Source organism: Flavobacterium sp. N2038, assembly GCF_025947185.1.
Classification (GTDB): Bacteria; Bacteroidota; Bacteroidia; order Flavobacteriales; family Flavobacteriaceae; genus Flavobacterium.
In genome coordinates, this window is sequence record NZ_CP110001.1 from 2,364,527 (window position 1) to 2,479,869 (window position 115,343).

Sequence of the window (115,343 nt, forward strand, 5' to 3'; positions counted from 1 at the left end):
TTGGCAGTCTGGTCATTGGACGACAGAGTATATTGTTTACCTTAAATTCAAATCAACAGAGGAATGGTGGAATAAATTTTTAAAGGAAAAAAATCTGTTTGCAGACAAGAATAATTGGACTCTGCCTGGCGATGCACCAGGTTGGTTTAGACCTTCAAACCATTCTGTTAGATTTGGTACTATTGATGATTTCGATCAGGGTTCAGGATATTTTCGGGATCCAATTACAAAAGTTTGCTACATCTATGAAATACAATTATAAATAGTACCAGTTATGAGGTTTATATTTTTTATACTACTTGTCTTTACTTCCTTAACAAGCGAGGGACAAGATAAAATCCAAAAAGAAATCAATTATATCCGCAGTTTTCGTAAAGAAAATAGCAGAATTGTTGTTGAGTTGGGCGTTGAGCCAAAACTGTGTTTACTATCTGCGAAAAACAACCCCAATTATGCCAAATACAGTGCATTGTTACAGCCTTATGATAAAAAAGAAAATTTATTCGAGATAGGAATTGAAGAGCATACCGGTAGTATAAAATCACTCAGGGTTTTGAGTAAAAAAGAGGCTATAGATTACGAATATCTTAAGCCTCATTTTCCTGTTGCAGTCGCTGCAGTTTCAGAGAGTGAAATGCCTGAAAAGTTTTATGACACTGCACTTGAGCTTTATAATCAGCAGCAATATGAAAATGCAATTTTGACAATTGATAAGGCAATAGTAATAAATACTCAAAACCCCGACTATCATCAAATTAAAGCACTTTGTCTGGCTCGTTTAATGCAGTACAAAGAATCTTCAGATGAGGTAAAATATGCATTGGAAATGGATAATGCCAATCCTGAATTGTATGAGATGATGGCAAATAATTATTACTTCCTGAAGGATAATGAAAATGCAGTTAAAAACTATGAGATAGCTGTTCAGTATGACAGGAATGTCATTGTGAGGATTTACCACAATTATATAAGATGTCTTATAGAAATCCCGAATCCGAAAAGAGCTATAGAAATTTACAAACTCTATCAGTATCGCTTAAATGGTCCGGATAATTACGGAGATGATTCTGATAATATGCGGGATGACCTGGATTTTTATGCCGGACAAGCTTATCAGCAAATAGAAGACTGGAAAACGGCTCTTGAAATTTACGACAGATTAATTGTTATGTACCCCAATGTTTATGGATATCGTGCGCAAAGAGGTAGACTTTATCAGCAAAAAAGAGATTTTTTGCCAGCGATCAGGGATTTTGAGGCAGCATTAAAACTAGATGCAAACGAAAGTATTTTATTAACAAATCTGGCACAAATATATCAGGAACTTGGTGACTATAAAAAAGCAGAAGCTGCCTATAATAAGTATATAAGCAAAAATACGGATGATGCTGTACAAATAAGTAATTACGGCTATCTTTTATTAGATGAAGAACTTTACAAAGAGGCGCAGGCTAAATTTGAAGCTTCTTTTAAAATAGATGAAAAGAATATAGATACACATATCGGACGGATACTTGCAGCTTATCTGCAGGGTAATACCAAAGAAAAGAAACGGTTGATTGCCAATGCAAAATCACAATTTCCCGAAATTGAGATTAATACAGCAACCTTAAACAGCCTCATAAAAACGGGTAATTATTACTATTCCGAAAGGATTATAACGATTTGGAAAGATGCAATTGATTAGAATTTCTATACGCTTGTTTATGCTTTTTGCTTTTTCTAATGTCTGTTTTGCAGGAGGTATTTCTGTTTGGGAGGACGTTACTCCTTATGGAAACAAACTTTATCATGATGGAGGAAATGATAAACTCGTAGAACTAACCGTAAATGATTCAAATATTTGGTTTAAAGAGTTTTATTTTTATAAAAAACATGTAATTGCCAGAGAAGAGGGGACTTTTTTTATAATTAATGAAAAAACAAATGCGATAGACGAATTTCATAACGAGCTAGCTTTTAAAAAGGCACTTGAAGAAAAAAAGCTAACGCCCATTTTTATAACCAGATGGTATAATGAAAACTATGGGAGTGATAAATTCTGGATTCCGTTTTTAATGGTTTTGCTGCCTTTCCCTTTCTTAATGCCAATCATTTGGTTAATCTGTTTAATAAGTTTGTTTCGGAAATCAGGTAAAAAGCTTTTTTTGAAGAAATTAGTTAGCATAGGTTATCCTGTAATTGTTGTTTTAGTATTGATTATTTATAACTTTCCTCAAAGTTTTTAATACAGCAAATAATGTTTTTAACTAATAGTTAATTTACAATTTCATGAATTTAAAATATTTCATTTTTGCATTGTTACTTTTTGTTTCCTGTAAAGAAGCAACAGAAAAGAAACACTTATCATTAAAATCAGACACGACTACAAATGCAGGTATCAGGACGACCGCTTTAGAAACTCATAATGAGGCGAATTCTGAAAAAGATAGTAAAATTGTCGAAATAGGATACTATGAAAAATTACAGAATCTTCCAAATTTCAGATTAGACAGTATCAAAGAAACAGAGTATAATAGGATCCCTTTGACTGAAAGTTTTAAAATAGCGAAAATAGAAGAGCACAATGATTTTCTTTATATACAGGGAGCAAATCAAAAGTTTGAATTCAGGAAATATAAAGATTACAAAGGAGAATTGAGCTGGAGTGGTTATAAGTATTTTGGAAATTGCGCAAGTTTAGATTTGGTTGCTTTGCAGGAATTAAGTACTGCAGATCATATGGGATTTTCTGAAATGCAATTATTAGACCTATCAAACAATTATTTGTTTAAGATTATTTCTTTAGGAGATTCAAGTGTTTCTGTTCCGGAACTTTCACCGGATGGTAAGTATATGGTTTATTTTCAGAATCCGGAATATGAATCTAAAGATCTGACAATTGTAATTTTAAAAGTCAACGATAAAAATGATCCTCCGGGGTTTCTAACAGAATATAAAAGCTGTTTTGCAAAAAGTGATAACTCAATCGAAGAAATTAAATGGAAAAATAATACTGAAATTTATATAAAAGCATCTAAATCAATTGGGTTTGATTCTAATGGAAAAGAGTTAAAAGATTATTTTTATTATAAAGCTGAAATTTAAGAAATCTCCTCAATGAAAAAAACAACCACTATGCTTCTAGTAGTCTTAGTCATTTTTATTTTATTGATAATAGAAAAATGCAGCTTAAATAACCTTAGTACGGCGGATTTTTTTAGGCCTAAGGCTTATAAAAATTTCAAAGGGCTGCAAGATAGAGTACAATCGTCCGACTATGAAATTGTACCTGTAACAGGCGATTTTCCGATATTATTTGACAGTATAAAAAATGAGTTTTACATCGCAAACAAGCGAGGATTGACTAAAATAGACGCTAATGGGAATGTGATGTTTTCTGCCGATTTGCAGAATGAGAAATATACATCTGTTTTTGATTTTGCCAATTTTTCGCCTTATGTATTTGCCGAAAAAGGAGTCTACGATTTCTCGGGAGATCAACTAGAGTACTGTGTTTTTTCTAAAATACTTAATGCTGAAAATGAAATAAATGACCTTGATTTTAAATCTATTTTCGAAAAATACTATAAAGAAGCTGAACTTGTAATATATGATACCGGCAGGAATATTGATTTTAAAAGGGATTGCGTCCCCATGTATTTCAAAGTAAAAAACCAGTGGATTTTATTGTTTTCTCAAAAAGGAGATTATCGATTTACACATCAGTTAACATTGGACGTAGATGATATTATTGGACAAATTGATTTTGAAAACTTCCCCGCAAAATTCTCAGATAAAAGATTAATGGTACTAAAGGATCATAAAAATGGAGTCTATTCAACTAAACAAATCGGAAATAAAATAGATGATAAATATTTAGATACGTATTATACCCAAATACTAAAAGAGCGAAAATTTAACTATCAGACATCAAATGAATTTAAGTTGCTCTCTTATAAAAAAGAAGCTTACTACTATAAAGGCAATTATTGGGATTTGCCAGAATGGATAAACCCCTCATTTATATGTACGGGTTATTTTCAATTGACATACAATAATGAAAAGTTGTTTTTTAAAGAAAAAGCAATAAAATATTTTTTAGAGCCTAAAAGCAGATACGATTTGTATTTGTATGAATTGCCAGTCCACCTTAGAAAAAATACTAAAGTAGCCTTTATAGATTATGATCTGGATATAGGCGGTTATAGAAATGATAGTACAGAAATTATAGAGCCAATAATTAAAAACACTGGTTTATATATCATCAGACCCAAACCGGTCCGTTAATCTCTTTAAAAAACAAACCTAATAGTGATGAAAAATATTTTGATTTTTATGCTTTTAGCATCCTTATTCAGATGTAATTCTCAGGAAAACCCTAAACCATTAATTATTTCAGAAGTTTATTCTCCTTCAGAAAAAGAGAAACTTTCGACAGATGCATATGAAGTGTTCAGAACTAATAAATTTTTAAATTTTAAGAATAAAGATATTCTTATTGAAAAAATTAATGGTTCTGTTTACAAGAAAACCGATCTGAATAACTTTTTCGGGTATAAGAAAGATTGGGAAAAAATTCAGAAGGAAGATACGACTTCATACACAAAGAAAGAACGTGCAAAATATGTGTATAAAGATCATACAATGATTGAAACTGATTTTGAATTTGGAAGTTATGAGGTTCGGAAAGAAATAAAAACCGTTTACAACCCGAAATGTTTTGTATTACTGTACGAGAAGAAATATTTCGTAGGGGAAAATTATAATCGTACCGAAAGCATTATTAACGAATATGATAATCAAAACAGAGTTATCAAAATCATAAAACGTACAGAACACAGCAGAAAAGAAGATAGTAAAGAATCAATAATCAGAGTAAAGTATGAAGGAGAAACTGTAACCATTACAAGTGAAAACGGAACTATGGTATGCGAATTAATTAAAGATGAAAACTCGGTTGGTTTTATTTCTAAATTAAGTGCCAATGATACTGCTGCCTTTTTCCAATATGCGATTGCACAGCAGCAAATTGAAACGGCAAAAGAGTATTGCACCGAAAAAATGAAAAATAAGATCGAAAGTAATTTGCCTTTTTATCAAAGCATTATTGACATAAAAGCTTTTGGAGGCAGCGGTAGTTTTGGAGAGAAAGTAACCATTAAAGAAGATTGGGAAATTACATTTAAAGATAAAAAAGGGGAGAAATACGAGGCAGTTTTTACCTTGGTAAAACAAAAAAACGGCTGGAAAATTGATGATTTTGAAATTAACAGATGACAATGATAAAAACTATAATGTTGTTTTGTGTGGATGCAAAGAAAGCTAAGACCATTTTCTAAAAACTAAAAGACAATAATAAATGAAGAAATTAAGTAAAAAAATAGCATTTGCTATCATAGTAGCGACAGCATTCTTATCATTAGTCAGCTTTAAAAGTATTTACCAGACCAAAGATAAATTTGCAGTTAGTACCGATCAGGAAATTACAGGAGTTTATGTTCTGACATCTTGTGAAAATTCGAGATTTAAAATTAAAATCGAAAAGAAAGCGGGAGCGTATTTGTTTTTAATTTTTGATAAGAATAAAATAATTTCAAAAGGGAAACTTAAAACGGAAAAAAGTGATGATGTTATCTATCTCAGCTTTGGAAAAATGGGAGGGATGTACAGCACAAATAAAATTCAAATTCAGAATTATGGAAACTCAATGAATGAATATGAACATTTTACACAATGCGACGAAAAATATTTATCATTTGTAAAATCAAAATAAGGAAATTTTTAAATCGAAACACATTTCATCAATGAGAAGCAATCCCATCATTACGGTTATCCTGTTGTTTGGCATAGAAATACTATTATATATTTATATAGAGTACACCAATTTGATCGTACCATCGTCTGAATATGCAGGTTTACTGATGCCTTTTTATTGCTTTATGGTTCCTGTAAGTGCACTTGTGATTTTGGCTTTTGTTAAAGACATGGCCTATAAAAAGGAATTTCGAAACTTTTCGATATTTCTTTTGGTTGTTTCAATTATCATATTTGTTGCAGTGTCTTTTTTAACTGCTTTGGGAGGAGCATATCAACATTAAAAGAGTATGAAGACAACAAAATTAGATTATATCAATATTTTTTTAGCTGTAATTTTAGGATTATTAGTTATCCTCAATTTCGCGGTAAGATTTAAAAATAAAGAACAGAATAAGATGCTTTGGAATGCAGAAATTCATAGTTCAGCAGAAGATTCTTTATCAGGAAATTTAAATACTATAAAAATTATAGATGCCGTTTTTTATAATAATTTCAACCATTCCACACACGGTATTGATTCCGAATCAAAGCAGTTAACAAGTGCTAAAAGCGAAAATTCTGTTTATTTCAAAATCTGGGAGAAAGAACTTTTGCCCGATTCTTTAAGTTTGAAATATTTCTCCATAGATGAACGTAAATTTTATGTGCTCACAACTCCGCTTCTATACAAAAAAATGGAAGATTGGGTTAAAGGAAAGAATGATGCTCCTAATTTAATTTTAGAAATACGACCGAAAGGTAAAATCCTTTTGAAAATAATTCAAGGTGAAAAAGAAAATGCTCAGCCCCAGCTTTTAGAAACATTTACTGCAAAAGAAACTACTGGAGATTTAGATATGCTGGTTTATGAAAAATCTTTAGGAGGAAAGTACAATCGTTATGAAAGTATTGAGAGTATCACCGATTATTCAGACTTACTTCAAAATCAATACAAATGGTCTCTGAAGATTGAAAAAGAAGAACAAGACGTACTAATAAGTGTTTATGTCTATTCTTTTAAAAATGATAAAATAGAAATCTTAAAAGATGATGGCATAGCCGCAGTTCGAAATATTCCGGAAACATTTTACATTTATTGGAAAAATAAAAATAAGAATAAATATGATATCCAATATGAATTGAGTCCAATTGAAGTTTTGAGTGCTTTTAGAAAACTAAATGCAACCAACGTATCAGACTCCATAACCCTGACATTAAAACTACATAAAAAGGCCTATGCTAAATGCGAAATTTCTAAAAACGGTATCGTCATTCCTTTAAAAGATTTATATCCTGAGAAACCATAAAGTACGTTGGGTAACTATAAAATGAAAATGCCACTTCGTACAACAAGTACTTTTGTGAAAGAACGGGTTTAGATTTAAGTTGAATTATTTTGCATAAGAAACACTGAAAGAGATTTATAAGACTAAAATTAATGAAACAAATAGCTCAAAATAAAACAACTCCGGTTTTAAAGAAAAGGTTATTCATTGGGCTAATACTTTTTACTATTACTTTTATAGAATTTTGCTGGTCCGTGGGAGATTTTCCCGAAAGAATATCAAGAGGGTATTTAGATTGCACTGTTAGTGAAAGTGTTTATTTAATGTCACTGCAGATAGCCGTTTTCTTAACAATAGTATTTCTATTGCTTTCTCTCATTAAAAAGATATACTTAAAAAGCACTATCAAACAGATACTTTTAATTTCGATCTGGGGTTTCTTGAATTACATTGTTTTTATTGATAGTGAATCACCATGGAGTACTTATTATTTTGAGGAAGAATTTCTCTATACGATCTCATTTTCTATCGTGCCCGTTTTAGTTTTAGCGATTGCTGTAATAGTATCGATTAATTATATTTCAAGAATAAAAAAACATAACAATAAAAACATATCTTTAAAAAAGCCATTTGTATAAATATCATCTTAAAAACCAAAAATAGAATTAGAAATGAAAATAACCCGCCTTGTATCTGCTGTCTTAGTACTAATGCTTTTTGCCTGCAATAAAAAAGAGAATGCTAAAAATGCTCAATTGAGTTCAGTCGAAAATAGGAGAGCCGAAACCGATTCAATACAAAAAGGAGAAGTAGAAACGCACAAAAAAGGAAGCATTAATTTGTTTACTTTAATTCCAAAAGACAGTAGTGATGTTGCTTTTGTTTCCCTTTCGGATATTTATCCTATAAATGATGAAAAGGACACACTTACTTTGCCTAACATAGAAAAACTAGGAAAATACAATGCTCAGTATTTTACTTTTGATAAAAACTACAGAAAAAGATTTTTATCTAAAACCAATATATCCGAAACCGATTCTGTTTTTGTATTCGATTATGCTAAGAATAAATTGGCTTCGTTTGCTGTGAAAAACCTAAAAACCGCTGCAATGTTAAATGGATATTCTTCAGAAGAAGATTGGCCTTATCATAGCTATGATTTTATGATTGGATTTGAAATCAACAAGAAAAACTTAAATGGATTCAGCGAATATTTTAGAGATGCATTAGTTTATATTGGTAAAGAAAATCCATTTTCAAAAGAAGGTTTAAAACCAATTGTCTGGAAAAAAATTGCCAGTAAAGAATATCCATCAAAACCAATGAAAAATGAAGATCGTACTTTGTTAAAAAATGCAGTAATGGGTAATACATATTTATTTAAAACAGAAATTCACCTATATTTTTTGCAAGACTATTTGGATGATAATAAAGTAATTTATGCCAGACGTCTTTTAGTAACCAATTCTAAAACTAAAGATATCATACTTGAAAAACTTTACAGTCAAGGCGAAGGTACTTCTCCCGCTCCTTTGAATTATGAAGAGGGGCAGGATGCAATTAATCAATGGACAGGAAAACTATTTAAAAATAAACCAGCTGTAGTTTTTGGTTTTGAATATATTTCTTTTGGATGTCCGGGAATTTCAATTATTGATAAATCAAATGAAGAGATTTTTCTTCAATGTGACAATCGTCATTAATTAGCATGAATCTAAATGAAAAAACAATTACGAAGATAGTCGGTATTTTTATACTAATACTGAGTTTAACAATGATCTTTTTTGATATCAAAAGCGGATATAAATCATTCAGTTTATATATAATTCCTATTGTTTTTGTTATCGTTTCAATAGTAATTATTCTAAAAGAAAATATTTTAAAATGGTTTGATGGAAAAAGGATGATAAAACCAAGGAGATGGATAATGGAACATTCCCGTTTAGTTTTTTTTATTTTGCCACTTTCAATATTTTCAATAATAGGGTTTTTAGTGCTGTTTTTTGCTATTAAATTAAAATGGAATGTTGATTTATTTGGCTGGATCACAGTTTCTTTATTTGCCTTTTTTCTATTAATCTTAATGTATGGTTTTATATTCGGATTTTCAATTTCCGAAAAACAACAAAAACAAATTGAGGAAAGACAAAACAGATTGTTTTCTGATGATAAAGGAATTACAATTGAAATGCCTCTATTTGGCAAGGATTGTTTTATAAGCTGGCAATCAATTGAGGCTGTTATTTATTATAATTATATTGTTAGTAGTGATTTTACAGAGCATTATGTAGGTTATAAGTTCTATTTGAATACAATACCTATATATACAAAATACGAAAAACAGTGGTGGTTAAATAAACTATTTCAAAAAGATGCTCAAAGCAAAATAATTGATGTTACTAATGAAACAAAGTCTTTTTTGGAAATACCAAAAATGCTAGAAAAATATTTAAACACAAAAGCAGATCTTAATTTTAAAGATCCGATGAGAGGAACATTAATTTCAAGTGAAACTTATAATAGCAAGAATAAAATAACAACGATCGAAAAATGGAAACCAGGTAATTTTACAGATAAACAAATTATTTTTGACAAATTCAATAGAAACCTGGATGAGATTGAAAAAAACTACCGCTAACAAGAAGCCTGCCTCAGACAGATTGAAAGGCAAGCTCAGGAGGAGTTTTTCAATTCTTTTTTTATAACATCTATATCAAATGGGTAAACGAATAAAAACTAACTGTGCATTGATTAGTTAAGTAATACAAACAAAATATGAAGAAAAAAATAGTTGCAGTTTTGATATTTCTAATGATCATAACAAACACTTATGCAGGCTGGTACGAATGTTTTAGCTATAAAGGCAAAATTGATAAATACCCCATTTCCCTGTCTTTTCAAATTAAAGATGGCTATTTTGGCGAAAAAAAGAAAAAGGATTTGAATCTTATCGGAGTTTATAAATATGATAACTACAATAATCCAATTAGACTTGAGGGAACAATTGATTTTAAAAAGAATAAAGTCTTATTGTATGAAATAAGTAATGGAAAATATACCGCTACATTTGAGTTTGAATTTTCTAAAGAAAAATGTGAGGGAGTTTGGACAAATCTTTCCACAAATAAGAAACTCCCTTTAGAATTAACCAATAGTTCTATTTTAATAGATCAGATAGAAGAAAATAAATTTTGCAATATCGAAATTTTGCAAGCTGCTTCATTAGCAGAGTTTTATTTTGTTGGAGTTTATTCAAAAAAAGAAAATCACGATAAGGCACAAATGGATCGATTGAAAATTATCAGTAAAAAAGATAATACTGTTTTTCAAGTAATCGATTTTTCAAAAATAGAAACCTTAACCGGTAACGTAATAACAATAATTTTTGATAACGTTGAAGTTTTTGATCCTAAGAAAAAAGAGTTTATTGTCTGGAATGATGTTGGAAGAATGGGAGGATATCTGACTATCACATTTAATGTAAAAACAAATAAATTTAAACTGGATCCAAACCCAACAATTGATGGGCCCAATTAATACATGTAATAACGGTCATTTTTAAAAACATAATCTGCATTCTCTTATCTTAATAAAAATGAGAATTAATGGCGAAAATGGGATCGTTTTAAAAAGTTTTTACGGAAAATAATACTAATTAGACAAATGTTATTTGTTATCAATTAAAATTTTAATCCATTATCCTATATTTATACCAATATTATGGATACAACTATAGAGATTTTTGGCGCAATTTTCGGTTTTCTTTCTGTTTACTTTACCATTAAACAAAACATTTGGTGTTGGTTTTTTGGCTTACTTCAGGTAGTACTTTATTGCTTTGTTTTTTTTACATCAAAATTATATTCTGATATGATTTTGCATATTATTTATATATTTCTGCAAGTTTACGGCTGGTACAGTTGGAAGTACGGTGGTTCAAATAAAAGTACATTGCGCATCACATTGCTAACCAATACGGCTTTCTGGATTGGTTTGACCGTTTTATCAACCGCCCTTTTAGGATATGTTATGCAAACAAATACAGATGCCTCTTTTCCTTATGAAGACGCTTTTATCACCATTGCAAGTCTGGTTGCACAATATTTAATGATAAAAAAGATATTAGGTTCCTGGCTATTTTGGATAATAGTCGATGTGGTTGCCATAAGCATCTATTTTTATAAAGACTTATATTTTACAAGCGCCTTATATACGCTTTTCTTAATAATGGCTATAATGGGTTATCTGGAATGGAAAAAAGCATATAATGAAGAATTTGTATATGAAAGACAAGCATAAAGTTGGATTAACATTGGGCAAATTTGCACCTTTTCATAAAGGGCATCAGTTGTTAATTGAAACTGCCATTAAAGAGGTTGATGAATTAATCGTGCTAATTTATGACGACCCTGTAATAAATATTCCTCTGGCAACCCGAGCGGGCTGGATTCGTAAAATATACCCGCAAATTTTGGTCATCGAAGGGGTAAATTCACCTAATGATACGGGTTATACTCCAGAGATTATGAAGATTCAGGAAGATTATGTCCTAAAAGTTCTGGACAATCGTACGATTTCCCATTTTTATTCCAGTGAACCTTACGGTGTTCATATGAGTATTGCACTGAATGCCATTAACAGGCAAGTTGATATTGATCGAAATATCATTCCGATATCTGCTACAAAAATTAGAAACGATTCATTTAAAAATAAGGAATTTATCCATCCTGCAGTTTATACCGATTTGATCACAAAAGTGGTATTACTTGGTGCACCTTCAACCGGTAAAACTACTTTGGCGGAAAAATTAGCCATTCATTTTGATACCCAATGGATGCCTGAATACGGAAGAGAGTATTGGGAGCAATATCAGGTAAACAAAAGATTAACGCTGGAAGATCTTTTAAAAATAGCAGAAACCCATATCGAAAGAGAAGATGATTTGATTCTACAGTCCAATCGGTTTTTGTTTTCTGATACCAATGCCATTACCACCTATTTATTTTCATTAGATTATCATGGAAGCGCCCTTTTGGAGTTGGAGAATTTAGCAAAAGTAGCCGAAAACAGGCATGATATTATCTTTGTATGTGATACGGATATTCCTTATGACGATACCTGGGACCGATCTGGTGATGTGAAAAGAAAAGAATTTCAGGAAAAAATTCTGGAGGATTTAAAGGCTAGAAACCTTAAATATTATATGCTAAAAGGTACTGTTGATGAAAGAATTGATGAGGTGTCAAAAGTATTGTCTGCTGCAGAAAATAGTAAATTTTAAGTAACTTAGAACAAAAATATAGCGATGTCTGATTTAATAAATAAAACAATGGGATTTTTTAAGAAAGTCCCGGAATCACCTACGAATCCGCAAGAAGCCAAAATCAACAAGAAATTTCAAATAGAAGATCTTTATTCAAGCGATATTTCACAAAACGAATCGGGCGGTTCAATTTCTTTAGATGAAAAATTGCGTCAGGCTTATTTCTGGATCACGAATACAGCCATTATAAGTCCGTATTATGATATTGAGTTTAATGATGGTGATGCCAAAAAGTTTTTATTTGGAGACAGTAAAGTTCCGGTTCACTTACCTAGCGATCAAAGCTATTCCAGTTTTGTATTAATGCCGTTACTGAATTTAGCAACAAGAGGTAAGTGTCTTATTGTTGGTGGACCGGGACGCGGAAAAACTGCTACATCTATATTAATGGGTTTACTGGCGGGCTATGATAAGAAAGATGTTATGCGCGCTATTCAGCACGGTCAGCCACAAATGACGATTTCAGATTTATTAGGACATCCGTTACCATCAGATATGGTAAAGGCAGAAAAAACATCAGATATTAGAATTGCCTGGCGAAAATGGTTAGGCATGCGAGTAAAAATTATTGATGAATACAATAGAATTCCTACCAGAACACAATCTGCTTTATTAACTGTTTTAGCAGACAATTATGCAGAAATCTTCGATCAGATTTATGAATGCCCGGAAGGAGCGTGGTATCTCACTGCCAACGATGATGCAGGTGGAGGAACTTATCAGGTTATTGAAGCCCTAAAGGACAGGATTGATATCGTGATCAGAGCTATGCATTTTAATACCCGTTTTGTAGAGGACTTATTGCAGCGTATTGAACTTAATTTTAAACCGGAATCAATAATTCCGGAAGAAATTATTTTTACTGAAGAAGAGCTGTCAACTGTTAATAAACAAATTAGAGGAATTCAAATAGAACCCGGATTACGCAAACGAATCGAGTTTTTTTGTCGTCAGTTTGAGTTTTTTGAACCTGCTTCAAACCGTTTGGAATATATGACCAAAGACACGGCAAAATTGTCAGGTTTAGATATGCGTACTCTTTTTAGAAAAGAAACAGGAAAAGACCCAATTAAAGATTTAGGATCGCAGGCAAAAAACGGTTTATCTGTTAGAAAAATCATGACTTTACTTATGTTTTCTAAAGCATTGGCTTATTTCAGAGGGAATAAAAAAGTAGAATTAGAAGACATCAGGCAAGTTTTGCCATTTGTTTTGCACGATAGTTTAACACCACATTTAGAATCACCATTTTTTGATCAGGCGGGTAATGAAGCCTATAGAGTGGATAGAATTGTGTGGTTACGAAACTTATTTGACTTGTCTTGCAACGAATATCTGAGTCAGGATCTAGATCGTAATGATCCTGTTGATGATTTTGAAGAAGAGTTTAAAAAAGGCCTTGAAAATATCTCTTCAAAAGAAATTGATAATCGACTTTTAAAGATCGAGAAACAACTTCAAAAATGGTCTGAAGAGAAAAAACTATACGGTTACAGAGCCGATGATATTTTAAAATTAAAGTATTTGCATCAACGATATACTAATTACAAAAGATGGCTGCAATGGAAAAAATAAGCTTTCCGGAACTTATTGCAGAACTAAGTGAAAAAAGTACATTGTATAATCAATGGTACAATGAGAACGAAATGAAGTATGGCAGTTTGCCGTCTCATGTCATTGCTTCATGGATGACAGAAGTTGTTGAACCCATTGTGAAAGCGATGGTGGCTGTAAATTCAGCCCCGGAAAAAATTCATGAAGTGGTAAAAGCACTCTATCTGGAATCTCTTAAATTAATTGGAAGCGGACAGGCAATTCGTTATAAAGATGAATACAAAGCAGCCTGGTTGTTAATGATACAAATGCCAAATTTGGTGGTGAAATTTCCGGTAAAAACGATTTCACTATTGAATGATGTGCTTTCGAATTTTCATGTATATGCCCCGGAAAAAATAATAGATTGGTGTGAACTTATCCAAACAAGTGCAACAGCTATTAAAACGATTGACGACTTTAAAATTATAGGGCGTATTTATGCATGGAAGTGCGGTTTGGCACATTTAAGAATTCGTTTGAAAACAGATTACAATGAGCTTTCTGAAAATTTGAAAGAAACGATTGTGAATGCAATAGGTTTTCCAGTAAATACAGCTCATGTTTTTGAAAACCCGTGGACCAATAGCCATACAAAGTTTGAAGGAGTACAGGGAGGTTTTAAAGGTACAATTGGTTTTTTTGAACATCCGCCAAAGTTGGCAGAGATAGAAGGAAATATATTTGTAACAGATTCAAAAAGTAATTATGTGCTTTTTGCAGACCAGTTTGGAAAAGTTTTAATCTCAGCCAATACTGTTGATACATCTTATATTTTATCTCATTCTAAACGATTCGAGACATTAGAAAAATGGATTGGAAAAGAGCATGATAAAATTGACGGAAGTACTATTTCGTCAGTAGTAGCAACAAAAGATACGCTGGTTTTTACGCTTCATAATTCTTATTTTTTATATTTATTTAGTTTTGCAAATGCATAGTCAATCTGAAATAGAGGAAACATTAGCCTTGTGGAAATCAAAATGGCAACAGGCAAAACTGGAATGGAATCCTTTCTTGCGTTTGCAGGAACCTATTTGGTGTTTATCGCATCAGGAAGCAAAAAAAGAAGGACTTACGGGCAGTTTTGCGATGATTCGCTTAACAGACCATCGTATTGTGATTAATTTAGAAGAGATTACAGAACAGGGAATTACCGATTACGCACTCGAAGTATTGGCACACGAAATTGGTCATCATATTTTTGCACCTGCAAATTTATACGACAATGCTATTTTACTGAACAGGATTCGTTTTGCTCTGCCGGGAATAGAGGACAGAGCGCCAATGGTTTCTAATTTATATACTGATTTTTTAATCAATGATAAATTACAGCGCACCAATAAATTAAGACTCTCAGAAGTTTTTAAAGCAATTAATTCAGAGGATAATTTTTCTGAATTGTGGACATTGATGATGCGTACTTATGAATATTTATGGCGTCTAAATCGTGGTGAGTTGGCTATCAATTTATCATTTCATAGTAAAAAGATAGATGCAGATGCTTCATTACTGGCTTCTTTAATCAGAAGTTATTCAAAGAGCTGGATTCACGGCGGAGGCAGATTTGCCGTGATGTTATATCCTTATTTAATGGATGACAAAGCCTTTGAGGATGCACGCAAAAAGATTTTAATTTTATTAGATGCAGAAGATGCCGGAATAGGTGCAATGGATATTTCAGGCATGACCGAACTCGATTTGGAAGGTTATGATGAGGTAATTGATATGCGAAAAGAAGCTATCAGTTCAAAAGAAACGGAAGAGGATAAAAAGAAAAAGAATAGTTTAGGTATAGAAAGAAATAATGCTGGCGGCTTTGGTCCCAGAAATGGTTATATGGGACCGGGAAGTTATATTGATTTAATGAAACAGGTTAATCCAAATGCAGACGAACAACGTTTGGTTAATACCTATTATAAAGAAATTGCTTTGCCTCATCTGATTGATTTTCCTTCTGAAATTTCTGAAAATCTGTCTTTCGATTTACCGGAAGGATTGGAAACCTGGGATATTGGAGATGCGATTGAAGAAGTAGACTGGCTGCAATCGGCAATTTTGTCGCCCCAGCTTATTCCGGGATTAACGACCCAAAAAAGAACATATGGTTCAGATTCTGATCATAATATTTCAAAAAGCCCTTTAAATATTTATCTGGGTATCGATTGCTCGGGCTCTATGATGAATCCCAAACATAATTTTTCATGGCCAGTTCTGGCAGCAACCATTATAGGATTATCTGCATTGCGTGCCGGAGCAGCTGTTATGGGATGTCTTTCCGGCGAGCCTGGAAATTATCTGGAAACAGATGGTTTTATTACAGATGAAACAGATTTATTAACCACATTAACGTCCTATTTAGGGACTGGCTACGCTTACGGAATTGAGCGGTTAAGAAAACCATTTGAAGAGAAACCCAATAAAAAATCACATATTGTAATTGTTACCGACAATGATATATTTAGTATGTTAAATGCAGATACAAAAAAAGAGCAAACACACTGGGAATTGGCCGAAATTGCTTTAAAAAACGCCGGAGGACACGGAACAATGGTTTTGCATTCCCGTCCTGATTATCATAACGATTTAGTGATTCGGTTACAAAAGATGGGCTGGAATATCTACTATGTTACAAATGAACAAGAACTTTTAAGATTTGCATCCGAATTTTCACAACAAAATTATGCCTATGTCTAAATATGATGTTTTTGAGCTTGTAACTCATTTAAGGAAATGTCCGGATGCTTATTTGTTGTCTTCTGACTTTTTTTTAGCAGATGGAATAAATTCGATAGCTTTGGTATACGACACTTATAAGGTTGTCACGAATGATTTTTTAAGAAATGAATTTAAAGTTCCTTCCCATTCTGATTTAAAGTCTGTTGATGATAATCATTGGCGCTCAATTCATATTGCTGCGTGGTTGCTTTCTCACCAGGATTTTATAAACACTCCGGCTATTGAGGATAAATTGTATAATTTTTGGTTTGTAGAATTACCTTTGGCCTCTGAATATGTAAAATTTAACGAATGGATAAGTGATGATGAGCGTGCCGAGGAAATGGTGCGATTGCTGCTAAATTGCTGCGAAATTGTACCTAATGGAGAAAATTATGATGAGGCAGCTGATAAATTATCATCTTTAAGCAGTGCAGAAAGACATAAGGTTTTAAAACAATCATATGAAGCGCATGAACGAATAATGAGTATTAAAAAAGCAATGGCCGAAAAAGCAGCCAGAGAAGCCGCAAATACCTATGGACGCGAGTAGTAATCCACAAATAGCATTAACAGACGAGGAACGTTTTCCGCTGCTTCATGATTTAAGTTTTTTAAATACACTTAAACAAGATGCTCTTGCTCCAAAATTTAATTTTAAAAGTGGCGATCGATTAAATGCTGTTCAGCTTTCAAAAGTTCATTCTCTCAAAAAAAAATATTACAATGAAAGCGTATTTTGGAATGAAGAACAAACTCCGGTTTGGGTAAATGATTATTTAGAATGGTGTCTTGCAACAGTACCTTTTTATCAGAATAAAAAAAGTGATTTCGATTCTTTTCCGACCATTTCCCGAGAAGACATCAGGGATTTTCCGCATTTATTTGTGTCAAATGAAGCAAATTTAAAAGAGTTATTGGTATATCATACTTCAGGATCTACCGGACCAAAGTTAGATGTACTCTTTGACGCAGTTTCTCAGGCGCTCTGGTTGCCACAAATAGAATCTGTTCTCAAAGATTTTGATATTTCTGTAACCGAAGGTAAAGATACAGTAGCGATTGCCTTAATTTGTGCGCAGGAAAAAACGCTAACATATGCTTCTTTATCAACTTATTTGGAAGGTGCGGGAGTATTAAAGATAAATTTAAATCCGTCAGAGTGGAATCAGCCTGATGATGCTAAAAAATACCTGGAGAAATACAATCCACAAATTCTTACCGGCGATCCATTGGCTTTTATGGCGTTGTTGGATTTAAAGCCTCAATTGTTTCCCAAGGCAATGATTTCTTCGGCTATGAAGTTAACGCAAGGAACAAAAAACAAATTAGAAAATTATTTTAAGTGTCCTGTTATAGACCTTTATTCTTTAACAGAATGCCGAAATATAGCATACGCTTCTGAAACGGGTCACAAAGTTATTAGGCCGGATTTATACTTAGAAATTTTTGATGAGTTTAAAGATGTTAAACTTCCTTATGGTGAAAGAGGAGAACTAGTAGTTACAGGAGGCAGCAATCCTTTTCTTCCCTTAATACGATACAGAACAGGAGATTTTTGTAGTTTAAAAATCGAAAATGGAATTCCGTTTTTAGTAGATTTAGAAGCACGAAATCCTGTAGTTTTCTTTACAAAATCAAATCTGAAAATTAATAATATTGATGTTTCTAATCGTTTGTCCCAATTGTCTTTGGCAGGTTTTAGAATGCATCAAAGAAAAGATAAGCTAATTCAGTTCACGGGATATTCTAATGATATTACTGCTGAGGAAATTACAGAAGCAATAAATATAATTTTTAAAAATGATATTGATGTTCTCGTAGATATTCAGAAAATTTCTCAGAATAATATCGCAGATAAAACGAAGTATTCATCTGATTTAATGACTGATTAAGAAGCACTAAAACAGGTAAGCATTTTTATTTAGGATTATGATTATTGCGTTTGATGCGGGAAAAAGAATTGTAAAGTATGTTCGGTTTTAAAAGCAGGGAAAATAGTTTATTTAAAATAAACAGATTTCTTTTTGAAAATGCTTAACCTTTTAATTTTGAGATTGATTTGATTTCAAATTTCTTGGATAGGATCTGAGCATAAAAAAGTCCTAATGAATATTAGGACTTTTTTGTAGTATATGTCTCGTCCTAAAATAAGTTGACACTAAATCGACTTATAATGAAAGACAAAGAAAACAAAGGGGGCAGGCGTTCCCAGCGGGATTATAACATGGCTTTTAAATTAGCTGTAATTTCCCAAGTTGAAAAAGGAGAAATGACCTATAGACAAGCTCAAAAAAACTATGGAATACAAGGAAGAAGTACAGTTTTGGTGTGGCTCAGAAAATTTGGTAACTTAGACTGGAGCAAACCAAACTTGTTATTTATGTCTAAATCTAAAGAAACTCCGGCACAAACCATTAAAAGGCTTGAAAAAGAATTAGCAGATGAACAGCTAAAGAATAAGATACTTAATACCATGATTGACATCTCTGATAGTCAGTACGGTACTCAGATTCGAAAAAAGTTTTCTCCCAAACCATCTTCCGCCTCAGGCAAGAAGCAGGAATAAGTTTATGTAAAAGTTGCCGATTGTTTGGGATCAGCAGGCAAGCTTTCTATCAAGGGCAGAACAGAATTACCTTAAGAGAATCTGAACTACTCAAAGTTAGAGATTTGGTTATCGGCATAAGAATGGAAATGCCTCGTATTGGCACTCGTAAATTATATCATATTCTTTGTGATCAATTTTCACAAAAGGGGATTAAGATAGGTCGAGATGCATTTTTTGATTATTTAAGAAGAGAAAAATTACTTGTAAAACCAATAAAGAGTTATACAAAAACTACTTTTTCAAAACATTGGCTGCACAAATATGATAATCTTTTGAAAGAATGTAAAATTGAACGTCCTGAACAAGTATACGTAAGTGATATCACTTATATAAAATCACAGCAAAAAACTCATTATCTCTCCTTGGTCACTGATGCTTACAGTAGAAAAATAGTTGGTTATAAACTTAGTGATGATATGAACGCAGAAAGTGTAGTTCAGGCTTTAAAAATGGCAGTGAAGAGTAGAAAATCGATACTGCCGCTAATACATCATTCTGATAGGGGTTTGCAATATTGTTCAAAGGTTTATCAAAATGTATTAGCTAAACACAATATTAAACCATCAATGACAGATGGATATGACTGCTATCAAAATGCATTAGCGGAAAGAATTAATGGAATCTTAAAAAACGAGTTTTTAATTTATAAATGCAAGGATGGAGCCACATTGGAAAAGCTTGTAAAGGAGTCAATAATTATATATAATACAAAAAGACCACATCTAAGTTTGATGATGAAAACTCCTAACTTTATACATGAAAAACCAGCCAAGAAAACCTGACTGGTTAATATAAATTTTTATTGTAAACTGTCAACCTATTTTAGGACGACTCAATATATAAACTAAGATCGCTAAACGTATTCAGTAAAAGGATAAGTTTTGTGATTATTGACTTTGAAAAGATAAATTATCGACCTCCCTTGAAAAGATTCTTACAGTCTTTTTTAAGATATCACGATTTAGTTCTGCTTCTTTTAATTCTTTTAGTATATAAAATTAGGATGTATCAATTTTAGGTCTCATTCATTATAGGGTAAATTATGGCTTCGAAAAATGCTTCGCCTTAAATGTTGTCCAATGTCCTTGACTTTGTTTTTTAGTATTTAAACAAGACAATTCTTGTAAAATATTTAAAGAAATCTTTAGAAATAAAAAACATTAATAATTTTTTTAGCTCGTCAAGGTGCATTTTTGCACATAACTTGGTAATAATTTAAGAAAGCTTTCTCAAAATGAGGAAAGCCGTAAAAAATTAACAAAACCATCATTTAGATTTGTGCCCACAAAAAGCCAAATCTATAATGCTAATGAAAAAACTTTACTTACTACTACCTCTTTTTTTACCACTTTTTACTTATTCTCAGGATATTATTTGGGAAAAATCGTACGGAGGCCAACATGCGGACTATCTTTTTGACGCTCAGCCAACAGCCGATTATGGTTTCATTCTCGCAGGAAGTTCCTTATCTAATAAAACAGGAAATAAAACGGATGACAATCATGGAGATCTGGATTATTGGATCTGGAAGATGAATGAAAAAGGAGATCTTGACTGGCAGAAAAGCATTGGTGGAGCGGGATTTGACCTACTTCAAAGTATTAAAACTACCAGTGATGGAGGGTTTATTCTTGCAGGAACTTCAAACTCAAATAATAGTTTTGAAAAAAAAGAATCATGCAAAGGTCTGACAGATTTTTGGGTGATTAAATTAAATGCCAGTGGAGGAGAGCAGTGGCAAAGAACAATTGGCGGTAATGGTTCAGATGAACTATTATGCGCTTTTGAGACCCGTGACGGAGGTTATATCCTTGGAGGCTCTTCAAGTTCCAGTCCACTATCGATTACAGACACAAAATCTAATGAAAAAATATCAGCAACTACCAAATCTGACATGTACAGTAAAACTGAGAAAAGTAGAGGTAACATGGATTACTGGCTTGTAAAATTAGATAAACAAGGTGTTATTGAGTGGCAAAAAACCTATGGAGGTAAATATGCAGATCTCTTAAGAAGCGTGGAGCAAACTACAGATAACGGTTTTATTCTTGCGGGTTATTCAAACTCTCCTATATCAGGAGAAAAAGAAGATAACAATAAAGGAGTTGGAGATATATGGGTTTTAAAACTTAATGATGTTGGAGAAATTCAATGGCAAAATTCTTATGGTGCAGATGGAGATGATCAGCCTTATGTAATTCATCAGACAAGCGATGGAGGATATATTATTGGTGCCAATTCAAATAGTAAGAATGCATTAACAACAATGGGAGGAATTGTTGGAAACGGAACTGACTTTTGGGTTTTAAAACTAGATGAAAAAGGAGCAACAGTATGGAGCAAGACCTTTGATTATGGAAAAGTTGATATTTTAACCTCGTTGGTTGAGAATAAAGATCATACTTATTTGATTGGTGGATATGCCCAAACAGAAAGCAAATTACCAAGAAATGGAATTGTTGGAAAAGCAACAAATTTGATTGCCAAAGAAAAAGATGGAATCAACGATTATATCGCTCTAAAGATTGATGAGAAAGGTGAAGAATTATGGAATAAAACCGTTGGAAGCGGTGGAGAAGATATTCTTAGAAAGTTGATTGAGACCCGTGATGGAGGATATTTGATGGCAGGAACTTCTAATTCAGGCTCTTCGAAAGATAAAAACTCGAATATTGGCAGTAATGATTTTTGGGTTGTCAAGTTAAAGGACAAAACAAAAGTAGAGAAAGTCAAAGCAAGTATAGAAGCTATTCCTAATCCTGCCTCTACTTATACCAATGTTATTATTGGTTATGATTTTAATGAGGGAACAGCTAGTGTTATTGATATCGCAGGAAGGGTTTTGCAGCATTTCGAGATTAGTAGCAGAACTGTTCCTGTGGATTTAAGCCATTATACAGAAGGAATCTATATAATAAAGATTCAAACGGATACAAAAACGGAGTCTGTGAAAGTAATTAAAACTATTAAATAAATTATTTTAAATAAAAACGAATTCAATGATTTTAAAGACTTTAATTAAATTTTCATTTTATTTTTTAGTTGCTTTTACATCTTTGCAAGCACTAGCCCAGCATGAACCAGAACCAATGAGTTTAACTCCTGTAATAGTTCCTCCCCCACCTAACAGTGCTAGTTTAGGTTTATACGGACAAGTTCCCTTGGATCAATTTACAGGAAACGGCATAATTAATATGCCTTTGCATACTATTAAATCGGGCAATATAGAATTGCCAATAAGCTTATCCTATTCATCTGATGGGGTAAAAGTGGATCAATATGAATCAAATGTAGGGATGGGATGGGCATTAAATGCTGGAGGTGTTATAACCAGGCAAGTTTTTGATTATCAAGATAATTATCGTGGAAGACTTCAAAAACCAAATACAGAATCTAGTCCTAGTGAAATGTTGGCTTTTTTAGAACAGGCTTCAAATAATCCTGAAACAGACACTCAACCTGATATCTACAGTTACAATTTTGGAGGTATTTCTGGGAAATTCTTTTTGGATAATAATAATGTTCCGGTTGAAATAGAACCTACAGGAATTAGGATAGAGATCACGAGTGATTTTCTTAATATAGGAAGTGGTGTTGCCAATCCTAATCCTGAAATAATTATTACCAACACAAATGGAATTAAATATTTTTTTGGGGGATTAGGTGCGGTAGAATCAAGTTTAGTAAGAGATCTTTCTAAAGAAGGACCTAGAACAACAAATGTAAAAACATCGTGGTATTTAACACGAATTGTAGATCCAACAACAAACCAAGAGATAACACTTAATTACGATGGTAATCCTGCTAATATACAATACCTTTCGGGTCTTGAACAGACACTAAGCTACAAAGAGGTAGGTTTTCATCCTATGATATCTTTAACTACTGCCAAATACAATTCTTTCTCTAATGAATCTCTTTTGAAAGAAATTACTTCGAGTGATACAAAAATAACTTTTACATATTCAAAACGATTTTCAGATAATGATTTCAATTTTATGAAAGTTGATGAAATTAATTGTTATGATAAAAAGGATAAACTAATTAACAAAATTAAGTTAAGCTATACAGAGTATGCGGGAGATTCATTCTCAAATTACAATTATCTCCCCTTAGAGATAAGATCATCTCCCAATTATCTTACGAAACGTTTTTATCTTTCGAAAATTAATGAACATAGTAATTCAATTAATTCAAAAATTCATGAATTTGAATATTACTCTCCTGAGCTATTACCAGCTCGTTTTAGTTTTGCTAAAGATCATTACGGTCTTTTTAATGGAAAAAACAACACTACTTTAATCACAGAAGATGCACCTGTTCCTAATTCGGTAAAATACCCTGTTAACTTAAGTTATACTCAATTGGCAAATAGAAATCCAGACAGTAATTTTGGATATTTTGGATTGTTAAAAAAGATAATTTACCCAACTAAGGGAACTACTACTTTAGTATATGAGCCACATCTGGACGGTAAAGTTACTGTTCCAGTATTTCCTGACAAAGCTAGTTTGGATATTAATCTTAAGACTCTCATAAATGAGCGTTATGATTCTCAAACTTATACAATATTTTCATCTTATGATCAAACGATTAAACTAGATACTTATGCGCAATTTAACAGTTTTTGTAGGGATATAGACCCAACTTATGAGCCGACCCATGACCCATCAGGAAGTATTAATATTATAGATTTATCAACAAATGCTTATGTTAGTTTTTGGAATCACGAAGATAAAGATTTACCAGTTCTTATTGGGGAACATTATAATTTCAATCAAGATTCGCCAACCACAGATTCAGTTACTTTTAAACTAAAAGCCAACACAAGTTATAAAGTAACCGTAAATATATCATCGGCAGAATGTGTTATGGTGGGAGCCAGTTTTAATTATTATGAAAATCCAGTAACACAACAAGAAGTAGATGTACAAGTTGGAGGATTTAGGGTACAGAAAACAATAAATAATAGTTTATCTAATGGACGTATTGAAACTGAAAAATATTTTTACGATTCAGGAAGTTATATATCAAGAGGTCCCCTCGCATATATTAGAAAAATTGACCGAAATAATAATTGTGAATATCCGGCTCAGTCAATGCTTTTATCAGTTTCCAGTGCGGATTTAGGTAGGATCTATTCCTCCCAAAATGCTCAATTTGGCTATGCATCAGTAACTAAAAGTTATGGCGAAAATTTTGAGAACGGAGGAGAAGAATTTACTTACAATATTACTCAGGATCAAATACCTTACTTAATTCAAGGTGAAGATGATAAAACAACTCCATATACAAATGGTTTTGGAACAGGTCGTCTTTTGAATCATAAAATTTTTAAAATTGGATCATCTAAGAAACATATAATTCAACAGGAAACTACTAATGAATATAAACATGATGAGAGCAAAGACAAATCTGTAAACGGCGTAGTAGTTTATAGAAGTCGTGAAGATTATACATATGGTACTACTTTGCCTGGTGGTACCGGTAATCCCGCACCTGTTTGTCTTGAAATAGTTCTAAGTAGTTCGTTTTCAGTAAATCAGTATTCTGTTCGTTCGCAATGGAATTATTTAAAGAAAACTACAAAAAAATCTTTTGATAAAAATGGTGAAAATCCAGTAATATTAGAGACTAATTATAATTATAGTAATCCTTCTCATCTTCAGCTAACTTCACAGACAACGACAAATTCAAAACAAGAAACCTTAGAGTCGAGATTTTTTTATGCGGGCGATTCGGAAATGGTTTCTAAGCCCTTTGTAACGGAACTACAGTCAGCCAATATGATAGGTATTCCTTTAAGTACAGTAACCTTAAAAGGAGGCATCAAAATATCAGAACAGTTAACTAATTACGATAAAAGTGTTTCCACAAATAATCTGCTTCTTCCAAAATCTGTTTATGGAAATAAAGGCGCATCGGGAATAGACTTAAATCTCGATAAAAAAATGACCTATGATCTGTACGATGCCAAAGGAAATGTTTTACAATATACGCCAGAGAGCGGGACTCCGGTTTCTATTATCTGGGGGTATAATAAAACACAGCCAATTGCCAAGATCGAAAATATTGCTTATACTGTAATTCCTGCAGAAACGATAACAAATTTGCAGACGCTCTCTAATGCGGATAGTGATAATTGTTTGTCAGTAAACTGTACCGAGCAAATGTTACGAAAGGAATTAGAGACCTTTAGAAATTCTCTTCCCAATACGTTTATTTCTACTTATACATATAATCCGCTTGTGGGGGTAACAAGTATAACAGATCCAAAAGGAATTACAACTTATTATGAATATGATACATACGGTAGACTTAAGTTCGTTAAGGATAAAGAGCTTAATGTACTTCAGAAATATTGTTATAATTATAAAGGAGAAAATATAGATTGTAGCGACAATACATCAACAAGTGTAGTTATGTACAAGAGCATAGCCAGAAGCGGATCTTTTGTCAGAGACAACTGTGTTGCAGGAGGAGTTGCTTCAAGTGAAGTTTATAATCAGGCTGTTGGTGCTGTTATATCAACAATTTCTCAAGCTGATGCTGATGATCTTGGACTTATTAAATTTAATACAGACGGACAAGCGAATGCCAATGCTAAAGGTACTTGTACTTTTAGTAGTATCGCCAGAAGCGGATACTTTACCAGAAATAATTGTGCTGCAGGTGGAGCAGGGTCGAGTGTAGCTTTCAGTCAGGCTGCTGGTGCTGTTACATCAACAATTTCTCAAGCTCATGCTGATGATCTTGGGCTTACTAAATTTAATGAAGACGGACAAGCCAATGCCAATGTAACAGGTACTTGTACTTTTAGCAGCATTGCCAGAAGCGGTTCTTTTATTAAGAATAATTGTGCTCCAGGAGGAGTTCCTTCAAGTGTAGCTTTTAGTCAGGTTGCAGGAGCTCAAACATCAAATGTCTCTCAGGCCGATGCAGATGCTAAAGGATTTGATTTGTTTAATATAAACGGGCAGATCAATGCCAATGCCAATGGCACTTGTACTTTTAGAAGTATTGCCAGAAGTGGATCTTTTATTAGAAATAATTGCAGCCCAGGTGGTTCAGGTACAAGCGTAGATTTTAGCCAGGTGGCAGGGATTGAGACTTCAATGATTTCTCAGGAAGATGCAGATTCTAAAGCACTAAGCGTGTTTAATACTAATGGTCAGGCAAATGCAAATGCAAATGGGCGTTGTTTTTTTAGTAATGTTGCTATGAGCGAGACTTTTACTAGGAATAGCTGTCCTGATGGTGGTACACCAGGAACTTTTACTTATACAGTACCTGCAGGTAGATATACGATGGACGTTTCGCAAGCATTTGTAGATAAGTTAGCTCTACACGATATAATGGAATATGGACAAAATGCGGCAAATGAGGATGGAGTGTGTACTTATTATAGCACATCTAAATCGGGAGTATTTACTAGAAACGATTGTGGGAGTTCGTATGGAGGAAGCTCAGTTACTTATTATGTCCCTGCTAGAAAATATACCTCAGTATTTGATCAGGCGGGAGCTGATGCTCTTGCTCAGGCAGATGTTAATAATAACGGACAGGCCTATGCCAATGCCAATGGTTTGTGTGTATTTAAAAGTATAGCCAGAAGTGGATATTTTACCAAATATTGCGCTTCCGGAGGGACTGGGTCAATCATAGCTTACAATCAGGGAGCTGGTGCAGCCAGTTCGACAGTTTCTCAGGCAGATGCAGATGCTCTGGGGCTCATAAAGTTTAATACAGATGGACAAAATTATGCCAATGCGCAGGGTATCTGCACTATAGACTTTACGTATGAGTATTTTTTTAATACTTCAAGCAAAGAACTCATTATTGATGTTATGGCCAACGGTACAGGGCATAATGGAGCTACATTTACTTTTGAGATCACTTATAAACGTTTAAGTCCAACACCAATTACTCGAACAGAAATAATCGTATTTCCTGCTGGTCAGGCAGATAAGACGTATGCTATTACTTTAGTTGGAGTAAATAGTGTTCTAAGTGTCAATTTGGTAAAATTGATTAGAAATTAAATATCCAGGACAAAAAAAGACAAACATACATATTTATGAAAAAATATATATTAGGGTTAATTTTATCGTTTGGTGTAAGTTGGAGTGCAAAAGCTCAGACTTTCAGCAATGATAACTTTATATATACAATCTCTCCTAAAAAAGCAGTTAATTCAGCGAAACTAAATACCCTGACAAAAGATCAGATGAATCAAAGCATCAGTTTTTTTGATGGTCTTGGAAGGCCTGTACAAACAAGAGTTGTTGGACAAGGAGGCAATGGTGACGATATTATAACCTTAACAGAATATGATGACTTTGGCAGACAAGTCAAAGAATTTTTGCCTTATGCATCTTCAAATGGAGGGACCATTTATCCACGAATAGATGATCTGACTGCTGTAAATGCTCTAAATGCTTTTTATAACAAAGAAAAGTATGATAATACGTCCAATCCATTTTCAGAAAAACAATTAGAATTATCACCTTTAAACAGAGTTTTAAAACAAGCTGCACCTGGAAATTCCTGGGCAATAGGCAGTGGACATGAAATAAAATTAGAATATCAGAGCAATGCAGACGCAGACGCAGTAAAACTGTATCAGGCGGGCGCAGAGTGGAATGCTGGTGATGGCTTATACAATATATCATTTTCAGAGGCTGGAACTTACGGCGTTAATCAATTGTATAAAAATGTTACTTACGATGAGAACACCGCTCCCGGAGCCAATGTAGGAACAGAAGAATTTAAGAATAAAGAAGGCCAGGTTATTCTGAAAAGAACCTACGATGCCGGTGAAAAACATGATACCTATTATGTTTATGACAGCTACGGAAACCTGACTTATGTACTACCTCCAAAAGTAACCGGAAGTATTACTGAAGATATTCTAAATGGTTTATGCTACCAATACAAATATGATAGCAAAAATCGCTTAGTAGAGAAAAAACTTCCGGGAAAGCAATGGGAATTTATAGTTTATGACAAACTAGACCGACCAGTGGCAACAGGTCCTGCAACCTCACCTTTTAAAGATGATGCGACTATAGGATGGATGATTACCAAATACGATGCTTTTGGCCGTCCTGTTTATACGGGATGGAACAACCAGACTTGTACTTCGGCAGCGCGAAAATCACTTCAGGATGCTCAGAATAATGCATCAGTATTGTTTGAGACAAAGCAAACTTCCGGTACGATTGACAACATACAAGCCTATTATAGTAATGACATCGAACCTAAAAACTTTAAACTTTTAACGGTTAATTACTATGATGATTATGTATATCCAAATGCCCCGGCAATTCCAACTGTTATCGAAGATCAGTTTATTTTAAGTAATAGAAAAACTTTAGCAACCGGCAGCTGGGTAAGAGCAGTAAGTACTGATTTAAGCATAGCAGGAGAAACAAGTACCACTATTTATGATGACAAAGCCCGTCCGGTTCGAACCTATGTACAGAATCATTTAGGAGGTTATCTCTTAAGCGATAGTAAACTTGATTTTGCAGGAAAAACACTTTATACCATTACAAGGCATAAACGTACTTCTGGAAGTGCCGAACTGGTAATAAGAGAAGAATTTACCTATTCGCCACAAGATCGTTTGTTAACTCACACGCATCAGGTAAATGGTGGTATTGTTCAGCTTATGGCATCAAATACTTATGATGAACTTGGACAGTTAGAAAGTAAAAACGTAGGAAACAGTACCGGAAATCCATTTCAGAAAATAGATTACAAATACAATATCAGAGGCTGGCTTACGGGGATTAATGAAGTTGATAATTTGCAGCAAAACTCAGACCCGGAGGATTTGTTTGCTTTCAAAATTAATTATGATAAAATCCAGACTGCCATTCCTAATGTGGTTTCACTTTATAACGGAAATATAGCCGAAACTTTCTGGAAAACAGCTGCAGATCGTTCATTACGTAGTTACGGATATCAATATGACAATTTAAACCGTCTAAAAGATGCGTATTACGGAAAGCCAAACGATATATTTCCAAATTCAGGAGCTTATAACGAAAGTGTAAGCTATGATAAAAACGGTAATATCAAGTTTCTACAGCGAAATGGAGACAGTGATGCGCCTTCTATAGTCTTTAAAATAGATGATTTAACATATGGATATGAAAATGAGAACTCAAATAGGTTAGCAAAAGTTACAGAAAGTACTGCCGGAAATGACAATTCAGGTTTTATTGATGGTAATAAAACTGGTGATGATTACAGTTATGATGACAACGGTAATATGACTATTGATAAAAATAAAAATATTACAGCCATTACTTACAATCATTTAAATTTGCCTAAGAAAATATCATTTGGAACAGGAAATTCAATTGAGTATATTTACAATGCTGCAGGGCAAAAGCTAGAGAAAATTGTGACCGAAGCAACAATAGCGACTACCACTGATTATTTAGGAGGTTTTCAATACAAAAACAATGTTTTGGAGTTTTTCCCAACAGCCGAGGGATATGTAAAAAATACCGATGGAGCTCTGTCGTATGTGTTTCAGTACAAAGATCATTTAGGCAACATACGCATTAGTTATGCTAAAAACCCGCAAACACAAGTTCTTGAAATTATCGACGAAAACAATTATTATCCTTTTGGTTTAAAGCATAAAGCATATAATGATGCTTTAGCTACAAATAATAAGTATAAGTATAACGGTAAGGAATTGCAGGACGAGTTACAGCTTAACATGTACGACTATGGAGCACGTAATTATGACCCTGCACTTGGTCGCTGGATGAACATTGACCCATTAGCAGAAAGATATTATGGAATTAATCCATATGCATATGTTTTTAATAATCCAATTGAATTATTTGACCCAAATGGTATGGAGGTTAAATATGTGCGCCAAGAAGGACAAACTCGAAAAGAATTCCGAGAGATGAAAAGGGAATTTAAGAGAGAGAATCGACAACTCATGAAAGATTCAAAAACCCATCGCGATAATTTTAATAAATTAAAAGACTCGAAAAACGTACATAATATTACTTTTAGTAGAAGTGGTGGTTCAGTAACGGAAACTGTAGGGGATATAAATCGAAATGGAGGAAATGGAACAAATATGAATATCGACTTGAGTCAGAAAGGTTCAGAAAATGAATTTGTTGTTGCTCACGAAGTCGGTCATGGCGTAGATATTGATAACGGAGTGGATTCTCCAATTGAAATGCCTAGTGTATCTATAAAGGATAATCCTAATGATGTAGTTCAAAAAACATTTGACACTAATAATCAAAACAAAGAAGTCAATGAGAGAAGCGCATCTCATACTGAAAACATTGTGAGAGGAGAAGTAAGTAATTCAAGGGGAGTTACAGTTCCTTTACGAGAAACATATACTTTGGAAGTACAGTATATCAGTCCTTTTTCAGGTAAGGCTGGAGTTAAAAATAAAACTATCAACGTTAAAAATGAAAGTTATGACTATTATAAAAAGAAGTAAGATATTATTTATTGCAATAATTTTTATTGGATGTTCCACGCAAAAACAATCTCAAAACGATATTTGTAAAAAAGTTAATATTGAATCCGAGAATGAATACAGTGGAAATAGTCAAATTATTTTAAATAATTTTTCTGATTTTAATTCAAAATCTAATAAAGCACTAGATATAATACGTGTATCTAGCACAACAGGATATGAATATAAGGAGAACTTTAAAAGGATTTTTATCGAAGATGACAAGGTATTTATAGTTGAAGACAACAAAACTATTCACGAAGTAAAATTAAATCCAAAGCAGTTACAAGAAGCTTTTTTGGAATGTAATGAAATTAAATCATTAATAAATTGTAGTAGTAAAAAATCTCAAAATTATCTATATAGATTTTTTGTAAAGAAAGAAGATAAGATTGTCATGACATTTACGGCTAATAACCAGATAAAAAATATTGACTCTAATTTAATTAAAAAAGAACTTTTCTTTATTAATTTTTTTGAACAAATAGAATAGTGATTAAAATTATTAGCTACTGCCAAATTATATTTTGAATGTATTTTTCAATCTATCAATTACAAGAAGAGAATTACATGTATGAATGTTTGTGCTAATTTTGTTGTGTAGGTTTAGTAAAACGAAGCCATTCCTTATGGAGTGGCTTTTACTTTTTTATATTAAACATAAGATTTATTCATTTGAAACTGGAGGTAATTCAAAATTAAATAATTCGCTAGGTCGAACTTCTAACGCCCCCCCCCTAAAACCAAAGCGGATGTAAAAACGGCTAAAAAGAAATTTGATAACTATGTTAATACTAGGTCTTCCGCATCTTCTGCAACAGCTTCAGGAGCTGCATCAACAACTGTAGAGAAAATCGATGAAAAAAGAAAAAAGAAATAAAGAACTTACTTGGAAAGCCAAAATTGCTATTTGGCTAAAAAAACCAGAAAATATCTTATTGCTAATTATATTAGGTATAGTAACAGTAATTGGAATAATGGATAATAATTTAGATATAATTCTCATAGTATATGGATGTGCTTTTTTATATGGATTATTAATAGGAGGTATATTTTATATAAAAGATAAGTTTTTTTAATTTTTTAGTTAGAAACTGGGTAATGTATTAGATGTGTAGGTGGTTAATAATTCCACCTAACATTTTCAGATAATCAGAGATTTATTGTGAAATCGCATAATAAATTAAAACAACCTTCGCTTTGTCCAAAATCAAAAAAGTCACCCTGCTCTCCGAAGAGTTCCTTATGAAAAGCTGCGCAAACGTCTCCGACTTTGCGCATATTTTTTTTTCTTGAAATTCGAAACTTCATAAAAGTCTCCCGACTTTTTCCCTTCGCTTCTGTTTTAAAAACAAGTAAAATCTTATATTTTTGTAAGAAAAACAATGAAAGAAGGATATGTAATAAGAGATCAGACTTTACCTCATTTTATCACACCAACAGTTGTAGATTGGATAGATGTTTTTACACGTCAAAGTTATAGAGACATTATAATTGAATGTTTAGATTATTGCATTAAGAACAAAGGAATGATATTGTATGGTTATGTAATTATGAGTAATCATATTCATATGATTATACAATCAGAAGATGGTAAGTTATCAGATTTAATAAGAGATTTTAAAAAGTTTACGGCAAAAACTATTTTAGAAAAAATACAAAATAGTCCGGAAAGCAGAAAAGAATGGATGCTTGAACGATTTAAATTGGCAGCAGAAAAGCATACCAGAAACAAACTTTATCAGTTCTGGCAATACGGAAATCACGCAGAAGAGATTTATACGAACAAATTTATGTGGTCAAAATTAGATTATATACATTTAAATCCGGTAAAAGCTGGGTATGTCAATCGTGCTTCAGAATATTTGTATTCTAGTGCGTCAAATTACGTTCTTGATTCCGGATTAGTGTCTATTGAAAAAGCAGATAATCCAATTGTCGATGTTTTAGATTTGAAATCTGTTTTTCGAGATAATCGATATTAAATAAGTTAGGGATAAAGGCAGTCCCGAAAGCTTTCGGGATTGTATAGGTTTTTAAGTATATTTGGTGGAAAGGCGCAAAGTCGGAGACGTTTGCGCAGCACAGAACGATGCAGGGAATACTTTGCGGAGCGGGGATTAAATAAAGATTTTTTCTATACTCAAGTAATGCCTAAAGTTGGAGGATATAATCAATCTCAAAATAACGGAAATGGATATAATTCTGAATGGCCGTTTTATGGAGAACACACTTTATCTGGCTCATATATATATCATGGATTTTATGATTCATTTCCTCTAAGAACAGATATTAAATATTAAATATAAAAAAATGAGAATTTTAAAAAGAATAATACTGAGTACTATTTTATTATTAATTTTTAGTTGTAAAAAAAATAATGAAACAAAAAAAGATAATAATCGAATAATTATAAAAACAATCAAAAATGAAAAATTTAAAGTTATTTTTTATAAAATCAGTACAATATCAGATATAACTAGTTTTGTTTCTATTCTTGATGGCGAAAAAGAAATAACTATATTCCATGGTAACAATGATTCAGTAATAGACATATATTTCGGAGGAAAGGACACTTTGTTACTAGAGTGTTATAAACCTTCATCTACGATAATTTATGATTATAAAAAAGAATATAATGGATTAAAGATTTTAAAGGATACTTTAATTTCGGAAGAAGAATATATTAAAAAAACACACTAGTAGGAGGCAGTATTTCTAAGTGAGTGGGTAATGTAGGTAGTGTTTCAGAGTTAGTGATATTAGATTCTATATTTTTAACATGTTTAAATAGAGTAATCATTAGCCAAGAGTAATTTAAAGATGAGCAGTAATGCTCATCTTTTTTGTTTTAATATTGCCCCTGCTCTCCGAAGAGTTCCTTATGAAAAGCTGCGCAATCCCGAAAGCTTTCGGGACTGACTTTGCGCATTTTTTATGTTTTTTGAAATTCGAAACTTCATAAAAGTCTCCCGACTTTTGTCTATTTTGTTCTAAAGTAATTCATCAGTAAATAAAAATAATTTACATTTATAAAACTTATGGATATACTAAAAAAAATAGTAATTGGAGGTGTGTGTGTATTGACTTTTATTAGTTGTAAATACAAAGAAGAAAAAAATACTACTCAACAGAATAAAAGCGAAATTGTTTTTAAAAGTTGGTTACGAGATACTTTAAATATGCTTAAAAATCAACAGAAATTTGATTATAAAAGAGATATTTTACTAAGTTCAGATTCGTTATCACTTGATATTGTGAAAACATTTGATAAAAAAATCAATCCGAAAAACATTGAAAAGATAAAATCTAAAGAATTAATATACGCATTCGATTTGCTAGATAGGAGTCATAATAGGCCACAAGAGGAATTTAAATTAAAACTTGTTATTAGCTCTTATTATTCTGTATCGATGGTTGAGCAATTAAAATATGAATACGATAGTGAAATTAAATTATTTGATGTTATCAAGAAAACTAAAATTGAAAAATATAGATTTGTAAAAGGTAATTTCATTGAGAAAAGGATTTTAAGTTATTAAAATCTAACAGCATAAATTTTTACAATCTATACCTTCGCTCTACGAAGAGTTATTTCTGAAAAGCTGGGCAATTAAAATTTCTATATTAAATCTCTGCATATCCAAATTTTAAATAAAGGCATAAAAAAAGAGACTTATTAGGTCTCTTGGGTAAATTAGATATTTTTTATAAAGCTTATTTATTGATTAATTTTTCAAGCCTTGCCATCATTTCATCTTTCTCTTTAAGCATTCGCTCAAACAAAGCAATTTTTTCTTCGTGAAGTTTTTTTATTTCCTCAATCGGATTGTTATTAAAAACCTCAATTTTGTTATTGAACATTGCATTGTCAGAGAAATTACATGAAATTAAATTCACTGCTTGATCTTCATCAAAATTCTGAAAAGCTTCAACCGGAATTTTTAAAACTGTTGAAATTTGTTTAAGCAAATTATCTTCAATTACATCTTTCTGCTCGAGCATAGAAATTTTCTTCTGATTCCAGTCTTCACCCAAATCATAAGCCAATGCTTCCTGCTTTATATTAAGCATTTCTCTAAAGCGTTTTACGTTTTTCCCCTGATGTATTTTCTGTTCCATAATGAGTGATAATTTCCTGAAGGCTCAAAGATAAAGCTATTCGGATTAAAAAATCTGAATTTCAAAGATAGAAAAATATCCTGTATAATATCTGTTTTGTCAGACATTATACCCTGCTGTTAGAAGAGTTTTATAGGTAACGCTGTTGTAATCCTGAAGACTTTCGGGATTGCGGAGCACTATAGAGAACACTTCGTAGAGCTTGGTAAAATACAATTAACATCAATTTTTTTTTAAAGCCGGCGAATTAAATATGCAAACAAAAATTGAAGCATGAGTTTAGGAATAAATCCTATGAATTTTTTCTGCACCTTTTGTTTGCGTGCTCAAATTAGGGAATATTGAATTAAATTTATTTAATTTGCCTCAAATTATAATCAATTATCGAACAATAGGCATTGGTTGCAAACGAAAACAATACAGGCGAAAGGTATATTAGAAAAATATTTGACGAGCATTATCGATCGCTTGTTCAATTTGCAAATCGTTTTCTGAGCATAGATGAATGTGAAGATTTAGTTCAGGATATTTTTATAAGCATATGGGAAAAAGAAAATGCATTTCAAGACGAACTGCATCTTAAGGTTTACCTATACAAGGCTGTTCGCAATAAATGTTATAATGTTATAAAGCATAATCTGGTAAAAAATAAGTATGCAGAAAACGCTATTCAGTCTTTAGAAGATGATGATTTGTTCTTAAAACAAATTCTTGAAGAAGATATAGTGTGCCAGCTCTATAAAGCAATTGAGGTTTTACCCGATCGAAAAAAAGAAATTATAAAACTAAGTCTTAAAGGACTTAAAAATACTGAAATTGCAGAAGAGTTAGGAATACAACTTCAAACAGTTAAAACATTAAAAAGCCAATCGTATAAAATATTAAGAGAACAGTTCCGGGATTTAGAATCAATTATTTATTTTTTATTGGTTTAATATTTTTTAGACGCTGTCATTTTAAAAATTACTGTAGCGTTTAATGGGTTTATTTTTAATGATTTATTCTCCTGATTAAACACTGCAAATGAAGCGAAATAGTAAATAAAAACTTTTTTTTACTATTTGATAAAAAAAACTGATTTTTCAATAGTACCTTTTTAAATAGTAGTTGTTCTATAATAAATCAACCTATAGAATGACAGATATTTTTCAAATTTCCAAATTATTAATCAAACGAAAACTTAAAGTCTTAACAGATTCTGAGAAAGCAATATTGAAAGATTTTGCCAAAAAGAACTCGTTTGTAAAGGAAATCAAAATTAAAAATTTAGCCGATAAAATTGACTCTTATTCAGAAATTGATACGGAAAGGGCATGGGAAATACTGGAAGCTAAGTATCAGGAAAAAAATAAAAAACCTGTTTTTATATTAAATAAAAAGTCTTTGTTTAAATATGCCGCGGCCGCTGTGGTAATAAGTTCGTTAGCTATAACCTTATTCTACAAAGATAAAATATTTAATAAGTCGACTGAAACTCCTGAAGTTATTGTAAAGAATGATATTGAAAATATTAAACCAGGCACAGATAAGGCAACTCTGACTTTAGGCGATGGTTCGAATATAGCATTAGAAAAAGGAACTCCTATTCAAACTCAAAATGCACACAGTAATGGCGGAGAAATTATTTACAAAGACAGTAAACAAAAGACATCAAAGCTTGTTTATAATTATTTAACGATTCCCAGAGGTGGTCAATTTGTTATAAAATTATCAGATGGCACAAAAGTGTGGCTGAATTCTGCGTCTCAATTAAAATTTCCTGTAGCCTTTATAGATGGAGCATCGAGAGATGTAGAATTGGTCTATGGTGAGGCATATTTTGAAGTGTCACACAGTACTGAGCATAAAGGAGCTCATTTTCAGGTTTATAATAAAAATCAAAAAGTAGAGGTTGTTGGAACTGAGTTTAATATAAAAGCATACAACGACGAGTCAAATGTTTATACCACTCTGGTAAATGGAAAAGTCAATGTTGAAACAGGAAACAAGAAATTAAGTTTATCTCCAAATCAACAACTAAATCTGGATCTTAAAAGCAACACTTCAATAATTAAAACGGTGAATGCCTATAACGAAATATCCTGGAAAGACGGAATCTTTAGTTTTAAAGGAAAACCATTAAAAGAGATTATGAAAGTAATATCAAGATGGTATGATGTTGATGTGGTTTTTGTAGATAAAAACCTTGAAAATGTGCAGTTTAAAGGCAGTCTTGATAAAAAACAATCGCTGGAAGAGATTTTATCAATTATGAAATCGACTACAATTGACAGCTATGAAATTAAAGATAAAACTCTAATGATTAAATAAGCTTTTTTTGATACTTAGATGTGCTAATTGTCTGAAAAAGAATAAAATAAATTTTACTAACTAATTATAACCAAAATAACAATATTGCCTATGACATAAAAAAAAAGAAGGATAGAGTTTAACCGTCCAAAGTACTAACTCTACCCCCTTATGAAATTATCAATTAATTAAAATTTTTAACTAAAAAATAATGACAAATTTATGAAAATTAATTTTAAGCACCCCCATTTTTACTTTAGAAAGGGGCTATTAATGAATATTATGCGAACATTCATCTTTTTATTTTGCACAACACTTTTTGCCTTAACTCCTGAAAATGTTTTGTCACAACAATCAAAAATTGAGGTGAAAGAAAATAAAAAAATGTCTATAGATGAAGTTTTCGACTTGATTATGGATCAAACGGATTATAAATTCTTTTATGAAGAGGGAATTTTTAAAGGGCTTCCGATGGTAACTCTGAAAAAAGGGACTATAAAAACAAATGATCTTTTAAAGCAAAGTCTTGTAAATGCAAACATAGATATTGTTATTGGTAAAAATAATACCGTAATTATTAAAGAAAAACCAAAGAGTGTTGTTTCGGTTTTGCAAAAAATCAAGATAACCGGAACAGTGACTGATTTTGCAGGGATCCCCATACCCGGAGCAAATGTTACTGAAAAAGGAACTAAGAACAGCACCCAGACTGACTTTAATGGTAAATTTATTATAGAAGTAACAAATAATAATGCCATATTAGAATTTAGCTATATCGGGATGATATCGCAAGAAAAACCAGCCAGCTCTGTAGTTGTAAATGTACAATTAAGGGAGAATACTACAGAACTGGATAATATTGTAGTAACGGCATTAGGAATAAAGAGAGAGAAAAAAGCTTTAGGTTATGCTTCACAAGAAGTAAAAGGAACCGATTTAACAGCAGGGATTGCAAGCGGAAACTTTCTTAATGAACTGTCTGGAAAAGCGGCAGGGGTATATATTAGAAAAAATACAAACTTTGGAGGTTCTACAAATGTAATTTCGAGAGGAGTAAAGAGTCTTACAGGAAATAATCAGATGCTTATCGTAATAGATGGTGTTCCTATTAACAACTCGACAGTAAATTCAAGTACGGCATCACAAGGAGCAAGAAACACTTATGACTATGGTAATGCTGCCATGGATATTAATCCTGATGATATTGAGTCGGTAAACGTGTTAAAAGGTGCCGCAGCTTCTGCCTTGTATGGATGGCAGGCCGGTAATGGTGTTATTATGATTACCACCAAAAAAGGTAAAGCTACCAAAGGAATGGGGATTACTGTTTCGAGTGAATTTAGTGTAGGCTCTATCGATAAAAAAACGTTTCCGGTTTACCAGAGTAAATACGGGCAAGGTTATGGGCCGAGCTATGATGCAGCGGGTAATCCAAAAGGAATTCCAGTAGGACCAACAGGAGCCTTTTTTACGATAGATAAAAATGGTAATCAGGTTGTAACTACTACTGATGATGCCTCTTATGGTGTGGCTTTTGATCCAAATCTTTCTGTTTATACGTGGGAATCCTATACACCGTATTCTTCAAAGTATGGACAGAAATCAGCATGGCAGGCAGCTAAAAATGGCCCAATTAGTTTTTTTCAAACTGCGACAACATTCAATAATTCTATATCTCTTGAAGACGCTAATGACAAAACCAATTTTATTTTAAATTACAATAATTTTAAAGAGACCGGGATATTGCCTAATAGTGAATTAAAGAAAAACAATGCCAGTATCAAGTTAAATCACAAATTTACAGATAAATTTTCGACTAGTGTTTTTGCAAATTACATGACACAAAGTACAGTTGGTAGAAATAGTTCAGGATACACAGGAGATAACATCACAGGATGGTTTCGCCAATGGTGGGCTACCAATGCTGACCTGAAATCTCAAAAAGAGGTTTTTGAAAATTCGGGAGGACAGAATATATCCTGGCTTATGGGAGATCCTGCCAATGGAAATACGGCTCCTAAAACGATGGATAATCCCTATTTTACCCGATACAAAAATTACCAGTCTGACGAAAGAAACCGTTTTATTGGTTATGCTCAATTGGATTACAAATTTACAGATTGGTTATCAGCTTCCGGAAAAGCAAGTATAGATAGTTACTCGGAGCTGCGTGAAGAAAGAAAAGCTACAGGATCTATTAATGGATCATTTGGTCTGAGCAGGGCAAATGTACCTTCAGGATATCAAAAATATGTTGGTTCGTTTTCTGAGCAAAATTATCAGTTTATCCTAACGTTTAATAAAAAAATAGGGGAGGACTTTTCTGTAAATGCTTTAGCAGGGGTAAATAGTTTAAGAACAAAAAGTAATTCAACTCTTGCTTCAACAGATGGAGGACTTATTATTCCGGGTATTTATGCATTATCAAATTCAGTAAATCCGTCACCGTTTCCGTTAGAATCAGAGAATAATTCTGCGGTAAATAGTTCTTATGCTTCTCTTTCTTTAGGATACAAAGATTTCTTGTATTTAGAAGGGACAGTTAGAAATGATGCGTTTTCTACCTTACCAAAAGGAAATAATTCGTTAAATACATTTTCTACTTCTGCGAGTTATGTTTTTTCACAACATATTAAAGCAGATTGGTTGTCTTTCGGAAAATTAAGAGCAAGTTATGCAGAGAATCCACAAGGGAATATTGATTTGTATTCATTAGGTGAGGTTTATGATAAAAATAATCCATTTGGTTCAAATCAAATTTATTCAATACCAAACAGAAGTAATAATCCTGATTTACGTCCTGTAAAAACGGCCTCTGAAGAACTTGGTCTGGAAATGCAGTTTTTGCGTAAAAGAGTTGGTTTTGATGTTAGTGTTTATAAGAGTTTAAGTAATGACCAGATCTTTCCTGTAGATTATTCTACTGCAACAGGTAATTCATCAAGATATGTAAATGCAGGATCAGTTGAAAATAAAGGGATCGAGGTACAATTTAATGTAACTCCAATACAAACAAAAGATTTTAATTGGGATATTTTTGTAAACTGGTCTAAAAATGAGAATACCCTTGTGTCATTGGCATCTGGAATTGAAACGCTTTCAATAGGAGGATTTCAGGGAATAGGTATCGTGGCAAAAGTAGGTCATCCTTACGGAGATATAGTGGGTAAAGACTATGTGTATGCTGCAGATGGACAAAAAATTACAGAGAATGGTCTTTATGTAATGACTACCACAACAAATAATGTTATTGGTAATATTACCCCGGATTGGATTGGTGGACTTCGTAATAAATTTACATACAAACAAGTTTCGTTTGGTTTCTTAATCGATGTACAACACGGAGGAGATCTTTACTCTTTGGATCAGGCATACGGCCAGCATACAGGTTTGTATGAATCTACAGCAGGATATAACGAATTAGGAAATCCGGTAAGAAACACACTTGCAAATGGAGGCGGACTGATACTTCCGGGAGTGAACAAAGATGGTACACCCAACACAACCAGAACACCACGCCCTGAAGTTGCAGGCAGTATTTATGGATATAAAGCCAATCCGGAAAAAGCCTATATATACGATGCAAGTTTTGTTAAATTAAGAGAGGTAAGCCTTGGCTATACATTTCCATCAGAGTTTGTATCTAAAATGGAATTGACAGATTTAAGAGTTTCTTTAATAGGGTCTAATTTATGGATAATTAACAAAAATCTTCCTGATGCAGATCCAGAAAGCGGAGTTAGTGCAGGTAACTTATCTTCAGGTTATTCCGGAGGTTCACTTCCTTCAACTAGAAACATTGGTTTTAACCTAACTTTAAAATTTTAATGATGAAAAAAATACTATTATTAATAGCTGTTGTAAGCCTATCTTTTTCGTGCAGCTCAGATATTACAGACATAAATACTGATCCTAAAAAACCTAGCAGTACACAACCTGAATATTTATTTACCGGAGCTCAGAAAGCATTAGTAGATCAGGTAGTTACAACTAGTCAGGTTTTTAGGTTATTTTCGCAGCAATGGGCATCAACTACAATTCCTTCTACGAGTCAATACGTTATTCCAGATATTCCAGATGCACGTTTTACCGTATTTTACAGAGATGTGTTAAGAGATTTTTCTGCTGCAAAAACGATGATTCAAAATGCTGCTACTTCGAGCGCAGCATCTGATATAGCTATTAAGCAAAATAAACTGGCACTTATAGATATTTTAGAGGTTTACAGTTACAGTATGCTGGTAGATACCTTTGGAAATGTACCTTATTCTCAGGCTCTTGATATTAAGAATTATCCTTTGCCAGCTTATGATGATGCTAAAACTATTTATATGGATCTTATAGCAAGATTAATGGAAGATTCTGCCATATTGAGAGCAAATTCGGCTAATCCTAATTTTGGCAGTGCAGATATTATTTATGGCGGAAACGCGGCAAGTACTGCAAAATGGGCAAAATTTGCCAATTCATTAATTATCAAATTAGCTGTAACTATTTCAGATGTTGATCCTGCTTTTGCGGCGACTACCGTTCAGACTGCTCTTGCAGCGGGCCCGTTAGCAAGCAATGCTGATAATACCAAATTAACCTATTTGACGACTACAGGAAATCAAAACCCATTGTACAATACTTTAGTAACCAGCAATAGAAATGATTTCATTCCGGCTGAACCTTTTGTTGCAGCAATGGATGCTATAGTTCCCGGAGGTGACCCAAGGATGGCAAAATATTTTGTTAATGCTACCAATCCTGCACCAGCGCTTCCGGCAGGACGCACTTTTATAGGAGGTACTTATGGTGAAGCCAATGTTTTTTCGACCTATTCGCACATAACGACAACATTAAACAATCCGGTGTTTCCTGGTACTTTGTTTGATTATTCTGAATTGCAGTTTTTATTGGCTGAAGCGGCTGAGAAAAATTTAATTCCGGGAGGTTCTGCTAAAGCTAAAACATACTATGATGCAGGAATAACTGCTTCAATGTTAGATTGGGGAGTAGCTGCGACCGCTATCACAACTTATCTGGCAAGTCCTAAAGTAGCCTATACAAATGCTCAAAGTGGAGCAACGTACAAAGAAAAAATTGGTAATCAAGCTTGGTTTGCCCTTTATAACAGAGGATTTGAAGCATGGACATCTTATAGAAGATTAGATTTTCCAATTTTAAAATCACCTAATGCAGCCGTAAACAGAGGTATTCTGACTGTTCCTGTGCGCTATCTTTATCCTGGAGCCGAGCAGACAAAAAATGAAACCAACTATATTAAAGCAGCTAGTGATATTGGCGGTGATTTGATGAACACTAAACTATTTTGGGATAAATTTTAGTCCTGATAAGATTATGTTTTCTTAATTAAGATGACAATCTAAGATTGGATAACAATTCAATTTAAGATTACAGAAGATAAAAAAGTTTAGTTTTTAGCTAAAAAAAATAACCCCATTTATTTTTTGTAATTGGGGTTATTCTTTTTTACAGTATCAGACGATTTCAAGAAAACGATTCAAATAAAACAATATTAATTCAAATTTTACAGTATGAAAAACATACTTTATATAGCGCTGTTTTTTACTATAGGATTTCAAAATTGTAGCTCACAAGAGTTGCGATCTCCTAACGGAAATTTTATTATGGAGTTTGCATTACAAAATGATGGAACCCCGACTTACAATTTAGTATATAAAGGAAAAACAGTTGTAAAGCCTAGTAAACTAGGAATTGAACTTAAAGAAGATAAAAATATCAAAAAGTCATTATTGAATGATTTTACGATAAGCGATAAAAAAACGTCTTCATTTGACGAAACGTGGAAACCGGTTTGGGGCGAAGTATCCTCAATCCGTAATCAATATAATGAACTTGCTGTAACACTAAATCAAAATGAAACCAATAGGCAAATTGTTATTCGTTTTAGATTGTTTAATGATGGGTTAGGTTTCCGTTATGAATTTCCATCTCAAAAAAACCTGACCTATTTTGTTATAAAAGAAGAAAGGACACAATTTGCAATGACGGGAGATCATACCGCTTTTTGGATGCCGGAGATTATGACACTCAGGAATATGATTATACCACTTCTAAATTATCTGAAATAAGAGGACTTTTTCTAAAAGCAAAAAACAGAAACTTATCTCAGCTACCATTTTCTTTAACCGGTGTACAAACATCTCTGATGCTAAAAACAAACGATGGTTTGTATATCAACTTACACGAAGCAGCATTAATTAATTATTCTTGCATGCATTTGAATTTAGATGACAAGAATATGGTGTTTGAATCCTGGTTAACTCCAGATGCAAATGGCGATAAAGGGTATATGCAAGCTCCTGCAAATTCGCCTTGGCGTACCATTATTGTGAGTGATGATGCCAGAGAGATTTTAGCTTCTAAAATGACTTTAAATTTAAATGAACCTTGTAAAATTGAAGATACTTCCTGGATAAAACCAATCAAATATGTTGGTGTTTGGTGGGAAATGATTACAGGAAAAAGTTCATGGAGGTATACAGATGAATTGCCATCTGTACAACTTGGGATTACAGATTATTCTAAGGTGAAACCAAACGGAAGACATGCAGCAAACAATGAGAATGTCAAAAAATATATTGATTTTGCTGCAACAAACGGTTTTGATGCCGTTTTAGTCGAAGGCTGGAATGAAGGCTGGGAAGACTGGTTGGGCCGCTCCAAAGACTATGTTTTTGATTTTGTTACTCCGTATCCTGATTTTGATGTAAAAGGAATACATGAATATGCAAAATCAAAAGGAATAAAAATGATGATGCATCATGAAACTTCCGGATCTGTTCGTAATTATGAGCGTCATATGGACAAGGCTTATCAATTTATGAAAGATAATGGGTATGATGCTGTAAAAAGCGGTTATGTAGGCAGTATTCTTCCAAGAGGAGAAAACCATTATAATCAATGGATTGTAAATCATTATCAATATGCAATAGAAAAAGCGGCCGAGTATAAAATTATGGTCAATGCTCATGAAGCAGTAAGACCAACTGGTATTTGCAGAACTTATCCTAATTTAATCGGTAACGAATCTGCAAGAGGAGGGGAGTGTGAGGCTTTTGGCGGATCAAAACCAAATCATGTAACGATAATACCTTTTACCCGATTAATTGGCGGACCAATGGATTATACTCCGGGGATTTTTGAAATGGATATAAGCAAAATAAATCCACGCAATAAATCGCACGCTAACTGTACACTCTCAAATCAACTTGCATTATATGTAACGCTTTACAGTCCTTTGCAAATGGCTGCCGATTTACCCGAAAATTATAATAGATTTTCAGATGCTTTCCAGTTTATTAAAGATGTGGCGGTAGATTGGAGTGAAAGTAATTATCTTGAAGCGGAGCCAGGTCAATATATAACAGTTGCCCGTAAAGCTAAAGGAACCAATAACTGGTTTGTAGGGAATGTAAATGGAATTGAGCCTAGAACTTCCAACATTAATTTTGCTTTTTTAGAAAAAGGGAAAAAATACACGGCTACTATTTATGCAGATGGAAAAGAGGCCAATTACAAAACCAATCCGCAGGCTTACACCATTCGAAAAATAACAGTTACAAATAAATCTAAACTTTCTCAATTAAGTGCCTCTGGAGGCGGTTATGCTATAAGCATAATTGAAGATAAAAAATAAAAAATGTTTTAGGATTTTAGATGATATAAGCTCTTTCAATTATGAATCAAGACTTAGATTTGAAACTAGAATAAAAGTTAATTATTAAATTACAATCAGTGGGTTATATTAGTTATAAATAAAAAATCAAGAATATGAATTTGAATATAAAATTTTTGACAGTATTATTATTTGCGAACTTTTTTGCTTTTGCACAGACAAAAGGAGATGAATGGAATTTGACAGCAAATTCAAGAGAAAATTATTTTGGAGTGGCCATGGCAAATGGTAAGATTGGAATTGTTACAGACGATACACCTCTAAAAACAAAAGAAATTATTCTGGGTGGTGTCTATGATGCTAATCCTAAAAATGGAATTAGTAAAGTGGTAAGAGGAATTGAGTTTTTAAATCTGCATTTATCAATTGATAATCAAATGGTCGATGGTACTAATATTGATCACTGGAGTCAACAAGTTTCTATGAAAGAAGGAACAAGTACCACTTCGTTCCAATTTAAAGATTTGGCTCAAATTAAGTATACCATTTTAGCTAATCGTGTATTGCCTTATTCAGCAATGGCGATTGTTGAGATAGTACCAATGAAGGATATCGAAATAAGCGCATTTAATTATATGAATGTTCCCGAAGAAATGAAGACAGTCAAAAGCGAGTTTAGAGTGATGAAGAAAAAGAACTATGGAATACCTCTTTTTAGAACTATTGCTCAGACAAATACTGGTAAATGGACTGTTTCAGCTTCTACTACTTTTCTTTTTGATGGCAGCCAGGAATTAGTATCACAGAAGGGATCTGAAGTTGGTTTTTCGAAAAAAATACAGAAAGGAAAAAAATATCGTTTTGTAATTGCAGGAGGGATTTGTAATTCTAAAGATATTTTAGACCCGGTAAATGAAGCAGAACGTCAGGCTATTTATGCTTTTTCAGAAGGGATAGATAATTTAATCAATAAACATAAAAAAGCGTGGGCTAATTTATGGGAAACAGGTGATATTCAAATAGAAGGTGATTTAGACGCACAACAAAGAGTTCGATTTGCCTTATATAATTTATATTCCTTTATTCGCGAAGGCAGCAGACAAAGTATTTCACCTATGGGATTATCATCTCAGGGGTACAACGGACATATTTTTTGGGACACAGAACTTTGGATGTACCCATCGCTTTTAGCCTTACAGCCAGAATTAGCAAAATCGTGTTTAGATTACAGATCCGATAGATTGCAGAAAGCAAAACTGAAAGCATTTATTTATGGTTACGATGGAGCAATGTATCCTTGGGAGTCTGATGATACAGGTGAAGAAGCTACACCAACAAGTGCTTCAATGGGAATTTTTGAACAACATATTACGGCAGACGTTTCGATAGCTTTTTGGAATTATTATACCTTGACTCAAGATAAAGAATGGTTGCGTAAAGAATGGAATGTGATAAAAGAAACGGCTGATTTTTGGGTGAGCAGAGTTGTAAAAAATGCAGATGATAGTTATTCTATTTTGAATGTAGTTGGAGCTGACGAATATGCGCTAAATGTTGATGATAATGCTTTTACAAACGGAGCTGCTATTGAATCTCTCAAAAACACCATAAAAGCTGCTGAAATATTGAATGAACCAATTAACCCAAAGTGGATTGAAATTTCAAATAAATTAAAAGTTCATACTGAAAACGGAATTACTCAAAATTATAAAGGCTACAAAGGACAGCCAACAAAACAGGCCGATGTGAACTTGTTAGCATATCCATTGCATGTTGTAAATGATGAAAAACAAATCAAAGCAGATTTGGATTACTATGCTGCAAAAATTGATTTAAAAGATGGACCGGCAATGACTTTTGGTGTGTTCTCAGTTCTGTATTCACGTTTAGGTGACAGAAAGAAAGCATATGAATATTTTGTAAAATCATATTTGCCTAATAGCCGTCCGCCATTTGGAGTATTCTCAGAATCGGCCAATAGTAATAATCCGTATTTTGCTACCGGAGCAGGAGCAATGCTGCAAGCTGTTATTTATGGCTTTGGAGGTGTAGAACAAACCGATAACGGGTTGAAATTCAACAAAGGTTTGCTTCCTGAAAAGTGGAAATCTTTGAAGATAATTGGTGTTGGAACTGACAATAAAACAATTTTAATAAAATAATTTAAGGATTAAGATTGTTACAGTTTTTTTAAGTAATGTATCAACGACATAATTTTTGTTTAAAAGGGATGAATCTGTATTCATCCCTTTATTTTTAAGCCATAAAATATGCTCGAAATAGTTTTTTAGACTCTTTTTTTTTAGAAAGGAAGAGCAATAAGCAGCATTCTAAATAAAAAATCCTTTTTCTTTTGCTTCAATTATTAAAAGCATATCCAAACAAGAAGCAATAATAAAATGGAGGTTAACTTTTTTATAAAATGGGGGTCTGGAGCTTCGTGAATTGGTACTATATTAACCTTAAATTGATGTATGTTATCTGATTGTAGATGAAATAGTATTATGATGAAATAATCTTTTATTTTTAGTAAAATTTCAACAGAATACATGGAACCAATACAACTTATTTCAGATCATTTCATTGAAGAAAAATGTAATTTTAAAGAACTTATAGAAAGACTTCGAGCCGGGTTTTCGACTTCGGCTATCAATGTGCCTATGCGTCATCATCACGATTATCCTAATCCAAAAGAAGGTAATGACTCCACTTTACTGCTAATGCCGGCATTTCAGGCAGGTAAAGATTTAGGAGTAAAAATAGTTACAGTAAGTCCCGATAATGGGAAATATGATTTGCCTTCAATTCAGGGAACTTATATTTATCTTGATGGACATAAAGGAAATATAAAAGCAATTCTCGATGCAAAATCATTAACAGGTAAACGTACTGCAGCAACATCTGCTTTGGCCAGCAGTTATCTTTCGCGAAAAGATGCTTCGTCTATGCTGATGATTGGTACAGGAGCATTAGCCATAAATCTCATTCAGGCGCATGCTAGCGTAAGACCAATAAAAGAGGTTTATGTCTGGGGACGAACTATAGAAAAAGCACAATTGGTTTGCGATGCATTCAAAAATTCTTCACTTAGCTGTAAACCTGTTTCAACTATAGAAGAAGTTATTTCGCAGGTTGATATTATTTCGGCTGCGACTTTATCACCCGTTCCGCTTGTTTTTGGGAAATGGCTGAAAGCAGGACAACATTTAGATCTGGTTGGGGCGTACAAAAAAGATATGCGTGAGGCAGATGATGAAGCGGTTTTAAAATCGAGTATATTTCTGGATACTTATCAAGGCGGACTAAAAGAAAGCGGTGATATTTTGATTCCGTTGACTAGTGGAATTATCACAAAAGAAACGATCAAAGCAGATTTGTTTGAACTGTGCAGTAATACAAAATTAGGCAGAACATCTGATGCCGAAATCACCTATTTTAAATCTGTTGGACATGCTTTGGAAGATCTTGTTGCAGCTGGATATTTTTATGAAGAGTATAATTTAAAAACACAAAAAAATGTCTAATACCTACCAAAATATTTGTAATAATATTGACTACAAACCAAACGCAGATGTATTGCAGATTAAAACAATTGATATGCATACAGGCGGTGAGCCTTTGCGTGTAATTGTTTCCGGTTTCCAAAGCTTAAAGGGAATACTGTTTTAGAATACCGAAGAGATATAAAAGAAAACTACGATTATTTAAGAACAGCATTGATGTTTGAGCCTCGCGGTCATGCTGATATGTACGGCTGTATTTTGCTTCCGCCAAATGACGAGGAGGCAGATTTTGGTATTCTTTTTATGCATAATGAGGGATACAGTAGTATGTGCGGTCACGCCATTATTGCGATAAGTACGCTGGCGGCAAAAATGAATTGGATAACAGTAAAAGAAGGTGAGAATGAATTGAAAATTGATGCTCCGTGCGGTCGAATTTTTTCGTTTGTTACTATATTAAATGGCGAAGTAACAGGAGTAAGGTTTCATTGTGTGCCAAGTTTTGCAGTAGGTTTAGATCGTATTGCAAATGTTCCGGGTATTGGTGAGGTTGTTTACGATTTGGCTTACGGCGGCGCTTTTTATGCTTATGTTGATTTGAGAAAAAATACGCATTTAAATTTCGGATTAACCGAGGAAAATTACCGAGCTATTATTCAAAGCGGCGTAGACATAAAACATGCTGTAATGGATCAGGATAAAGAAATCAAACATCCGTTTGAGGAGGATTTAAGTTTTTTATACGGCACTATTTTTATCGATGAACCGCAGCATACTTCTAATCACAGTCGAAATGTTTGTGTTTTTGCCGATGGAGAAGTCGATCGTTCTCCAACAGGTTCCGGTGTTTCCGGAAGAATTGCGATCGAAAAAGCCAGAAATGCCATAAACCTGAATGAATTTATTACTATAGAAAGTATAACAGGAAGTACCTTTACAGGATCTCTTGTCAGGGAAGAAAAATTTGGCCCTTTCAAGGCAGTAATCCCGCAAGTTGAAGGAACGGCTTTTGTAACCGGAGTAAATACATTTTTAATAGATCCAAAAGATCCTATGAAGAATGGCTTTATACTGAGATAATAATTAATTTTATAACTAAATTTGATAACATGAGCCCGATATTGTATCGGGCTCATTCGTTTTAGACTTCATTTTATTTTAAGCCAGAGACTTTATGAGCTTTTCATTTTTTAGATTAGATTTGTTTTAAGAAGTTTAATAAAGTGATTCCCGAAAGCTTTTGAGATTGCGCAGCGTGTTTATGTAATTGAAGAACATGTAGAAGAGCGGGGGTAAGTATAAGGTTGTGGGGAGCGTTATAGAGCAACAGCTAATGATAAATCAAGAATTATTCTATGCAAAAAAAAGATAACGAGATAATGGGGATCTATAAGTCTTTAGAAAATACATTAAAATTAATGGTAGTTCCAAACTGTACTAACATTAATGAGAGAAATCATTTAATTGCATTTAATTTAGAAGAATTAGAGGGAGATTTTTATACCTTTCTGAATCCTATTAATATTAATAAACTGCATTCAGAAAATTTGATTGACAGTGAAGTTAAATTTATATTAGAACAACTATTTGTTCTTTTGCAAGATATTGAGAGTAAAGATTGGAATATTGATTCTTTTTTAGCTAATTCAAAATGGTTTGTAATACATAATCTAACTAAAGAGGTAACTCAAATTATGTCATAGTATTTCAGATTGGTTATGTTTCAAGGTTAAGAGTATTAGATTTTTAGATTTCTAATATATTGAAATAGAATAAATATTAGTAAAAAAGTAATTTAGAGAAGATAGTTCCCCTCTCCGCAAAGAGTTCCTTCTGAAAAGCTGTGCAATCCCAAAGCTTTCTGGGTAGATCTATTAATGAATATTTTCAAGAGGGATGAGGATCAAAAACAACACAGATATTCTATTGGACGGAAACTTTAAAACTACAATAATGAAAGTGATTTTACAGAGTACTATAATATCTCTCTTTGCTACTATTTTAGTGGGGTGTACTAATACTATAAAAAAGAATGAACTTGAAGGGATTTGGAAATCAGATGACGGAGCTGTTTTATTCTTATATGCGAATGGCACATATCATGCAAAACGGTTAAACCTATATCCAATTTTTGAGGATGAGAATTTCAAAAATAAAAAGACTAATTTAACTGGGAGATGGCAAATAGGAGAAACTGGAAATCAAAAAAAACAGACAATCGAATTATCGAGTAATTTAACATTCAAAGATTTTGATGTTGATGACACATATATCGATGAGAACGGCTCCAAACAAAGTTATAATATTCATTGTACCTTTATCATATCTGAAACAGGAATATTTGAATTTAAAAAAACTTATATTTTATATAGCCAAATTGGAGATCCTGATGATATGAATAGATATCAATTTAAGAAAATGAATTAAAATCAGCTTGCCACCGTTTCGCAAAAGAGTTCCTTATGAAAAGCTGCGCAATCCTGAAAGCTTGCGGGATTGTGCAGCGAAGAACGATGCGGTAATACTTTGCGGAGCGGGGGCTAATAACCATAATGGTGTAGGAAGTAATCAGATTGAAGGATTTTATAATATGGCTGGATATACTACAAACTCTTTTTCTGGGAATATTACAGCAAGTAATGGACTGCCATGGATAGCAAACGAAATGCGAAATAATAGAGTTGTACAATTAGGATGGTATCCTGATTCATCAGTTTCTTCTGGACATGCAAGTCTTGTGACAAGAATAAAGTATTTAGAAGATTTTTCTAAATATAGGATTTATCTTATAGATCCGGCTAGCCATGCTACTAGTGCAACGTTTGACAATATTTATCAAATTTTTAGTGTAAAACGATGAAACATAAAATATATTTAATAATCATGATTTTAACTAGTCATTTTCTTTCAGCTCAGTTAATACATCATTCAAAAGAGGAAAAAGAAGCTTTTTTATTAGGAATGTTTAATCATTATAATGGAGATGTTTTAATTCCGGAACATCCTGTTTTGAAAAACAGATTAACGTTTTTTCTCAACAAAAAAGTGATCAAAACTTTTAAAGACAGCATTTCGTGTTATGCTTTAGAAAATAATTTTAAATATATTTTTAAAAATGACAGTTTTACAGAATTGTATAAATTAGAGGATAATAATCCTTTTGAAAAGTATTATAAGAGAAAGCGATGGACAAAAGATTTTTATTTTGACGAAAAAGATGATAAACAATATAAACTTTATTTTTTGCAATTAGATAGAAAAGCATTTAAACGAGATGGGGTAAGAATGGCTTTTTTGTTAGGTGCTTTTATTAATAATGGAAAAATAATTAATGACAATGAATATTCCTTTGTTGGTAGTACGGTATTTATTGATTTTATAATCGATCTTTTGAGAGACCTAAAAATTGAAATTATAGAGACTGAAATTTCAAATAAAAAAACTCTGGGAGGAATGAAAGAGGTAAAGTTTAGCCCCTTGAATGAATTTAAAAATTTAGTTGCGAGAAATAAAAAATTTTGGGAATAACCGCTCTGCAAAGAGTTCCAGATTTGAAAAGAAAAGCCCTCGCTTCGCAAAGAGTTCCTTATGAAAAGCTGCGCGTTCTAGAACACTTCGTAGAGCTGGGGAGCGGTGTAAATAATTCTAATTAATATGAGACCATATTTTATTCTTCTAATTTTGTTTATTTATTCTTGTTCCAAGAGTAAAAATAATGTTGAATTAGAAATAGTTTCTACCAAAATAGTATTTTCAAGACTTGACAATGGTAAGAAAAAAAATATTATTAGTTATAAAATTACCAATAATACTTCCTGTGATTATTATTTTAATGCATACAGCCTTTCAAAGTTAACATGGAAGATAAAAGGTCTGCAACTCAGTAATGTTTTCTTTCAAATTATGGATGAAAATGGTAATCATACTGAATATAACCACAAGGAATATTTGCCGGCTGAAGAATTTGTTGCCTGTAAACAAATAAATTATAATAGAGAAGAGAAGGAAATAAAAGAATTAAACTATTCGATTTCTCCAGATTATAAAAATTTAATAGATAAAAATAATTTTTTACTCAAACAAGGCGAATCTAAATATTTTGAAATTCTGTACTATTTTCCAGATTCAAATTATTCATCAGTAAATCTTGATAAGAACAAAAGGTATTTTTTTAAAATATTGATTTATAGTGATAGCACAAATTATAAGAAGTTTTTATCTAGACCAATACTTAAAACAATTGATGAAAATGATTATAAAGTTTATCACGGAATAATCGAAAGTAAGAATACTGTACCTATAGAGTTTGTGAAGTAAGTTGGTTTTCCGTTCCTGAATCCTTTCATGTTACTCCCGCCCCGCAAAGAGTTTCTTATGAAAAGCTGCGCAATCCCGAAAACTTTCGGGACTGACTTTGCGCATTTTTTTTTCTATCCTAGAAAGCTTTTTTTGATACTGCTGATTGTGACTTCGCAAAATCTAAATTTCAGAAGCTGTTTTTTGCTGACTTTCCACCTGAATCTAATCATCTATTTTCAATTTTTATAATCACGTAGAACTACGTGTACAACTTTGAGTTTAATTGTCTTATTTTACTTATATATTGTAATGTAAAAATAGCTAAAAATGGAAAATCAAAATCAATTTGACGGTCTGGAAACTTTCGATCATATCGTAGTTCTGATGCTAGAAAACCGTTCTTTCGACAATTTATTAGGCTATCTGTACCAGAACGATGAGATAACGCCAAAACAATCTTTTGACGGACTCTATAACCCGAAAGTTGATTATGCGAATCCCATTCCCCCGAGAGCTAGCAAGGATCCCGGTAAAACGAGTATTTCTCCTTCGCGTGCGGTTAATTATTCGGTGCCATATCCGGATCCGGGTGAAGAATATCCTCATGTTAATACCCAACTTTTTAATAGTATTAGACCTGACTGCAACATTGGTAAGCTTGATGACAGAATGAAGGCACCTTACAATTTGCCTGCTTCCCCAATTACACCTCTTATGAATGGGTTTGTCAACGATTATGAAAATAATCTAAGATCAACCTACAATATTGATCAGCCTACACCCGAACAGTATGAGGTAATCATGCAGTGTTTTCAGCCAGACCAGATTCCAGCAATGGCAACTTTAGCAAAAGAATTTGCGGTTTTTGATCATTGGTATTGCTCAGTGCCAAGTCAGACCTATTGCAATCGGGCGTTCTGGCATGCGGCAAGCTCAGGAGGCAAAGTGATTAATCCGCTTGGTGAAGACGGAAGTGGTTTTTCCGGCATTGATGGTGATTTGAAGGGTATGGATTCGTGGATAAAAGAGGTTTGGTCATTGCCAACTATTTTTGATCGTATGAATGACAATAATATTTCATGGAAAGTTTATTCGCCTATTGCTCCTCTGAGTCTGACATATATTGTAAACGGGACTGGAGAAGGAAAAGACAATACGCATGGACATCTTGATTTTTTCTACGATTTAGAATTTGGAACGTTGCCACAATACTCGTTTGTAGAACCTCAGTTTCTTCATAAACACAACGATCAGCATCCATCGGCAGTACATCATGAATTAACTACGGGCACGGTAAAATTAGGAGATGAACTAATTAGAGAAGTTTATAATGCCATCAAAAGAAGTCCAAAAAGAGACAAAATACTTTTTATTATCACTCATGATGAACATGGAGGCTGTTATGATCATGTTGCTCCGCCAAATACGGTGCCACCTGTTGAAGGTATGAAAGGGGAGTGTGATTTTACCTTTGATCGTCTTGGTGTCCGCGTTCCTATGATAATGGTATCTTCCTATATTCAGCCAAAGACGATAATCAACGGACAATTTGAGCATACTTCATTCATAAAAACAGTTTGTCAGAAATGGGGAATGGATCCGCTCACCGATAGGGATAAAAGCCCTGAAGTTTTACCATTTACGGAAGTTTTCTCCAATCAGAAAAGAACAGATTGGCCCGATATTCCATCAGAAATGAGCTTAAAGGAATTACTTCCGGAAGTCGACACAAGCGGTGATCCATTAAACGGACTTCAAAAATCCATGTTAAGCAGTCTGTTACACATCGAAAAAATGAAAGCTCTTGGTAATACTCAAAAAGAAGAAATACAAACTATTGGAGATATGATGGAATTTATCAAGAGATTTCAGTAAAACCAATTGTAGTATGATTCTGCTATAAAGCTTAAGAGTATTGTAAAGATTGAAAATTTAAATTGCCATGAAACAAGAAAACCTGCAAATCCTTGGATTTGCAGGTTTTACCACTATTTTTTTCGGGTTTTTGAAAAGATTAAAAAAGAGGTTTTTTTACTTTTACCCTTTTATTGGTGAGAGTATGATTTGAACTTTAAGTTCGAATCCTATAATTAGAAATCATTTGATTATAAAAAATACAATCGATGTGTTCCTTATCTTAATTTTCCAACAAATATTACACTTCCGCCAATCGCCTCAGAAATTGCTTCAAAATCAGCAGCTCCTTTTTGTTTCAAAAGGCTGAATTTACCGTCAGGAGCAGTGATATTACCATAATATTCTACACCATCAATTGTACCAACAGTATAAACGGTACCGTATTTTTCAAAAGAAGTAAAAGGTTCCACTTTTAATGTTTTTAAATCTACAAGAGCAAATTTTGTTGGAGCATTATACCAGTCAGCAGGTTTTGCCGGTGGAGTAAATGTATTGTCTAAGTATTGAGCAAGAGCTTTATCTCCGTGAACATACGCCACAACATTTACTGAATGCGCATTTAGAGCAGCTTTTAAATCTACAAAAAAGTTAGGATCAAATGTTCCGTTAGGATTTACTTTTAATAATCCGCTTGTAGTTGGATTACCAGTTACAGTACTATAATCTAATGAAATGGCACTTTCACGAGATGGTCTGTAATACAGTGAACCATCAGTTCCTTTTGCAAACGTATGATACCCCATCGACATACGAGAATCTTTAACATAAGTAACTGCTTTTGTTGTTAAATCAAAAACGGCAATTTGTGCATATTGTAGAAACCTGTTATAATCAGTAGGAGTTGCAGCAATTGGTAAGATGATTTTTTTTGCAGAAGTAACATAACTCATATAAGTTGCTGTTTTGATACCTGCATCATTACTAAATGGCAATGGAGTAACGGCTATAGTTTCTGTGATAGCCATAGTTGTTGGGTTGAACTTAATAATTTTGCCATCATTTAAGGCAAAGAAATAAGCTTCTGTCTCAGACACGAAAGCAGGAGGACCAAAAGTACCACTAACACCTGTACCTGTAAGACTTAAAGCATCTGAAGCCGAAATTTTCATATCATTACTTACATTGTATTTGGTTAAGGTTGATGCTGTACCATTCCAAACATAAGGGTGTTCGCCATAGGAATAAATTGTAGCACCCGGACCTATCTCTGTCATCGTTTTGTAATCAAGAGTTGAAGGGAATTTGTCGTATGCTCCTAAATAAAAAACTCTGCCTCCGGGAGTATTTACACGTACTGACGCTATAACTGCCGGGTTATTACCCTGACCTTCATCTTTCTTAGAATCATCTGAACTACATGATGTTAATGCAAATACCGAGCACATTATGGCTAATGCAGCATGTTTTATAAAAAATCGATTTGTTTTCATACGTATTGATTATATATATAATTAAAATTGAGTTACTAATTTGATATTAAATGATCTTCCTGGTTTTTGAACACCAAAAAAGTCATAATTTTTTTCATTACTTAAGTTTTGTATTTCGGCTGTCAGGGCATATCTAACCTTATTTATGCTATTATGATAGGTCGTGCCAAGATCAAAAAATTGCTGACTTGGAATCACAAATGGATTTGCTGAAGCGCTTTCCCAGCTTCTATAAAATTCATAAACATATCTTGCATCAAGAAAAAGAGATAATTTATCTGCCTTGTCAATGACGTTGAGAAAAGAATAATTAACACCTGCGTTAGCAAAAAAATAGGGCTGATTAGGTACTCGGTCTCCTTTGTAAGCTGCAAATATTCCTTCGTCTGAGTCATTATAAAAATGCTGATACGTACTGTTTGCGTTAAACGAAAGTTTACCGTTTTTAGAAGTCCAGTTTCCGGAAACTTCAATTCCTTTAGAAGTAGCTGCAAATACATTCTGATAAATATTGTTGCGGTCTATACTTGGAACAAACAAGATTTGGTTGTCTATCTTTCTTAAAAAGACATTGGTTTGCACTTGCCAGCTGCTCGTTTCATAATTTTCTTTTGACTTGAAAAAAAGTTCAAAATTGACGTTATGACTGCGTTCAGGTTTTAAATTGATATTGCCTTGTATGAATTGTCCGTCTCCGAACAACTCATCGGTCTGAGGCAGACGGGTAGCATATTCATAGGTTAGTCTGGTAGAAAACTGTTCATTGAACTTAAAACGAAATCCATTTCCAAAACCAAAATAGTTTACACTTCGGTTTTCTTTTATTGTTGTATTATTAGAAGGGATCTTCTCCTCAGAACTGATTTTTTGTAAATAATTTTTAGCAAAGAAAACATTCTCTAATTTTTCATTAAAGGCATTTATTTTAAAGTCTGCGCCATTAATCCATGTAAACAAATCTCTTACTGCACTGGCCGGATCATAGCCATTAATAAGTCTGTCATCTCCGGTTTGTTTGGAGTAGGTAGGTGCCGAAGTAAAACTTACGGCATATTGATTATTGATTTTCCATGAAGCTTTCAGACGCGAAAAAACATCATTATTCCAGGTATAGGTATCACTTGGACCGGTAGATTCTGAAATCTCTCCGCTGACATTTCCGGCAGACCCCTCAATACGCTCGCCATACCAATTGTAAACAAAATCAGATACATCTGTAAATTGACGTTCTCTGTAATTATAACCTGAAATAAAATCTACTTTAAAATTTTCACCAAAGTCATTGCGATACGTAAGGACAGATCCAGCCGATTTTCTATACGTCATAACCTCTCCGTAAGGAACTCCAACCATTAATTGATTATGCTGAATTTCCTTTGTGTAGTCGGTATAAAATCCTTCGATACTCAATTCTTTTGCCCAGATTCGGTCTTTTACTCCCGTTATTAACTGCATGCCGAAGCCTTTGTATGCATCATGAAATCGCGGTACTGTTACATTTTTAATCTTTCCGGCATTGTCAGCAACATCAACATCTACCTTATAATTATTTTGAGAAGTGTCGTAAAATCCGCTTCCTTTAATAAAAAATCCGGTCTTTTGATTGTAATTGCTAAGAATTAGAGATGTTCGGTAAGTTCCAAAAGATCCCGCCTGAGCTGAAAAAGACCCGCTGAAGCCAGACTTTATTTTTGGAGTAATTAAATTGACAGCACCACCAAGAGCATCTGCTCCAAATTCGATAGGAACCACTCCCTTATAAACCTCCACACGATCAATTAAATTTACCGGAACTGTTGAAACCCCAAAAGTATAACCATGATATTCCAACGGAATACCTTCTAAGAAAAACCGGATTTGATTTCCTGTTAATCCATTCATCGAAAAGCTTGTTCTGGAACCTAAACCGCCGCTGCGTCTTACACTTATGCCTTGGGTCTGAGCAAGTACTTCGCCCAAATCTGCAGTTTGAAACTTAGCTTCCCGCATTTCTATTACCGAAACGGCTTGTGCTGTTTGCTCTTTTTTTTGTTTTTCAGATATACTCTTTACAACTACGTCATTTAATTTCTCGGCATCTTTCGATGTTTTATCCTCTTTTTCCAGAATAATAGTAACCGTAGTATTTGATTGATTTTCTAAAATAACGGTTTGTTTCTTTGAAATGTACCCATCTAAACTCACCTCAATTGTATATCTGCCATTTTTCAGATTTTCTATCTGATAAAATCCGTCAGAATTTGTTTCTGCATTTATTTTGGTGTCTAAAAGATGGATATTGACTCCTGCTAACGGGTTTCCGAATTCATTATTTATTTTGCCTGAGATTTTGTTTTGTGCCATCAAAAATGTTGACGAGAATATAAAGAGCAATGCTATTTTAAGATTCATGAAATATACTTAGAATTATACACTATTTTTATTTAGAATAAATAAAGATTCAAAAGTATGAAATTATCTATTAATAATAACCAAATAGTATATAAAATATATTAATTTTTAATTTAAAGCCTCTATGATTTTTGATTTTTGGTTCTTTTTTCTGAGGAAATCTAAAAGTATTTGAACAGAAAAAGTCAGTATAATATAAAGTACTATAAGTGCCAGTACAGTTGATATTCCATTCTCTCTAAAACCAAAGATGCCTTTACCCCAGGAAATTAGAATCCATTGTGTCATGTACATTGAAGTGAGGTTCTTACTGCAATATTTTAATAGTTTTATAAATTTATTTTCTTTGACATTTATAGATATTTTAAAAATAATCCATAGGAAAATTAATGTCCAGCCTGCGAAATAAACAACACCGCCCGGGCCCATATGGTAAAAACCATTGTAATTATAAGCTCCGTAGATAAAAACCAATGGCGCACCCAAAGCAAGAAACAAAAAGCTGGTATACAGCATGTTTTTAAACAATTTAGGACTGTCATAATTAAGTTCCTGGTACCATTTGCCAAAAAACATTCCTATGATAATAAAAGACATCCACGGAAAAACAGGAAAATAAATGTATGCCGGAAAATCATTACTGAAAAGTAGATCCAGCACATAATTAATAACAGGATAATCTATATTGATGCCGCTGACTTCTCTGGATACTAATGCTATTAACAGGCCTATGGCTAAGATTACATATTTATTGGTGACATATTTTCTAATAAAACCAATGAACAGCAAAGACATTCCTGCTAATTGAAGAATATCACCCAATAGCATCAAATATATATATTGCTGCTCTATTGGCCCATGCCATCCGTATCTTTGTATAAAATTATCTGGCGCAAAACCAAAAATGACAGGAAAAATGAACTTTAAAAAATTCATGAAAAGAGCAGCAGCTAAAAGCAGTCCGCCACGTTTTAAAGAACTTTTAAGGCTTTGATGACGAGAGGTCATAAAGGTTATTCCCATACAGATTAGAAAAATAGAAGTTCCTCTGCCCAGAAAAACAATAAAACTCCCAATAAAGGTTTCCGACTGTGATTTGACATCTGCAAATGTCAGTAGTGTATGTATGATTATCATGCCTATAACACTCATTCCTTTTATTAGATCCAGTGCTGCAATTCTTTTACTTTGCTGTTCCATAGTTCTTTATTTTTAATCTTTATGTCTTATAACCTATTAGTTATTAAATAGTTGAAATTACTCTGTAACCGTTTTTACAGCTGCTAGTGAATTTTCGTTTTCATTGATATGTCTATTTAAAGCAGGATAATCTACTTTACCATTAACAGTCAGTGGTATCTGATCGAAATAATAGTTTTTTAATGAACTGGCATGTAATCCCAGTTTTTCCTTTAACAGTTGTGTAATGGTTTGACGCAGTAAAGATGGATCCTGATGTATGATTCCGAGATATTTATCCTGAACACTTATACAGATGAAAGTTTGTCCACCTAATTCATTTTTTAGTAAAACTTCAACTTCATCAAGGTTTAAACGAACTCCGAATAGTTTTATAATGCGTTTAATGCGTCCCTTAATATGATAATAACCCAATTCATCTTTTTCTGCCAAATCACCGGTATAAAGTTTGTCAGTATGATTATAATCCTGTAAATCAAAAATGTTGTTAGCATAACCTCCGGAGACATTGGGGCCGTAATAAATAAGTTCTCTTGTTTTTTCATCAATTTCAAACCTTCCGTTTTTTACAGGAAAACCTATAGACGTTCCTTTAGTTTGGAAATCTTTTGGCGGTAAAAAAGCCATTCTGCCGCTGGCTTCGGTTTGTCCGTATTGTGCGAAAAACTGTTTGCCATAAATTTGGGTATAATCTGAAATGACGTTTGCCAATTCTTTATTCATCATTCCTCCTGTGTGGGTCAAATAACGTACAGAAGGAGTGTCTTTTTTAAAGAAACCAAAACGATGCAGTAACTCATAAAAATAAGGAACACCGCTTAGTGTAGAAAAACCATACTCGGCAAGATCTGACCAAAATTCTTTTTGAAGCGCATCCCTGTCAGTACATACAATTGTATTTGCTTTGATGCAATTTGTTGTAAAAATTGAAAAGCCGTAGACAAAATTAACAGGTACATTTAACGGAACAACATCGTGTTCCGTTATTGGCATGTACTCCATGATAGATAAGGCATTCTGAACCAGATTGTGATCTGAAATCTTAACAAATTTAGGTGACCCTGTAGTTCCTGAAGTGCTCATTAAAAGCTTAATATCACCATGAATAGGAGACAGAAGAATTTCTTTTCTTTTAAAGACTGAAATAGCTGCAGATACCTGTTTTAACTCATATTCTTCAACCACTGTCCTTGACGGATCGAAGATATAAGCAGGTCTGTATTCATTTTCAAGATTTTGCTTAAACGCAGGATGTAATCCCGCGTTAAGCAATGCTACTGTGTACTTTTTTTGATAAAAATTCAAAAACGTTTCAATTGCCGGCAGCTGATTGTCATTATAAATAAAAACAACTGCACGCAAATTTTCAATGTCTAAAGATTCATGTAAATCGGCAAACGTTTTAACAACTTTGGTTTTTGCATCTATAAAATTTAATTTTTTATTTTTTTGAATTAAATCATAAAGTCCCATAGTTTCTTCTTTTGAATTATTGGATTTCAACACCGTTTTTCTTCAATATTGCTTTTATTTTATCAACGCTTCCCATTTCCAGAATGTCTTCCATCGGAATTGAAACATTATAAAATTTCTCCAGCTCATCAACCAAAAGCAAATGACTCATGGAATCCCATTCTACAATACCCTGGTATTCTAAATCAGCTGTAATGGATTCTACCGGTATTTCAAATGCAGTTGCAAATACTTGATGTAATTCTTGTGTTGTGCTCATAATAATCTTGTTTTAATTTGTTTATACTTTGTTATTTTTAAACTTTAGTTAATTTCCATTTTCCTGTTCTGAATATCGTAATACAGCCAAATGCCAGTACCAATTCTGAAATTAAGATGGCAGCAAAAATGCCTTTTGGACCAAAACCTAATGCTACTCCAAAGACATAGGAAAGCGGTATTTGTATCACGTAAAACATAAGAATGTACAGCATGGTAACAATCATTACTTTTCCGGCAGCATTAAGCGCTCTGGAAATGACCATGGTGTAACCTAATAATACATAGGCAATAGAAATAATGTGAATGTAAGTTGTGCTGTTGTCGACTACTTCGGGCACATCAGAAAAGATTCTGACAACGGGATCTGCTATAAAAATCCATACTATTGCCACCGAAATCAAAAAGCACATATTGATCATGCCTGCCCGCCAAACTGATTTTTCGGCTCTATCGGGCTGCTGTGCGCCCAAATTTTGTCCGGTTAAAATTCCTGCAGCATTGCCAATACCCCAAGCCGGAGTAGTGGCTATCGAAGCAACTCGCTGTGCTATTATATAACCTGCCAGTGCATTGCCTCCAAAATGAGAAACAATTTTGATCATAAACAGCCAGCTCGATGCAGGAATCAAATACTGCAGCATGCCTCCAAAAGCAAGTCTCAGTACTTTATTGAATATTTCGCGATGAATTGCCAGCTGTTGTTTTCCAATTTGAATAATGGTTGTTCCTTTAATTAAATGGAAAGCCTGATAACTGAGTCCTGTAAAACGGGCTAGAGCGGTAGCGATACCAACGCCTAAAAGCCCATAGGCAGGAACAGGACCCCACCCAAAAATAAGCAGCGGACACAGAAGTATGTTTAATATATTAGACAGCCAAAGTGTGCGCATTGCCATAGAAGCATAACCCGCACCTCGGAAAATACCATTTAGCGCAATACGGATAATAATGAAGCCGCAGCTGGCAAACATTACTTTTGCATACAAACTGCCTTGTTTTATCATTTCTGGAGAAAGTCCTACGAGACTTAATATTTCATCACTCCATATAAAACATATTAAGCTTATTACAACACCGCAAATAACACTTATGTTTACTACCTGTCCGGCTGTAACACTTGCTTCTTTAAAGTTCTGCTCGCCAACGCGCCTTGCAATTAAGGTCGAAGCGGCAATGCTTAAACCTATAGAGACGGAATAAGAAAAGCTGATAACAGACTCTGTGGAACCAACAATAGAAACTGCCGATGCCCCAAGTTTACTCACAAAAAATAAACTGGCACAAACAAAAACAGATTCCATTACCAGTTCTAAAACCATAGGAACGGCAAGCAGGACAATTGCTCTATTAATACTGCCTGATGTGAATTTTTTCTCTCGGCCTAATACTGCGGTAAGAAACAAATCAGTATAGGATTGAAGCCTTAATACAACTACTTTCATAATTGGTGTTGTATTGTTTCGCCGCTAATCTCTGTAAACTCGTTCATCTCGTATTGCTTAATTACATAAAGCGGATTAGGAAGTTTACTTCCTTTTTTCGGTACGGCAAAACCAGTCTGTTCCGCATATCCGTTATTAAGCAGTTTTAAACTATTGATATAAAATCGTTTAAACTCCGGCTCAAAAAGATTGTACTTTTCAAATCGATCTATGAGATGTGGGTTACTCTGCTGATATTCTTCAATTGAACTTATTACGGTTTTCCAAAAGAGGTGTTCATCATAATCCATATGAGTATGTAAAATATCCGACAGGTATCTAAAAAACGCATCAAAAACACCTATTAGAATAAACAATGGCGTATTTTCTTTATTTGATGATTGTATAAGACCGTCTTTAAGTTCAGCCGGTAATTTTGCTTTGGCTTCTTCAGTTAAAACAATATCATCAACAAAATCTTTAATAATAATACGCTGCGGTATTCCGTTTTTCATGACTAAAATGATATTCTCGCCATGAGGTGTTACACATAAAGAATGCTGATAATAAATATGCAGCAAAGGCTTTAAGTAGGCTTCCAGATATTGTTCCAGCCAGCGTTGAGTGCTAAGTCCGGAAACGTTTATCAGTTCCTGAAGAAAAGGACGATCGTTATCATCGATGTATAATAAAGAGGCCATCGTCATGAGGTTTTCGTCTGGTTTACGGTATTTTTCGGCACTTTCTCTCCATAATGCACCTAACATTTCACGATAATGATACGGACTGTCGGTTATGGAATTGTACTGTGGATGACGGTAAGAAACCGTAGCCACTTCGCCTAATAACACGACTTCTTTCTCCTGAAAATAAGGATCTTTATCGAGCATTTCTTTAACCCATTTTGTTACCCTTGGCGCAATATCCATTTGTTTTGGAGATAAGCCTCGGATATTTCCTGTGCTCAAAATAGATATTGCCGTTTTTACATAATGTTTGGAAGGATAACTTAAATTAAAGAAAGTTCTAATGCTTTGCTGAGGCGAATATATATCGTCACTTTTGCCCAAAATAACTAAATACTGGTTTGCGAGATCCTGGTGAAATTGAAGCAAAATCTTATTGTTCAACTGCCAGGGATGCACGGGAATAAAAACGTAATCTTCAACAATAAGTTTCATATCACGAAGCTTTTCCTGAAATTTGTTATATACTTCGGCGCCTAATTCTTCGGTATAAAAATCATTAAAATTGATCGTTTCCAAAGCGTTAAATGCAGCTCTTTTTTTATGAGCAGCCAGCCAGTACAAATCCGTATTCTTATTGGCTTCGGGGGCGTAATTGTGATAATCACTATTGTTGAAACCAACGCGTCCTTTGTTTGCAATTACCCACGGATGTCCTTCCATTTGATGTTCAATAGTCTGATAATCGGCTTGTGTAAGTTCAGAAGCAGTCAGCTTTTCTCTGGTGTACAAATGAGCATCAGCGTATAAAGTGTTGAGAAGTTCTTCGGTATATTTTGCCAATGTAAAAGAATCTATTCCAAAGGTTTTTTGTAATTCCATAAAAAAACAAATAACATCTTTGGCAGGCGAGGCTGTGCCGTTTTCCCATCTTTGGATACTTTCTTTTTCAATATGCCAATATTCTAAAAGTCTTGGATATGCCGAAAAAGTATAGTAAACCTCCGTAAGATCAGTTGTTAGTTTAAAATGGGTGATACCCTCTTTTTTACTTCCTGTAATGGCTGGTTTAGCAACATCTTCGTGCATTAATTCGGCTAAACTCTTGGCTAATAAATTGATATTTACTTTTTCCCAAACCTGAGCGGTAAAAACTTCTATGTGTGGTATTGTTTCTATATTCATTTTAAGTTTGGTATTAAATACTAATTTCTTCCGCTTTTTCTGCGACAATACCTGAAAGGTCAAAATCCTGAAAAGCAATCCTCTTTTCTAATTTATAGACTTCACGTTTTGCTACTTCATTAATGATATAGGAATTGCGATATGCGCCCATGCCCAAATCTGATGAAATGTAGCTATGTGTATGAATTTCTGCATTCTGCACAAAAATTTCGCTGCCGTTATGATCTATACTGTAGTTTCTTTTTACATCATAACTGCCAGTTGAAGTTCTGCTGATGCGATGCTGTATGTCTTTAAGAAATTGAGGTTCCTGATAATGATATCCGGTGCCTAAAATTACATAGTCGGCGTGTTCTGTAAACTTTTTATGCTGTTCTACCTGCTCCAGATGCAATTCATAATTATTATGGATTCCTGGAGTTATATCATCCAATTGTATGTTTGGTCTGATCTTTACCCCAATATCATCGTTATCTACGCTCAGGGTATACAGATGATCGTAAATCTCGTTTAGCAAATCAAAATTTACTCCTTTGAATTGAGATTTCTGGCGATCCAGCATGACACTTCGAGTCGAAGACGGCATTTGATGGAAATAATCGATGTAATCCGGCGATGTATGCTCCAGAACAAGTTTGGAATATTCCATAGCAAAAAAGCGATCCGGACGGGAATACCAATTCAGCTTTAGGTTTTTAGGTCTGTTTTGAAGCAGATCAAAGAACACTTCGGCCGCACTTTGCCCAGAACCAATTACAGTAACGGTATCCTGCTCTAATATTTCCTCTTTTCTGAATAAATAACTCGAGGTATGGGAAACATTTTTCATTTCTTTTAGTTCGACAAACTCAGGAAGTACAGGTACTGTACCCGTTCCTAATACTAATTTTTCGCAATAGTAAATTTTGGTTTGATCTTCCTCTTTGTGGAATACGTGTAATTCATAAAGACCGTCTTTATACTGAATTTCTTTTACACTAGAGGAGAAGCGGCAGTTTTTGAGCTGCTTGATTACCCATTGACAATATAAATTATACTCTTTGCGCAGTACAAAGAAATTTTCGCGGATAAAAAATTTATATAAGCGATCTGTCTTTTTAAGAAAATTTAAAAAACTAAATTTACTTGTAGGATCGGCCATTGAAACACAGTCGCATAAAAATGGAGTCTGCAAGGTAACATGGTCAATAAGCAAACCGGATGCCAATTGAATTGCTCTTTTTGATCAAAAAAAAGTGATGAAACGTCATCAACCGGTTCTAACAAAGCAGCTAAGCCTAAATTGAAAGGTCCAATTCCGATTCCTATTAGTGAATATACTTTACGATCTTCCATATTATTGGTTTATAAGATTAGGTTCTGCTTCAGCGTTTATTACAATGTCTTGGTTTTGAGGGAATTTAGCCCAGTACCATTCGCGATAGCAAAAATTAAGATTTGAGGTTTTGTGCGGCATTTCGATTACCTTATCGATTTTAAAGCCATGAAAAGCTTTGTTCATCATCGAAGCTCTGGAATCGACAGCACCTTCGCCAACCATTTTACCCACTTCGGGTTGAGCAAATACATAATCGATCATGCATTGTGTAGAGGGTGAAACAAATTTCAGTTTAGGATCTGTTGGTGCAATAAATTGATGCGTTCCGTAATCAGTAGGCAGCACATCATAATAATCTCCCAGCACATCACGGGTAGGCCAGTATACTTCGATATTAAAAGTCGGTTCTCCGTTAGCCATTCCTATATAACTGTACAAACCATCTCCAGGAAGTAAGGTTCTGTAATAGGTTTCAAGTTCGCGCAGAGGCCAGTCCATTCTCCAGGCTGCTTTTGCGTGGTCACGATGAAACCATTCGTGCAGCATTTCTAAGTCATTATCTATATCAAGAGGGCGTAAACTTATAGTCACATCTTCCTTAGGGAAATAACGATTGTAGACTAATTCTTTTCCTTTTGGATTTATTAATTGCTCTGAGAAAAAGCGTTTGTGTAAAACATTTGGGAAATTGATACGGGTAACGCCAGCAGGATTGCCGCCGCAGTCAATATCATTAAGTGCCGTAAGCAAATTGCCTTTCACTTTCCAATATCTACTTTCTAGAATAAATGTAACCAGACCGCTTTCGTCTTCTTTTTGTAAAACCTCTAAAGCATCATATAAAATATTTAGGAGTTTTTTTTCATCTGCAAGTCTGTTAGCGCCAAAAGTATTTACAACGGCCAGTATATTTCCTACCCAGAAATAATGAAGCAGTAAATTGAATAAACGATCGTCCGGAATAAACATTTTTCCGTTTTCAGAGAAACCTGGTACGATATCATTTAGTTGATCTTCAAAAGATTTTCGGAATAAAAAACTTTGATTATCACGAAAAAATAGTTTTTCGGGCATGAACGCTCCGTCCAATTGTACAAGTGTATTTTGTTGATGCCACTCGCAAACCATTCCCTGCTCGTTAAACATTTTTACTACACCGTTAAGTATAATATCAATGTATTTTCTGAACCAAATCTCACTGGTTTTTTCTATAGATAATCCGGTTTGTTCAGCAGCTTTTTGAATGATGTTCTCCATTCTGGAAGGATCTCCCAATAGGCTGTCCTGACATAAAGAAGCTAATAAAGAGACATTATTTTCTTTTTCAGCTCCGGTACTTTTAAACGGATTGTAGCGCACACTGGTAGAAAAAGGGTCCAGTACATTTCCGTTATAGGATACAGATATAAAACCCGGATCACAAATCAATTCAATATCAGGATAGGTTTTCTTTACGTTGTCTCCCCAGGCAGTCTGCATTAATCGAGATACATCATATCCTCTGTAAAGTTCATGATAATGATTAATACGTTCTGCGCCTGTAATTTTTACGTGAAGCGAAAATTTATACATATAATCGCTTTCGTTATTGTATACGGTTCTTACAGAAGAAGTTGCTGTAAATTCTTTTCCAAATTCACCTAAATCTATAAGCAGATTTTCTTTTACCAGTGTATCAAATACGGCTTGGTTTTTAAAATGAGCAGCTTCCCACGGATGAATCGGAAGTACTTTCCACTGCGGATTTTTTTCCAGTAAATCCTGCAGTTTTTTATCTTCTTTACCTGCTTCTAATAGGGCTGCTTTTGCAAAATCAGAAGGTAAAATATTGTCTACAGATTTTTCGGTAACCAAATCAGGATGCACTAAAAAATAATGCAGCTTAAAATATCCGCCAGTTTCGGGAGCATATTTTAAAACTTCGGCTTCCGTAAATCCTTCGCGTCCTTTGGTAAGAGGATGGAGTAAATGTCCAGCCGGAAATAATTGTTCCGCTTCAATAAAGGTCATTTCAGCTTTATTAAAATCCTGTCCGGAAGTTTTAAAATGCTCTAAAAACTGCGCTATTTTTTCGGTGCTCAGCTGCATTCTTTTTTTTACATTTTTAGAATCTGCCAGTGGATACTGCTGTCTTATATGAGTTGTAATTAGTTCTAGAAGACGATCTGCATCTATTTCTTTTATAGTTTCAGTAGTAAGGTCACGTTCCATTACCGGAAAATCATATAAATGCCTGAAGGTTTCAGATCTGTAGCGTACTGGCGCATAGACTTCAACGTTATCAACAGGAAAATCCAATTTTAGATGAAGTTTATGATTATACTTTGATATATAAGATTTCAGCACAGGATCGTATTTCGGAATCCCTTCATAAAAACTGCTGTTGCCTAATTCTCGCACGCAGCAATTAAGTAAAATAGTAAACGTAATATGGACTGCTTCCTGAGCAATCTCTTTAGGAGAAGATGTAGTCATTTCCGTGTTTTTTTATAATTGAAAGGATATTATTAATGTGTGCTATAGTCGTTAATGGGTTCAAAATGGTGAACTTCAGATAAAAAATGCCATTTACTTTTGTACTTGCTACTAAGACTTCACCGTTAAAAAACATTTTCTTTTTGATATGTAAATTCATTTTACAGCAGTCACCCGGCCAGCCGGCTAGTTTATATCTAAAAACCAAAACACTTAAATCAGAATCTGTTAAAAGTTCAAAATCTTTGTCGTTGTCTATAATTTCAGCCGTTTGCTGTGTAGTTTCGATAATGGTCTCCGTATACTGTCCCAGTTTAGTTCTTCCCATGTGGCGCAGTGTACACCATAGTTTTAAAGCGTCAAAACGACGTGTACTTTGTACCAGTGACTTATTAATTTGAGCCGGAAGTTCATCATAATCCTGCTCCTTAGGATTTAGATAATCGGCGTGGTGTTTTATAATATGAAGATGCTGTTTGTTTCTCACCATAAAAGCACTGCTGCAGATAGGCTGAAAGAAAGATTTATGGTAATCAATCGTAACAGAATCAGCTTGTTCGATACCGTTTAGAAGATGTTTGTATTTATCTGTCAGCAGTAATCCACAGCCATAAGCAGCGTCAACATGCATCCATAATTTATGTTCTCTTGCCAGAACTGCTATTTCAGATAATGGATCAATATTACCGAAATCTGTTGTACCGGCTGTAGCCACAATAGCAATAGGAATGTTGCCTTTTTCCAGTTCTTCAGTAATGGCTAGCTTTAATTTTTTAGCATCCATTCTATAGCGGTTATCTGTAACAACCTGAACGATGGACTGCTCGCCAAGTCCTAAAATAGAAGCATTTTTTTGATTACTGAAATGAGATTTCTCAGAAACAAAAATTCGGAACTTACTGGCTTCCGGAGGACATCCATTTAATTTGATATTCCAATTCAGGTATTTCAAAGCAAAATAATCCCTTGCCAAAAGCAGTCCCATTAGGTTACTCTGCGAACCGCCGCCTGTAAAAATACCATCACAATCGGCATTATATCCAATTTGTTCACCTGTCCAGGCAATCAATTTTCTTTCTATAAATGTTCCTCCGGCACTTTGATCATAGGTATCCTGCGACGAATTAATAGCGCTTATCAGTACATCGGCTGCTAAGGCAGGAATCACTACAGGGCAGTTTAAATGGGCTATATATTCCGGTAAATGATAGGCAGTTGCATGGTTGACATAAATTTCATCTATCTCATTCCAAAGGCTTTCATAATCTTGTAGTGGTACATCTAAGTTTACAGCTTCCACTTTATTTCGTATTTCCTCAGGTTTAATACCGCTGAATGGAATTTTGGTGTTTTCAAGAAAACCATTTACACGTTTTTGCACTAATGCTATGGCGTTGTTATATTCTGCGCCGGAATTTTCATGAAAAATATCCTGGTAAAATTGGTCTGCAGGATTTTTAACTAAGACATCCTGATCGTTGTCTAATAGGTTTTGCATAATGATTAGTTTTAGAATTGGGTTATTTAAAATAGGTTACTTTGTTAGAAACAGGAGTTCTTTTTTTTCTTGACGGTTCAATATCTTCGGGATAGTATCCAACATAAATTAAACCGAGAGATTTTTCATTTTCGGCCAGATCAAATTGCTTTACATAATCAATTGCACCTGCCGATGTACTCCAGTAACTCCCAATATTATGGGCAGTGCAGGTGAGTGCTATGTTTTGAACAGCAGATGAAACGGCGGCAACTTCTTCCCATTCCGGAAGGTCTATTTTGTGATTACGAACCATGACAACGCCAATCACACAAGCTGAATTAAGAGGATATTCTTTAAGCAGATTGTACTTTTCGAGAGCAGTTTCGGCAGAAAATTTTTCATAATAGAAGTCTTTGTAATAGGCAGCCAAAAAGGATCCTAGTTTCTCTAAATAGCCATCCTTTAAAACAATAAACCTCCATGGCTCGGTCATTTTGTGTGTAGGGGCATAAGTTGCGTTTGTTAAAATTTCATTTAATAATTCATCGGGTATATTTTGCTTTACAAACTCATCTGCGTAAACACTTCTTCTGGTTCGGATGATTTTTGAAATTTTATTTTGACCAGGTTGAAAATCTGACACCTTAAGTTTGCTGGGTTTGGTACTAATATTCATATTTTTTTAAAAAATTATTTAAGAAAATTCTTTTTATAAATTATAAAACAAATATATTTGTAAGTAAATCTTATTTAGAATAAATAAAAACAGTGCAAGCAAATGTAGAAATTAATCTTTATAAAAAAAATAAAACAAAAAAAATATATGAAATTCTGTACATTTTTAAAATGTATCTGAGTGATGTTTTATTTTTATACTGGTTGATTTCAACCGTTTGTGTTTTTTGTTTGTCCAAATTTTTATTAACAATTAAATAAACTTATAAATGAAATCACACTCATTAATTGAAGATGAAATACCAGTAAAAGAAAGTTACGTTTATTCAATTCCTACTGGCCCGCTGATAGTGGAGGTTACCCCACAGGAAAGAAATATTTTGTCTAATGTGGGCACTCTGCTGGAGAAGGCATTCCAGAGTTATGAAAATCCAGATTATATAGCGGCACTTCATCTTTATTCTTTCCAGCTTCTTCCGGAACGAATAGCCAGAATCTTAAGCCGTTTTGGAACAGATTTCTCGGCAGACCAATATGGAGCCATTATTTTTAAAGGCCTTTTGGAAGTGGATCAGGATCATTTGGGGCCGACTCCCGCGAACTGGCAGAGTGCTGATTACTCAAAACTCAATAAATACGGCTTTATTTGTTCGCTGCTGCATGGCGCAGTTCCTTCTAAACCTGTTCAGTATTATGCACAACGAAAAGGCGGAGGAATTCTTCATGCTGTTATTCCGGATGAAAAAATGGCTGTTACACAGACAGGATCAGGATCAAAAACGAATCTGTATGTTCATACTGAAGATGCGTTTCTTCTTCATCAGGCTGACTTTTTAAGCTTTCTTTATTTGCGAAATGAAGAGAGAGTTCCTTCAACACTTTACTCGGTACGATCACATGGCGGGGTTAATGAAGTAATGGAAAAGCTTTTTAGGCCTATTTATCAATGTCCTAAGGACGCCAATTATGATGAAGAAATTAATAATGGTCCGCTGGCTTCTGTTCTATACGGAAATAAAGAATTGCCTTTTATTAGATTCGATGCAGCCGAGCAGATATTTAATGAAAAGGCTGGGCAAACACCCGAAGCTCTTTACAATTTGACTGAATTCTGGAACGAGGCAAAAGAGTTGATTAATAGTGATTATATACCGGATTCCGGAGATGTTGTATTTGTCAATAATCACTTATGTGCCCATGGAAGAAGTGCTTTTACGGCAGGGCAGAGGGAGGAAAATGGTAAGATTGTGAAGTGCGAGAGACGACAGATGCTCAGAATGATGAGTAAAACCAGTTTAATTCATATAAGAGCGATGACGCAAACAGATGATCCCTATTTTGTTATGGAAGAACATTTAGGAAAAGTTTTTGATCAGGATTAAACAGTGAGGCTGAAATAAAAAGAGATGTCAAATTATATTTGATGTCTCTTTCTATATTAGATCAATACAAACCTTCAAATAAGTTATACATATGAGAGAGCAAAAATGAAATAAATGATTGAGTTTTACCAACTAAATAGCGAACAACTCTTAGCACTGATTTTTTTTAGCATCGAAAATTAATGTTGAAAAGGTTTTTTATTTCCTCAATAGTTACTTTAAAATGTCAATAAAAACAATAACTGGCGAATTTTATAAAGATCGAATGGAAAGTAAAAACTATAGACGTACCATGAGAATAATCCTATTTTTAAGAATGAATAAAAAAATATCTCTAATGAAGAGATTTTTATTTTATTCAATTCCAATCAATTAAAAAATAATTAATAAATAACTTAAAATTAAGTTCGTTTTTTGTTTGTAAATGTAGAAAACGTTCCTATATTTGCAACCGCTTAGAACAACAAAGCGCAATAATACAAAGCTTCGGGGAGATACTCAAGCGGCCAACGAGGGCAGACTGTAAATCTGCTGTGTGAACTTCGCAGGTTCGAATCCTGCTCTCCCCACAAAAGTCCTAATCTTTGATTAGGACTTTTTTTTTAGCTAAAATTGGATAAAAGGAATAAAGCTGCAAAATCTAAAAAGCGGCAGTTTTTTCAATCTTTGTAAAAACGATCAAAAGTTTTGTGACTAAATTGTAGTATAAACTCGCTATCAGGTTATACTTGTTTAGTTTTTGTGCCTGACCTCTTTACCTTTTCCAGGATAATTCAAAAATAATGTATGATAATCCGACTATTTTGTTTTAAACGACATTTTAAACAAAATAAATTGACTTTTTAAACAAAGTAAAGCAGATGTGATGTGTCTAATTTTGTCTCATAACTTTTTAATATTTAATAAAATGAGACAAAACAATTATCAGGGAGCGTTACAACAATCGATAGGTTCTGGATTTAATGCAAAATCCACAACGGCTGATGTTATCAAAGGAATTGACCTTAAAGGAAAGATTGTAATTGTAACTGGTGGAAATGCAGGCATTGGTCTTGAAACAACTAAAACATTAGCAAATGCTGGTGCTACAGTAATTGTACCTGCAAGAGACATTGAAAAAGCTAAGATGAATTTGGAAGGCGTAAAAAATGTCGAATTGGAGGTAATGGATATTATGAATCCCGGTTCTATTGATGCGTTTGCTGAGAAATTCCTGTCTTCGGAGAGACCTTTGCATTTACTTATAAATAATGCAGGTATTATGTGGGTACCTTTACGCAGAGACAGTCGCGGCATCGAATCACAATTGGCGACTAATTACTTAGGGCAATTCCATTTGACAGCAAAACTTTTTCCTGCACTTAAAAAAGCGAATGGCTCAAGGGTTGTTAATGTATCTTCTCTTGGGCATCATATGTCTCCTTTCGATTTTGAGGATCCTAACTTTCTTCACAGAGAATATGAAACTTTGCAAGCTTATGGGCAATCAAAAACAGCAAGTAATTTATTTTCTCTTGAGCTTGATAATCGTGCGAAATCTTTCAATATAAGAGCCTATTCAGTACATCCGGGTTCAATTGCGGGGACTGAATTAGCAAGAGAAGCATCTTTAGAATTGTTTCAAAAAATGGGCTTCTTAGATGCAGAAGGCAATATAATGCCTGAGGTTGCAGCAAGGCTAAAATCAATATCGCAAGGTGCTGCCACAACTATATGGTGTGCTACAAGTTCTTTGCTTGATAATATTGGTGGTGTTTATTGTGAAGATGGAGATATTGCTTTATTACTATCTGAAGAAAGTATTGGAACATCTGGTGTTGCTCCTTATTCTTTGGACGAATACAATGCTAAGAAATTATGGAATTTAAGCGAGCAAATGACAGGTTTATCCTTTATGTAGGTAGTTCAATATAAATTTAAACGGACTAAAAACAAATGATACTTTCTATCTTTACATTAATAAAATCTTTCTTAAAGAAGAATATAGAGATAAATTATACCAATTAGTTATGGAGCATATATCTAAATATTTAACCCCTGAGATCAAACTGTCCTGCTATGAGGATAAGTTCTTTAAATCAGATGTCATGTTTGATGATCATATGCTGGTTTGGTTTATCTCTGGAGAAACAAAAATTATACAGTATGACATCTCCTTTCTTTTTAAGCAAGGAGATATCTTTTTAATTCCCAGAAACCAGCTTGCAACAATAATTAATTATCCTTCAAATGGGCAACCGCATAAAACGGTGGTTATGCATCTCACGGTTGAACGGTTAAAGGGATTTTATAAGAAAATCGAATATAATAAAAACCCAGCTACTGAAAACAAAATTTACAGTTTTAAAAACCATCCTTTATTAGAAAGCTGCTTAGCTTCACTTGTCCCTTATTTTGATTTGAAAGATGGTTTTTCAGAGGAACTGGCTTCTTTAAAAATAACCGAAGCTTTGAATATTTTGAGAGAAATTGACAAAGATGTCGACAATGTATTAGCTAATTTTGATGAACCAGGTAAAATTGATTTAATTAGTTTTATGGAACGTAATTTTATGTTCAACATGCCTTTGGAGAAACTAGGTTATCTTACTGGTCGCAGTTTATCAACATTCAACCGGGATTTCAAAAAGTTTTTCAAAACAACTCCGCAAAAATGGCTAACCCAGAAAAGACTTGAATTAGCTTATTATCAATTAACCGAAAAAAAGAAAAAACCTATTGACGTTTACCTTGAAGTTGGTTTTGAGAATTTATCTCATTTTTCATATGCTTTTAAGAAGCAATATGGAATTTCTCCAAAACAATTGCTTTAAGATACTTTAGAAATCAAATTTATACATTCGATCCTATATACGTTAACGAAGATCTGTTTATAAACTATGGCATTGTATAAAACAAAAAAATCTCCGCTAGGGAGATTTTTTGTTTTGTTCTAAAACTAAGCCTTATTTAGCTAAAAGTTCAAGGATTTTTGCTCTCAATTCCGGACCTCTTAAGTCCTGAGCTACTACTTTTCCTGAAGCATCAAGAATAAAAGTAGCAGGAATTGATTCAACATTATATTGTTTTGCAATTGGTTCGTCCCAAAATTTTAAGTTTGAAACGTGTGTCCATGTTAAACCATCTTTTGCGATAGCTTCTGTCCACTTGCTTTTTTCTTTATCTAAAGAAACACCAATTATATTTAGTCCTTTTGAATGTAACTCTTTGTATATAGCTACAACATTTGGATTTTCCTTTCTGCATGGTCCGCACCATGAAGCCCAAAAATCAACGATAGTTACTTTTCCTAAACTTTCTTTAAGAGAAACTACTTTTCCTTCTGGATTAGGAGCTGAAAAATCTGCTCTTCATTTAGCGCTACCAACAGGAGCTGCTGTTGCACCTACTGCAGGCATTTTTGCTTGACCAATTTTAGCTTTAGCTTCTTTACCAGGAATAGTGTTTTTTAATGACTCATCTAAAGAGTTATAGATACTTTCTACTTTTTTAGCATCTGCTGTAGGATCTTCAGACATTCCTTTAACGATCAATACAGAGATAAAAGATTTTGGGTGAGACTCAGCATAAGCAACATATGATTTTTTAGACTTCTCTTGTACTTCAGTTTGAAGTGTCATAAATTGTTTCATCAAGCTATTGATAACTGCAGTATCCTGAGCTTGTTGAGCTTGTTGCATTTTTTGAGTATTCTTTTTCTGAAAATCAATTAAGCTTTTTTGAGTTTTTGTAAGTTCATCCTGGAATTTAGTAAACTCTTCGTTGTTGTAAGTTCCGGTAACTTTAGATTTATGAATACTGTCTTTATCAATTGCGATATTGATTTCTCCGCTTTCTAAGATAAATTGAATAGGACCTCTCGCATCCTGAAGAATTAAGGTATGGAAAGCTGGTTCAGTTACTTTACCTTTTATTTCAAATTTTCCATTTTCAACTTTTACAGTATCAAGAGCAACAGTTATATGTGTTGTTGGATCCTGACCTTGAAGAATGATAGTTTTACCGTTTTCGATACCTGTAGCAGTTCCAGTAATTAAGTATTCTCCGTCTTTAACTTTGCTGCAAGAAATAATAGCTGCAGTAGCTGTAAGTAAAAAAAATATTTTTTTCATTATAAATATTAATTAGTTAATTGATTTGTGCAACAAAAGTATCTAAAATTATAAAACTTACAGAATTTTGTAACCTAAAATTTTGTTATTGTTTTTTGCAGCTTAAAGCCTTTGTTTACAAGGGGTTTGATGGTTTTACTTCTTTAAAAGCTATTAAAAGTGTTTTTATTTCAGCTTAATATAAACGTTTTCGCAATAATTAGGCATAAAAAAAGCACTCCGTTACCGAAGTGCTTATGGCTTTATCTAAGTATAAAATTACTCTTGATTTGTTTTCTTTCTCCAGGTAAAAGAGTTCAAGATATGTCTTTTTGCAAATCTTCCTGGTGAGTCAGCGTTTACCATTTTTACGTAAGTTGCTTTAGGAACACTAATGTATTCATAAACACTTCCGTTAGAAAAATCGATAATCAAACGACCTTCAACAAATTTATAATCAGTGATTGTTGAACTTGCTATAGTCTCAGTATATTCAGGTAAGTTAGCTTTAATCGTTTCAGGATTAATACTTACTAAGAAGTGGTAAGCCTCAATAATTGCTTTACTTTTTTCTTCTGCTGCTTTCAAACCAGCATCATCACCTTGAAATTTATCAGGATGAGATTCTTTCATCGCATTACGATAAATGGTTTTTAAATCTTTTAATTCTGCAGTTTTGTCTACGTTTAGTAACTTGCGGTATTCAACTATTTTTTTCATAAATAAAAATGTAACTTATTGTCTATTAGTTTGAAATGGATGTTTTTTACTTCAAAACGACAAATTTTTTGCAAAGGTACACTTTTTTTTAACTTTTTACTTTTGATAGAAAAAATATTCAATAAATATGTTGAATGTTAGAAGTCGTATGTCAAAACTTATGCGCAAAGTTTAAACCTGAAACCTGAAACCTAAAACAAAAACTACTTCTGTTCCGGTTTGTAATTTGCCTTATCAAAGTTTTTAGATTTCTTAGGATATTTATCGTAACTAATATCACTTGGGTTTTCAATTACAGATTTGATTGTAATCATATCTCCAACCTGAAAATTAGTACTGGCAATTTTATAATCTAAAAGAATTTCACCGCAAAAATAATTGTTGTTTTCATCTTTTTCTATGATGCCGGTGTAAACTCCTTTTTTCAGCATTTTTTCGTGTGCTCCTTTAGACATGATTTCTTTATTTAAAATTGAAGCTGCAAAGTTAAGCAATTAATGTTTGGTTTAGGGAGTTCCGTACAATCTGAGTATATTTGCACATGCAGAAGAATTACAGACCACATCCAAATTCGTTTAAAAATACATTTTGTGTTTTTCATGAAGTGCTTTCAAATGAGATTGAAGGTTTAAAAAAGCAATTTGAAAGCAAAGCTGGAAGTACCTATTATTATACAGAGAAAGGAATGTATCGGGTATCTAATCACTGGGGAAGGCTGGCTAATAGTAAATGGCGTTTAATTGCGTGTGAACCCGAAACAGAATCAAAGACTAAAATTGGTTTTGCAGCCTGGAGCGAATTTTATCCTGATAATGCCGAAGAAAAACTATATTATATCGAAGCTGATTTTGATAAAAACCTTGCCAATTATCAGCATAGAAATAATCCGGAGTATGATAAAAAAGCGGTACTAAGAACAAGTTTTGAAACTGCAAAAAGACTGAAACAAATTAGGAATTTGCAGCAACTAACATCCTGGGCAAAGTATTTTGATTATGATGATATTGATGAGTTGAGAAAACAGATTATCAACGAATTGATTTTTACCGAAAAAAGTTTAGAAGAAATTAAAAGAGCAATATAATGGGACGCAATAACGAAAGAAACATTAAAATTCACAATGACAAATTGCACAAAGCCCAGGCGAAGAAAAAACAAGCCGAAGTTTCGCGTAAAGAAAAATTAAAGGAAATCGTAAAGAAATTCAACGAAAATAAAGAGTAATAAATATAGTTTCAAGTTTCATGTTGAACGTTTCAAGTTGTTGGAGCGAAAACCTGAAACCTGAAACCTGACCCGAGGCTGAAAGCCGAACGGGCGAAGCAAACAAAAAAAATATGAATAGTAAATTTGAAACCCTAAAAGCAAGAGTACAGGAAATCATTGATTTGATGGCAGTAAAAAATGACAGAGAAGCTAATAATAAATTGCTTGAAGTAAGTGATGAATTAGATGAAATGTTAGATCATGCCGAAGAAGATGAAGAACTAAGGGAAATCAGCAGATATCAGGTTCTGTTAAATCAGCTTCATGTAAAGATTAATGGGGAAGAACAAGTTGATGGCGATGCATAAATGTTATTGCGATACTGGTCTGGAATTTGAAAACTGTTGCGGATTATACCTTCAAAACAATCAAAAAGCGCCAACAGCTTTGGCTTTAATGCGTTCCAGATATTCGGCCTATGCAACTCATAATGCAGATTATCTTTTAGAAACAACCTATATTTCTGAAAGGCAATTTTATTCGAAAGCCGAAATTTTAAAATGGGCTGTGAGTAATAAATGGCAAAAGTTAGAAATTCTGAGCTTTACCGAAAACACAGTCGAATTTAAAGCTTACTTTTTAGATTCAAATAATAAACCTCAGACACATTACGAATTTTCAACCTTTAAATTCGAAAATGATGCTTGGTATTATTTAGACGGAAAGTTTGAATAATCATCAGATCTAACACTGTTAGTTGCTGATTTTGATTGAATATTTTAACTAAAAATTAATAAAGGATTCTATTTTCATAATTCTAAAATAACGTAATTTTAGAATTATGAAAAACGAATTTAAAAAAGGTTTTTATTTTAAGTCGTACGAAGCCCCGTTTCAGTCTCCGTTTGAAAAACTTTTTGGCATTTTCAAAGAGCTAATCACCCATACTTCGGGCGATTTTGATGAAGCAATCAGCTGGCTTCGGGAGTTGGATATAGAATATAAACTGACCGATGAGAACTACACAATCGATGATTTTATCGAAGATCTAAAAAAGAAAGGTTATATAAAGGATAAAGTCAAAGAAGACGGTACAAATGGTTTGGGCATAACGGCAAAAACGGAACGCGCCATTCGTCAGCAGGCTTTAGATCAGATTTTTGGAAACTTAAAGCGATCCGGAAACGGAAATCATAAAACAAAACATGCCGGAAACGGAGATGAACATACAGGTGAATTTCGTGAGTTTAATTTTGGCGATGGTTTAGAACGTATTTCTTTGACAGAAAGTCTGCGAAATGCCCAGATTAATAATGGTGTTGAAAGCTTTATGCTGACCGAAAATGATTTGGTTGTTGAAGAAACACAATACAAGGCACAAATGAGTACGGTTCTGATGATTGATATCAGTCATAGTATGATTTTGTATGGAGAAGACCGGATCACGCCGGCAAAGAAAGTTGCCATGGCTCTTGCCGAATTAATTACAACCCGCTATCCAAAAGATACGCTCGATATTTTGGTTTTTGGTAATGATGCCTGGACGATTCCAATTAAGGATTTACCTTATTTACAAGTAGGACCTTATCATACCAATACAGTTGCCGGACTTCAGTTGGCGATGGATATTTTACGCAGAAAACGAAATACCAACAAACAGATTTTCATGATTACCGACGGAAAGCCGAGTTGTGTTCGCGAGCGTGATGGTTCGTATTATATGAATAGTAACGGACTTGATCAGTATATTGTAGACAAATGTTATACTCAGGCGCAACAGGCCAGAAAATTGCACATTCCAATAACTACTTTTATGATTGCAAATGATCCATATTTGCAAAGATTTGTCAATCATTTTACAGAAGCCAATCAGGGAAAAGCATTTTATACAGGATTAAAAGGTCTTGGAGAAATGATTTTTGAAGATTACGAAACAAATAGGAAGAAAAGAGTTCGTTAAATAGACTCAAAGTTACAAAGTTACAAAGGTTAAGAGGGACAAAAATCTTAGAGACACACGGCAGTGCGTCTAATTAAATTATCATAAAAACAAAATACATTGAATTTTTAAATCATTTAATCTTTCAATTTTTAAATCAAAAACATGGAAATAAACAATATAAAAACATTAGGTCAGTTAAAAGCTGCAGGATATAAAAGTACCAGTATTAAAGATGAATTACGAAATAATCTTCGTGAGAAAATTAAATCAGGAAAGCCTGTTTTTGAAGGTGTTCACGGATTCGAAAACACCGTTATTCCAGAATTGGAACGGGCGATTCTGTCACGTCATAATATTAATTTGTTGGGGCTTCGCGGACAGGCAAAAACGCGTTTAGCGCACAAAATGGTAGAACTTCTGGATGAATATATTCCGTTTGTTTCTAATTCTGAAATTAATGATGATCCGTTTCATCCGATTTCTCGTTTTGCTAAAGATTTAATCGCCGAAAAGGGAGATGAAACACCAATTTCATGGCTGCACAGAAATGATCGTTTCTTTGAAAAATTAGCAACTCCCGATGTTACAGTTGCCGATTTAATTGGAGATGTTGACCCTATAAAAGCGGCAAATTTAAAACTCTCTTATGCAGACGATCGTGTTATTCATTTCGGAATGATTCCCAGAGCCAATCGCTGTATTTTTGTTATTAATGAATTGCCGGATTTGCAAGCCAGAATTCAGGTGGCATTATTTAATATTTTGCAGGAAGGAGATATTCAGATTCGAGGATTTAAGCTAAGAATGCCGTTGGATATGCAATTTGTTTTTACGGCAAATCCGGAAGATTACACAAATCGAGGAAGTATTGTAACTCCTTTAAAAGACAGAATAGGTTCTCAGATTTTAACACATTATCCTGAAAGTGTAGAAGTTGCCAGAACAATTACTCAACAGGAAGCAAAGCTGGATGAAAATCAAAGTAATCTGGTTTATGTGCCAGATTTAGCGAGAGATATTCTGGAACAAATAAGTTTTGAAGCTCGTGAAAGTGAATATATAGACAATAAAAGTGGTGTAAGTGCCAGAATGAGTATCACGGCTCTTGAAAATTTAATTAGTACAGCAGAACGCAGAGCATTAAAATCAGGAGCGGATAATACTACTTTAAGATTGTCTGATTTTATTGGAATAATTCCGGCCATTACAGGAAAAGTAGAATTGGTTTATGAAGGGGAGCAAGAGGGAGCAGCCACAGTTGCCCAATATTTAATAGGTTCGGCTATAAGAACTTTGTTTCCGGCGCATTTTCCGAAGATCGAAAAACTGGAAAAACCGGGAGAAAAAACGCCATATTCAGATTTAGTAGAATGGTTTTTTGCAGAAAGCGGATTTGAATTATTAGACGACGCCTCAGATGTTGAATATAAAAGTATTTTGGATGAGGTTACGCCTTTAGAAGATTTGCTTAAAAAATATCAGCCTCATTTAGATCAAAAAGACCAGTACTTTATGAAAGAATTTATTTTATGGGCTTTAGTTGAATACAAAAAATTAAGCAAAGATCGGTTTGCAACCGGTAGTCAGTTTAAGGATATGTACGGAAGTTATATTAGTAAACTATAGTTATAATGCTTACAAAAAAGCAAGTTTTGATTTTATTTTTAATTTCAGGTGATCCGGGAATAAATGGTATTTATTCTTTAGTTAAGTTTTTTGACAGAGCTGATTTTCCTTCTAATATGAGAGATAATGTAGAGGTTTTATTAAGAAATGAACTTGTAGTTATTTCTGAAAGATTTGATAATGGGGCCGAAAAAAAATATCAAATTACTAAAGAAGGTAAAGAATTTTTATTGGACAATTTTAGTATTTCGGAAACTATACAGTATATTGAAACTATGGAGAATCCAGATTTAGTTTTGGGGATAACTAAAGCATATATTGAAAAAAGCAAAGAATTTTATAAGTAGTAATTATTTTGAAATTTATCTGAAATAAAATTAATCGATAGTAGTCAAACCCGACAAGTTTTTAAAACTTGTCGGGTTTGTTATTTTTTTTATTATATTTGATATATCAATTATATTTATATCAAATAAATGAATTATGAAACTTGAAAATCCAACCGGAACTGCTTTGTATTCTATAGAATTGGCAATTAAAGAATATCGCAAACTGGCACAGAAAAACATTGCCAAAGTGGTAAAAGATATTACAGTAGATCAATGTCTGGTGCTAATTATATTAAATGATAATCGGGATATTTCTCAGAACGAATTGGCAAATCTTGTTTTTAAAGACAATGCTTCTATAACTAGAATGATCGAGTTAATGGTAAAAAAGGATTATTTATCCCGAACCATTCATCCGGAAGACAGAAGAAAGTTCAATCTTATGATTACCGAAAAAGCATTGAAAACTATTGAATTAATTGAGCCGGTTATTCAATCAAACAGAGAGACAGCTTTATATGGTTTATCTGTAAGTGAAATAACATTGCTAGATCAAACATTGCATAAAATAATTCGTAATTGTAAAAAATGAGAAGTATGAAATCAAAATTAATCTTAATCATGTTGTTCATTTTTACTTTTGGCTATTCGCAAAAGGAATTGGGTAGTAAACTTGAAAAGTACATGGACGCACAGTTTGCAGTTAATGATTTCAGTGGCACTGTTTTAGTTTCTAAAAATGACTCAATACTATTCAAAAAGGCCTATGGATTTGCTGATTATGAATGGAAAACTGAAAATACAATAGATTCAAAATTTAGTCTGGCCTCAGTTTCTAAACAGTTTACAGCAGTTGCAATTCTTCAATTGGCAGAGCGTAAAAAACTTTCATTAGAAGATCCTATTAAGTTGTATTTTGCTGATTTTCCAAAAGGAGAAAAAATAACGATAAAAATGTTGCTCACTCATAATTCTGGTTTGCAAATGGATTTTGATGAATTGTATTTGTCCAAGACAGATTTAGATCAAGATTCCGTTTATCATTATATCATCAAAAAGCCATTGCTGTTTGAACCTGGAACAAGTACAGCTTACAGTAATATAGGTTATTATTTATTAGCAAAAATTATTGATAAAGTATCAGGTCAGCCTTATGCCGTATTTTTAGAACAGCAATTGTTTAGCAGAGCCAAAATGTACAATTCAGGTATTTCAACAAATAATGCAATTGTAGATAAAATGACTAAATCGTATTATTTTGAAAATGATAAGCTAATAAAAAATCCCTATATCAATTGGAATTTTAATATAGGTCATGACGGCGTTTATTCAACGGTTGAAGATTTGTATTTATGGAACAAGGCGTTGTTTGACAGTGAGATTATTTTATCAGAAGAGTCAAAGAAAAAGATGTTTACTTCTTATAATGATCAAAATTTTGGATTTGGAGTTTTGGTTAATCCATTTTACAATCAGGATCACCAATTGATTGCCCACGATGGTGGTTTTTTCGGGACAATGACTTCATTCAATAAATATACAAATGACAATATTTTAATCACGGTTTTATCTAACAATCAGTCAAAATCTTATTATATCGCATATGGTCTTGCCGGAGTTTGTTTTGGAAAAGAAGTTGAGCTTCCGTATAAGCATACTCAAACAGTAATTGATGAAAAAATCTATGATCAATATGCAGGGGAGTATGAGAATATTAAAATTTTAAAGAAAGATAACAAGTTGTATTATCTTGATTATGATATTGAGTTGTTGCCGGAGTCTCAAACTAAATTTTTTCGTTCAGACAATTGCAATACTACGGTTGAGTTCATTAAAAATAAAAAAGGGAAAGTTACACAGCTGGAAATAAAAAAGGCAGGAATAAAAGAAGTTAAAATTAAAAGTAAGGGAGTATAAGTGCTATTTTTGCATTCAAAATTTAATTCTATGCTGTTTCTAATTCTAAGTATACTTTGCAGTGTTACCGTTGGTATAATCTTTAAAATCACCCGTAAATACAATTCAAACCCCATTCAGATTATTGCATTCAATTATGTTATAGCGATTGCTCTTTGTTATTTTACTTTTAGTCCAAATTTAGAAGAAATTACAGCAGATGCACCATGGAATATTTATGTTACAGTTGGTGTTTTACTTCCGGTTGTTTTCTTTTTTTTAGCTGCTTCAATAAAAACTATGGGAATTGTAAAGACCGATGCTGCACAGCGTTTGTCCTTATTTATTCCGATATTGGCTGCCTGGCTCATTTTTAAGGAAGAATTTAATTCTTATAAAGTAATAGGGCTTATTGTTGGTTTTATAGCGCTTTTGTTCATCTTAAGAAAGCAGACTGAGAATAGCGAGAACAAGTGGATTTATCCGGCTCTTGTATTGTTAGGTTTTGGTTTTATTGACATTCTTTTTAAACAAATAGCCCTTTATACAACATTGCCTTATACTACTTCTTTGTTTGTTGTTTTTGGGATTTCGTTGGTTATTGCCGTAGGAATTGTTTTGTACGGAATCATCATTAAAAATGATAAACTGAATATTAAAAATTTGCTTTTTGGCGCTGGGGTGGGAATTTTTAACTTTGGAAATATCTTATTTTATCTAAAAGCACATAAAGCATTTTCTGAGAATCCGTCAACTGTTTTTGCCGGAATGAATATGGGTGTGATTATTTTGGGCAGTGTAGTCGGAACACTTTTTTTTAAAGAAAAATTATCTAAAATTAATTTTGCAGGTCTGTTTTTAGCCTTAATAGCAATCGTTTTTATTGTTTTTTCGCAATTTAAATAATTTTTATAAGCTTCTTAATTCCTTAATTTACAGCTTGTTTTTAGGTTTTTTTAAAAGTTTTAAAAATAAACTCTACTAATTCGATAGAATTTATAAAATATATTTATAAATTTGTCTTAACAATGAAAAACTTTAGTCGAAATATCATCCCGTTTATGTGCAGTGAGGCGATGTGCTGCATGATGAACTATGCGATGAAATGGCGTTAATAGAGAAAGTACTTGTTAGTTATTTTTTTTTTTAGCCTTTCATGCACCAATGAAAGGCTTTTTTTTAGAACTATTAATAACCCTAAATATGAGATCAAATAGAAACACAAATATTATGATGCACTGTTGTCTGATGAAAATTCCGTGTTGTATGTGCAGTTATTGCAGATTTTATTTCAATGAAAAAATAATACGATATACCCAAATCAAGTAAACCAAAAATTAAAAAGAAAAAAGATGAGTTCAGAAATTATAAAACAGAATCCGTTTCAATCGATGATTGATCGTTTTAATGTAGCAGCCGATATTCTTAACCTTGAAGAATCAATCAGGCAAAAACTGCAACGTCCTGAAAAACAAATTGTAGTTAATTTTTCTATTACACTGGATAATGGAAATCAGCAAAATTTTGAAGGATACCGCGTTATACATAATACTGCGTTAGGTCCGTCAAAAGGAGGAATACGTTACGATACAGCCGTAAATCTGGATGAGGTAAAAGCATTGGCTGCCTGGATGACCTGGAAGTCTGCCGTGACAGGAATTCCTTTTGGAGGGGCAAAAGGCGGAATTATTTGTGATCCAAGAACGCTTTCTAAAGGAGAATTAGAAAGAATTACCAGAGCATACACACAAAGATTATCGGATATTTTTGGTCCGGAAAAAGATGTTCCGGCCCCTGACATGGGAACTGGTCCTGATGAAATGGGCTGGTTAATGGATGAGTTTTCAATCGTGCACGGTAAAACAATTCATGCCGTAGTAACGGGGAAACATTTACATTCAGGAGGTTCATTAGGCAGGGTAGAAGCTACAGGAAGAGGTGTGAGTATAATAACATTACTGGCGCTTCAAAAATTAAAACTAAGACCGGCAAGATCAAGTGTGGCTATTCAGGGATTTGGAAATGTTGGTTTGCATTCGGCTTTATTTTTATTCGAAAAAGGACTAAAGGTGGTTGCTGTAAGTGATGTTTCGGAAGCATTTTACAACCCGGATGGAATTAATATACCAGAGTTAATTTTATATTATAATCTGAATAATAAAAGTATTAAAGGATATCCAAATTCTGTAGCGATAAAACATGAGGAATTATTGCTTTTGGATGTTGATGTTTTAATTCCTGCAGCAAAAGAAGATGTTATTACGCAACAGAATGCAAAAGACATTCGTGCCAAAATTATTGTAGAAGGCGCAAATGGTCCGGTTTCATCAGATGCCGATACTATATTGCATGATAATAATGTTTTGGTAGTTCCGGATATTTTAGCCAATGCCGGCGGTGTGACAGTTTCTTATTTTGAGTGGCTTCAGAATTCGCTTTTAGAATCCTGGAGAATTCACCAGATTAACACGAGATTGGAAGATATTTTAGAAAAGGGTTTCGAAACCGTTTTTAGAATTGCTGCAAAGTACAATGTAACACCTCGAATAGCGGCTTATATTATTGCTTTGCAAAAAGTAGCCGACACACAATCTGTAAAAGAAGTGGCTTTAGAAGCGCCAAAATTTAAACAGAATTAAAAAATAGTAAGTCCAATTAAGATTTTTTCATTGATCATAAAACGCATATTTGCTTTTTTTTTGGTCGATGAAAATATCTTTTTTTAGTTCATATCAATCAATATAAAGTAATGTTTAAAAATGGAACATATTAATTTTCTTGCGTTTGCAATGCCTGCTTTTTTCCTTTTTTTGTTTTTAGAATACAAGCTGGCGCAACGAAAAAAAAGACCGGAAATTTTTAATTATGAAAGTTCAGTTTCAAATATAAGCATCGGTATTGCCGAGCGATTAATCAATTTATTTATTGCAGCGAGTTTTTATCAGCTTTATTATTTTATTTACAATAATTATAAACTCTTTGATATTCCGGCTAATGTTTTTGTTTGGATGGCACTTATACTGGCAACTGATTTTGTCTGGTATTGGTATCATCGATTAGGGCATGAGGTAAATTTTTTCTGGGCAGCACATATTGTGCATCACCATAGTGAAGAATTTAATTTTACGGCCGCAGCAAGAATTACGACATTTCAGGCGGTAATTCGTACCGGATTTTGGTGTGTTTTACCTTTTATTGGTTTTCATCCTACAATGGTAATTACAATGCTTATCGTTCATGGAGCCTATTCTTTTTTTACCCATACACAGCTTATTGGGAGAATAAAATGGTTAGAATATGTTTTTGTAACCCCTTCTGTACATGGTGTTCATCACGCTTCTGATGAAAAATATCTTGATAAAAATTATGGGGATATGTTTACTTTTTGGGATCGACTCTTTGGAACTTTTCAGGAAGAGGAAGAAAAACCAAAATACGGATTAACCCATCCGTTAAAAAGTTACAGTTTCCTGTGGCAGCACTTTCATTATTATTTTGAAATTTATGAATTATGGAAGCGCTCTGAAGGATTTAAAGCAAAATGGAAAGCCGTTTTTGGAAGTCCCGCACATATGGATCAGGATATTCGTCCCATATTAGAAAAACGTTTTTTGCAAGATAAAAGCAATCCGCATCAACGACTTAGATTTCGCAATTATCTTTATATTCAATTAGGAATCTGTACTTTGTTTTTAACCGTTTTTACTTATTATTTTGATTTACTGAATGTATTTGATAAGGTTTTTGTTTTATCCTTTATATTGATTACCCTAATAAATTGCGGTGCTTTATTAGAACAGCGAAAATGGATTTATTATCTCGAATATGCCCGACTTTTTATCGTGACAACCTACTTCCTGTACGAAGAAAATCTAACCACATTTTTCTTTGTTCCACTGGCAGTTATGATTTTTGCAGAGCAGCTTTTCTCCCTCGGAAAGCGTTATCAGAATGTAATTCTTCAATTGGAATCTTCAAAATAAAAATGGACCACAGATTATGCGGATAAGACGGATGATCACAGATTTTATTATTGTGTGAATTTGTAATCTGAAAGGAGCGTAAAATAAAAAAAAGGCCGCCACGAATTCACGAATTATTTTTCCTAACTGGGTAAGTAAAATTTGTGAATTCGTGGCGAATTTTCCCTGCAAGGTTTTCAAAACCTTGTAGGTTTAAATTATTTATACTACTGACTGGAGTTAATCAATAGGAGACCTACAAGGTTTTAAAAACCTTGCAGGATCGGGGAATCAAATTGTTTTAATCTCCATAATCTTTTGCTCAAAAGTATCTTTAAAATCAGATTTACTTTTAATCCTGGTTTTGTAGGTATAAATTGTAGCTACAGAAAGTTCTAAGAATTCTGCCATTTGACTGCTGTCTTGAATTCCAAGTCGATACAAAGCAAAAATTCTTAATTCGGTATTTAAAAGTTCGCCTTTTTTGACAATACATTTATGATCATTTGGGAATAAATGATTAAAGTCGGTCACAAAAGTGGGGAATAACTTCAGGAAAATTTCATCAAACTGATGAAAAAGATTCTCACGTTCTTCTTTGACATTGTAGCGCTTTAAACTCGCAATAACCTCGTCTGTTTTTTTGGTAATGATTTTATGCAAAGTACTTTTCTGAATATGATCAATTTTATTAATAAACGCTGAAGTTGCTTTGATAAAATAGGTAATATATTCTTCTTTAATGGCATTGGCTTCGCTTAAACTCACATTCATCTCCTGCAATTGCAAGTACGAATCGGCCATAATTTTTCGCGCTTTATTCTTTTCTTTTAATTGTTTGAAAATAATGCCCAGAAAAACAAAAATAATAACCGTTAAGATTGTCAAGAGAATAATAATCTTTTCTAGTTTATCATTCTTGTCTTTTACATTATTAAGCTGTGCTTTTTCGATAATAGGCAGAATGGAGGAAATCTCAATTTTTCGATGTCTTGCATTATAAAAAGTAGCATCATCCATGGCAATATTGATGTACTCGTTTGCTTTATCCAAATAGCCCATTTTAAAGAGTTCGTTGGCTAAATTTCGAAGTGCAACGGTTTCTTTTGTAGCATTTTTAACATCGGCAATAGCAGCAAGAGCCAGATATTGAATTGCTTTTTTGGTATAACCCCGTTCAGAATAAATATACCCAAGACTGGATGTAGCAATGCCATAATAATCGGCAGGCAATTTGTAATTATTAATCCAGTAGCTAAATGCAAATTCGGCACCACGCCAATCCTGTTGTTTAAGTCTTTTTAAGCTCTCTGCTGCCCAATATTCATTAGAGTTGGTTCCAATTAATTCCAGAGCTTTTTTTAGAAAATGATTTCCTTGCTGTACATAATGAATATTAAAGCGCTGGTCTTTATTGTAATCGGCTAAATCATAATAGGCTCGTGCTTTTATCGAATAGTACTCAAATTTATTTTTCTGATCGAGTTTTTGGTCATTAATAACATTCAGTGTGTCAATTGCTTCTTTAAACAATCCGGATGAAAGCAAAACAAAACCTTCCTTGATTCGGCTTTTTGCCAAATATTTTGGATCCTTGAGAACTATAGCTTTGATTTTGGCTTCTTCTAAATAATAGTAAGCCGAATCGTATTTGAAAGATTTATATTCCTCAAACAATGACATATAAGTATGATACAGCTGTTCGTTATTTTGGCTTACAGTAAACTTAGACACATCTCTTTTTAAGCTTTCAATTTTTCGATATTTCTGTTTTAGATAAATGTCTTTTTTAAGAAGCACTTTATCTAATTCTTCTAAAACAGGATTTGTCTCTTTTGCAGCGAGAGAAAAACCGCCCAGGAAGAAAAGCAGTATCAATATTCTTTGCATGATTTTGTTTTGGTTTAGGAAAAGGTTGGTTGATAGATATAGTTAGTTAATTCGTTTTAAAATTAAGAATAAGTTTGAGATTAAGCTAAGCCTGTTTTTCTGGAATCTTGTAAATTGTTTAATAACATAGCTTTAAAAGGTGATTTTCAGAGTGAAAATAAGCTGTGAATGTTAAAAACAGGTAATTTATTTGCAATTATACAATAAAAACAAGTTATATATACGTATAGTGAAAAAAATATACTGATTATTTTTCATATTGTCATTTTTACCATTAAAAAATGATGAGTTTTTATCTAAACAGCATCTTGATTTTTAACTTATAGTTAAAAATATAAAATACTGATTATTAGCTTGTTGTGTTTTTTATTGCTTGAATTTCATCTTGATTTTTATCGGATTTTTTTTTTAAGATTTATTTAACGTCTAGTTTCGCTGTATCCTTTTGAAAGGGATAACAAACTAACAAAAACCAAAAATTTATGAAATGTAAAAGTCTTTATTGGTTAGCTTTTATGATGTGTTTTTTTGCGATCGGATGCGATAACACAGATGACGGAAGCTACGTAGAACCGATTACCCTTTATGAAAAAGTAAACGGGAATTGGGGATTAACAAATCTGAAAATGGTGGATGAAGTTGCGAAAGCAAATAATATCGAACCAAACGAAGAAAACTTGAGTACTTATTTTAACTACGAAGATTTTAAAATCAAATTTAACGTAGATGAAAAGAACAATCCAACAAGTTATGAAGTAACAGGAGATGTCCCTCCGTTATTTGCTCCTAAAGGATATTGGGCATTGAGCTCAGATTTTCAGCAGACCAATGGTATTGGAACTAAAATCTACTTGTACAGCGATGCACAAAAAACGCAAAAAACAGACGAGCTAAGATTGGTTTCGGTTCCAGGTAAAAACAAAGAAATGCAGATTCAATTGGCACATTCTTCTGGTGGCGTCGTTTTCGCGTCTTACATATTTAAATTAAATGCTATTAATTAAAAAGTAATATGAAAAAGTTTATATATACAATTTTACTTGCCTTATTGATGGCTCCTAATTTTATTCAGGCGCAAGAAGCCGCTGGAGCTGTAGGGCCAATTTCATCATTTCCTGTTGTGTACAAATATGATGAACAAGTTACGTGGTATTTTGATATGTCGGCATCGACATTTTCTGAAACAGAAGATTTATACATCTGGATCTGGTCTCCATCTGAACCAGACGCTGGGCACTGGGAAAATTCTTCAGATTTTGCAAAACTGAAATACGAAGGAAACAGAATCTGGAGTTTTACTTTGACTCCGACTGTTTATTTTTCTAAAACCCCAGAAGAAATAGCTAAGAGTGATGGATTTTGGTTTCGTTTGAAAAACAAAAACGGATCTAAACAAAGTGATGTTGCTAATGTGGCGTATACTGATTTCTCGTCATTTTATACTTCAGGTGAATTATTTAGATCGTATCCAACAAAACCTTTAATTGATAAACCGGTAAGTATTGTGTTTAATGCAAATCTTAATCCTGCATTTGCTGGCACTCCAAGTGTACATATGCATGGTGGTTTGAATGATTGGGCTATTCTGCAAATGTATGAAGCTGCAAAACCAGAAATTGCTGCAAAAACAAAATTGAAAGATCTAGGCAACGGTTTTTATAAAATGGATTTTATTCCTAAGCAGTACTTCAATGCTCCAGATGATTTTGTAATGGAAAAGATAAATTTTCTGATGGTAGCAGAGAATTGGACAACAAATTCTGGCGATCAGGTTATTTACGCAGGAGAATTTGTTCCGCCACCGCCACCAAGTTTCGCTTTTTTTCCGTCACAAATCAGTCAAAAAGATTTTCTTGGAATGTCAAGAAAAAATAACGAAGCAGGTGTAAACAAATTGATTTACACGATTACCGCTGGACCAAAAACAATTTCTGGTGAATTTACTGGAGGAACTGCAGAAATTAAAGGTTTTGTCAATTTAGTTTCAGAACTAAATGGAGTCCCAGGTTTAAGTGAAATCCATGTTTTGGTTAAAGACAACAAAGACAAAACAATTTCGGATACGACGATTCCGCTTAAAACTTTAGATAAATAATCACTATTAAATTAAAACACCAATTCTAATGAATAGTAAAAATAAAAAAAGCGTCCTGCATCAAATGTGGACTGCTAAAGGAGCGGTATTGATGATTTTTATGCTTTTTCTTTCTGCCGGTACTTTCGCGCAGACGAAAAAACAAATATCAGGAACCGTTTATGACAATACGGGAACACTATTGCCGGGAGCTTCTATCATTGAAGTAGGAACAAAAAACGGAACTACTACAGATTTTGATGGTAAATTTAGTCTTCAGGTAGCCGTAGGAAGTGCAATCGAAGTTTCGTTTATCGGAGCAACAACACAAAAAGTTCAGATTACCGGAAATAATAATTATGAAGTTCGTCTGCAAAATGACGGTTATAGTCTGGCAGAAGTACAGGTAGTTTCTGTAGGTTACGGAAAAGTAAAAAAATCAGATTTGACAGGAGCAATTTCTACAGTTGGAGCAGATGATTTACTAAAAGGAACTATTTCTTCTACAGAGCAGGTTTTGCAAGGTAAAGTAGCAGGATTGAGTATTATTCGTCCTTCTGGAGATCCGGCTGCGGGTTCTACAATCCGTCTTCGTGGAGGAACTTCTTTAACGGCAAGCAACAGCCCATTAATTGTGGTTGATGGTATTGCAGGAGTTGATATTAACGTGGTTCAGCCTTCTGATATTAAATCGGTTGACGTTCTTAAAGATGCTTCGGCGACAGCAATTTACGGTTCTCGTGGGGCAAATGGAGTAATTATAATTACAACTAAATCCGGAACAAAAGGAGTTTCAGTTGTTTACAACGGATCATCTGGTTTTGGATATGTTAATGATAACTTAGATCTATTGTCTGCAAATCAATGGAGAGGTTATGTTCGCCAAAATCAAATCGCAGATGCAGTAGATTATGGAGCAAATACAAACTGGCAAAAAGCAATCGAGCAGACAGCAATTTCTCAGTCTCATACTTTAAGTATCAATTCTGGCAAAGCCGACAGTGGTTTCAGAACATCACTTTCTTACTTAAACAATGAAGGAGTTATTAAAAAATCTGGTTTAGAAAGATTAAGCGGAAATGTTAGTGCTTATCAATTTTTAGGAGATAACAAAGAAGTAAAATTTGATATGGGATTATTTGCAAACATCGACAAATGGCACCCAATTGATTACAGAATTTTTGAAAGAGCTTACAACTTAAATCCGACTATTCCAGTTTATGATGCAAATGGAGATTTTAGTGTTGTAGTAGGAAATATTTACCAAAATCCAGTTGAGATTTTAACCAACAGAACTTTCGATAATGAAAGACACAGACTTTTGGGTTATTTTAAAACAGATGTAAAATTTCTCAATGACTTTACTGCGACAGCAAATATTTCATTAGAACACAATGCTGTAAAAGCGGGTACTTACAAACCATCTTATGCCGTTATGGAAGGGCAGACTGAAAATGGTTTTGCTCAAAGAACTTATGATGAATATACTAATGCGCAAGGTGAGCTATATGTAAATTACAGCAAAATTATTGACAAACATAACATTAGTGCTTTAGCAGGATATTCTTATCTTGAAAACATCTATGAAGGTTTTGGAGCTCAGAGAGGCGGATTTGTAACAGATGCTTTTAGCTATAATAATTTAGGAGCTGGTTACAACTATCGTTTGAACGATGTGTATTCATACAAAGGAAAATCAAATTTAGTTTCTTTTTATGCTCGTGCTAACTACGGTTATGATGGTAAATATTTATTAACTGCAACCGTAAGACGCGACGGATCAAGCCGTTTTGGAGAAAACAATAAATGGGGAACCTTCCCATCTGCTTCTGTAGCTTGGAGAATTTCTAACGAAGAATTCATGGAATCTTCAAAAAGCTGGTTAGACAATTTAAAACTAAGAGTTGGTTACGGAGTTACAGGTAATCAGGACGGAATTGGGGAGTATAAATCACTTTCTATCTTAGGAGTTGGACACGACAGTTACTACGATCCTGTAAGTAAAACCTGGAGTTTGGCTTATTCTCCAAAACAAAATCCAAACCCTGATTTGAAATGGGAATCTACAGAACAGCTTAACATTGGTTTCGATTTTGGTCTTTTCAACAGAATTACAGGATCATTTGAATGGTATTCTAAAAAAACAAAAGATTTATTATACACTTACGAAGTGCCTCAGCCTCCATATTTAGTGGGAACAATGTTGGCAAACGTTGGAGAAATGTCAAATAAAGGAGTAGAGCTAACTTTGAATGCTGATATTATCAAAGGAGATAAATTCAATTGGAATGCTAATTTAACTCTTGGACACAACGTTCAGAAAATCGAGAAACTTTCTAATCCAACTTATAAAACAGATGTTATTTATAGTGGCTCTCTTCATGGTTTAGCGGGTATGTCCGGACAGTATTCTCAAATCATTGCTGAAGGATACCCTGTTGGAACTTTCTGGGGATTCAAAAATGCTGGTTTAGATTCTACTGGAAAAATACAGTATTACAATGCTGCAGGACAAGTAGTAGACGAAAGTGTTTTGGTAGATGCCGATAAAACAGATTTAGGAAACATTCAGCCTGATTTGACTTTAGGTCTTGGGATGAATTTTACTTACGGGAATTTTGATCTTGGATTTTCCGGATATGGAATGTTTGGACAAAAAGCATTAAATGCAACCAACATGATGTTAAACGATCCAAACAGATTACCAGCTTTTAATGTGCCGGATTCTTTCTTAAGCAGTGGTATTACTTCTGCTCCTAAGTATTCTGATTACTGGATTGAAGATGCTTCTTTCTTTAGGCTTCAGACCTTGACTTTTGGTTATACTTTACCATTGAAATACAAAAAATCTAAATTTAGAATGTATGTAATGGGAGAAAACTTGTTTGTAATTACAGGTTACAAAGGTGTAGATCCGGAGATTGGTTTAAATGCTCAGGATGGAATTGGTCAGACTGGAGTAATGGATAAAACTGGTTTGGCAGCTCCTGGAATTGATAGATACAATAATTATCCTCGACCAACTACTATTTCTGTTGGACTAAATTTTACGCTGAATAACTAAGCGAATTGATAACCATAAAATATTAAAAATGAAAATCAAAATAACAGCAGCGATACTTTTAAGCATGCTTTTTACGGTATCATGTACTGATCTGAACGAACAGTTGTATGATCAGGTAGAAGATGGGAATTTCGGGAATACAACCAAAGAAATAGATGCGCTGGTAGGTGGAGCTTATTCTTCATTAAGAGGATTCTCTGATGTAATCTCAAACAATTTTCCAACTAGCGAATATGTTTTCTTTTTGAACGAAGTAGTTTCAGATGAAGCTACAATTCCAACAAGAGGGACAAATTGGTACGACGGAGGGCAATATCAAGATGCGCAAAAACATACCTGGAAAGCAGATAACAGAATGATTCTTTCGGCGTGGCGCTACAACTATACCGGAATAGCAAAGATTAATGCGATTATTTATCAGATTAATAAGTCGACTTTATCTGAGCAGGCAAAAACCCCCATTTTTGCCGAATTAAAAGCTGTTAGAGCTTATTACTATTACAATCTTTTAGATTTATTCGGGAATGTGCCAATTGTAACCAATTTTGAAGATACAGATCTTCCGACAAATTCAACAAGAAAACAAGTTTATGACTTTGTTGAAAAGGAATTAACAGATGCTATTCCATATTTAAATCCAAATGTGGTGTATTCTAAATTTACCAGAAACGTAGCCTATTCTGTTTTAGCCAGATTATACCTCAATTCAGAAGCATTTATTGGACAGCCGCGCTGGCAGGATTGTTTAGATATGTGCCAGAAAATAACAGGATATAGTCTGACACCAGATTTCTTTTCGAATTTTGTGACAGAGAACCAGACTTCTCCAGAAATTATTTTTGCTATTCCATACGATTCAAAAGCAGGAACAGTTGGAAATTACATGAACTCAATGTCTTGTCATTACAATCAAAAATTAGCGATTTCTGCAATACCAAACAATTATCCTTGGAGTGCAAACGGAATGTGCGCGCAGCCTGGAGTTTATTCAACTTTTGCAGATACAGACAAAAGAAAAAAATGTATGCTTGAAGGCGATCAGATCAATCTTGCAACAGGTTCTGTAATTATGATGGACAACGGAGAACCGTTAACGTATACAGAGGATCTTACTAGTTTAGAAGATGCAAAAGAAAATGAAGGTGTTCGTTTACATAAATACGAAATGAAAGCGGGAGAACAATGGGAACGTGATCACGACTTTGTATTAATTCGTTATGCAGAAATCTTAATGATGCAGGCAGAATGTTACGTTCGTTTAGGTTCACCAGATTTAGCAAGACCATTTGTGCAGCAAGTGGCATCTCGTGCAGGTGAAGAATTGCCAGCAACAATTGATCTTAAATTTATTGATCAAGAGTTATTGAAAGAATTCATATTTGAAGGAAGAAGAAGAACAGACAACATTCGTTTTGGTACATTTTTCCTACCATGGTGGTCAAAAGATGCAACAGAGAAATACAGAGCTATTTTTCCAATTCCAAGTACCGTTTTAACTACAAATAAAAACCTAAAACAGAATCCTGGATATTAGGTTATTAAAATGTCAGTCTTCCATGTTGGTTAGTCGTGGAAGGCTGACATGTTTTTAAAATGATTATCTGCGAGGCTTTATTTAGCCACAGATTAAAGGATTTTCACAAATTAATAATCTTTTTTAATCTTTATCCCGATAGCTATCGGGAGTGGCAAAAAAAAAATAGTAATCATGAGTTCTAAATAAATATTATCTCAGTATGAAAAGATATATCACATCGTTATTTTTTGGTTTGATGAGTATTGCGATGGCTGCTGGATGCAGTAGCGACGATAAAGGTTCAGACAAACCAGTAGAACCAGAAAAAATAGCCCCTGTTGCGATTGAGAAAACCAACAGCACCAAAATTTATATGCACTATATGCCGTGGTTTGAAACCAACGAAAGCAGTGCCGATAAAAAATGGGGATATCACTGGACAATGGCAAACAAAAATCCGAACAACGTAGGAACAAACGGCCGAAGAGAAATTGCATCGTACTATTATCCGCTGATTGGACCTTATCACTCAGGCGATAAAAATGTGATCGAAAATCATTTACTGTTGATGAAATATTCAGGAATTGATGGAATTTTGATCGATTGGTACGGCACTTACGACGTAAACGATTATAGAATGGTCAAAGAAAATACAGACCAGCTTATTGAAATGCTTGATAAAGTAGGTTTAGAATATGCTATTGTGTACGAAGACCGATTTTTGACCAATGTTGTCAATGCAGGAAAGGCGATTTCGGTAACTGGTGCAGCAAAAACAGATTTGGCTTATGTAGAAAAGAATTATTTTCCTGATGCCAATTACATCAAGATTAATGGTAAACCGCTATTAATGAATTTTGGACCAATTGTTTTGCAGACTCCGACAGAATGGACAAACGTCTTTAATACTTTGACTACAAAACCAACTTTCCTAACACTTTGGGATCATTCGTCGATGGCAGGAGAAAATGCTTCTGGAGAATATGCATGGGTGTACAAAGACAATAGTTATCTGACGAATTTTTATACCAATACAAAACCAAAATTGGGTGTAGCAATGGGAAGCGCTTATCCTGGTTTTAAAGATTTTTATGCCGCAGGCGGAGGTGGTGCTGCTATTGGATGGACTATCGAACATAATAATGGAGCAACACTTGATGAAACGCTCGCTTTGGCTAAAAATGCAAATATAAATTACCTGCAGCTGATTACGTGGAATGATTTCGGAGAAGGCACAATGATTGAACCGACGGTAGAATTTGGGTATTCTTTTATCGAAAAAATCAAAACTTTTGCCGGAGTAAAAAATACCGAAAGTGTTTTTACAGAAATCAGCAAACTGTATAGCCTAAGAGTAGAAAAGAAAGCTGATGCCAATGCTCAGAAAAAATTAGATCAGGCTTTTAATTATTTTGTTTCTATGCAGCCTGCAAAAGCAAAACAGTTATTGAGCGAAATTAAATAAGAGTTGTAATTAATACAATTAAATAATGAAAAACATAAAATATAGATACTGCCTGATTGCTTTGGCCTCGATATTGCTTTGCGCCTGTAGTACTAAAAAAACGTATAAAATCAGTTCTCCCGGAAAAAACACCGAACTAGTTTTTGAATTAACGGCTTCAGGTCAGCCACAATATAGTTTTACCTCAGATGGAAAATCGGTGATTGAACCTTCATTGATGGGATTTGAATTTCAGGAAATTCAGAAAATGACAGATGGTTTTGAAGTAGTTTCTACCGAAGAAAAAACAGCCGATGAAACGTGGGAACAACCGTGGGGTGAGTTCAAAAAAATTCGCGATCATCACAATGAATTGATTGTTCATTTAAAAGAATCAAAAGGAGAGGAACGTCTGGTTGATATTATTTTCAGGGTTTTTGATGATGGAGTTGGTTTTAGGTATTCTTTTCCAAAACAACCCCATTTAGGTAAAGTGAAAATTTCAAATGAAATTACTCAGTTTACATTCAAATCAGAAAATGATGTTTGGTGGATTCCGGTACATCGTGAAAATAGTTATTACGAAAGTACCTATCGCAAAACACCGGTTAGCAAAACAGATACAATAAACACGCCGGCAACTTTTGAAACAAAAGAGAAATTGTATGTTGCCATTCATGAAGCCAATTTAACTGATTTTGCTTCGATGACGCTTTTAAAAATGAATAATAAACAATATAAAAGCGAATTAGTGCCATGGGCAGATGGCGTAAAAGTATATGCAGAAACTCCATTTCAAACTCCGTGGAGAACCATAGTTGTAGGGAAAACACCGGGAGATGTTGCAACATCGACTATAATGTTAAATTTAAATGATCCTTCAAAAATTGAAGACCTTTCCTGGATTACACCATCTAAATATATTGGAATCTGGTGGGGAATGCATCTGGAAAAATACACTTGGGGACAAGGTCCAAAACATGGTGCCACCACCAAGAATACAAAAGAATATATTGATTTTGCTGCAAAAAATGGTTTTGACGGCGTTCTGGTTGAAGGCTGGAACGAGGGTTGGGATGGTGACTGGACTGCCGACGGATCTGCATTTAGTTTTGTAAAAGCCTATCCTGATTTTAACCTGGAAGAAATTACCAAGTATGCTGCGATAAAAAATGTTCGTTTAATTGGACATCATGAAACGGCTGGAGCTACTAAAAATTATGAAAGCCAGTTAGAAGATGCTTTTAAATTGTATCAAAAAATGGGTGTAAACTCAGTTAAAACGGGTTATGTAAACAAATATCTGGATAAAAAAGAATGGCACGATAGTCAATATGGAGCACGTCATTACAGAAAAGTAATCGAAACTGCGGCCAAATATCATATTATGATAGATAACCATGAACCTATGAAAGGAACCGGTATACAACGTACATATCCTAATTTTATGTCTCAGGAAGGTGGAAGAGGGCAGGAATACAATGCCTGGTCTGTAGATGGCGGAAATACTCCGGAACATTTAACTACTTTGCCTTTTACCAGAATGCTTTCCGGACCTTTTGATTACACACCGGGAAATTTTAATTTTGATTATAAAACGCCTTCAGGGGCCAAAGTACAAACTACACTGGCAAATCAATTAGCATTGTATGTCATTATTTTTAGTCCGTTGCAAATGGCTTCAGATTTACCGGAGAATTATGTAGGGAAACCTGAATTTCAATTCATAAAAGATGTGCCTTGTACCTGGTCGGATACTAAAGTTTTAGATTCTAAAATTGGAGAATATACTACCATTGCTCGTAAAGACTGGGATGAGAAGAATTGGTATTTAGGTTCAATCACAAACAGAAATGCGAGAGACTTAAAAGTAGCTTTATCATTTTTAGATAAGGATAAAGAATACGAAGCAGAAATCTATGCAGATGGAGAAGGAGCAAATTATAAAACAAATCCTTATCCGGTTGCGATTTCAAAACAAAAAGTGAATAATAAAAGTGTACTAAATATTAAATTGGGAGCTGGGGGAGGAACAGCCATAAAATTCTCTCCAATCGAAAAATAAATTAGTTAAGTTTTATTTTGAGTTAAGTTAAGTAAGTTTAAGTTTGGCAATAAACCCGATAGCTGGAGAGTTATCGGGTTTGTTTTTTTGTTTCAGGTTTCAGGTTTCAGGTTTCAAGTTTGAGTAACTTTGAGTGTAATTTTACCGCAAAGCTCGCAAAGTTTTTTTATAATTGAGGTTTTGTAAAAGCGCAAAGTTCGCAAAGCTTTGAAATAAAACCTTTGCGAACTTTGCGTAAATCTTAGCGCTCTTTGCGGTAAAAAAAAACTTAGGCCCTCAGTATCTTAGCACCTTAGTACCTCTATTTTCGAATCTGAATATGCTTTCCAAAAGTGTACACTGCTGTTATCGTTGGTCCGTTATATCCCCATTTTAAGAAACCGTTTAATCGGTCCTGAACAGTATCTATTCTAAAGTTCAAACCGGTATAACCTGCAGTAAGGCTAAAGTTTTGAGCAACATTATATAGAACCGATAAGTTGTAGCTTATTATTCGGCCATCAGTTTCATCAATTTTTACTGCGAGATAATTTACGTTGGCATATAAACCCCAGCGTTTTCCAAGAACAAATTCTCCCCATATCCCAATATCTGGTAGTGGAGCAGTAAAATTAAAATTATCATGATATTCTACACTTTGCGTATTAGCATTTAATTTTAATCCTAAATCTGCAAAAAGGACATGCGCTCCAATTAATAGACCCGCTTGATATTTAGGTTTAGATAGAATAGCATAGCCATAAGCAATTCTGGCAATCTGTACATTAAAAGTACCTCGAACACTTCCATTAACTGGATAAGTATGATCTCCGAAATTAATTTCTCTTTGCAGCGTTTTTGTTGCAGTCCTGTCTAGTACAAAATATTCAAAACCTAATCGGGATCTTCTGGATATACGCCAATCAAATGTTCCTAAAAATGATGCAGTCGATTTAGAAAATCCTAAATCACTTTCAAGATCAACTTCAGTTCCTATATTTCCGTTGTTGCCTTCAACTTGAACTACAGTATTATTTACAGGAAAAAAACCACCGGCAGAAACTTTAAATCGTCTATTGTGCCAAGGGAGATCATCAGCATCGTAGTCCTGAAATTCTTTGGCGTTATTTTGCAAGGCGGGTAAAGTGTCTGTTGGAATTTGAGCTACATCCTGAGCCTTAGCTGAAAACCAAAAGAGGGAAACTATCATAAAACAAAATAATTTTTTCATCAGATTTATTTTTAGAGTTTTTGATAAATTTTTAACACTTAAAGTTAACAAAAAAAATCTTCCGTTTTATTTTTTTGGTTTTATTATTTTTACAATTCGCCTGATAATGAGTTTGGTATGTTTTTTTTGAGGATTTAATGAGTGATTTTGAATCTCAAATTTTGCATTTAATGTTAATATTGCACTTACAGTTGAAGTTTGATATTGCAAGAAGCGTCAGTATTTTCGGTTTGGATTCTTTTGTTTTTATTTTATATCCTGTTTAATCGTAAAAAACAAAAAGCATAACCATTTCAATATTTTAATGCATTAAAATTTAAACCCTATTATAATCGGCTTTCCAGTGTACGATTGCTTTTTTTATAGAATCACCTCTAAGATTGTTTTTTAAGGCATCTTCAATAAGAGGTAATAATTCATTATCGGGTGCAAAGCGCAGTGCAAAAATCTGATCATCGGTTAGTTTGTATTCAAATTCTTCAAGTCTTTTTCCAGTAAGAGTAAAATAGCGATAACGAAGTTCTAAACGTACAATTCGGTTTTGCAAGGTTAAAGCATAATGCTGACGAAGCATATAGGCAAGACAAAATAAAAAGATGAAACCAACGCTGATAAAGGACCAAATTAAAGCATCGCTGGTTGTAAAGGCAAAGTATATACTGCTAATCAAAAACAAAATTAAAACGGGGTAGTAAACAAAATGATGTGGTGTATAAAACCTTACGTGATTGTAATAAGTTTGAATTTTCATGTGGAGGATCTTTGAATTACTTGAGATTCTTTTGATTAAAGATAAAAAAAGAAAGCTACCCTAGTATTAATAGAATAGCTTTTTTTCTCAAAAATAAACTAACATAACCAATGTTGCTTTTATAATATAAACTTGCTAAAGTTTGCTTAATTATATTTATTTGAAAAAAGCCCTGTTTGTTGCAGGTATTACGCTGACAATGACTTTAATTTCCTGAAGTAAAATTAATGCAGGAGTCCAAGATTTTTGTTACATGATAATTTGGAAATGTTATATGATTTCAATCTTTTGACGTTTTAATGGGAATTATAACGAGCCAATAATTTTCCATTCGTCTAATTTGGACTGAAAAGTTTTACCTGCATTTGCCGGACTTGTTGATGGCAAAGTAATAAGATGGTACTTTTTATCTATAGAGACATACTTCCTGAAAAAAGCAGCTGCTTTTTGACCGTTAAATAAAATGGTTTTTATGTTGGGATGATCTTTTAGAAAGGTTTCAAAATCATTGGCAATTTCATTTTTAATCGCGCTGTCCAAACTTCCAATGCGATCACAATATTGAAGAACGTCCCATAAAGCCACTTTGTTTTTGAGCAAAAGGGCTTTTTTAGTTTCATAATCGTTTGAAAAATCTTCGTTGAAAATTGTAAATAAAAATTTCCAGAAATTATTTTGATTATGCCCGTAATATTGATTGAGTTCTAATGACTTGATTCCCGGCATTGTGCCTAAGATCAATAAATTAGAATCGGGAGCACTTATTGGAGAGAAAGAGAAGCTTTTCATTTTTTGAATTAAGAAATTTTTTATTTGAGTTAAAATAATCATTTATAAGTAATTATAAAACAAATGCTGAAAATTATATAACATTTTTGATCCATTCATGAGCGAACTTTGAATTCTGGTTTTTTGAGGCAATACTTTTTGCCGCTAAAAATTGTAATCGATGACGTAGAATTTAAATAGCAACATCATGAAAATAGTTCGTATACATACAGAGAAAAATCAAAACATATTTGAGGAATTAAATTCTAATTTTGGTGGAAATGTAAATTTTGATACTGATGAATATTCGCTTGAAGTGAATAATAATTTTGCCAAAGGATCTATTATTGGAGCTTCTTTTAATGACGGTATTTCATACGTTCAGTTTGATATGAGTTTTTCAGATGATTTGAGAATGGATATTGTAAATATGGCTTCATCGCCTATTTATTTTGCTTATTGTTCAAAAGGTAATTTATCTCATAGTTTTGGAATAAATGGTGAAGAACGAAAATTAAAAACGTTTCAGACGGCCATTTTAACTTCAAAATTAAATCAGGAGAATATTTTGTTTTTTGAAAAGGACAAAAAGACAAAATTCACTTTAATTATTGTGGGTAATAATTCAGAACTAAGTCATATTAATTCTTTAAGTCATATGGTTAGGGAAACTTTTTTTCAGGAAACTATGAATGAAGAATTCTTTTATGCGGGTTCTTATAATTTGAAAATTGGTGAAAAGATTGAGCAGTTAAACTCGATCACTCAAACTGGTGTAGTTAGAAATTTACTAAAAGAAGGAATCTTAAGAATTATTCTTGCAATGGAAATCCAGCAGCATTCTGATGATTTAAATTCTTTTTCAAGAGAACCAAATTATCTGACCTTAAGAGAAATGGAAGAAATAAAAGAGCTTTCAGAAGTTATAAAAACAAATCCTGAAGAAGCTTTTACTATTAAATCTTTAAGTAAAAAATCTGGGTTATCACCAAATAAACTTCAGGAGGGTTTTAAAATGATTCATAACAGAACTGTAAATGATTATATTACACATATGCGTGTTTTAAAAGCTGAAATTTTAATGCGAACCTCGGACTTGAATATCTCCGAAATTGTGTACTGCATTGGTTTTACGAGTAGAAGTTATTTCTCTAAAATCTTCAAACAAAAATTTAACTGTAGTCCAAAAGAATATAAGTTTAATCTCAATTCGTTGGCGATAACAGCTTAGTTTAAGATGCTAAGGTTCTAAGATGCTAAGCTTTTTTCTTAGTTAATATCTAATAAAGACTTCATATATTGGAACTTTAATAGCTTATAACTTAATTTTTCTTTTCGAATAAGCACAGAACCTTAGCATCTTAGAACCTTAGTAGCTTAGCACCTTTTTTCATTTATCTTCCAAATCGATAATACTCCAAATCCAGATTTTCCTTATTATTGATAGAATCCAGAACAGAGTTCATTCCCATAGCGCTAAAGGTAATTCCGTTTCCTCCAAAACCCAGAACATAATGTTCATTTTTGTCAGGATCCGGTTTCCCAAAATAAGGCAATCCGTCTTTTGTTTCTCCAAAGGTTCCTGCCCAGGAATAATCCAGTTTAAAATTGAAATCTGGAAAACGTTTTTTAAAATGCTTTAAGAGAAAAAGTTCTTTTTTAGGAATTAATTTATCACGTCTTTTGGCATCTTTAAACTCTTCGTCTCCGCCACCCATTATAATTCGATTATCATCTGTAGCTCTAAAATAAAAATAAGGAGATGATGTATCCCAAAAAATAGCATTTTTAAAACCTGAAGGTAAATTTTCAAAACTTTCAGATGCTATGGCATAGGTACTTTTTAAATCGACTACTTTCTCAGAAAGCGTTTCTGTGCTCTCATAGCCGGAACAATGTATAACATGATCTGCTGCAATGGTAAATTTATTTTCGGTATGCGCAATGGCTTTATCTTTTGTATATTCGATCGAGGTAATGTTGGTCTGATCAAATATTTTGACTCCTTTTTTTTGACAATATTCTAATAAATCCAGAGCAAATCGATAGGGATCCATAACCGCAGCTGTTTTAGATTCTATGGCAGCAAGAGCATTGAGACCTAATTTTTTTAAATCATATTTGGTTAACCAATTGACATCAAAACCATTTTCTTTTCGGCTTTTGAATTCATTTTTTAGATAAGGAAGATCTTTTATCACAGTGCTGAAATAAATACTTTTTTTAAATTCAAATCCGCAGTCACTTTTTATTTCATCACAAATTTTTCGCAAGTCAAAAATTGCTTTTTTTCCGTTTAAATAACTGTCTACAGCGCATTTTCTTCCTCTGATTTTGATTAATTCATGTAACGGGATATCTACTTCATATTGCAATAAAGCGGTACTTCCAGCGGTACTTCCATTACATACATCGCGTCTGTCTGCCAATATAATCTTTTTCCCTTCGCTGCTTAATTTGTACGCAATTAGAGCTCCGGTGATTCCGCCGCCAATAATTAAAATCGAGGTTTCGTAATTAGATCCAATCGAGGGATAACTTTGATTCATTGAATTTTTTATTGGCCAAAAAGTTTCTGTAGATCTTAGTTTCATTTTTTTGTCGTATTTCGGGCTGTTGAAGTTGATTTTGTAATAGTTTTTTTGCTGTTTCTGCTTTTGCCTTTTCGTTCATGCTGTTCATGCGCTTCGGCAATAGAATGTGAAGTTCTGATGCTTTCATCTTTTTTGGCAAGTTCACTGAGTCTTCGGTAATATTTTTGAATAATAACCATTTCTTCTTCCGTCATATTTTCAATATCAACCAGACTATTACTTGAGAATTCATTTGAGGCCACCAATTCATTTAACTTTAGTTGAATGGCAAGAGAATCTTTGTTTTGTGCTTTCTGAATCAGGAAAACCATCAGAAAAGTGATTATCGTTGTTCCGGTATTAATCACTAATTGCCAGGTCTCAGAATAATCGAAAACAGGGCCTGAAACTGCCCAGGCAACCACAATTAAAAAAGCGCCTATAAAAGCTGTTGTGCTGCCGGCGGTTTTAGAAACATGTGTGGCAAATTTTTCAAAAGCATTACTTTTATTTTGATTTTTTGTTTTCATTTGAGTTCGACTTTTTAGGATTACTAACCTTTTCTTCTTTGATTACTTTATTATGTTTTCATCATAAACAGCATCGTCAATTTTTTTACCGCATTGTCAAAAAGCAGCCTTTTAATTTAATCCCAAAAGCAGCTTGCTTTGCTTTTAATAAAGTATTATTTTAAAATGGAACATATATGTTATGATTTTGTTTTTTCGGCTTGCGCTTTTTTGAAGTCTTCTTCTTTTTGTTTTTCTTCTTTAGCTTTATCTTGCTTATCCTTTTCTTGTTTCTCTTTCTCTTGTTTCTCTTCTCTTTTATCTTTTTTCTCTTCTCTTTTATCTTTTATTTCTTCCTGCTTTTTTTCTTTTTCTTTCTCTTTTTTTCTGAAGTATCCTCTAAAAAGAAAATTGCTTTTTGCAGCTTCCATATTATCACTAAAACCTTTTGTTCCGGTTTCTAAATTTGAAAGTGTGTTCGAAACGCTGTTTGCCATTTTATCATCCCGGACTAATCTTGCCAAAGCGCCATTTCCGTTGTTCATACTATGACTAAAAATGGCAAGTTCTTCAGATATCACACCTACATTATCAACGCTTTTCTTTACGCTTTTCATAATGTCATTCATTTCTATTCCATCGATTGAAGCAATGGCACCGTTATTTTCAATTATTTTAGTAGATTTTATTCCAGGAGTAATAGTCAGTACTTTGTCGCCCATTAATCCATCTGATCCAATGCTGGCGCGGGCATCTGTTTTTATAAATTCACGCACATCATCTTTTATTACCATAGAAACTACCACCGAAGAGTCATTAATCAATCTGATATCTTCAACAGTACCAATATTGATTCCTGAAAAGCGAACATTGTTTCCAACTTCTAAGCCACTTACGGTTTTGAATCTTGACGAAATATGAAATGTGGAGCCAAACAGGTTTTTTTGTTTACCAATAAAATAAATAGCCATTATAAAAAGTAACAAACCAATTGTTACAAACATTCCTAGTTTCCAGGTATATCCAGATTGCTTCTCCATGATTTCTATTTTTTTGTTTTATTCAAAAAATGAGCGCACCCATTTGTCTTCGTCTTTTTCTAATTCTTCATAAGTTCCTTCGGCGTGAATTACACCGTCTTTAAGAACCATAATTCGATCGGCAGTCATTTTGGCGCAGGCCATATCGTGCGTTATAATTATTGATGAGGTCTTTTGTTTTTGTTTGATATCCAGAATTAGTTCGCTTATTTCTCTTGATGTAATAGTGTCTAATCCAGTTGTGGGCTCATCGTACAAAATGATTTCGGGTTTTAAAATCAGTGTTCTTGCTAAGCCAATTCTCTTTCTCATTCCGCCTGATAATTCAGATGGCATTTTATCAATTGCCTCACTTAATCCAACATTTTCCAGCGCTTCGATTACTTCATTTTCAATTTCATCGAGGCTTAAATCTTTTCTATGTGCTCGTAGCGTAAAGGCAAGATTTTCTCTAACAGACATGGAATCGTATAAAGCTGCACTTTGAAATAAAAAACCAATTCTGACTCTTATTTTATTGAGTTCTTCTTTGGAAAGATTCAGAACATTTTCATCAAAAACTTTTATTTCGCCTTTGTCCGGATCTATTAACCCCACAATACATTTTATAGTGACTGATTTTCCTGAACCGGAACGTCCCAAAATCACCAGATCTTCACCTTTATTTACGGTAAGATTTATGCCTTTTAGAACCTCATTTTTACCACCAAAAGTTTTATGCAAGTCCTTAATTTCGATAATCGGGCTTTGCTTTTTTTCTTTAATTGTAGGGTCTGTATTTTCTTTATCTTTAATCATCTCAATAAATTAAGTCAGTTAATTGTACAGCTACCATATCGATAATAAATATGCTTAAAGAGGCTGTAACAACTGCAGAGTTGGCAGCGCGTCCCACGCTTTCTGTTCCGTTTGATGCATTAAATCCTTTATAACATCCGATCATTCCAATAAAATAGCCAAAGAAGAAAGTTTTAATTGTAGCCGGCAACAGATCTGAAAATTCAAGCGACTGAATAATCTGGGTTAAATAGCGGTAGAAATTTACATCGCCATGAATATTGATTCCGGCATAACCACCAATAATACCTACAGCATCGGCAAAAATCACCAATATAGGAACCATTAAGGTGCAGGCTAAAATTCTTGTTACAACCAAATAATTGTACGGATTTATGGCCGATACTTCCATAGCATCTATTTGTTCTGTCACTTTCATCGATCCTAATTCGGCACCAATTCCGGATGAAATTTTTCCGGCACAAATCAGTGCTGTAATAACAGGTGCAATTTCTCTGATTAGCGATAGTGCTACCATTCCGGGAAGCCAGCTTTCTGCACCAAATTTTACCAATGTTGGCCGGGATTGTAATGTAAGTACCAATCCCATAATAAATCCTGTAATGGCAACCAAGGGAAGTGATTTGTAACCGATGTAATAACATTGTTTCAAAAACTCTTTTGCCTCATAGGGAGGGATAAAAACCTCCTTAAAAAACCGCTTTGCAAACAAGGTTGCATCTCCAATTTCTGCGAATGTATTTTTTAAGCTGAGAATCAAAATATTTTCTTTTTATGAGTTATTAAAAAACTGAGAACCATTTTTTTAACAATTGTATCTTCTTTTTTAATTATATAGGAAAGTTACCGCTATACTTGTTAAAATATTTTACAGAACTTTTTTTCAGGCTTATATAATTTTCATAAAATCACAATAATTCATGAAAAGTCACGTTAACGATTTTCATAAAACAAAAAATCCCTTTCATTAAGAAAGGGATTTTTGATAAGATGTGTTTTATTTGAATTTCAGTTTTTGTCCTTTACTCTGTAAATTTTTTAAAAATTGAACTTGCGACATGACCACCAAAACCAAAAGTATTACTCATAGCATAATTAACTATTCTGGATTGTGCTTTTCCAAGTGTTAAATTAAATTTATCAGCAAAGTCCTGTTCGACAGTTTCTGTGTTTATTGTTGGTGGAACAATATTCTCCTGGACCGCTTTTATACAGGCGATCGCTTCAATTGCTCCGGCCCCTCCAAGTAAATGCCCTGTCATTGATTTTGTGGCACTGATATTGGCATTTGGATTTATGCCAAACACTTTTTCCATTGCTTTAAGTTCGCTTAAATCTCCGGTTGGAGTAGACGTAGCATGCGCATTGATATAATCAATTTTGTCAGGTGTAATTTCTGCTTCTTCAAGAGCAAGTTCCATTCCTAAAACGGCTCCTTCACCTTCCGGATGTGTTCCTGTTAAATGGTAAGCATCTCCCGCTAAACCTCCGCCAACAATCTCGGCAAGAATTACAGCATTTCTTTTTACAGCATGTTCGTAGCTTTCTAGTATAACAACACCGGCTCCTTCGCCCAGAACAAAACCATTTCTTGCAGCATCAAAAGGGCGTGAGGCTTTGCTGTAATCTTCATTTAATGTAGATAATGCTTTTGAGGCATTAAAACCACCAATTGAAGATTCTGTAACAGAAGCTTCCGAACCTCCGGTAATCATCATATCTGCTTTGCCCCAGCGAATATAATTGAATGCATCTATAATTGCAGTATTACTTGCAGAGCAGGCTGCTGCAGTTGTATAGTTAATTCCGCGAAGCCCGTATTTGATAGAAATAACTCCTGAGGCTATGTTTACTATTCTTTTCGGAATAAAAAACGGACTAAATCTTGGGGTTCCATTTCCTGATTTATATTCTCCAATTTGTTCCTCAAAAGTTGAAATACCGCCGTCGCCACAACCCCATATAACTCCAATTCGGTTTTTGTTTAAGGAATCAAAATCAATATTGGCATTTCGTACCGCTTCGTCTGTTGCGTGCAAGGCATATTGAGTAAAAAGGTCGTATTTTCTAATTTCGTTTTTCTCAAAAATATGTTCAGCATTAAAGTTTTTAACTTCGCATGCAAATTTGGTTTTGAATTGTGTGGTGTCAAATCGTGTTATTGGAGCCGCACCGCTTACTCCGTTAATTAATGAACTCCAATATTCCTGAACATTGTTCCCAATAGGTGTTACTGCTCCTAATCCTGTTATTACAACTCTATTCATTATTTTTTAGATCTTAATTCTGTTAATATTGTTTCTCTAACCAATTCAAAATCATCGTCGCCTGTAACTCTTGAGAGTTGTACAATTGCAACCATATTGGTTATTATCATTAGCGCTTTTGTTCTGGGTAACATGTCAAAATCAAATATGTTAAGTTCTTTTCCTTCGATTAAAATTTCGGTAATCCAGTTGATTACTATCTTAGCAAATTCTTGCAGTTCTGTTTTTATAGCATCATCCAAAGTGTTTAAATCTGTGGCTAATGACCCTACAATACAGACTTTATTCTCTCGTTTAATTTGTGCATGCACTTCTAAGAAAGCTTGCAGTTTTGTTAGTGGCGATTCATGGGCAACTTTTTCCTTTAAGGTTTCACATCGGGCGATATGTTCTTTTATAGTGGCCACACCAAGATCTGATTTTGTAGGGAAGTGGTAGTGAATAGAGGCTGTTTTTATCCCAATATCATTTGAAATATCTTTAAAACTAAAAGCATTGTAACCTTTGTTTCTAATAAATTGATCTGCTTTATCTATAATATTTTCCCGTGTTGTCATGACTCATTTTTTTTAAACAAATATACTACCTATTAGTAGATAGGCAAGTTTTTTTTAATTTTTTAACTAAACAAAAAATCCCTTTCATTAAGAAAGGGATTTTCCGGGTTAAATGGAATTTTGGTTAATTTTTTCTTCGATTAAGAGTTAATTGCAATGCCGGTTCTGGTTTTTATAAGTGGTATAATTTTAACTTGAGACTGTTTGAAGTTTTCCATTAATAATCGCGCTGTTAAATAACAAACAGTAGATTCTGCTCCCTGATTTAAGTTTACATTTTCTTTTTCAAGTCCGTCGTAGCCGCCCCCGCTTACCGGGTTATACATAATTTGATTTAAATGATTTTTGCCTAAGAACCAGTTAAAAGCAGTTTTCATTTTGTTTTTATATTCCGGAGTTTTAAAGGCATTATAAAATGTATTTAAAGTTTGAATAGTGTAGGTAACATCAATAGGTTGTTCTCCATATTCTTGCGGTTCTGAACCTTTATGGTACCAGCTTTGATTAGATATGGCTTTGAAATTACCATCGACAAAAGTTTTTGACATTAAGAAGTCTAAGGAATCTAAGGCTACTTTTTTGTAAGCCGGTTTATTGGTAACTAAATAAGCATATAACATAGATTCTGGCAGAATTCCGTTTCCGTATGTTAAATAGTTTTCAAACCACTGCCAGTCTTCAGAAGCTGTATCTTCATAGTGAGTAAACAGTTTAGCATTCAGTTTATTGATAATTGCTGCCACATATAAATTTGGAATGGTATTATGATATAAAAACAAACCTTTTGTAGCAAAACCAATTGAACGTGGTGATTGAATATTTTCGGCCCATTTTAGAGCAGCTAATAAACATTTTTCTGCCTTTTTTGAAATGTTTTCAGGCAGAATATCTTTGTTTGATATTACAGTTCCCAGAGCCCAAATTGCTCTTGCATTGGAATCTTCTAAATTAACCTCGGCATTTTGCTCCATATGTTCGCGATATTCCTTATCGACATAATTGATGAAGTCGCCTTTTGGTTTTTGACATCTTTCAATAAAATCCAGATAAATTAAAATATACGGAAGATCATCTCTATCTCCCGTTAATTTGTAATGCATGCAAAATGCAATTAAGGCACGGGCATTATCATCTAAAGTGTAGCCGGATTCCAGATCTGGAACTGAAATTTTACTGAATTGAATAATTCCAAGTTCGGTTGTTAATTTTTTGATATGTAGCAATTGAATTTCCGGATAGGTATATTTTACTTCAGATGGATTTTCAATTAGTTTTTTATAGGTATTCATATGTGTCAGCGCAGCATTTTCCCATGAAGAAGCTCTCATTTTAGTAAAAGCATTAATTCCCATTTCATGTCTCAGGTTTTCGTCTGAAATTAGTTTTAAAGCTGATTCTGCAAACTGATCTACATTTCCAATATCAACAAGAATTCCGCAATCTGAAGTTAATACTTCTTTTGTATGTGGAATTTTGGAGGCTACCATCGGACAAGCGCAACTCATAGCATAAGCAAAAGTGCCGCTTACAGCCTGATTTGGATCTTTGGAGGTAAATAGATAAATATCTGTGGCTTTTAAATAATCTAAAAGCTCTTCGGTATCTAAATATTTATTGATGAAACGTACATTGTTTTGCAAATTTAATTCTTCAACAAGGGTTTCCAGTTTATTGCGATAAGCATCAACACCATCTATAATTAAATTAGGGTGTGTTCTGCCAATGATTAGATAGAGTAGGTTTGGTTCTTTTTTTACGATTTTTGCTAAAGCCTGTAAACCGGTTTCTATATTTTTTCCTTCTCCCAAAAGTCCAAAAGTAGACAAGACAAGTCGATCCTGAATATCGTATTTGGCCTTTGCCTGATGTGGAGTGTCATAAATTACAATATGAGTTCCGTGTGGTACCATTGTAATGATCTCTTCAGAAATTCCATAATCATTTATCAAAATTTCTTTAGACTGATTGGTCATTACAAAAACAGAATTGCTGTAACTCAGCAGAAGTTTTACGAATGTTCTTAGTTCATTATTAGGATTCGGAATAACACTGTGAAAAGTAAAAGTAACCGGTTTTTTTATTACAGTTAAAAAGTCAAGCAAATAGTCTCCAAACTGTCCGCTAAATAAACCAAATTCATGCTGAATGTGAACTAATTTTACGTTTTTATCTTTGTTGATTTGCTCCGCGACTTTAGAATATTCTTCTCTGATTTTTGTGTTTAATGTAAAAGCCTGTTCCGGATTTTCTTTGGGTTTATCAACTAACTCGCAAATTTCGCAAGTAATAGATTTACCAAAAACATCACTAATTCCTTTTATTGTATCCTGCGTATAAGTTGCTATTCCACATTGTGTTGGTGGAAATGTTGAGAGAAATACTATTTTAGATTTATTTGATAACTTCTTCATGGGGATTCTGTTTTAATGCGGTTAATAAGTCATTAAGATTCACTGAAGCCACTGCAATTTTGTCATCGGCGGCACCATAATAGATATATAGAAGGTTATCGAAAAATGCTGTTCCTGTTGGAGTTACAACATAGTTTACGTAACCGTGTCTTTCGTAATATTAAACTGGTGTAATTAATGGTTTTGGTAGTCTCACAATTACTTTTGCAAGATTGTCAAGATCTGGCAGAGTGACACAAGCGTGATAAACAAGTCCTTTTATGGGCCTTTCGGCAGCTTGATAAATTAACAATCATCCATCTTTGGTTTCAATAGGTGGGGCGCCTGGACCAATGTGACTTGTTTCATGATCATACTATAATATGATCAGGCAGGTTTTTTTAATACTCTTTCCAGAAGGCAACAATCAACTCGTTTTTTCCAAAAGCGACGATCTGAATTGAGGAAAATAATTTATGTAAAGCTATAAATTTTCCATTAGAATTCTTCGGAAAAAAGACCACATTTTTGTCCCAAACATATAAAATTTTCTTAATTGTTTCTGTTGATGTATAATTTCTTTTGGTATTAAAGGCTAATGTTCTTTTAATACTTTTTATTTTTAAGTTTTTGATAGACAAGTATGTATGTTTATTCAGCATAAATTTTGCATCTTGAAAAAATGCTGAATCTAAAACGTCTGATTTTTCAAAAGCTCTTTCTGTTTTTTCTAAAATTACACCATGTTTTATTACTCCATTCATATCACCAATTATATTGAAGCTAAAATTACTTTGATATAAGAGTGGTGATTAATCCAATCAATCAAAAAATTAACTCAAAAGCATTTGTGTGGAAATTGTATAATCTTACAAAAAGAATTGTAGAAACAATCGCAAATTTCATGAATTACGAAAGTAAGGTTGAATTGAAAGTAATGAAAAAAAGAAACTTTTAAGTCTGTAACTTATCTAAAGGAATAATACTTTTTGGTAATAAAAGCAATTGGGAAACCAATACATAAAATAAGAATTATGACTGATAAAAGAAAAGGGAAATCTAGCTGTTTTTCGGGTAAAACGGGAAAAAAAATAGGCAGGATAATTAAATTCATGATCATCCAGACCAGAATGCCATAAAATGTTCCGGATAAAGCAGCATTCTTTTTTAAAAAAGGAAAATAGGGGTAAATGATAAAGTAAAACCAGGCAAAGGTAAAAGCAATGAAATAATGTAATCCCAGTCCGCAGAAAACCATTAAAAAATTACCTGTATATGCCTCTTTTCTAAAAATAGCACTTGCAATAGATCTCAAAATTTGCGTTGGAGTGGTTTTGTGCAGTATAAAAGCATAAACCGTAAATGCTGCAACAATATCCATCGTTCCGGCAACTAATCCTGATAAAAACACTGCTCCGCCTTTTGATCTCATATTGTTTTTTTTAATTTTTTTAAAAGAATTTAGAAGCTAATTTACAAATTATTTAAGGATTTAAAAATCTTATTTAGCTGATTGGTATGTCTTTGTGTGTGAACCAAAGCAAAGTTAATCCATTCGTAGAGAGTAAATTTGTCAAAACCCGGCAGTTGAAAATCCGGACTGATTAATGTTAAATCATATTTTTCTGCACACTCTAGTAATTCAGATTCAATTTTGAGCAGTTTTAAATTCAGATCATTTTTATTGTACTCTTTTTTCTCCGGAATAAGAAATACTGGTGCATCCATTTTTAGATCGAAGTTTAAAAAAAGAGCATCAATATCTTTTACATTTTCATCTGGTTTTCTGTTGGTTTTTTCTGTTTTTCTGGCAAATAGTTCCGGAAATCCAGAATCTGCCATGATAATATGCTGAGCAACCTGACCTGCTGTCCAGCTTCCCTCATATGGAACTTTGTTCAGATCACTTTCAGGAAAAAGAGAAAGAGTTTCTTTTAATTTTTGAAATGTGTCAGTAATTTTTTTCTGAACAGATGTTTTCATCATTATTGATTTTAGAGCCAAAATTATTGTACAGATGAGATCCACCAGACATTCCCAAACGGATCAACAACACCGCAGGCCGTTCTGGAATTTTTTGTGGTAACATCCATTACGTTTTTTGCACCATTATTTAAGGCTTTCTGATAAGTTCCATCAACATCGGGGACATAAACAAATAGATGTGCGGTTTGCGAGGGCCAGTCTTTATTCTCGTCAGTAATCATGATAGTATTTCCGCTAATGATAATTTCGGCATGCATCACAGTTCCGTCTTCACGTAAAATTTCTCTGCTTCCTTTTTCTGCATCGAACACTTTATTAGTGAAATCGAAAAACTCTGAAGTATCTTTTAAAATTAAATACGGTATTATACTTTGGTGGTTGACCGGTAAATTCATTTTGTAAGATTTAAAGGATTGATAACTATTTCAAATTTACAAATAAATATTTAAAAACCTGTATATTAGTTGTTTACATCTTTAGTAAATTATAAAAGCACTTCGCAATGAAAGCCATGCGAATTTAGAAGTTCGATTATTTTGTAATTTGAGATTGTTTCTGAATGAATTCGCAAGATTTTATCACAATCTTCAAGATCAAAATTGATTGCACTATTAGGAAAATGTTCAAGAAGTTTCCCAATAATTATTTGAGATTGTTCGACTTCCTGAACATTTGTTTTAAAAATCTCTATCATCA

96 protein-coding genes, 1 tRNA gene and 4 pseudogenes (1 of these 101 cut by a window edge) are annotated in these 115,343 nt (G+C 33.5%); 67 read left to right on the top strand and 34 right to left on the bottom strand.

Features of this window, described 5'->3' with window-relative positions; translation table 11 throughout:
* The 29 genes from OLM51_RS10645 to OLM51_RS10785 form a co-directional block, all read left to right on the top strand.
* Positions 1 to 262, top strand: the 3' portion of a protein-coding gene (locus tag OLM51_RS10645; RefSeq protein ID WP_264550602.1) for a hypothetical protein. The gene continues 125 nt to the left of window position 1, outside the view; 262 of the gene's 387 nt are visible here — the last part of the coding sequence; the start codon falls outside the window, past its left edge; its stop codon occupies positions 260 to 262.
* A 12-nt stretch (positions 263 to 274) separates the two neighbouring features.
* A complete protein-coding gene (locus OLM51_RS10650) occupies positions 275 to 1,687 on the top strand; it encodes a tetratricopeptide repeat protein (RefSeq protein WP_264550603.1) in 1,413 nt (470 codons plus the stop codon).
* A complete protein-coding gene (locus OLM51_RS10655) occupies positions 1,674 to 2,228 on the top strand; it encodes a hypothetical protein (protein ID WP_264550604.1) in 555 nt (184 codons plus the stop codon). The genes OLM51_RS10650 and OLM51_RS10655 overlap by 14 nt, the downstream gene beginning before the upstream one ends.
* A gap of 43 nt (positions 2,229 to 2,271) precedes the next feature.
* Positions 2,272 to 3,087, top strand: coding sequence for a hypothetical protein (locus OLM51_RS10660; protein WP_264550605.1), 816 nt, complete (start codon positions 2,272 to 2,274; stop codon positions 3,085 to 3,087).
* A gap of 12 nt (positions 3,088 to 3,099) precedes the next feature.
* Entirely contained in the window at positions 3,100 to 4,269 is a 1,170-nt protein-coding gene (locus tag OLM51_RS10665) for a hypothetical protein (RefSeq protein WP_264550606.1), read from the top strand.
* A gap of 27 nt (positions 4,270 to 4,296) precedes the next feature.
* A complete protein-coding gene (locus OLM51_RS10670; protein WP_264550607.1) occupies positions 4,297 to 5,259 on the top strand; it encodes a hypothetical protein in 963 nt (320 codons plus the stop codon).
* Positions 5,260 to 5,341: 82 nt separating this feature from the next.
* Complete coding sequence (locus OLM51_RS10675) at positions 5,342 to 5,755, top strand: hypothetical protein (RefSeq protein ID WP_264550608.1); 414 nt, start codon at positions 5,342 to 5,344, stop codon at positions 5,753 to 5,755.
* Positions 5,756 to 5,786: 31 nt separating this feature from the next.
* Positions 5,787 to 6,080, top strand: a complete 294-nt coding sequence (locus OLM51_RS10680) for a hypothetical protein (protein ID WP_264550609.1) — start codon at positions 5,787 to 5,789, stop codon at positions 6,078 to 6,080.
* Between the two features lie 6 nt (positions 6,081 to 6,086).
* A complete protein-coding gene (locus OLM51_RS10685) occupies positions 6,087 to 7,085 on the top strand; it encodes a hypothetical protein (protein WP_264550610.1) in 999 nt (332 codons plus the stop codon).
* A 131-nt stretch (positions 7,086 to 7,216) separates the two neighbouring features.
* A complete protein-coding gene (locus tag OLM51_RS10690) occupies positions 7,217 to 7,702 on the top strand; it encodes a hypothetical protein (RefSeq protein ID WP_264550611.1) in 486 nt (161 codons plus the stop codon).
* Between the two features lie 33 nt (positions 7,703 to 7,735).
* Complete coding sequence (locus OLM51_RS10695) at positions 7,736 to 8,767, top strand: oxidoreductase (protein WP_264550612.1); 1,032 nt, start codon at positions 7,736 to 7,738, stop codon at positions 8,765 to 8,767.
* A 71-nt stretch (positions 8,768 to 8,838) separates the two neighbouring features.
* Entirely contained in the window at positions 8,839 to 9,702 is an 864-nt protein-coding gene (locus tag OLM51_RS10700; RefSeq protein WP_264550613.1) for a hypothetical protein, read from the top strand.
* Between the two features lie 137 nt (positions 9,703 to 9,839).
* Complete coding sequence (locus OLM51_RS10705) at positions 9,840 to 10,601, top strand: hypothetical protein (RefSeq protein WP_264550614.1); 762 nt, start codon at positions 9,840 to 9,842, stop codon at positions 10,599 to 10,601.
* A 183-nt stretch (positions 10,602 to 10,784) separates the two neighbouring features.
* A complete protein-coding gene (gene pnuC / locus OLM51_RS10710) occupies positions 10,785 to 11,363 on the top strand; it encodes a nicotinamide riboside transporter PnuC (RefSeq protein WP_264550615.1) in 579 nt (192 codons plus the stop codon).
* Positions 11,332 to 12,345 carry an AAA family ATPase gene (locus OLM51_RS10715; RefSeq protein ID WP_264550616.1) on the top strand — a complete coding sequence of 338 codons (1,014 nt, stop codon included), beginning with the start codon at positions 11,332 to 11,334 and terminating at the stop codon, positions 12,343 to 12,345. The genes pnuC and OLM51_RS10715 overlap by 32 nt, the downstream gene beginning before the upstream one ends.
* Before the next feature lie 24 nt (positions 12,346 to 12,369).
* Positions 12,370 to 13,962 carry an AAA family ATPase gene (locus OLM51_RS10720; protein WP_264550617.1) on the top strand — a complete coding sequence of 531 codons (1,593 nt, stop codon included), beginning with the start codon at positions 12,370 to 12,372 and terminating at the stop codon, positions 13,960 to 13,962.
* On the top strand, positions 13,950 to 14,921 hold the full coding sequence (locus tag OLM51_RS10725; protein ID WP_264550618.1) for a hypothetical protein: 972 nt from the start codon (positions 13,950 to 13,952) through the stop codon (positions 14,919 to 14,921). The genes OLM51_RS10720 and OLM51_RS10725 overlap by 13 nt, the downstream gene beginning before the upstream one ends.
* Entirely contained in the window at positions 14,914 to 16,677 is a 1,764-nt protein-coding gene (locus OLM51_RS10730) for a hypothetical protein (RefSeq protein WP_264550619.1), read from the top strand. Before OLM51_RS10725 ends, OLM51_RS10730 begins: the two co-directional genes overlap by 8 nt.
* On the top strand, positions 16,670 to 17,251 hold the full coding sequence (locus OLM51_RS10735) for a hypothetical protein (protein ID WP_264550620.1): 582 nt from the start codon (positions 16,670 to 16,672) through the stop codon (positions 17,249 to 17,251). Before OLM51_RS10730 ends, OLM51_RS10735 begins: the two co-directional genes overlap by 8 nt.
* Complete coding sequence (locus tag OLM51_RS10740) at positions 17,238 to 18,593, top strand: AMP-binding protein (protein WP_264550621.1); 1,356 nt, start codon at positions 17,238 to 17,240, stop codon at positions 18,591 to 18,593. Before OLM51_RS10735 ends, OLM51_RS10740 begins: the two co-directional genes overlap by 14 nt.
* 281 nt (positions 18,594 to 18,874) lie before the next feature.
* Positions 18,875 to 20,091 (top strand): IS3 family transposase gene (locus tag OLM51_RS10745; RefSeq protein ID WP_413614520.1). Its coding sequence is split into 2 segments (ribosomal slippage): positions 18,875 to 19,214 and positions 19,214 to 20,091, totalling 1,218 coding nucleotides; the frame shifts between segments, so codons are not numbered across the junction.
* Positions 20,092 to 20,618: 527 nt separating this feature from the next.
* A complete protein-coding gene (locus tag OLM51_RS10750) occupies positions 20,619 to 22,283 on the top strand; it encodes a T9SS type A sorting domain-containing protein (RefSeq protein ID WP_264550623.1) in 1,665 nt (554 codons plus the stop codon).
* Positions 22,284 to 22,308: 25 nt separating this feature from the next.
* Positions 22,309 to 27,351 (top strand): DUF5977 domain-containing protein, encoded by a 5,043-nt coding sequence (locus tag OLM51_RS10755; RefSeq protein WP_264550624.1) that lies wholly within the window; start codon positions 22,309 to 22,311, stop codon positions 27,349 to 27,351.
* A 35-nt stretch (positions 27,352 to 27,386) separates the two neighbouring features.
* Positions 27,387 to 30,803 carry an RHS repeat-associated core domain-containing protein gene (locus tag OLM51_RS10760; RefSeq protein WP_264550625.1) on the top strand — a complete coding sequence of 1,139 codons (3,417 nt, stop codon included), beginning with the start codon at positions 27,387 to 27,389 and terminating at the stop codon, positions 30,801 to 30,803.
* Positions 30,781 to 31,314: a hypothetical protein gene (locus OLM51_RS10765; protein WP_264550626.1), complete on the top strand. Its 534-nt coding sequence runs from the start codon at positions 30,781 to 30,783 to the stop codon at positions 31,312 to 31,314. The genes OLM51_RS10760 and OLM51_RS10765 overlap by 23 nt, the downstream gene beginning before the upstream one ends.
* Before the next feature lie 364 nt (positions 31,315 to 31,678).
* Positions 31,679 to 31,900: a hypothetical protein gene (locus tag OLM51_RS10770; protein WP_264550627.1), complete on the top strand. Its 222-nt coding sequence runs from the start codon at positions 31,679 to 31,681 to the stop codon at positions 31,898 to 31,900.
* Positions 31,901 to 32,206: 306 nt separating this feature from the next.
* Entirely contained in the window at positions 32,207 to 32,806 is a 600-nt protein-coding gene (locus OLM51_RS10775) for an REP-associated tyrosine transposase (protein ID WP_264550628.1), read from the top strand.
* A 328-nt stretch (positions 32,807 to 33,134) separates the two neighbouring features.
* Entirely contained in the window at positions 33,135 to 33,524 is a 390-nt protein-coding gene (locus OLM51_RS10780) for a hypothetical protein (protein ID WP_264550629.1), read from the top strand.
* Between the two features lie 338 nt (positions 33,525 to 33,862).
* Entirely contained in the window at positions 33,863 to 34,363 is a 501-nt protein-coding gene (locus OLM51_RS10785; protein WP_264550630.1) for a hypothetical protein, read from the top strand.
* 175 nt (positions 34,364 to 34,538) lie between these two features.
* Here the strand turns inward: OLM51_RS10785 and OLM51_RS10790 are convergent, their stop codons facing one another.
* Positions 34,539 to 34,943 (bottom strand): helix-turn-helix domain-containing protein, encoded by a 405-nt coding sequence (locus tag OLM51_RS10790; RefSeq protein ID WP_264550631.1) that lies wholly within the window; start codon positions 34,941 to 34,943, stop codon positions 34,539 to 34,541.
* A gap of 398 nt (positions 34,944 to 35,341) precedes the next feature.
* Here OLM51_RS10790 and OLM51_RS10795 point away from each other — a divergent pair, with 398 nt between their 5' ends.
* From OLM51_RS10795 to OLM51_RS10865, 15 genes and pseudogenes are all read left to right on the top strand, one after another.
* Positions 35,342 to 35,878: a sigma-70 family RNA polymerase sigma factor gene (locus OLM51_RS10795; RefSeq protein ID WP_264550632.1), complete on the top strand. Its 537-nt coding sequence runs from the start codon at positions 35,342 to 35,344 to the stop codon at positions 35,876 to 35,878.
* Positions 35,879 to 36,077: 199 nt separating this feature from the next.
* Positions 36,078 to 37,253, top strand: coding sequence for a FecR family protein (locus tag OLM51_RS10800; protein ID WP_264550633.1), 1,176 nt, complete (start codon positions 36,078 to 36,080; stop codon positions 37,251 to 37,253).
* A 252-nt stretch (positions 37,254 to 37,505) separates the two neighbouring features.
* A complete protein-coding gene (locus OLM51_RS10805) occupies positions 37,506 to 41,060 on the top strand; it encodes a SusC/RagA family TonB-linked outer membrane protein (RefSeq protein WP_264550634.1) in 3,555 nt (1,184 codons plus the stop codon).
* A 2-nt stretch (positions 41,061 to 41,062) separates the two neighbouring features.
* Complete coding sequence (locus OLM51_RS10810; protein ID WP_264550635.1) at positions 41,063 to 42,562, top strand: SusD/RagB family nutrient-binding outer membrane lipoprotein; 1,500 nt, start codon at positions 41,063 to 41,065, stop codon at positions 42,560 to 42,562.
* Positions 42,563 to 42,772: 210 nt separating this feature from the next.
* Positions 42,773 to 44,898, top strand: a pseudogene (locus OLM51_RS10815) (glycoside hydrolase family 97 protein).
* A gap of 134 nt (positions 44,899 to 45,032) precedes the next feature.
* Positions 45,033 to 47,039, top strand: coding sequence for a glycosyl hydrolase family 95 catalytic domain-containing protein (locus tag OLM51_RS10820; protein WP_264550636.1), 2,007 nt, complete (start codon positions 45,033 to 45,035; stop codon positions 47,037 to 47,039).
* Positions 47,040 to 47,426: 387 nt separating this feature from the next.
* Complete coding sequence (locus tag OLM51_RS10825) at positions 47,427 to 48,401, top strand: ornithine cyclodeaminase family protein (RefSeq protein WP_264550637.1); 975 nt, start codon at positions 47,427 to 47,429, stop codon at positions 48,399 to 48,401.
* Positions 48,394 to 48,546, top strand: coding sequence for a hypothetical protein (locus OLM51_RS10830; RefSeq protein WP_264550638.1), 153 nt, complete (start codon positions 48,394 to 48,396; stop codon positions 48,544 to 48,546). The genes OLM51_RS10825 and OLM51_RS10830 overlap by 8 nt, the downstream gene beginning before the upstream one ends.
* 14 nt (positions 48,547 to 48,560) lie before the next feature.
* Positions 48,561 to 49,460, top strand: coding sequence for a proline racemase family protein (locus OLM51_RS10835; RefSeq protein WP_264554284.1), 900 nt, complete (start codon positions 48,561 to 48,563; stop codon positions 49,458 to 49,460).
* 275 nt (positions 49,461 to 49,735) lie between these two features.
* Positions 49,736 to 50,083: a hypothetical protein gene (locus OLM51_RS10840; RefSeq protein ID WP_264550639.1), complete on the top strand. Its 348-nt coding sequence runs from the start codon at positions 49,736 to 49,738 to the stop codon at positions 50,081 to 50,083.
* Between the two features lie 250 nt (positions 50,084 to 50,333).
* On the top strand, positions 50,334 to 50,807 hold the full coding sequence (locus OLM51_RS10845; protein WP_264550640.1) for a hypothetical protein: 474 nt from the start codon (positions 50,334 to 50,336) through the stop codon (positions 50,805 to 50,807).
* A gap of 7 nt (positions 50,808 to 50,814) precedes the next feature.
* Complete coding sequence (locus tag OLM51_RS10850) at positions 50,815 to 51,240, top strand: hypothetical protein (protein WP_264550641.1); 426 nt, start codon at positions 50,815 to 50,817, stop codon at positions 51,238 to 51,240.
* Positions 51,237 to 51,908 carry a hypothetical protein gene (locus tag OLM51_RS10855; protein ID WP_264550642.1) on the top strand — a complete coding sequence of 224 codons (672 nt, stop codon included), beginning with the start codon at positions 51,237 to 51,239 and terminating at the stop codon, positions 51,906 to 51,908. Before OLM51_RS10850 ends, OLM51_RS10855 begins: the two co-directional genes overlap by 4 nt.
* Before the next feature lie 126 nt (positions 51,909 to 52,034).
* A complete protein-coding gene (locus OLM51_RS10860) occupies positions 52,035 to 52,697 on the top strand; it encodes a hypothetical protein (protein ID WP_264550643.1) in 663 nt (220 codons plus the stop codon).
* Between the two features lie 309 nt (positions 52,698 to 53,006).
* A complete protein-coding gene (locus tag OLM51_RS10865; RefSeq protein WP_264550644.1) occupies positions 53,007 to 54,554 on the top strand; it encodes an alkaline phosphatase family protein in 1,548 nt (515 codons plus the stop codon).
* Positions 54,555 to 54,811: 257 nt separating this feature from the next.
* Here the strand turns inward: OLM51_RS10865 and OLM51_RS10870 are convergent, their stop codons facing one another.
* From OLM51_RS10870 to OLM51_RS10925, 11 genes and pseudogenes are all read right to left on the bottom strand, one after another.
* Positions 54,812 to 56,026 carry a hypothetical protein gene (locus OLM51_RS10870; protein ID WP_264550645.1) on the bottom strand — a complete coding sequence of 405 codons (1,215 nt, stop codon included), beginning with the start codon at positions 56,024 to 56,026 and terminating at the stop codon, positions 54,812 to 54,814.
* A gap of 21 nt (positions 56,027 to 56,047) precedes the next feature.
* Positions 56,048 to 58,417 (bottom strand): TonB-dependent receptor, encoded by a 2,370-nt coding sequence (locus OLM51_RS10875; RefSeq protein ID WP_264550646.1) that lies wholly within the window; start codon positions 58,415 to 58,417, stop codon positions 56,048 to 56,050.
* A gap of 108 nt (positions 58,418 to 58,525) precedes the next feature.
* Positions 58,526 to 59,617: a DUF1624 domain-containing protein gene (locus OLM51_RS10880; RefSeq protein ID WP_264550647.1), complete on the bottom strand. Its 1,092-nt coding sequence runs from the start codon at positions 59,615 to 59,617 to the stop codon at positions 58,526 to 58,528.
* A 57-nt stretch (positions 59,618 to 59,674) separates the two neighbouring features.
* Positions 59,675 to 61,120: an AMP-binding protein gene (locus tag OLM51_RS10885; RefSeq protein ID WP_264550648.1), complete on the bottom strand. Its 1,446-nt coding sequence runs from the start codon at positions 61,118 to 61,120 to the stop codon at positions 59,675 to 59,677.
* On the bottom strand, positions 61,107 to 61,349 hold the full coding sequence (locus tag OLM51_RS10890) for an acyl carrier protein (protein WP_264550649.1): 243 nt from the start codon (positions 61,347 to 61,349) through the stop codon (positions 61,107 to 61,109). Before OLM51_RS10890 ends, OLM51_RS10885 begins: the two co-directional genes overlap by 14 nt.
* 37 nt (positions 61,350 to 61,386) lie before the next feature.
* The gene (locus OLM51_RS10895) at positions 61,387 to 62,754 is read right to left on the bottom strand and encodes an MATE family efflux transporter (RefSeq protein WP_264550650.1); all 1,368 of its coding nucleotides are present in this window, start codon (positions 62,752 to 62,754) and stop codon (positions 61,387 to 61,389) included.
* Positions 62,755 to 62,789: 35 nt separating this feature from the next.
* Positions 62,790 to 64,643 carry an IucA/IucC family protein gene (locus OLM51_RS10900; protein WP_264550651.1) on the bottom strand — a complete coding sequence of 618 codons (1,854 nt, stop codon included), beginning with the start codon at positions 64,641 to 64,643 and terminating at the stop codon, positions 62,790 to 62,792.
* A gap of 13 nt (positions 64,644 to 64,656) precedes the next feature.
* A pseudogene (locus OLM51_RS10905) lies at positions 64,657 to 65,978 on the bottom strand (lysine N(6)-hydroxylase/L-ornithine N(5)-oxygenase family protein).
* Between the two features lies 1 nt (position 65,979).
* A complete protein-coding gene (locus OLM51_RS10915) occupies positions 65,980 to 68,436 on the bottom strand; it encodes a GNAT family N-acetyltransferase (RefSeq protein ID WP_264550654.1) in 2,457 nt (818 codons plus the stop codon).
* The gene (locus tag OLM51_RS10920; protein ID WP_264550655.1) at positions 68,417 to 69,934 is read right to left on the bottom strand and encodes a pyridoxal phosphate-dependent decarboxylase family protein; all 1,518 of its coding nucleotides are present in this window, start codon (positions 69,932 to 69,934) and stop codon (positions 68,417 to 68,419) included. Before OLM51_RS10920 ends, OLM51_RS10915 begins: the two co-directional genes overlap by 20 nt.
* Before the next feature lie 22 nt (positions 69,935 to 69,956).
* On the bottom strand, positions 69,957 to 70,592 hold the full coding sequence (locus OLM51_RS10925) for a nitroreductase (RefSeq protein WP_264550656.1): 636 nt from the start codon (positions 70,590 to 70,592) through the stop codon (positions 69,957 to 69,959).
* Positions 70,593 to 70,980: 388 nt separating this feature from the next.
* Here OLM51_RS10925 and OLM51_RS10930 point away from each other — a divergent pair, with 388 nt between their 5' ends.
* From OLM51_RS10930 to OLM51_RS10945, 4 genes are all read left to right on the top strand, one after another.
* Positions 70,981 to 71,973 (top strand): taurine catabolism dioxygenase TauD, encoded by a 993-nt coding sequence (locus OLM51_RS10930; RefSeq protein WP_264550657.1) that lies wholly within the window; start codon positions 70,981 to 70,983, stop codon positions 71,971 to 71,973.
* Between the two features lie 488 nt (positions 71,974 to 72,461).
* Positions 72,462 to 72,542: transfer RNA gene (locus OLM51_RS10935), tRNA-Tyr, on the top strand.
* Positions 72,543 to 72,880: 338 nt separating this feature from the next.
* Positions 72,881 to 73,873, top strand: coding sequence for an SDR family NAD(P)-dependent oxidoreductase (locus OLM51_RS10940; protein WP_264550658.1), 993 nt, complete (start codon positions 72,881 to 72,883; stop codon positions 73,871 to 73,873).
* Between the two features lie 109 nt (positions 73,874 to 73,982).
* Positions 73,983 to 74,786: a helix-turn-helix domain-containing protein gene (locus OLM51_RS10945; protein ID WP_264550659.1), complete on the top strand. Its 804-nt coding sequence runs from the start codon at positions 73,983 to 73,985 to the stop codon at positions 74,784 to 74,786.
* A 132-nt stretch (positions 74,787 to 74,918) separates the two neighbouring features.
* On the opposite strand, the pseudogene OLM51_RS10950 reads toward OLM51_RS10945, so the two are convergent.
* The 4 genes and pseudogenes from OLM51_RS10950 to OLM51_RS10965 all read right to left on the bottom strand — a co-directional run.
* Positions 74,919 to 75,257: pseudogene (locus OLM51_RS10950) on the bottom strand (TlpA family protein disulfide reductase); the annotation flags it as partial.
* Between the two features lie 66 nt (positions 75,258 to 75,323).
* The gene (locus OLM51_RS10955) at positions 75,324 to 76,085 is read right to left on the bottom strand and encodes a DUF4369 domain-containing protein (protein ID WP_264550660.1); all 762 of its coding nucleotides are present in this window, start codon (positions 76,083 to 76,085) and stop codon (positions 75,324 to 75,326) included.
* Between the two features lie 258 nt (positions 76,086 to 76,343).
* Positions 76,344 to 76,784, bottom strand: coding sequence for a KTSC domain-containing protein (locus OLM51_RS10960; RefSeq protein ID WP_264550661.1), 441 nt, complete (start codon positions 76,782 to 76,784; stop codon positions 76,344 to 76,346).
* 203 nt (positions 76,785 to 76,987) lie between these two features.
* On the bottom strand, positions 76,988 to 77,239 hold the full coding sequence (locus OLM51_RS10965) for a hypothetical protein (RefSeq protein ID WP_213260012.1): 252 nt from the start codon (positions 77,237 to 77,239) through the stop codon (positions 76,988 to 76,990).
* A gap of 86 nt (positions 77,240 to 77,325) precedes the next feature.
* Here OLM51_RS10965 and OLM51_RS10970 point away from each other — a divergent pair, with 86 nt between their 5' ends.
* From OLM51_RS10970 to OLM51_RS11025, 12 genes are all read left to right on the top strand, one after another.
* Complete coding sequence (locus OLM51_RS10970) at positions 77,326 to 77,868, top strand: hypothetical protein (RefSeq protein ID WP_264550662.1); 543 nt, start codon at positions 77,326 to 77,328, stop codon at positions 77,866 to 77,868.
* Positions 77,868 to 78,008 carry a hypothetical protein gene (locus OLM51_RS10975; RefSeq protein ID WP_243233019.1) on the top strand — a complete coding sequence of 47 codons (141 nt, stop codon included), beginning with the start codon at positions 77,868 to 77,870 and terminating at the stop codon, positions 78,006 to 78,008. Before OLM51_RS10970 ends, OLM51_RS10975 begins: the two co-directional genes overlap by 1 nt.
* Positions 78,009 to 78,121: 113 nt before the next feature.
* Positions 78,122 to 78,358 carry a hypothetical protein gene (locus OLM51_RS10980; RefSeq protein ID WP_264550663.1) on the top strand — a complete coding sequence of 79 codons (237 nt, stop codon included), beginning with the start codon at positions 78,122 to 78,124 and terminating at the stop codon, positions 78,356 to 78,358.
* Positions 78,327 to 78,725 (top strand): YchJ family protein, encoded by a 399-nt coding sequence (locus OLM51_RS10985; RefSeq protein ID WP_264550664.1) that lies wholly within the window; start codon positions 78,327 to 78,329, stop codon positions 78,723 to 78,725. Before OLM51_RS10980 ends, OLM51_RS10985 begins: the two co-directional genes overlap by 32 nt.
* Before the next feature lie 106 nt (positions 78,726 to 78,831).
* The gene (locus OLM51_RS10990) at positions 78,832 to 79,950 is read left to right on the top strand and encodes a vWA domain-containing protein (RefSeq protein WP_264550665.1); all 1,119 of its coding nucleotides are present in this window, start codon (positions 78,832 to 78,834) and stop codon (positions 79,948 to 79,950) included.
* A 144-nt stretch (positions 79,951 to 80,094) separates the two neighbouring features.
* Positions 80,095 to 81,558: an AAA family ATPase gene (locus OLM51_RS10995; protein WP_264550666.1), complete on the top strand. Its 1,464-nt coding sequence runs from the start codon at positions 80,095 to 80,097 to the stop codon at positions 81,556 to 81,558.
* A gap of 5 nt (positions 81,559 to 81,563) precedes the next feature.
* Entirely contained in the window at positions 81,564 to 81,905 is a 342-nt protein-coding gene (locus tag OLM51_RS11000) for a hypothetical protein (RefSeq protein WP_264550667.1), read from the top strand.
* Between the two features lie 136 nt (positions 81,906 to 82,041).
* Positions 82,042 to 82,479, top strand: coding sequence for a MarR family winged helix-turn-helix transcriptional regulator (locus tag OLM51_RS11005; protein ID WP_264550668.1), 438 nt, complete (start codon positions 82,042 to 82,044; stop codon positions 82,477 to 82,479).
* A gap of 5 nt (positions 82,480 to 82,484) precedes the next feature.
* Positions 82,485 to 83,804 carry a serine hydrolase gene (locus OLM51_RS11010; protein ID WP_264550669.1) on the top strand — a complete coding sequence of 440 codons (1,320 nt, stop codon included), beginning with the start codon at positions 82,485 to 82,487 and terminating at the stop codon, positions 83,802 to 83,804.
* Positions 83,805 to 83,834: 30 nt separating this feature from the next.
* Positions 83,835 to 84,689, top strand: coding sequence for a DMT family transporter (locus OLM51_RS11015; RefSeq protein ID WP_264550670.1), 855 nt, complete (start codon positions 83,835 to 83,837; stop codon positions 84,687 to 84,689).
* Positions 84,690 to 85,135: 446 nt separating this feature from the next.
* Positions 85,136 to 86,422, top strand: a complete 1,287-nt coding sequence (locus tag OLM51_RS11020; protein ID WP_264550671.1) for a Glu/Leu/Phe/Val family dehydrogenase — start codon at positions 85,136 to 85,138, stop codon at positions 86,420 to 86,422.
* Between the two features lie 120 nt (positions 86,423 to 86,542).
* The gene (locus OLM51_RS11025) at positions 86,543 to 87,766 is read left to right on the top strand and encodes a sterol desaturase family protein (RefSeq protein WP_264550672.1); all 1,224 of its coding nucleotides are present in this window, start codon (positions 86,543 to 86,545) and stop codon (positions 87,764 to 87,766) included.
* A 270-nt stretch (positions 87,767 to 88,036) separates the two neighbouring features.
* On the opposite strand, the gene OLM51_RS11030 is transcribed toward OLM51_RS11025, so the two are convergent.
* Positions 88,037 to 89,635, bottom strand: coding sequence for a DUF6377 domain-containing protein (locus OLM51_RS11030; protein ID WP_264550673.1), 1,599 nt, complete (start codon positions 89,633 to 89,635; stop codon positions 88,037 to 88,039).
* Between the two features lie 482 nt (positions 89,636 to 90,117).
* Between OLM51_RS11030 and OLM51_RS11035 the strand changes: the two genes are divergently transcribed.
* The 6 genes from OLM51_RS11035 to OLM51_RS11060 all read left to right on the top strand — a co-directional run bounded on the left by OLM51_RS11035 (position 90,118) and on the right by OLM51_RS11060 (position 99,798).
* Positions 90,118 to 90,639 carry a DUF5004 domain-containing protein gene (locus OLM51_RS11035; RefSeq protein ID WP_264550674.1) on the top strand — a complete coding sequence of 174 codons (522 nt, stop codon included), beginning with the start codon at positions 90,118 to 90,120 and terminating at the stop codon, positions 90,637 to 90,639.
* Positions 90,640 to 90,647: 8 nt separating this feature from the next.
* Positions 90,648 to 91,730, top strand: coding sequence for a hypothetical protein (locus tag OLM51_RS11040; protein WP_264550675.1), 1,083 nt, complete (start codon positions 90,648 to 90,650; stop codon positions 91,728 to 91,730).
* 28 nt (positions 91,731 to 91,758) lie between these two features.
* The gene (locus OLM51_RS11045; protein ID WP_264550676.1) at positions 91,759 to 94,773 is read left to right on the top strand and encodes a SusC/RagA family TonB-linked outer membrane protein; all 3,015 of its coding nucleotides are present in this window, start codon (positions 91,759 to 91,761) and stop codon (positions 94,771 to 94,773) included.
* A 28-nt stretch (positions 94,774 to 94,801) separates the two neighbouring features.
* A complete protein-coding gene (locus tag OLM51_RS11050) occupies positions 94,802 to 96,307 on the top strand; it encodes a RagB/SusD family nutrient uptake outer membrane protein (protein WP_264550677.1) in 1,506 nt (501 codons plus the stop codon).
* Positions 96,308 to 96,509: 202 nt separating this feature from the next.
* Positions 96,510 to 97,754, top strand: a complete 1,245-nt coding sequence (locus tag OLM51_RS11055; protein ID WP_264550678.1) for a glycoside hydrolase family 71/99-like protein — start codon at positions 96,510 to 96,512, stop codon at positions 97,752 to 97,754.
* Between the two features lie 25 nt (positions 97,755 to 97,779).
* Complete coding sequence (locus OLM51_RS11060) at positions 97,780 to 99,798, top strand: glycoside hydrolase family 97 protein (RefSeq protein ID WP_264550679.1); 2,019 nt, start codon at positions 97,780 to 97,782, stop codon at positions 99,796 to 99,798.
* 301 nt (positions 99,799 to 100,099) lie between these two features.
* On the opposite strand, the gene OLM51_RS11065 is transcribed toward OLM51_RS11060, so the two are convergent.
* From OLM51_RS11065 to OLM51_RS11075, 3 genes are all read right to left on the bottom strand, one after another.
* Positions 100,100 to 101,008, bottom strand: coding sequence for a hypothetical protein (locus OLM51_RS11065; protein WP_264550680.1), 909 nt, complete (start codon positions 101,006 to 101,008; stop codon positions 100,100 to 100,102).
* Positions 101,009 to 101,324: 316 nt separating this feature from the next.
* Complete coding sequence (locus OLM51_RS11070; RefSeq protein ID WP_264550681.1) at positions 101,325 to 101,759, bottom strand: DUF6526 family protein; 435 nt, start codon at positions 101,757 to 101,759, stop codon at positions 101,325 to 101,327.
* 306 nt (positions 101,760 to 102,065) lie between these two features.
* A complete protein-coding gene (locus tag OLM51_RS11075) occupies positions 102,066 to 102,548 on the bottom strand; it encodes a DNA-deoxyinosine glycosylase (protein ID WP_264550682.1) in 483 nt (160 codons plus the stop codon).
* Between the two features lie 187 nt (positions 102,549 to 102,735).
* Here OLM51_RS11075 and OLM51_RS11080 point away from each other — a divergent pair, with 187 nt between their 5' ends.
* Positions 102,736 to 103,758, top strand: coding sequence for a helix-turn-helix domain-containing protein (locus OLM51_RS11080; RefSeq protein WP_264550683.1), 1,023 nt, complete (start codon positions 102,736 to 102,738; stop codon positions 103,756 to 103,758).
* A 163-nt stretch (positions 103,759 to 103,921) separates the two neighbouring features.
* On the opposite strand, the gene OLM51_RS11085 is transcribed toward OLM51_RS11080, so the two are convergent.
* The 14 genes and pseudogenes from OLM51_RS11085 to OLM51_RS11150 all read right to left on the bottom strand — a co-directional run bounded on the left by OLM51_RS11085 (position 103,922) and on the right by OLM51_RS11150 (position 115,341).
* Positions 103,922 to 105,121 (bottom strand): NAD(P)/FAD-dependent oxidoreductase, encoded by a 1,200-nt coding sequence (locus OLM51_RS11085; RefSeq protein ID WP_264550684.1) that lies wholly within the window; start codon positions 105,119 to 105,121, stop codon positions 103,922 to 103,924.
* A complete protein-coding gene (locus OLM51_RS11090; protein WP_264550685.1) occupies positions 105,118 to 105,630 on the bottom strand; it encodes a low affinity iron permease family protein in 513 nt (170 codons plus the stop codon). Before OLM51_RS11090 ends, OLM51_RS11085 begins: the two co-directional genes overlap by 4 nt.
* 179 nt (positions 105,631 to 105,809) lie before the next feature.
* Positions 105,810 to 106,649 carry an MlaD family protein gene (locus tag OLM51_RS11095; RefSeq protein WP_264550686.1) on the bottom strand — a complete coding sequence of 280 codons (840 nt, stop codon included), beginning with the start codon at positions 106,647 to 106,649 and terminating at the stop codon, positions 105,810 to 105,812.
* An 18-nt stretch (positions 106,650 to 106,667) separates the two neighbouring features.
* On the bottom strand, positions 106,668 to 107,447 hold the full coding sequence (locus OLM51_RS11100; protein ID WP_264550687.1) for an ABC transporter ATP-binding protein: 780 nt from the start codon (positions 107,445 to 107,447) through the stop codon (positions 106,668 to 106,670).
* A 1-nt stretch (position 107,448) separates the two neighbouring features.
* Entirely contained in the window at positions 107,449 to 108,207 is a 759-nt protein-coding gene (locus OLM51_RS11105) for an MlaE family ABC transporter permease (protein WP_264550688.1), read from the bottom strand.
* 262 nt (positions 108,208 to 108,469) lie between these two features.
* Positions 108,470 to 109,714, bottom strand: a complete 1,245-nt coding sequence (fabF, locus tag OLM51_RS11110) for a beta-ketoacyl-ACP synthase II (protein WP_264550689.1) — start codon at positions 109,712 to 109,714, stop codon at positions 108,470 to 108,472.
* Positions 109,714 to 110,271: a TetR/AcrR family transcriptional regulator gene (locus tag OLM51_RS11115; RefSeq protein ID WP_264550690.1), complete on the bottom strand. Its 558-nt coding sequence runs from the start codon at positions 110,269 to 110,271 to the stop codon at positions 109,714 to 109,716. Before OLM51_RS11115 ends, fabF begins: the two co-directional genes overlap by 1 nt.
* Before the next feature lie 140 nt (positions 110,272 to 110,411).
* Complete coding sequence (locus tag OLM51_RS11120; RefSeq protein WP_264550691.1) at positions 110,412 to 112,682, bottom strand: glycosyltransferase; 2,271 nt, start codon at positions 112,680 to 112,682, stop codon at positions 110,412 to 110,414.
* Positions 112,663 to 112,779: pseudogene (locus tag OLM51_RS11125) on the bottom strand (pesticidal protein Cry7Aa); the annotation flags it as partial. The gene OLM51_RS11120 and the pseudogene OLM51_RS11125, both read right to left, overlap by 20 nt.
* Positions 112,780 to 113,062: 283 nt before the next feature.
* Positions 113,063 to 113,425: a hypothetical protein gene (locus tag OLM51_RS11130; RefSeq protein WP_264550692.1), complete on the bottom strand. Its 363-nt coding sequence runs from the start codon at positions 113,423 to 113,425 to the stop codon at positions 113,063 to 113,065.
* A 203-nt stretch (positions 113,426 to 113,628) separates the two neighbouring features.
* Positions 113,629 to 114,093 carry a DUF1440 domain-containing protein gene (locus OLM51_RS11135; RefSeq protein WP_264550693.1) on the bottom strand — a complete coding sequence of 155 codons (465 nt, stop codon included), beginning with the start codon at positions 114,091 to 114,093 and terminating at the stop codon, positions 113,629 to 113,631.
* Positions 114,094 to 114,134: 41 nt separating this feature from the next.
* On the bottom strand, positions 114,135 to 114,644 hold the full coding sequence (locus OLM51_RS11140) for a DinB family protein (RefSeq protein WP_264550694.1): 510 nt from the start codon (positions 114,642 to 114,644) through the stop codon (positions 114,135 to 114,137).
* A gap of 23 nt (positions 114,645 to 114,667) precedes the next feature.
* Complete coding sequence (locus OLM51_RS11145; RefSeq protein WP_264550695.1) at positions 114,668 to 115,042, bottom strand: VOC family protein; 375 nt, start codon at positions 115,040 to 115,042, stop codon at positions 114,668 to 114,670.
* An 89-nt stretch (positions 115,043 to 115,131) separates the two neighbouring features.
* Complete coding sequence (locus tag OLM51_RS11150; RefSeq protein ID WP_213260044.1) at positions 115,132 to 115,341, bottom strand: hypothetical protein; 210 nt, start codon at positions 115,339 to 115,341, stop codon at positions 115,132 to 115,134.
* Positions 115,342 to 115,343 lie beyond the last annotated feature (2 nt).

Bases quoted from the DNA above. Each gene is read 5' to 3' on its own strand.
- OLM51_RS10990 (WP_264550665.1), top strand. From the start codon at position 78,832: ATGAAAAACGAATTTAAAAAAGGTTTTTATTTTAAGTCGTACGAAGCC.
- OLM51_RS10830 (WP_264550638.1), top strand. From the start codon at position 48,394: ATGTCTAATACCTACCAAAATATTTGTAATAATATTGACTACAAACCA.
- OLM51_RS11140 (WP_264550694.1), bottom strand. From the start codon at position 114,644: ATGAAAACATCTGTTCAGAAAAAAATTACTGACACATTTCAAAAATTA.
- OLM51_RS11120 (WP_264550691.1), bottom strand. From the start codon at position 112,682: ATGAAGAAGTTATCAAATAAATCTAAAATAGTATTTCTCTCAACATTT.
- OLM51_RS10695 (WP_264550612.1), top strand. From the start codon at position 7,736: ATGAAAATAACCCGCCTTGTATCTGCTGTCTTAGTACTAATGCTTTTT.
- OLM51_RS10860 (WP_264550643.1), top strand. From the start codon at position 52,035: ATGAGACCATATTTTATTCTTCTAATTTTGTTTATTTATTCTTGTTCC.
- OLM51_RS10940 (WP_264550658.1), top strand. From the start codon at position 72,881: ATGAGACAAAACAATTATCAGGGAGCGTTACAACAATCGATAGGTTCT.
- OLM51_RS11145 (WP_264550695.1), bottom strand. From the start codon at position 115,042: ATGAATTTACCGGTCAACCACCAAAGTATAATACCGTATTTAATTTTA.
- OLM51_RS10705 (WP_264550614.1), top strand. From the start codon at position 9,840: ATGAAGAAAAAAATAGTTGCAGTTTTGATATTTCTAATGATCATAACA.
- OLM51_RS11150 (WP_213260044.1), bottom strand. From the start codon at position 115,341: ATGATAGAGATTTTTAAAACAAATGTTCAGGAAGTCGAACAATCTCAA.
- OLM51_RS10765 (WP_264550626.1), top strand. From the start codon at position 30,781: ATGACTATTATAAAAAGAAGTAAGATATTATTTATTGCAATAATTTTT.
- OLM51_RS10955 (WP_264550660.1), bottom strand. From the start codon at position 76,085: ATGAAAAAAATATTTTTTTTACTTACAGCTACTGCAGCTATTATTTCT.
- OLM51_RS10805 (WP_264550634.1), top strand. From the start codon at position 37,506: ATGAATATTATGCGAACATTCATCTTTTTATTTTGCACAACACTTTTT.
- OLM51_RS11035 (WP_264550674.1), top strand. From the start codon at position 90,118: ATGAAATGTAAAAGTCTTTATTGGTTAGCTTTTATGATGTGTTTTTTT.
- OLM51_RS10870 (WP_264550645.1), bottom strand. From the start codon at position 56,026: ATGAAAACAAATCGATTTTTTATAAAACATGCTGCATTAGCCATAATG.
- OLM51_RS10755 (WP_264550624.1), top strand. From the start codon at position 22,309: ATGATTTTAAAGACTTTAATTAAATTTTCATTTTATTTTTTAGTTGCT.
- OLM51_RS10730 (WP_264550619.1), top strand. From the start codon at position 14,914: ATGCATAGTCAATCTGAAATAGAGGAAACATTAGCCTTGTGGAAATCA.
- OLM51_RS10670 (WP_264550607.1), top strand. From the start codon at position 4,297: ATGAAAAATATTTTGATTTTTATGCTTTTAGCATCCTTATTCAGATGT.
- OLM51_RS10690 (WP_264550611.1), top strand. From the start codon at position 7,217: ATGAAACAAATAGCTCAAAATAAAACAACTCCGGTTTTAAAGAAAAGG.
- OLM51_RS10945 (WP_264550659.1), top strand. From the start codon at position 73,983: ATGGAGCATATATCTAAATATTTAACCCCTGAGATCAAACTGTCCTGC.
- OLM51_RS10720 (WP_264550617.1), top strand. From the start codon at position 12,370: ATGTCTGATTTAATAAATAAAACAATGGGATTTTTTAAGAAAGTCCCG.
- OLM51_RS10985 (WP_264550664.1), top strand. From the start codon at position 78,327: ATGGGGAAGAACAAGTTGATGGCGATGCATAAATGTTATTGCGATACT.
- OLM51_RS10660 (WP_264550605.1), top strand. From the start codon at position 2,272: ATGAATTTAAAATATTTCATTTTTGCATTGTTACTTTTTGTTTCCTGT.
- OLM51_RS10920 (WP_264550655.1), bottom strand. From the start codon at position 69,934: ATGCAAAACCTATTAGACAACGATCAGGATGTCTTAGTTAAAAATCCT.
- OLM51_RS11010 (WP_264550669.1), top strand. From the start codon at position 82,485: ATGAAATCAAAATTAATCTTAATCATGTTGTTCATTTTTACTTTTGGC.
- OLM51_RS10840 (WP_264550639.1), top strand. From the start codon at position 49,736: ATGCAAAAAAAAGATAACGAGATAATGGGGATCTATAAGTCTTTAGAA.
- OLM51_RS10855 (WP_264550642.1), top strand. From the start codon at position 51,237: ATGAAACATAAAATATATTTAATAATCATGATTTTAACTAGTCATTTT.
- OLM51_RS11000 (WP_264550667.1), top strand. From the start codon at position 81,564: ATGCTTACAAAAAAGCAAGTTTTGATTTTATTTTTAATTTCAGGTGAT.
- OLM51_RS11050 (WP_264550677.1), top strand. From the start codon at position 94,802: ATGAAAATCAAAATAACAGCAGCGATACTTTTAAGCATGCTTTTTACG.
- OLM51_RS10970 (WP_264550662.1), top strand. From the start codon at position 77,326: ATGCAGAAGAATTACAGACCACATCCAAATTCGTTTAAAAATACATTT.
- OLM51_RS10965 (WP_213260012.1), bottom strand. From the start codon at position 77,239: ATGTCTAAAGGAGCACACGAAAAAATGCTGAAAAAAGGAGTTTACACC.
- OLM51_RS10790 (WP_264550631.1), bottom strand. From the start codon at position 34,943: ATGGAACAGAAAATACATCAGGGGAAAAACGTAAAACGCTTTAGAGAA.
- OLM51_RS10685 (WP_264550610.1), top strand. From the start codon at position 6,087: ATGAAGACAACAAAATTAGATTATATCAATATTTTTTTAGCTGTAATT.
- OLM51_RS10995 (WP_264550666.1), top strand. From the start codon at position 80,095: ATGGAAATAAACAATATAAAAACATTAGGTCAGTTAAAAGCTGCAGGA.
- OLM51_RS10875 (WP_264550646.1), bottom strand. From the start codon at position 58,417: ATGAATCTTAAAATAGCATTGCTCTTTATATTCTCGTCAACATTTTTG.
- OLM51_RS10735 (WP_264550620.1), top strand. From the start codon at position 16,670: ATGTCTAAATATGATGTTTTTGAGCTTGTAACTCATTTAAGGAAATGT.
- OLM51_RS11020 (WP_264550671.1), top strand. From the start codon at position 85,136: ATGAGTTCAGAAATTATAAAACAGAATCCGTTTCAATCGATGATTGAT.
- OLM51_RS10925 (WP_264550656.1), bottom strand. From the start codon at position 70,592: ATGAATATTAGTACCAAACCCAGCAAACTTAAGGTGTCAGATTTTCAA.
- OLM51_RS10785 (WP_264550630.1), top strand. From the start codon at position 33,863: ATGGATATACTAAAAAAAATAGTAATTGGAGGTGTGTGTGTATTGACT.
- OLM51_RS11060 (WP_264550679.1), top strand. From the start codon at position 97,780: ATGAAAAACATAAAATATAGATACTGCCTGATTGCTTTGGCCTCGATA.
- OLM51_RS11005 (WP_264550668.1), top strand. From the start codon at position 82,042: ATGAAACTTGAAAATCCAACCGGAACTGCTTTGTATTCTATAGAATTG.
- pnuC (WP_264550615.1), top strand. From the start codon at position 10,785: ATGGATACAACTATAGAGATTTTTGGCGCAATTTTCGGTTTTCTTTCT.
- OLM51_RS10655 (WP_264550604.1), top strand. From the start codon at position 1,674: ATGCAATTGATTAGAATTTCTATACGCTTGTTTATGCTTTTTGCTTTT.
- OLM51_RS10740 (WP_264550621.1), top strand. From the start codon at position 17,238: ATGGACGCGAGTAGTAATCCACAAATAGCATTAACAGACGAGGAACGT.
- fabF (WP_264550689.1), bottom strand. From the start codon at position 109,714: ATGAATAGAGTTGTAATAACAGGATTAGGAGCAGTAACACCTATTGGG.
- OLM51_RS11065 (WP_264550680.1), bottom strand. From the start codon at position 101,008: ATGAAAAAATTATTTTGTTTTATGATAGTTTCCCTCTTTTGGTTTTCA.
- OLM51_RS10915 (WP_264550654.1), bottom strand. From the start codon at position 68,436: ATGACTACATCTTCTCCTAAAGAGATTGCTCAGGAAGCAGTCCATATT.
- OLM51_RS11055 (WP_264550678.1), top strand. From the start codon at position 96,510: ATGAAAAGATATATCACATCGTTATTTTTTGGTTTGATGAGTATTGCG.
- OLM51_RS10675 (WP_264550608.1), top strand. From the start codon at position 5,342: ATGAAGAAATTAAGTAAAAAAATAGCATTTGCTATCATAGTAGCGACA.
- OLM51_RS11030 (WP_264550673.1), bottom strand. From the start codon at position 89,635: ATGCAAAGAATATTGATACTGCTTTTCTTCCTGGGCGGTTTTTCTCTC.
- OLM51_RS11090 (WP_264550685.1), bottom strand. From the start codon at position 105,630: ATGAAAACAAAAAATCAAAATAAAAGTAATGCTTTTGAAAAATTTGCC.
- OLM51_RS11100 (WP_264550687.1), bottom strand. From the start codon at position 107,447: ATGATTAAAGATAAAGAAAATACAGACCCTACAATTAAAGAAAAAAAG.
- OLM51_RS11070 (WP_264550681.1), bottom strand. From the start codon at position 101,759: ATGAAAATTCAAACTTATTACAATCACGTAAGGTTTTATACACCACAT.
- OLM51_RS10800 (WP_264550633.1), top strand. From the start codon at position 36,078: ATGACAGATATTTTTCAAATTTCCAAATTATTAATCAAACGAAAACTT.
- OLM51_RS11045 (WP_264550676.1), top strand. From the start codon at position 91,759: ATGAATAGTAAAAATAAAAAAAGCGTCCTGCATCAAATGTGGACTGCT.
- OLM51_RS11040 (WP_264550675.1), top strand. From the start codon at position 90,648: ATGAAAAAGTTTATATATACAATTTTACTTGCCTTATTGATGGCTCCT.
- OLM51_RS11025 (WP_264550672.1), top strand. From the start codon at position 86,543: ATGGAACATATTAATTTTCTTGCGTTTGCAATGCCTGCTTTTTTCCTT.
- OLM51_RS10770 (WP_264550627.1), top strand. From the start codon at position 31,679: ATGAAAAAAGAAAAAAGAAATAAAGAACTTACTTGGAAAGCCAAAATT.
- OLM51_RS11095 (WP_264550686.1), bottom strand. From the start codon at position 106,649: ATGGAGAAGCAATCTGGATATACCTGGAAACTAGGAATGTTTGTAACA.
- OLM51_RS10845 (WP_264550640.1), top strand. From the start codon at position 50,334: ATGAAAGTGATTTTACAGAGTACTATAATATCTCTCTTTGCTACTATT.
- OLM51_RS11135 (WP_264550693.1), bottom strand. From the start codon at position 114,093: ATGAGATCAAAAGGCGGAGCAGTGTTTTTATCAGGATTAGTTGCCGGA.
- OLM51_RS10665 (WP_264550606.1), top strand. From the start codon at position 3,100: ATGAAAAAAACAACCACTATGCTTCTAGTAGTCTTAGTCATTTTTATT.
- OLM51_RS10750 (WP_264550623.1), top strand. From the start codon at position 20,619: ATGAAAAAACTTTACTTACTACTACCTCTTTTTTTACCACTTTTTACT.
- OLM51_RS10880 (WP_264550647.1), bottom strand. From the start codon at position 59,617: ATGGAACAGCAAAGTAAAAGAATTGCAGCACTGGATCTAATAAAAGGA.
- OLM51_RS10820 (WP_264550636.1), top strand. From the start codon at position 45,033: ATGAATTTGAATATAAAATTTTTGACAGTATTATTATTTGCGAACTTT.
- OLM51_RS10810 (WP_264550635.1), top strand. From the start codon at position 41,063: ATGAAAAAAATACTATTATTAATAGCTGTTGTAAGCCTATCTTTTTCG.
- OLM51_RS10700 (WP_264550613.1), top strand. From the start codon at position 8,839: ATGATCTTTTTTGATATCAAAAGCGGATATAAATCATTCAGTTTATAT.
- OLM51_RS10780 (WP_264550629.1), top strand. From the start codon at position 33,135: ATGAGAATTTTAAAAAGAATAATACTGAGTACTATTTTATTATTAATT.
- OLM51_RS11080 (WP_264550683.1), top strand. From the start codon at position 102,736: ATGAAAATAGTTCGTATACATACAGAGAAAAATCAAAACATATTTGAG.
- OLM51_RS10725 (WP_264550618.1), top strand. From the start codon at position 13,950: ATGGAAAAAATAAGCTTTCCGGAACTTATTGCAGAACTAAGTGAAAAA.
- OLM51_RS10980 (WP_264550663.1), top strand. From the start codon at position 78,122: ATGAATAGTAAATTTGAAACCCTAAAAGCAAGAGTACAGGAAATCATT.
- OLM51_RS10975 (WP_243233019.1), top strand. From the start codon at position 77,868: ATGGGACGCAATAACGAAAGAAACATTAAAATTCACAATGACAAATTG.
- OLM51_RS10960 (WP_264550661.1), bottom strand. From the start codon at position 76,784: ATGAAAAAAATAGTTGAATACCGCAAGTTACTAAACGTAGACAAAACT.
- OLM51_RS10715 (WP_264550616.1), top strand. From the start codon at position 11,332: ATGAAGAATTTGTATATGAAAGACAAGCATAAAGTTGGATTAACATTG.
- OLM51_RS10890 (WP_264550649.1), bottom strand. From the start codon at position 61,349: ATGAGCACAACACAAGAATTACATCAAGTATTTGCAACTGCATTTGAA.
- OLM51_RS11130 (WP_264550692.1), bottom strand. From the start codon at position 113,425: ATGAATGGAGTAATAAAACATGGTGTAATTTTAGAAAAAACAGAAAGA.
- OLM51_RS11085 (WP_264550684.1), bottom strand. From the start codon at position 105,121: ATGAAACTAAGATCTACAGAAACTTTTTGGCCAATAAAAAATTCAATG.
- OLM51_RS10760 (WP_264550625.1), top strand. From the start codon at position 27,387: ATGAAAAAATATATATTAGGGTTAATTTTATCGTTTGGTGTAAGTTGG.
- OLM51_RS10900 (WP_264550651.1), bottom strand. From the start codon at position 64,643: ATGAATATAGAAACAATACCACACATAGAAGTTTTTACCGCTCAGGTT.
- OLM51_RS11115 (WP_264550690.1), bottom strand. From the start codon at position 110,271: ATGACAACACGGGAAAATATTATAGATAAAGCAGATCAATTTATTAGA.
- OLM51_RS10650 (WP_264550603.1), top strand. From the start codon at position 275: ATGAGGTTTATATTTTTTATACTACTTGTCTTTACTTCCTTAACAAGC.
- OLM51_RS11075 (WP_264550682.1), bottom strand. From the start codon at position 102,548: ATGAAAAGCTTCTCTTTCTCTCCAATAAGTGCTCCCGATTCTAATTTA.
- OLM51_RS11015 (WP_264550670.1), top strand. From the start codon at position 83,835: ATGCTGTTTCTAATTCTAAGTATACTTTGCAGTGTTACCGTTGGTATA.
- OLM51_RS10680 (WP_264550609.1), top strand. From the start codon at position 5,787: ATGAGAAGCAATCCCATCATTACGGTTATCCTGTTGTTTGGCATAGAA.
- OLM51_RS10825 (WP_264550637.1), top strand. From the start codon at position 47,427: ATGGAACCAATACAACTTATTTCAGATCATTTCATTGAAGAAAAATGT.
- OLM51_RS10775 (WP_264550628.1), top strand. From the start codon at position 32,207: ATGAAAGAAGGATATGTAATAAGAGATCAGACTTTACCTCATTTTATC.
- OLM51_RS10865 (WP_264550644.1), top strand. From the start codon at position 53,007: ATGGAAAATCAAAATCAATTTGACGGTCTGGAAACTTTCGATCATATC.